Here is a 115,343-nt window from a genome sequence, read left to right on the forward strand (position 1 = left end):
AGCCCCAGTAAACGGCGGCCGTAACTATAACGGTCCTAAGGTAGCGAAATTCCTTGTCGGGTAAGTTCCGACCTGCACGAATGGTGTAACGATCTGGGCACTGTCTCAGCCATGAGCTCGGTGAAATTGTAGTTCCGGTGAAGATGCCGGATACCCGCCACGGGACGGAAAGACCCCGTGCACCTTTACTACAGCTTATCATGGACGCTGGCACAGGGATGTGTAGGATAGGTGGGAGGCAGTGAAGCGGTGTCGCCAGGCATCGTGGAGCCAACGTTGAAATACCACCCTTCTCTTTGTTGGCGTCTAACCTCTCTATGAGAGGGACCGTGGTTGGCGGGTAGTTTGACTGGGGTGGTCGCCTCCGAAAGGGTAACGGAGGCTTCCAAAGGTTCGCTCAGGCCGGTTGGTAACCGGCTGTGGAGTGCAATAGCAGAAGCGGGCTTGACAGTGAGACAGACAAGTCGATCTGGTGCGAAAGCAGGGTATAGTGATCCGGTGGTTCCGCATGGGTGGGCCATCGCTCAAAGGATAAAAGGTACGCCGGGGATAACAGGCTGATCTCCCCCAAGAGCTCACATCGACGGGGAGGTTTGGCACCTCGATGTCGGCTCGTCACATCCTGGGGCTGGAGAAGGTCCCAAGGGTTCGGCTGTTCGCCGATTAAAGTGGCACGCGAGCTGGGTTCAGAACGTCGTGAGACAGTTCGGTCCCTATCTGTGGTGGGCGTAAGAAGATTGACGGGGGCTGCCCTTAGTACGAGAGGACCGGGGTGGACTCACCGCTGGTGAACCGGTTGTTGTGCCCACGGCACGGCCGGGTAGCTACGTGGGGTTTGGATAAGCGCTGAAAGCATCTAAGTGCGAAGCCGGCCCGGAGATGAGTCTTCTATGAAGGACGTTAGAGACGATGACGTTGATAGGCGGCAGGTGCAGGGCGTGAGAGCGCTAGAGCCGAGCCGTACTAATGACCTGAAGGTCGCAGGATACGACGACTTGAGAGTGCTTGCAGCAGGTTTGTGATTTCCTTTTTTCTTAAAGATACACACCAAGACACCAGCGTTGACAGATCAACCCGAATCCAAGCCGGGAAGCTAAGTCAACCCAAGAGCTGGGATGGTGGCAAGGGTGCGGGGGAACACCTCTTCCCATACCGAACAGAGCCGTTAAGCCCCGTTACGCCGATGGTACTGGAGTCACTTCCGGGAGAGTAGGTTGCCGCCACCACAGATTACCACGCTCCCCGCTACGGCGGGGAGCTTTTTTTGTGACCTATTTTTTGACTTGATCTGCCATCACGGATCAAGTGCAAAAGTTGTGGAGGGCGTAGGATTTTTTGGATCAAGTGCAAAAGTTGTGGAGGGCGTAGGATTTTTTTAGGTTTGTGTTTTTAATCAAACCTGACCGTCTTGGAGAGTTTCTTACCTTTAGTCGAATACCTGTTACCTGATTTTATCGTAGCCTATTATGAACTGACCCGTGTCGAGAAGTCTTCGGATCTGCTTCATGTTTATCTGGAAGAGAAAAACTACCCGGAGTCCGATCCCGCTAAAGCATTTCTTTTATCGAAGGGTTTCTTACCTGAAATTACCATCCAGGACTTCCCCATCCGTGATAAACGGGTTTTTCTTCATATTAAACGTCGTCGCTGGCCACCGTGGCGCGGCTCAATACCCAGACCGGTCACATCCAGCAAAGAGATTGGTCACAGGTAGCAGAGGGAACGCGAATGACGAAAGAATTCGCGCTTTTTTTAAACCAGCTTGACGGATTTATTCCCCCACAGTACCAATAGCCTGGGTCGTTTATATGGCGTTGACGGAAAACGTTTGTCCCGCCAGTATCGGACCCATTTGAGCCATTTTCAGAACTGGTCCCAGCTAAAACATGCTAAACAGTGGCTGTTATATCCCCAAAATATAGGAACGCATTTGTCAATTGATGAGACTAGCCTTTCGCATGGCGAGTTATATACGATTCTGACCAATAAAGCAGCCAAAGGCCAAAAGGGCAGCATTGTAGCCATTATCGCTGGTACAAAAGCGGAAACCGTGATCGCTATTCTCCGGAAAATCCCCGAAAAGCTCCGCAAAAAGGTGACCGAAATCACCCTGGATATGGCGGGCAATATGAGCCTGATCGCCAAGAAATGCTTTCCACGCGCCACTCAGGTCACCGACCGGTTTCATGTTCAGCAATTAGCCCTGGAAGCCGTCCAGGAGATGCGTGTCCAGTACCGGTGGGAAGCTCTGGATGCCGAAAATGCAGCCCTTGAACAAGCCAAATCAGCTCAAAACACGTATGAGCCGGAGCTGCTTTCCAATGGCGATACGCTCAAACAATTGCTGGCCCGCAGTCGGTATGTGCTCTATAAAAAACCGGGTGATTGGACTGAAAGCCAACGGGAACGGGCTGAACTGCTCTTTGATCGTTATCCTGCTCTAAAACAAGCCTATGAACTGAGTCAAAGCCTAAGCCACATTTTTGAGAACACCACCGACAAACTCTATGGCTTGGCCCGCCTAGCCAAATGGCATGAAAAGGTCCGGCAATGCGGTTTTAAGGCTTTCAACACCGTGGCCCGTTCGATTCAAAACCACTATGACACGATCCTGAACTACTTTGACAACCGCAGCACGAATGCCTCGGCCGAATCTTTCAATGCCAAAATCAAAGCGTTCCGAGCTCAGTTCAGAGGGGTAAGAAACGTTGAATTCTTTCTTTATCGATTAACGCAGTTATATGCTTAATCCAACTTGATCCACAACTTTTGTAATTGATCCTACAAAAGTTGTGGAGGGCGTAGGATTTTTTTAGGTTTGTGTTTTTAATCAAACCTGAGCGTCTTGGAGAGTTTCTTACCTTTAGTCGAATACCTGTTACCTGATTTTATCGTAGCCTATTATGAACTGACCCGTGTCGAGAAGTCTTCGGATCTGCTTCATGTTTATCTGGAAGAGAAAAACTACCCGGAGTCCGATCCCGCTAAAGCATTTCTTTTATCGAAGGGTTTCTTACCTGAAATTACCATCCAGGACTTCCCCATCCGTGATAAACGGGTTTTTCTTCATATTAAACGTCGTCGCTGGCCACCGTGGCGCGGCTCAATACCCAGACCGGTCACATCCAGCAAAGAGATTGGTCACAGGTAGCAGAGGGAACGCGAATGACGAAAGAATTCGCGCTTTTTTTAAACCAGCTTGACGGATTTATTCCCCCACAGTACCAATAGCCTGGGTCGTTTATATGGCGTTGACGGAAAACGTTTGTCCCGCCAGTATCGGACCCATTTGAGCCATTTTCAGAACTGGTCCCAGCTAAAACATGCTAAACAGTGGCTGTTATATCCCCAAAATATAGGAACGCATTTATCGATCGATGAGACTAGCCTTTCGCATGGCGAGTTATATACGATTCTGACCAATAAAGCAGCCAAAGGCCAAAAGGGCAGTATTGTAGCCATTATCGCCGGTACAAAAGCGGAAACCGTGATCGCTATTCTCCGGAAAATTCCCGAAAAGCTCCGCAAAAAGGTCACCGAAATCACTTTGGACATGGCGGGTAACATGGCTTTGATTGCCAAAAAAAGCTTTCCACGAGCTACTCAGGTCACCGACCGGTTTCATGTTCAGCAATTAGCCCTGGAAGCCGTTCAGGAAATGCGCGTCGAGTACCGGTGGGAAGCCCTGGATGCCGAAAACGAAGCCCTTGAACAAGCCAAAGCCACTCAGAGTGAGTACGAGTCCCCGGTGCTTTCCAATGGCGATACCCTTAAACAATTGCTGGCCCGCAGCCGGTATGTGCTTTATAAAAAACCGGGTGATTGGACTGACAGTCAACGGGAACGGGCTACGCTGCTTTTTGATCGGTACCCTGATCTGAAAAAAGCCTATGATCTCAGTCAAGCCCTAAGCCAGATCTTTGAGAATACGACCGATAAACTTTATGGCTTGGCTCGTCTGGCTAAATGGCATGAAAAGGTCCGGCAGTGCGGTTTTAAGGCCTTCAACACCGTGGCCCGTTCGATTCAAAACCACTATGAGACAATCCTGAATTATTTTGACAACCGCAGCACCAATGCGTCGGCCGAATCTTTCAATGCTAAAATCAAAGCGTTCCGAGCCCAGTTCAGAGGGGTAAAAAATGTGGAATTCTTTCTTTACCGATTGACGCAGTTATATGCTTAATCCAAGATGCTCCACAACTTTTGCTCTTGATCCTGGATCGCTGGACAAACACATAATAATTAGGATCGCTGGTTAAAGTTGTTGTACCCAATATTGGTAACGTCTGCCATTGCGTAGTCGGGTGGAGATTCTCATTGGGGCCCGCGTTGTTTAAGCATACTTTTAAAGGCATATCAAAACCCGCGACGCAATTCGTCCAGCGGTATTGAATCTTGTTTTTGATCAATTTATACTCCAGGGTAGGAACGCGTGTATCGCGCAGATACTGATCGAATACCTTTTGAAAATTGATGCCGGATTGTTGGCTGACGTACTCTTCAATTTGTTTTCCATCAACGGTCTGGTGGTAAAAAGTCTGATTAAGACCCCGAAGAATTCCCCGCCATTTCGTATCATCACCAATAATTTGCCGGATGGTGTGCAGCATATTACCGCCCTTGTAATACATATCGCCTGAACCTGCGTGGTTTACATTGTAGGTGCCCACAATGGGCCGGTCATTTCGAATGAGCGCCCGGGTGCCCATTACATAGGCCGATCCTGCATCTTTTCCGTGGTAATATTCCGTATAGAGATTCTCGGAGTAATTGGTAAAGCTCTCGTGAACCCACATATCGGCTACGTCCCGATAGGTAATGTTGTTGGCAAACCACTCGTGACCGGATTCGTGGATGATGATGAAATCCCAAAGAAGTCCAAAACCGGTTCCCGACAGATCGCGTCCCAAATACCCATTCCGAAAGCGATTGCCGTACGTCACCGAACTTTGATGCTCCATTCCCAAATAGGGTGTCTCGACAAGTTTGTAACCATCTTCGTAAAATGGATACGGTCCAAACCAATGCTCAAATGCTTTCAGCATAGGTTTCGCCTGTTGAAATTGCCGACGGGCCGAATCGGCGTGCTCGGGCAGGGCGTAAAAATCCAGGGTTAACCGCCCCTTTTCGCCCTGAAGCGTGTCCGCCCAGTGAATATAATTGCCAATATTGAGGTTGACGCCGTAGTTACTAATCGGGTTACTCACAAACCAATCGAACGTATGGGTCCCATCATCGTGTTCGGTCACCCGGCGCAAACGGCCATTGGAAATGTCCTGTAATCCTTTGGGTACGGTGATGCTGATGAGCATGCTGTCGGGCTCGTCGTACATGTGATCTTTGCAGGGCCACCAGGCACTGGCACCCAATCCCTGGCAAGCCGTAGCAATAAACCACAGTCCGGTTTTATCTCTTTTCCAGACAAAGCCGCCGTCCCAGGGTGCGCGTTTGGCAACCCGCGGTTTTCCGGCATAGTGAACCACCAGAGACTCGGTTTGCCCAATTTCCTGCTTTTTCTGAAGCGTTATAAAGTAGGCATTTCCATCCTGCCTGAAAGCCAGTTCCTTCCCTGCCTGAACAATTTTCTGCACTTTAAGAGGGCGTTGTAAATCCACTTGCAGCGTCTGGCTGGGTGTTAAAACCCGGTAGTGAATGGTTGTGCTGCCACTGATCGCGCTGTCGGCCGGATTGATTTTTACCTGAAGATGATAATATGCCAGGTCCCACCAGCTCCGTTCCGGGGTTATGGAACCGCGTAAGGTGTCATCGTGGGTAAAGGCAAATTTTTGGGCGGAAACCGCGAAGGAAAGTAGCAGGGCCGCCAGGAGTAGCCCAATGAATTTAGAAAGTTGATGAATCATGTCGTATACCATTCAAAGTTGAATCATTGTATCCGCACTCAGCGTGGCCCCGGAGGGCAGTGTTCCAGTAAATACCGGGTATACAGGCTGCGGAGGTGTCGGCTGGTGCCTTCACCTTCCGAAATACTGTGCGTCCGGTTCGGATAGGGCATCACCTGAAAGTATTTGTTGTGTTTAATGAGTTCATTGATAAGGACTTCGGCGTTGGAATAATGCACGTTGTCGTCTCCCGTTCCGTGAATATAGAGAAGATTTCCGCGTAAATTTTTGGCGTAGGTAATGGGCGAACCGGCCACAAAATCCTCCCGGTTTTCCTGGGGTAAGCCCATATACCGCTCCTGGTAGATGTTGTCGTAGAACAATTGATTGCCCACAGCCGCCACGGAAATGCCGGTTTTATAGATTTCGGGATACTGAAAAAGCAGGTGAAGTGTGGTTGAACCACCGCCACTCCAGCCCCAGACGGCAACCCGGCTGGTATCCAGATAGGCATGTTGCTCGAACAGTTTTTTAGCCCCCATGGCCTGATCCCGAACGTTGATCCGCCCGATCTGCCGGTAGATGGCTTTGCGCCAGGCGGCTCCCTTCAGCGCCGGTGTTCCCCGGTTATCCAGGGCAATGTAACAATAGCCTGCTTTGGCCATATCGCCTTCAAACTGCGCATTGCTGCCCGCCGAAAAAACGTCGCTGGTCGTGGTGGTTGCCGGTTCGCCATAGACATAAAAAACAACCGGATATTTTTTGGTACTGTCGAAATTTTCGGGTTTTCGCATCCAGCCGTCCAGCGTAATGCCATCGGCAGTTTGAACCTTGAAAAACTCCACATTCCGGGGTGTTTGCGGGTTAGAAGCGGGGCGGGGAGACGCACGAACGACCTGATTATCGGACAGCCGAATCCAGTTTGTGACCATCGGTGTCTGATGGCTGTTGAACGTATGCTGGGCATATCGACCGCCGGGGGCGATGTCGTAGGCATGCGTTCCCGGCTCATTGGCGGGAGAGATTCGCTCCGGGTTTCCCTTGCCATCCATCTTCGTACGATACAAATACCGCTGGGTGGGATTGGTAGGGGAAGCCGTGAAATAGATGTATCGGTTTCGTTCGTCAATGTAATTGATACCAGAAATGTCGTAGGAACCGGGTGTAAGCAACACTTCTTTTTTGCCATCGCGACTGAGTTGATACAGATGTCGCCAGCCGTCTTTTTCGGAAACCCAGATAAACGATTTTCCACCGTCCAGCCACTCCCAACCGGCGGGATTGCCCCGGTTCCAGCTCTCTTTTGTATCGATCCACGTATCACTGGTTTCGCGGTGGATCGGCGTCACAGAGCCCTTGTCGGACTGTGCTACAAAAAGAATACTCTGGTTTTGTTTGCGGTTTAATTGTTCGATAATCAGCTCGTTCGAGTTGGGGAACCACTCCATTCGCACGAGGTAATGTTGCTGCGGATCGCCCGGAATGGGCAGCCAGCGCGTTGGTCCGCCGGTTGCCGCAACAACGCCGATGCGAACCGGAGAGGGTGACTCTCCGACTTTCGGGTATTCGACCGGAATGACACGGGAATAAACCGAATCCGTCGTATTGAGTATCAAGTAGTCGCGAATCGTGCTGGCATCGACTTGCCAGTAGGCAATTTGCTTGCTGTCCGGGCTCCATCGAAAACCGTCGCGGCAGCCGAACTCCTCCTCGTACGCCCAGTCAAACGTGCCGTTGATGCGTTTGCGGGTGCCGTCGGTGGTCAGTGGGGTGGTTTGTCCGGTCGACACATCTTCCACGAACAGATTGTTTTTGCTTACATACGCTACCTTGGTTCCGTCGGGCGACAGCTTGGTGTAGAGCATTGACTGACCCGGCTGGTCTTTTCCCACCTGCCGCAATCGACTACTTTTCCGATCAAGCAAATAGTAATCGCCCCGGGTGTTGTAGCGCCAGACGCGGGCGGTATTGGTGAAAATCAGCACCTGTGAAGAATCGCGGCTGAACGCCAACTGGGCTACCGTCAGCGGTTTCGATGCGCCGGTTGGGGTAAGTTGTTCCCCGGAAATCAGGGTGCTGGCCTTTCCGGAAACCAGGTCGGTTTGCAGAATTGCATCCGGAGTGACGGTCAGATAAGCGTTCCCGTCGGACGTCCAGCGAACGCCCTGAAACTGTGCCCAGGCAGTCTGAAAACCGTTGAAGAAAAAGAGAATATACAGAAATAGGGTACGAATTCGTCTCATACGTTTAGAAAATGGCTTTGATATATTGACCCGGCGTCAGGCTGGTAATGAGCTTAAATTGACGATTGAAGTTCGACAAATTCGTGTAGCCGCACGAAAAAGCAATCTGGCTGATGGGGAGTTTCGATTCCTGCAACAAACGGCAGGCGTGTTCGATTCGGACTTCATTGAGCAGTTGCGAAAACGTTTTTCGGGTATGAAGACGAAAAAACCGGCAGAATGCGCTTTCGGTCAGGTGGGCCTGAGCGGCCACTTCCTCCAGGGTGATGGGTGAAGCGTAGTGGTTCAGAATGTAGGTAAATACATTGTCGAGCCGCTGGTGATCGTCGGGTCGGCGGGGTTGTTCATAGGCTGTCATCGACAGCATTTCCCGTCTTGAATCGGTCGCCATGCAATCGAGAACCGTTAGTAGCGCCATCAGTTGCTCGAAAGGACGGAGTGTGTGCAGTTCCTCCATGCAATGCGTGGTTGAAACCGGTTCGTTAAACCGAATCCGAACACCGTGTCGGGCTTCCTGAAAAAGCTGGCTGAGGTGGTTTAGCTCGGGCATTCCGAAAAACGGTTCTTTCAGGTGTTCAGGACGCAGGTAAACGGAATACGACAAAGCCCGCTGATCGGTTTTTGCGGAAAAATAAGCCGGATCGTTGCGGAATACGTGCGGTAGATTGGCCCCTAAAAGCAATAAATCGTAGGGGCGGAAACGGTCGATGCGGTCGCCGATGACCTGCGTACCCACACTTTCCTTGATTAACGTCAATTGTAGTTCGGGATGAAAATGAAGCCGGTCGTAAAAATGAGATCCGTCATCGACCTGAACCCGAAACGAGCGATCGGCCACGGTGGGGATTCGGAACAGCAGCGGTTTCATTGGAAAGCCGGAAAAAAAAGATGGCAGGCGTGAAAACGGGGACGCGGTGACGGCTGCTTATGCGGGGAGAGGAGTGTCGAAAGCATAGCGATTCAAAATGGATTAAATGATGAATAGAGACGGTGATGCAAAACAAAGTAGCGATAATTTTCGGAATTGATACAGAATTGGTTGTTTATTTTCTGTTTGTACTATAAAGTGGCAAAAAAAGTATTAGAAGTAATCAATCTCTATGAAGTGACCCGTTCGGAATTTCGCCAAATTTGTTCTATCTGAAGCGTGCAGGTAGCACGCATCCAATCAACTCTGATCAATCACCTGAATAGTATGGCAATCTCCGTATCCTGGAAAGGGGTCTATCCCGCCCTGCTCACGCCTTTTACGGCCGACGACGAACTCGATTTACCGCTGTTCGCCAAAAATATCCTGGCTCAACTCGATGCCGGTGTTCACGGTTTGATCATTGCCGGTTCTCTGGGTGAGGTCAGTACGCTGACTGGGCCCGAGAAGCTTTCTTTGCTGGAAAAGGCACTGGAAACCACCAATAACCGGGTTCCGGTGATTATGAACGTAGCAGAAGCGTCGACGCGTGAAGCCGTTCGGGGTGCGCGGGAAGCCGAAGCCAACGGAGCCGATGGCCTGATGCTGTTGCCGCCGATGCGGTATTTTGCGGATTCCCGCGAAACCGTTGCGTTTTTCAAAACCATCGCGCAGGAAACGTCGCTGCCGATCATGATTTACAACAATCCGGTCGATTACAAAATCATGACCACCGTGGCGATGTTCGAAGAACTGGCGGTTTTGCCAAACATTCGGGCCGTAAAAGAATCGACGCGCGACCTGACCAACATTGCCCGGATGCGGAATGCCTTTGGCGACCGCTACAGTTTGCTGGGTGGGGTAGACACGCTGGCACTGGAAGCGCTGGTGTCGGGTGCCGACGGCTGGGTGGCCGGTTTGGTCGATGCCTTCCCGCAGGAAACGGTGGCCATTTATGAGCTGGTGAAAGCCGGTCGAATCGACGAAGCGATCCGGATTTACCGGTGGTTTATGCCCCTGCTGGAACTGGATATTCAGCCGAAACTGGTGCAATACATCAAACTGGCCGCCGTGGCCACCGGTATTGGCTCGGAATACGTTCGTGCTCCGCGTTTGACGCTGGAGGGAGAAGAACGGGAACGGGTGCTGGGCATTATTGAAGCTGCCCTGGCGATCCGTCCCACTTTGGAAGCGGTTTAAACCCGGTTTTTGGTCGCACGGTTTTATGAACTATAATTTTTATTGCATCGACGCCCACACCTGCGGGAATCCCGTTCGGGTGGTGACCGGTGGCAGTATTCCGCACCTCGTGGGTGCGACGATGAGCGAAAAACGGCAGCATTTCCTGCGCGATTACGACTGGATTCGGAAGAGTCTGATGTTCGAACCGCGTGGCCACGATATGATGTCGGGCAGCATTCTGTATCCGCCCAGCGACCCGGCCAACGATGTGGGCGTGCTGTTTATCGAAACGTCCGGCTGTTTGCCGATGTGTGGTCACGGCACCATTGGTACCGTGACGGTGGCCATCGAGCAGGGGCTGGTTGTGCCGAAAACGCCGGGCGTCCTGAATCTGGAAGTGCCCGCTGGCCTGGTTCGGGTCGAATACCGGCAGGAGGGGCGGAAGGTGAAATCGGTTAAAATCACCAACGTCAAGTCCTATCTGGCGGCCGAGGGTTTGACCGTCGATTGCCCGGATTTGGGAACCCTGACGGTCGATGTCGCCTACGGCGGAAATTTTTACGCCATCGTAGACCCACAACCCAATTTTGCCGGTTTACAGCATTTCAAGGCGGAACAACTCATTGCCTGGGCGCGGGTGATGCGGGAACGGATGAACGAACAATATGCGTTTGTGCATCCCGAAAACCCGACCATCAATGGGCTGAGCCACGTTTTGTGGACGGGCAAACCGCTGGCGGCCACGTCGACGGCCCGCAATGCGGTTTTCTACGGCGACAAGGCCATCGACCGATCACCCTGCGGCACCGGTACCTCGGCCCGGCTGGCGCAGTGGCACGCCAAAGGCTGGTTGAAACCCGGTCAGGATTTTGTACACGAAAGCATTATCGGCTCCATTTTTACGGGCCGAATCGAGCAGGAAACCGAGTTGGCCGGAAAAACCGCCATCGTGCCGAGCATCGAAGGCTGGGCCATTATTCACGGCTTCAATCATATTATTCTGGATGAAGACGATCCCTACGTACATGGTTTTCAGGTAATATGAGACACATCGGTATTATTGGTGGTGGTGTAATCGGTTTATGTTCAGCTTATTATCTGGACAAGGCGGGTTATAAAGTAACGGTTTTCGATCAGAACACACTGACGGACGGCTGTTCGTTCGGCAATGCCGGAATGATTGTGCCAAGTCACATCATTCCGCTGGCGCAGCCGGGCATGATGGCCAAAGGCATGCGAATGCTGCTTCGGTCGACCAGCCCGTTTTACATCAAACCCCGCCTGAGTGCTGATCTGCTGCGCTGGGGCTGGCTCTTCTACAAGCATTCGACGCCTGAGCACGTCGAGCGGGCCATTCCGGCGCTGCGTGACATTAGCTTGCTGAGCAAAAAACTGTATCAGGAACTCGCCCAGACCGATGGCCTGTCGTTTGGCTGGAAGGAAGACGGGCTGCTGATGCTCTATAAAACCGCTGCTGCCGAACACGAAATGGCCGAGGAAGCGGAAGTGGCCAATCGCGCCGGTATTGAAGCGCGGCAATTGTCGGGGGGCCAGGTTCAGGACCTGGAGCCGGATGCCCGGGTAAACGTCCGGGGAGCAGTGTATTACCCCGGCGACGCGCATCTGAACCCCGGCCAGTTCATTCGATCGCTGGTTGCGTATTTGAAAAACCGGGGCGTTACCCTGCTGGAAAGCCAATCCGTGACCGGTTTTGGCCGGTCGGGTTCCCGGCTCACTTCCGTCAGAACGGTTTCGGCGGAGCATTCGTTTGATGAAATTGTTGTTGCTGCCGGTTCCTGGTCACCGTCATTAATGCATTCACTGGGGATTTCGCTGCCGTTGCAGGGCGGCAAAGGCTATAGTTTCATGCTGCGAAACCAGCGTCCGAACATCCGGGTTCCGGCCATCATGCTGGAAGCCCGCGCCACGGCCACGCCGATGGGCGCTGACCTGCGGTTTGCCGGTACGCTCGAAGTGGCCGGAACCGATTTGTCCGTTAACATGAACCGGGTGCGGGGCATTGTCAATTCCATCCAAAACTATTACCCCGACCTGTCGGCCCAACTGCCGGAGGTGTCGAAGGTCTGGAGCGGACTGCGGCCCTGTTCGCCCGACGGATTGCCGTATATTGGAAGGGTGTCGGGCTTTGAAAATTTGACACTGGCAACCGGACACGGAATGATGGGCGTGAGTTTGGGACCGGCTTCGGGTAAACTGGTGGCCGACAGTCTCGACAACCGCACACCGGCATTGGAATTAAGCCCTTTCAATCCGGACCGGTTTCGTTAAAATAGTGGCGACAGAAGCAAAAAGAGCATTCGTTTCTGCCCGAATCGGTTCGACACAGAATAAAAAAGGCCAAAACGGTAGATAAATAGGCGGGATTATACCGTTAGTGAATAAATGGTGACAAAGACAGTAAAAAAAAGTAACTTTCACGATCCAATTCACTTGCCGTATTTGAAATAATCCCTCTACTTTTGTGTGTTCGTGATTTTACCGATCCCATGCCATGAAAATCAGCCCGCCACAAGTTGGCCGATACTATTACGTCGGAAATGAACCGACGCTGTTTACTGAAAAATTGTTGCAGGAAATCCTGCCGCACCACCGTCCCCAGCCCATTCGGTTGACCAAGCAATGGTTGACCTCATTCGGCTTTCGTCCCGATGCCGCCCGTCACTTCTGGTATTTTCAGGATCTGAAATTAGTCCCCGGTCTCAATTGCTGGCTGTGCGTCAGCAGCCGTCGGTATCTGCACTATGTTCACGAATTGCAGGAATGTTTTGCCGACATTTACCAGACCGAACTACCCCTGGAAACGCAGTCGTAGTGAGTACAATTCCTTACAGTTTAGCTACCTGCTGCTGGCTGACCCGCATACACGAAATAAATTAAATAAGTCCTTAAATTTTGTATCGAAATTAGCACGATATTTGTGTTGTGATTGTCTGACAATTACAGATTGTTCTGATTGATTTCCCCTCTTTTTTTTCGTTCGGATTCTGCTTTAAACCGCTGGTGCTGTTTTAGGAATAACCATGCCTTCCCAGACAGAATTTACTGCATCGGACTCGTAGAACGTGGCTAAGAAAGCCCGGCCGGTTTGGGAAAGTAGGATTAATCAGAAAAAATTTCACCGTTATTGATCCGGAAGTTACCATTTAGTATACTATTTGTAGGGAAAACTACTTACGCATTCGATTCTTGAAAGGAATCGTATCGGCTGACCCATCTAACTTTTTTACTGTCACACAAGAATGAAACTGAATCAATCTGTTTTTGAAAACCAGGCGTGGTCATCTTTGTCGGAAACGCCGGGTTTTGTGGCTGATAATGCCCAATTAGTTTTGGCATTTGGTGAACGGTTTTTATTGGAAAAATTAAATGTCTACGACCAGCTCCGGGAACGCTATCCGGCGGCCGATATCGTGATCAATTCCACGGCTGGCGAAATTTACCTCGACAAAGTTCATGATGGATCGGTCATCGCAACCGCCATCGAATTTGAAAAAACGCGGGTTCGAACGGTGCAGATCGATATTCATAAACACACGGAAAGTTACCAGGCAGGGGAGAAAATTGCCCGGGAACTGGACGAACCCGATCTGGCGGCTATTTTTCTGATATCGGATGGGAGTTGGGTGAATGGCAGCGATCTGACCGAAGCACTCAATCAATTGCTGAAACGACACATTCCCATTTCGGGGGGGCTGGCGGGTGATGCCGCCCGGTTTGAACGGACGCTGGTGGGCCTGAACCAAAACCCGGCTGCGGGTAAAATTGTCGGCATCGGTTTTTACGGAACCGAACTGAAAATCGGGCATGGATCGATGGGCGGCTGGGATGTGTTCGGGCCGGAACGCGAAGTGACCAAAGCGACCTACAATGTGTTGTACCAGATCGATGGCAAACACGCGCTGGATTTATACAAGGAGTATTTGGGAAAATATGCCGAAAGCCTGCCCTCGGCGGCCCTGCTTTTCCCGTTGTCTATTCGGGCTTCGGCTGGTTCGGAGCCGCTGGTGCGTACCATTCTGGCCATCGACGAAGAAGCCAAAAGCATGACGTTTGCGGGAGAGATGCCCGAAAAAGCCCTCGTACGGTTTATGACGGCGAATTTTGACCGGCTCATCGACGCGTCGGCGGAGGCTGCACACACCTCCCTGACTCAGCTCAACTTTGCGCCCGAACTGGCGATTCTGATTAGCTGTGTGGGACGGAAGCTGGTGTTGGGGCAGCGAACCGACGAGGAAGTGGAAGCCGCCCGCGAAGTGTTTGGAAATGATGCGGTGATGACGGGTTTTTATTCCTACGGTGAAATCTCTCCCTTGCAGTCCACTACCCGCTGCGAACTACACAACCAAACGATGACCGTGACGGTCTTTTCCGAAAACTGACGCTATGGACACGACGAATTTCCATAAACTGCTGGCCCGACAAATTAATAAACACCTGACGGAAGAGTGTCTGCAGCATGAGCGGTTTCAGCAGTTTGTAAAAGCAGTCAATGAATCGTATCTAAACTTTGACCGTGATAAGGAGTTGTTCGAGCATTCGTTGTTTCTCAACGAGCGGGAGTATGCCACGATCAATCAGAAACTTAAGGAAGAAATCAGCCAGCGCCGGCAGTCGGAAGAAAAACTGATCGAAGCCATCAAGTCGATGGAAATTCCGGAAGGGGATGAAATGCCGGAATTTGGCCCCGAAAATCTGGTTTCACTGGTCGATTTTCTGCAGAAACAGATTGAACACCGCAAGCAAATCGAGCTTGAACTGCGGTCGGCGAAAGAAGTTGCAGAGAATGCCACCCTGGCAAAATCGGAGTTTCTGTCGATGATGAGTCACGAAATCCGGACACCGCTCAATGGCATTGTCGGGATGACGTACCTGATGAGCCAGGAGGAAGTGCCGCCCGCCCTGGCCGAAAACCTCAAAACGCTGCAATTTTCGATTGAACACCTGCACGCGCTCATCAACGACATCCTGGACTTCAGTAAGATCGAAGCCGGAAAAGTGGAACTCGAAGAAACCAATTTTGACTTTAAACACTTGGTTTCCAATATCAAACGCGCCCACCAGTTCAAAGCCGAGGAAAACGGAACCCGCATCAAACTGATGGTGGACGACGACATTCCGGATTCGCTGATGGGGGATTCGCTGCGGATTGGGCAGGTATTGTCTAATCTGGTTTCCAACGCCATCAAGTTCACCAAAAAAGGCACGATAACCATCGAACTGTCGCTGCTTCAGAAAGACGACGAAGTGGCTTCCATCTATGTTTCGGTGCAGGATACCGGGATCGGGATTGCGCCCGAAAAACAGCAGGCCATTTTTGAGATGTTTACGCAGGCCAATTCGGCCACAACCCGGCAATTTGGCGGAACCGGACTGGGTCTGGTCATTACCCGCCGATTGCTCGAACTGCACGATAGCAAGATCGAAGTGGAAAGCGAGGAAGGAAAAGGGGCGAAGTTTCATTTTACCCTCGATTTGCGCATCAGCTCCGCGGTGAAACAGACCTACGTTCTGCCCGATGCCATCAACGACCAGACCCTGAAAGGCGTCCGGGTGTTGCTGGTGGAAGACTATCCGGTCAACGTGAAAGTTGCGCTCAAATTCCTGAGCCGCTGGGGTGTTTTGGTGGATGTGGCCGAGAATGGACAGATCGGCGTCGAAAAATTTCTGGCGGGTTCCTACGATCTCATTCTGATGGACCTCCAGATGCCCGTCATGGACGGTTACACCTCGACGCAGCACATCCGGGAGACCGACGCCAAAATTCCGGTTATCGCCCTGACCGCTTCGGCCACATATAGCAACCGCGACCGCGCCATTCATGCGGGCATCAACGATTACGTGACCAAACCGTTCAATCCCAACGATTTGTTTCAGAAAATTGCCAAGTATTGCCAGCGGCTCAACTAAAAAATACCAGGAAAACCGGCTCCATCGTAACGCATCCTATTTTGGTAGATATGACCCATTCCGCCGACAAAGGCATTGATCAACTCGACCGCGCCCGTCTGTTGCAACTATATGAAGACGACACCGAAACCCTGATTTCAACGATTGAAATGTTTCTGGATGAAGTTGTTCCGGCTTTTCAGGTGTTGGAAAGCCGGATCGAATCGCAGGATTGGACGGGCGTTTGTGGAATGACCCACCAGTTGAGGCCCTGGCTGGGCATGGTAGGACTCACCCGTCTGGAACAGCAATTAGAGACGATAGAACATCTGGCAAAAGAAAAACCGGATTATGAAATGATCCAGAATACCTATCGTAACTTCACTGCAAATCTGGAGCATATGCAGCCGGTATTGAAAACAGAATTGCAGCAATTAACACAATAAGGAGGATAATAGAATGACTTGTTCATATGCTATTAGCGATCAAGTCAAGATGCAGGTACTCAGACTTAGAAATATTAAAATTCCATTAAAATAATGTTCCTATCTCCATAAGAACTAATTCTTCTTCCTTTAGCCTCTTATTTGTCAGACAAAATTTAACGCAATTTTGATTTGTAGTATGGTTTTTGTTACTACTTCGTATTGTTAGTATACGGTGATGAGTCGTGATGCTTTTAATGGTTAATTTTGTTAAATTTGAATAACTACCTGTTGCAGACTTATTCATAGTTTGCAGTTACGATTTGTAGACAATTTATGGAAAACCAATACCATGTTCTGGTTGTAGAAGACGATACGTACATCCGTAAAGTTCTTCGTCATACATTGAAAGCTGAGTTTGAGGTCACGACGCTGAATAATGGGATTGAAGCGATGGACTGGCTGGAAGCGGGGAATCCGGTCGACATCATCATCACCGACCTGCAGATGCCGTATTTGAGCGGGCAGGACCTGATTCGGACTATTCGGGCGAGCTCATTGCTGACGCAGGTGCCCATCATCGTGTTGTCGACCTTCACCGATAGCGCGACCAAAATCGCCTGTCTGGAGCAGGGGGCCGATGACTACATGATCAAACCCTTCAATCCGCTGGAAGTTAAGGCGAAAATAAACGCGATTCTGCGCCGAAGGGGCAGTCCGCAACCGTCATCCGCATCTGGAAATAAACCGACTTTCTGATTCTTTTCTAGCCCTCCATTGGTATGCTGACGGTTTTAGCGAACGGAACAACATTTCGGGTTTTATACGTCGAGGACGACCCTCAGATGGCCGCGGATTTTAGCCAGGCATTTGGTGAAACCGCATCCATCACGGTGGTAACCAGCCTGGAGCAGGCTCTTTTTTTTCTGGAGGCCGAACCGGCCGTCGATCTGGTGGTATACAACGACCGGCTGAACAGCACCTCGTTCCTGAACGCCATTCGGGCCAACCCGCGTTCCGGAAAACTCTCTACCATTCTGCTGACGGGCGATTCTCCCATTGACCTGACGGTTGAACCGTTCCGGGGGCGCGTCATCGATGTCTATCACTACGGGTATTCCGAAGCCGCTTTTCAGACCCGGTTGTCGTACCTGGTTCGGAAAAAACAATACGCCGAAACCGGCGGAAATGCCCACAAGCCGGTTCCGGTTCGGATGCCAATTGGCAAACGGATTTTTGACATTGTGCTGTCGTTTTTCCTCCTGTTGATGATTTCGCCCCTGCTGCTGGTGGTCGCCATTCTGGTAAAACTCGATTCCAAAGGCCCCATTTTCTACGGTTCCAAGCGGGTTGGGATGGGGTATAAGGTGTTCAACATGTATAAGTTCCGAACCATGCGCACGGATGCCGACCAGATGCTGGCGAGCATGGCTTCCAAGAATATGTACAATGTCGCGAAAGTGGAGGAGGCAACGGATCAGCTTTGTGACACCTGCCAACTGGCCGGAACCGGGTGCCAGCAGCCGCTTTTTCTGGACGATAAACAGGTTTGCGAAAAAGTCCATTTCCGGGCTGAAAAGGCCAAGGCCATGTTTTCGAAGTTCAAGGAAGACCCCCGCGTGACGCGGCTCGGCAAGGTGCTGCGCAACACGAGCATCGACGAACTGCCCCAGTTTTACAACATTCTCCGGGGGGATATGTCGTTTGTCGGCAACCGGCCACTACCGCCCTATGAAGCCGAAAAGCTGACGGCTGCGGGCTATGCCCGGCGGTTTGCGGCTCCGGCCGGATTAACGGGACTCTGGCAGGTGACCAAGCGCGGAGGAGCGGCTGTTTCGGACCAGGAACGCATCCAGCTCGACGTGCTTTACGCCAAAAAATACTCGTTCAAAACGGATCTGATGATTGTAATTCGAACCCTGAAGGCAGTATGGCAAAAGGAGAACGTGTAGAAAGCGTGCCGCTGATTTCGCTGATTACGATCAATTACAACCAGGCCGCGGTGACCTGCGAACTGTTGGAATCGACCCGGCGGCTGAAATACCCCCGGTTTGAAATTATCGTGGTGGACAACGCATCCGTTGAAGATCCCACCGAACGCATCCGGCAGGGGAATTATCCGAACGTGAAAGTCGTTGTCAGCCCCGAAAACCTCGGTTTTTCGGGCGGAAATAATCTCGGGATGCAACACGCCAAAGGCGATTATTTTTTTTTCCTGAACAACGACACGGAGGTAACGCCTGACTTGCTGGACCAGTTGCTGGCACCCTTCGAATCCGACCCGAGGATTGGCATTACCTGCCCCAAAATCCGGTTTTACGACCATCCGACGATCATTCAATATGCTGGCTACTACCCGCTAAACTGCTACACCGGCCGAACCTGGTCCATTGGGCTGGGCGAAACCGACCGTGGGCAACACGACCAGTCCGGGCGGACGGCTTTTGCCCACGGTGCCGCCATGATGGTGAGCCGCCGGGCGGTGGAGGAAGGGGGCGCGATGGACGAATCGTTCTTTCTGTATTATGAAGAACTGGACTGGTCGATGCAGATTCAGCGGGCCGGTTTTCAAATTTACTACCAGGCTTCGGCCCTGATTTACCACAAGGAGTCGATTAGCGTCGGCAAAACCAATCCGCTGAAGGTATATTACCACACGCGAAACCGGCTGTTGTTCATGCGGAGAAACGTGAGCGGTTTTCCCCTGTTTTTTTTCTGTGTCTACTATTTCAGCTTTGCCCTCACCAAGGCGGCTTTTCTCTACGCCATCAGGCGGCAGAAAAGCTATCTCATTGCGCTGAAAAACGCGGTTCTCTGGCATTTCAGCAATAAAATTCACCAACCAGCCAAAGACGTTCTGCCGCGTGTGGTGGCGACTACTTAACGAATCACTATGGAAATTTTTCTGGTTGTCTGCGCAGGACTCGTGGTCTATACCTACGTCGGATACGGTGTGCTGGTGTGGCTGTTGGTGAAAATCCGGGGGCGTCGGCCCGCGTTGAAAACCGATACGGTTTTTGCGCCCGATGTCACGCTGATTGTGCCGGCCTACAACGAATTGTCGTGTTTGCCCGACAAGGTGGCGAACTCCTTTGCGCAGCATTACCCCGCCGATAAGCTTCATTTTCTGTTCGTTACGGAAGGATCGACCGACGGTTCGGCAGACTTTCTGCGTTCGAAATACGGCAACCGGGTGGCGATTATGGAAGGCACCGAACGCCGGGGTAAGGTGGCCGCCATGAACCGCGCCATGTTGCAGGTGAAAACCCCGCTGGCCATTTTTACGGACGCCAACACCATTCTGAACCCGGAGGCCGTACAAAACCTGGTCCGCCATTTTCGGGACCCGAAGGTGGGCGCGGTGGCGGGTGAAAAGCGGATTTTGACCAACGACAGCGAGTCGGCGGCTGGTTCGGGCGAAGGGCTTTACTGGAAATACGAATCGTTCTTGAAGCGCCTGGACTCCGATTTGCACACCATCGTCGGTGCCGCCGGGGAGTTGTTTGCGGTGCGGACGGACTTGTATGAACCGGTTGAAACCGACACGATTCTGGATGATTTTATCATTTCGCTCCGAATTGCCGGACAGGGCTACCGTGTTGCCTATGAGCCGGATGCCTATGCGATGGAACGCCCGTCGTTTTCGATTGTGGATGAGCAGAAACGAAAAATCCGGATTGCAGCCGGCGGTTTTCAGTCCATCGTCCGGCTGACCTATCTGCTGAATATTTTTCGCTACGGCTGGCTGACGTTCGAGTATGTGTCGCACCGGGCGATGCGCTGGGCCGTGGCACCTCTGTGTTTGCCCCTGATTTTCCTGTCTAATGCCTGGCTGGCAGTTCGGGAGCTGGTGACTGCGCCGTCGGGCCAGTATGGCTGGACGGTTTTGTTCGTGCTTCAATGTATTTTCTATGCCGCTGCCTGGGTCGGTTACCGGCTCGAAAAGAAGAATTTACGCTGGAAACTGCTCTTTGTTCCCTTCTATTTCACTTTCATGAATGTCTGTGCGCTGGCCGGTTTAGTCCGGTATGTAAAAGGTAACCAATCAGGTACCTGGGAGAAAGTACGCCGGGCGGGCGAAGTCGAACTTAAAAATTCGTAGCAGACCGTCAGTATACTGAACCATTTTCACTTCGAAGTAAAGATCAAACAAACAAGCATTTATTAGTAAAGTTGTTTGTTAAAGCATCTATTGTTTTCCTTCTCATTTAAACTTCTTTTTATTCCCTTAAACAGGTCATACGGCCAACCTATAAAAGCGCCTGTTTAAGTCACCGGAAAGTTGACAAAAAATTTTGCAAGTAATTAACCTACACTGCAACTATTTTTAATGCCATAGCTTCTTGAGGGATTTTTGAGCAATACGTAAAATAAGTTGTGAAAAAAAAAGAAATAAGTATTGCAAAAATATTTTCTCATTTTATCGGCCTGGTAAGACTAGTTTTTTAATAAAAAGGACCCTTTAATAGAATGTACTCCTGTTTTTTGCAAAAAAATTTTCATAATTTTTATTATAAAAAATAATATTACTGAAAGAAAAATATACAATAACTGGTATATAAATTGATAAATTACTGATTGAATGCAGGTAAAATTTCGGTCACTAATTAATTGCAAACTTGATGCTTCACAACTATGATGAAAACTTTACTGTCTGGTATTAAGCAAAAAAACGTAATTCTTCTCTTTGTTATTTTTTTGTTTTCCGGTTCGCAACTCGAAGCGAAGGAACGGCCTGAAGCGGCTCCTCTGCACGTTAAACCCCTTCTTATACAATCGCTCCCCGGCCGAATTGAAGCCGAGAGTTATGACGCCCAAAGTGGTGTACAAACCGAAAACACCAGTGATGCAGGCGGTGGCCTCAATGTCGGCTGGATTGACAGTGACGACTGGATGGATTACAACCTAAACGTGTCGACATCTGGCCTTTATACCCTCCGGTTTCGGGTAGCAACGGGGCAGAGCGGTGGTAAACTGGAACTGAAACGGGCCAACGGGACGGTTATTGCCACGGTAGACGTTCCGGCAACGGGTGGCTGGCAAGGCTGGCAAACCGTTACGACAACGGCTTCGCTGACGGCGGGTGATCAGGTGATGCGGGTTTTTGCCAAACAAGGTCCCTGGAACTTCAACTGGTTTGACGTGACGGCTGCCCGACCGCTGCCCGCCAAAATTGAAGCCGAAAGCTACGACGTGATGAGTGGCATCCAAACCGAGAATACGGGCGATGTGGGCGGTGGCCTCAATGTGGGATGGATCGACGACAACGACTGGCTGGATTATAACGTGAACGTGCCGACAACCGGTTCGTATACCTTCAAATTCCGGATTGCGAAGGCGTATGGCGAAGGAAAAATTGAACTGAAAACGGCGGCTGGCGCTTTGTTGAAAACCGTTGAATTGCCAATTACGGGCGGCTGGCAGACCTACCAGACGGTCAATGCCGTGGTTTCTTTAACGGCGGGCGATCAGGTGCTGCGGCTCAACATTCCGCAGGGAGCCTGGAATTTCAACTGGTTTGAGGTGGTCAGTGGCGGAACCGAAACGAACCCGCAGTCAGTGATCACGTTTGCGCCCCTGTCGACCAAAACCGTGGGCGATCCGGCTTTTGATCTGGTGGCAAGCAGCACCAATGCCGCCACGCCCATAACGTTTACGTCATCAAATCCATCGATTGTTTCGGTTTCGAACGCGACCGGCAGTTGGAAAGCCACCGTCGTGGCTGCCGGAGCGGTCAATATCACGGCTTCACAGGCGGCCAACGGCAATTTCAGTGCGGCCACGGATGTCGTTCAGACACTGGTGGTTCAGTCGGCTTCCAACCCGAACCCGCCTACTCCGCCGTCGCCCACCATTTCGGGTACGAAGATTACCCTCGACCCCAAACGCTGGTATCAGCTCAACAAAGTGGAGCGTGGTCTGGACGGCCTGTTCGATGGCATCACGAATGTCAACGTCAATACGGGGTATGGCAAAATTCTGGATAACTACGATTCCTACTACCCGCTGCTGCCGGGCGAACAGATGACCCTCCAGAGCATCCGGTTTTTTGATGGCGAAGGAAATTTCTCCGATCACCCCCTAACCATTTCGGTAATTACGGAGCAGTGGGAGCGCATTCCGGTTGCTACCTTTACCGGCGATCAATACAACGGCTGGGTGGGGCCAGACCCGACCAAACCAAACACCTTTACGCTCAATACCGCCGTGAGCAACGCCCGGTATCTGGTGATCAACGCCTGGTTTGGGTATCCAACGGAAATCGAACTGTATGGCTCTCATACCCCCGCTACCCCGACGGCAACCCCAATTCCGCAGAAGTCGATCAAGTTAAAAGACATGATGGGGGTCAATGCATTCGAGTGGGATTTTCTGAATGCCAACAAACCGGACGAAATCGATACCAACCGGTTGAAAGCCATCAAGAGTTTCAGCGGAATCCGGCATTACATGGATTGGGAGAAACTGGAGCCAAACGAAGGCGGTTACACGTTCAATCCGGTACACAGCGGAGGCTGGTATTACGATGTGCTGTACCAACGGTTGAAAACGGAAGGAATGGGCCTTCTGGCCTGTTTGAAAACCCTGCCGGGCTGGATGCAGAATACGTACCCGACCGATCAGCGCGATTCGGAAAACGTGCCGGTGAAGTTCGGACGGGATTTTTCCGATCCCACTTCCTACATCGAACAGGCTAAAGTGGCTTTCCAGTATGCAGCCCGGTATGGCAGCAACCCGAACGTCAACCCGGCGTTGCTGAGCGTCGCTTCGCACATCCGCTGGAACGGTGATGAAGCCAACGTGGTGAAAATCGGCCTGAATCTGGTGCAATACATCGAGTGCGACAATGAGCGCGACAAGTGGTGGAAAGGTCGCAAAGGGTACCAGACTGCCCGGGAATACGCGGCCAATTTGTCCGCTTTCTATGACGGTCATAAAAACACGATGGGCCCCGGAGTTGGCGTTAAAAATGCCGATCCGAACATGAAAGTAGTGATCGGGGGGCTGGCAGCCGCTTCCATCGGCGTCGACTACATCAAAGGGATGATCGACTGGTGTAAGCAATACCGCGGGTATAAGCCGGACGGAACCGTAAACCTGTGCTGGGATGTGCTCAACTACCACCTCTATTCCGACAATTCGAGCTCGTCGCAAAGTTGGACATCGGGCCGGGGGGCGGCACCGGAAGTATCGGCGGCTGGTGAGATTGCCAGGGAGTATCTGAAGTTAGCACACGAACAGTCGTATGACATGCCGGTCTGGATTACGGAAACGGGTTATGATTTCAATCAGGGAAGTCCGCTGAAAGCCATTCCGATTGGCAACAAATCGGTGTTGCAAACCCAGGCCGACTGGATTCTGCGCACTTCGTTGTTCTATGCCCGGAATAAAATTGAGAAGGTTTTCTTTTACCAGACCTACGATTATTACCCGGATCTGCCGATTCAGTTTGGTTCGTCGGGCCTGCTCAACCAGAATTTTACGCGCAAACCCGCAGCCGATTTCCTGTTTCAGACCAAAAAACTGCTGGGCGAGTACACCTATAAACAAACGTTGAACAATGATCCGGTGGTCGATCGGTATGAATTGAATGGCAAATCGGCGTTTGTGTTGCTGGTACCTGATGAAGTGGGCCGGACGGCGCAATATACGCTGGATCTGGGAACGGCCGGAAGTGCCAAAGTGTATACGCCCAAAGCCGGAAACGATGCGGCCGATGTGCAGACGATGAATACGGTGGGAGGGAAATTGACGTTAACGGTTACCGAAACGCCGATTTTTGTCATTGCTTCTGATCAGGTGGTGACGTCATCTACCTCGACGACAGCAGCCACGGCCCGACTCGGAACGGCGGAACTGACAACTCAATCCCTGCACGATGCCGTAAAAGTCTATCCCAATCCTTCTGTCGATTACATCACCATCGATCTTGAAAATGACAGCGACGGCCAGTTGGAGGTCAACTTGTTTCATGCGAGTCTGGGAACCCTGCACAAGCAGGTCGTTCTGGAGAAAACGTCAACGGTTTATTCCGGAAAAATCAATGTAGCGGCCTTGCCGGATGGCATGTATATTCTTGAAATAAAGCAGGGCAACGAACGGGCTTTCCGGAAAGTTTTGAAAGCCGGAAAATAGAAAAATAAACGTACCGGCGGACTTCAGTCCGTAAGCTTTCTACGTAATTAGAAGCTTACGGACTGAAGTCCGCCGGTACGTTTAAGAGAAATGAAGGTCGTAATTGTATTTGATTTGACGGTAGAGTGCCCGTCCCCAGACGACGAAGAAATTCGTATTCTCATGGCGCCAGTTACTGCGGGTAACGGTACTGGGTTCGTCTTCCGAATTTTTCTGTTCGAACATCGCATTAAAATCCGTCAGAAATAAACCTTTTCCTTTCTTTTTAATAAACGAAAGGCACATTTTATACTCAGTTTTGTCCGACTTGATCCCTTCGGCATACCGGCCGAATTTATCCAGAAACGAGCTTCTTCGCAGGTGCGGATGATCACTGTAATAATAGATCTTGGTGTAGTCGGTATACCACGGTTTATACGCCATTTTTGAGAAACCGTTTTTATAAGGCGTCAAATACGGATAGGGGAAATAAGCGTAGAAGCGAACGATATCCAGGTCTTTTTCCTGATTCATCAGGGCCAGAGCATCCTTGAAATAGGAAGCAAAAGCCGGTTTTGGAATAAAATCTTCCTGAACGTAAAGGGTGTAGGGTGTTTTGACGGCTTCCTGGCCTTTGTTGATGTTGTTAGCCAGGCCTTTATTCTGTGGTGTGGTAATAAGTCGGAACGTATACGATTTCTTCAGTTCACGAATGGCGTTCAAATGCTCTTTTTTGCTGCCATCATCGGAAACAACAATGTCATCGAAAGAACACTTCAGTTCTTTAAAAGTACGTAATAACCGCTCTAATGAACCGCTGCGGTTATAGTGCGTTATCAATAACGTAACATTAGAAAAGTGCGTTGAGAGTGGATCCATTTTCTGTAAGGCAATTTTTATCCAGATACACGATTGAAAGAGCTATTCTTTCAGTAAAGCTAACTCGAATGTATTTTTAAGGAGCCGGTATTTTAAATACCACCACCGGGCGAAAAGCAGGGCGGGGTTCGTGCTTTCCCGCCAGCTTGCCCGACCTAAAGTGCTGGGCTCATCAGGTGAGTTTTTCTGATCGAAGACCGCCGTAAATTCGTTGAAAAACAGCCCTTTCCCTTTCTTTTGAATCACTGAAAGACACATCAGGTATTCGGTTCGGTCGGATTTAATTCCTTCGGCATACCGGCCAAATTTTTCCAGAAACGAGCTTCGGCGGAGGTGCGGATGATCGCTGTAGAAGTAAAACTTCAGGTGGTTGGTGTACCAGACGGCCGATTTATAAATCATTTCCGAAAAGCCCTTTTTGAAAGGTTTCAGATACGGATACATGAAATAGGCATAAAACCGGACCAGGTCGAGGTCGGGGTCTTCTTTCATAAAGTTCAAAGCATCGCGGAAGTGTTGGGCAAAAGCGGCTTTCGGCACAAAATCTTCCTGAACGTAAAGCGTGTAAGGGGTTTTGACGGCATCCTGTCCCTTGTTGATGTTATGGCCCAATCCTTTGTTTTTGGGTGTGGTAACCAGGTGAAAAGCATATGTTTTTTCCAGCTTTTTGATCGCTTCCAGATGTTCCGGTTTGCTGCCATCATCCGATACGACAATTTGTTCAAACGTGCAGTGCAGTTCGCTAAACGTTCGCAACAAACGTTCCAAAGAACTGCTGCGGTTATAATGGGTTACCAGAAGCGTAACACCGGGAAAATAATCGTTCATGTCGTTGTCAGAATGACGTTGAGAATATAGCTTTTTATGCGCTAAGCGGTTTAAAGAAAGCAGCCCCGTTCCTTAACGCACGAGTAAAACCTGACCCATAGCCGTAGCCTGATCCTCGGAATTAACTACCTGATACTGGAGTATCCAGGCGTATAAACCAGATTCACAGGGCTGCCCCAAATACGTACCATCCCATTTTTTATCCAGCGATTCCGTACTGAAAATGGGCTCGCCCCAGCGGTTGAATATTTTTAGTTGCCCACTCCGAATGTCGTAATGATACACCTCAAGGGAATCGTTCAGGCCATCGTTGTTCGGACTGAAGGCAGCGGGTATGGCAAACCAGGGTGCCCGGCAGGGTTTGGTCTGAAGCGACACGATATTGGATACCGTACTACAACGCAGATCCTGAATTGAAGCCATATTGCTGCCTTCTGTACTGAAGAGCCGAAACTGCTTTTTTCCGACAAAATCCACTTTCAGCCGGTACGTTTCGCCGGTGGCTTGCCTTAAGTCAGTCCAGACGATGCCATCGGAGCTTTCCTGCCATTGAAATACCGGGTTGGTGTAACCGGAATAAACCGTCGATGCAAGTGATATGAATGATTTTTCGCAAACGGTTATGTCCATTTCGGTATACTCCGGAAAGGAAATCTGAAGCAGCGGACGACAGGGCCGAAACTGAATATCATCCAGCGCCAGATCATTTCCGCAGCCTCCGGGACCATTGTTAATTAACTTCACCACCACGTTGTTCAGGTTAGCCGGTACAACAAACAGCAGGGCATACGGCATCCAGGTCGGCGCATTGGTTCGCGCAATGGACCCGGTATTGATGGCCTGAATCAGTTTGCCGTCTTCGGTTTCTACGCGCATCGTGATGTTGGGATCCAATTGCTCCGGCGTAAAGTAGGGGCAATCATTTTTCTTCGCCAGACTCATGATATTCAGTACCCAAACCGAAAGTTCATACGTCATTCCCTGGCATAAATCAGTCACCGACTGGCTGTAAAATTCCCCCCGGTTAAATGACGCATTGACCAGCAGCATATTTCCGTTTACATCGCCGGGCGTATGATCCTCCGGGAGTTCATGCCAGGAGTTGGTATAACAGGTGCTCCCGTGTACAATGGCATACTGAGAGTCATCCGGGCAATGTTCTACATACTGGTACGTGGTCTGACCCGGTAATAAGGCGCTCGACTTCCCGGTGCCAAATGTTTGGTTAATAATTGCATCGCCCAATACGCCATTGCAGGACTGAGCCGGGCAGATCGTCGGCAGCAAGGCGGCAAACAGACCCAGAAAAAGACGGGCTACCAGGACTTGTCTTCGATACACCGGGGCCCTTCGGGCAATGTTGAAAAGGCTAACCATGCTTCCTGTCAAATCACACCGGCGGCCAGCGTCGGTCTTACGCACCAAAGGCCTGTTTAACCCGATTCGTGAACGCTTTGCCGAGGCTGCCATCGGCCATCAGTCGGCGGTCGCTGGTCCAGACCCGCGCCTTAAGACTTCCCACCCGCAGAATCTTTCCTTTTCCCTGCTGGAGCAGGGCAAGTGCCATCAGTCCGTCTTCACAACGGCCGGAGGGCGGGGGTGTTATGCCGGCTGCCACCAGTTCCGCCACTGAACCCTCCCGGCCGGAATCCAGCTCAAAACCGCCTACTGCCAGGGCGTCTTCCCGACGGAAAGCAAAATTGAAGCCGTACACATTCAGGTAAGCTTTGTGACGATTGCGTACGTGATTGACAAACTGAGCGGTTTTTTCATAGCCATAAAGTGCCAGACGGGAAGACTGCGGACTGGGCAGAAACGCATAGAGACCATAGGTACAGCCAATCTCCGGCTTTTGCAGCGGAGCCGATATCGTGCTCGACCAGCCAGCGGGGTACACACAGTCGGAATCTGCATTGGCGATGATGCGACCCCGGGCCGCCAGCAACCCGGCCTGGCGGGCGTAAGCAACGCCCGGTTGTTTTTCCAGGATCGAGCGGACGCCACACTGGTCCAGAATGGCCTGCGTACGGTCGGACGAATTGTTGTTGACGACCAGCAACTCCGTCGGCTGGGCGAGTTGCTGGTCGGCCAGCGACGACAGCATGTTCAGCAAATTGGCTTCCTCGTTGTAGGCGGGAATGACAATGGAAACCTCCGGTTTGGAAACCTGAAATTGGGTCAGTCGTGCGCGCAGATCGTCCAGTCGCTCCGCCGGGATCTGGGCCGGATCGTACTCAAATACGTGCTTGGAAATCCACTCCGGTAACAATGAACTGCTCATAGCTGCATCCCGTTAAGTTTCTTGTTTATTGAGCCAGTAATTTCGAACGGCATTCGCCGTTTTTCACGGTCACTACACCAGACCAGGAACGGGTCTTCGACTTCGCATAGAAATTGTAAGTCCCGTCGGTTTGAAAAAACGTAACCGAACCATCTACTCCGCAGGCTGGTGTCTTGCTTTGAGCCGACGTAACGAGTCCCTGCATGGTATTATCGACATAAACTTCAATGTCGCTGCCATCACTGCCATTGGTCCAGAAAATCACGCTGCCGATGGTCGGAAATTCCGTTATGACCACTCCTTTGGAAACGTTATCGGCAAAGTCGGCGGTTTTGGCGGTCAGTTGGATGGTGTAAATACCGTTCTTCTTATAATCGACAATCGGGTTGGTTTCAATTGACGCCTGCCCGTCGCCAAATATCCACTGATAGCCTTCGGCATTCTGGGATTTGTTGGTCAGCTGCACCCGACCGGGTACTCCGCTGACGAGGGTGTAGGTAAAATCGACTACCAGTTTTTTATACAAACCGGTGACGATAACGCTGTTGGAAACGACATCCGATCCCACATCATTTTTAGCGGTTAATTCCGCGAAATACACCCCGTCCTGCGAAAACGTAATCGTTGGTTCTGCCTCGGTTGAGGTCTGTCCGTCCCCGAATTTCCACTGATATCGTTTCGCTTCCACCGATTTATTCGAGAACTTCACTTGTCCGGGTTTACCCGTGACAAATTCAAAGGAAAAGTCCGCTGTTGGCCGGGGTGTGATGGTCGGCTTGCAACTGATACTGGAGAACAGGAGAAGCAGTAGAAAAAAATAATTCACTAAAACCGCTAAACGAAATTTCATAGACTGATACACTTTTAAAGAAAGATTGAATACTGATTTTTCGTATATACTCTTGTTTTATTGTGTCGGTGAATCGGATAGTGACTGGACAGGTTTCTTTACTTTCGGGTCAGAATTGAACAGCCGGAAGTCTTTAAACCGCATTTCTATATTAGCGTATGTCCATTCAGAGACTTTATAGACGATATAGAAATTCAGGAATATAAGATACGTATATGCCGATGGCGGCAATTTTAATACTCTAATAAATGCAATGTTGAACAGGCTGATTAGTAGGGCATGGGTCATGTAGATGGAGTAACTATAGGTGCCAACTTTATGCAGAAAAGATGATTTTTTTAGCAAATCTGAAACCGCTCCCCGCTCGAATGAAAAAACAAGAATTGCCACGAAAAAAAGCACTTCAAAAAGTAAGCCAATACGTTTCAGCTCGTGGCCGTTTGTTATGCAAACGGCAATAGAAAGCAAAACGATACTTTCTGCGAGGGTGTAGAAGCTGGGTTTAATGGATTTACTGTAGGCATGCAATTGGTCGAAAGTAGCATAACAAAGCCCTCCGACAAAGAAGCCGATGATTCCTCTTAAAAAACCATAATCGAAACTGTAGTTCAGTTTTAAACTATCTGTAATGGTAACTAGGAGGGTAGCCGATAAGCCAGCGACAAGCAAAAAAATAAGATTTCGGTTGCGTCGCAGATTGAGTTTATAAAGCAGGATCATAACGAAACCAAAAACGAGATAAGAAATCATCTCGGCACTGATCGACCAGCTGGGAATGTTCCAGCTAACGTCTTTAACACCAAGGATTTTTACAGAATTGAGGAGGAATAAGGAGGTGATGAACGTAGAAATCGAATTGTTTTCGTTCACCGGGTTGTTGATGTGGATGTAGGGTGCCAGATACATTTTGGAGCTTTCAACGATCACAAAAACAAGCAACATGATCACATGGAGTGGATAAATTCGGGCCACCCTTTTGGTTAGAAATTTCCGAAATTCCGGCCCGGTGGAAAGGGATTGATAATTGTACGTAATGACAAATCCACTGAGTACAAAGAAGAAATCCACAAACATATCGGAATTGTAGATAAAGCCATTGTTCAGGAGTGGCGTATCCGCAAAGTCGGCGACATGGAAAAACATGACCAGGGAAGCAAAAATCCCTCTGAAGATATCAAGAACCTGAAATCGGTGTTTCATGACGCTGGTTTATAGAGATCTTCGTAAATTTTGTATTTCCAGAAAGGAGAGCTTATACCTGAACGTCAAGGCCAGATAAACCAACCCACCCAACGCAATCTGAGCGACGGTATTAACGATGCCGTCGTAGCCTAAAAAGGATTTGTACAGCATGATCGCGCTGACCATAAACAGGCAGAAAAGCACCGGTTTATAAATATTTGATAAAAACTCTTTGATGAAAGCGCCGATCAAGTGATTAGCGATAAAAAAACCAAGCACTAAATTCACAAAAGTGGATGTGAAAAAGGCCAGAGCAATACCGGTTACCTCCCATTGTTTTCCAAAGAAATACAGCAGGGGAAGTTTAACCAGCAGCGTTACTAAATTCAGGTAAAAGAGCAGGTTCGGTTTGCCTTTTGTGTAGGCTATTGTAAAGAGCGGATGTGCCAGACAACTGCACATACTCTGCAAGACAAAAATGTGAATCAGCGGAATGGTATTTTCCCAGCCGGGGCCATAAAATAAAGGGATAAGACTGTCGGCGGTGATAAACAAACCCGCTAGTAGAGGGAAATTTAAGAAACTGATCAAGTCCAGAATTTTTATATAGGATTTTTTAAGTTCGTCGGAATTCTCCTTCATTTTTGCCAGAATTGGATACGCAACCTGGAGGATGATGGGATTGAGTTTGTTGATTGGGAAAACCGCTAACTGGTAGGCGATGGTGTAGTATCCGAGCGATTTTAAACCCAGTAAACTGCCCACCAGGATATTATCGCAATTGCCCTGAATGTAGCCCAGCAGGCTATCGCCTACATTAAATACCGCAAAGCGAAGGTGCTCTCTAATGGTGGTTACATTAAAATAGAACATCGGTATGAATAACCGGAATCCTAAACCGATGGATAAGAGGGTACGGACGGATTGCATAGCCAGTTGGCCATAAATCAGGGACGTTTCTTCGTAGCCGCTATAAGCCAGTGTAATAGCTACGATCGTTCCGCTAACGGCCCCCATAATTTCGATCAGGGCAACGGAGCGGAAGCGGAGTTCTTTCTGTAAAATGAATAAATAGATCTGCCCGCAGTAGATAATCGGAAAGTAAAAGGCCGCCAGTTTTACCACTTTGGCCAGCTTGGGTTCTTTGTAAAACTCGACGATTAAAGGCGAGGAGAAGTAAATAATAAAGTACATGCTGATCCCCAGCATCAGGCCCAGAAAATACAGCGTCGACAGTACTTTTCGGTCACTTTCCTGCTTGTAAATAATGGAATTGGAAAAGCCGAGATTGCTGAAAATGAAGAAGAAATTGATAATGAGCATGCAAACGCTCACAATTCCGAAAGCCGCAGGTTCGAGCAGTCGCGCCAGAATCGAGACTTGCAAAAACTGAAAAGCCGTTGAGATAATCGTAGAGATGGTAATCCATTTGCCACCGTCGATTGCTTTTTTCTTAGTGTCCATTACCGGTGGGATTTTTCTGTACGGGGCATTTCTGGCTGATCATCCCGGGAGCGCGGAGCCTCCGTAGCTCGCTCCGGTTCGGTGGGCCGCTGCCTGACATCGTTCAGGCTGGGAGCATCGATGTAACTGCCGGCCACGCGGTTGAGAACCGTCAGTACGGGGTGCATGGCAGCTCGCAGGTACAAACCCAGCAACTGCGTTTCAGTTCGGCCCCAGATGCCGTTGACATCGGTTACCAGAAGCGATACCGAACTTTGATTCAGGAACTGGACCGGAATCGGGCAGCTAATCAGCGGAGGCAATTCCATGATAATCTTGTCAAAACCGCTGAGTTCAGCCTGCTGATCTGTATCGAACAGCTCGCGCAGATCCGCTGTATGCATGAAATTGGTGCGCAGCACGTACGGATAGAGCATAACGCCTTCCTGCCCGGTTTTTGGTTGATCGGCGGACGTTTGCGGGTAACAAAAGGCAATCCGCTGACCACTTTCGCCGTAGATCTGCCCGATGCCGGTGGCCAGCCACGTTTTGCCTTGCCTGGACCGGATACTGAAAATCGTGATGACGGGCGGTTGGGATGCCGCCGATCGGGCGGTTTCGATGTTGATCGCGTCGCAAAGTTGCTGCAACATGCTCAACCCGGTTCGTCCGGTTTTCGACTCGAAGGATAACTTTTTGATGGTGGGGAAGAGGGCAATAACCGGTTTGCCGATCAGGGATTCTGCTTTGTTCGGCGTAATGATGCGCCGGTCGAGCCAGATCCGGAAAGCCATGAGCAGAACGGCAATAAAAAGGCCGACACCCAGACCAATCGCCACGAACAACCAGCGTTTTGATTGAGCATCCAGCGGATAATTCGGCGCATCCAGAACGGTCAGCGATTTATCCACCGTGACGTCCTGCCGGTGAATGATGGCCTGATTCAGGCTTTGTTCGGTGGCCAGATAGTCTTTTTCGGCCGACGTCAGCTCGCGGTTGAGCTGACGAAGCTGCGATTCCAGGGGGCTGTATTCGGTGGCCCGGGCTTTCTGCTTGCTCAGGAGGCTCTCGTAAACCTTCAGCCGGGCGGCCGACTCTTCGTATTCGAGCACGCGGGCCAGCCATTCACCAACCAGCGTTCGTTGCGGAACACTTTCGGGCGAGTCGCCGGACGGAGCGTACTTTTCGGCACTGTTTTTCAGCGCTCCCGACGTTTGTTCAACGCGCGTCTGTAACTTTTCAATGACGGTTTTCGCCTGCCCATACGCCTGGGCATTCGCCAGTTGAGTCTGAGCCTGAGCCAGATCGGCCTGTCTGCTTTTGAGTTCACCGCTGATGGCGATCGTGTTGCCCTGCTGAACCATCCGGCGGCTTAGCGCATCCATCGACGCTTTGGCCGCGCTGTTTTTCATCAGCTCATCGTTGTAATTGAAGCTGGTGAGTTCGGCGGAAGCGGCAACGTTTTTCGACTCCTCTTCGAAATTCACCAGATTGTGTTGCACATTGAAGGCCTGAACCTGTTTGTCGGCATTGTCCAGACGCACCTTGGCGGCCCGAACCTTATCCTGATAATAGGCAACGACCGAGTTGGTTTCGGAGGTTTTCAGCCGCGTATACCGGATATTCAAAACGTCAATGGCTTCCCGGAGGGTCTGCTGCGAAACAGCACCGTCTTCCGATTCGTATTCCATGTCCAGCATATCGCTGGGATTTCGGCGGTTAGCTTTCAGGTTGCCGCTGATTTTTTTGACGGAATAGTACGTATCTGATTTATGGAGCAGTAAAACAATGGGATTGATCGTTGTAGACCTGGCCAGGCTATCCAGTTTAAGCCGAATGCTGGCCTGAGCCGTGTCTTTCAGCAAATAAGCGCGCAGGGAAGGCGGTATAGCCTGCTGGAGTTTCTGAAAACCGGGAGCCGATAAAATCTGTCCATCAGGCTTCGACAGTTTAAGGTGCCGCGACAGCAAGTGCAATGAAATCTGCTGAATGGTTTCGGGTGATTTTAACGTAGTCAGCAGGTTTTCGAAGGTGACTGCCGACTGGTCGATGAAGTTTTTCTGATCGGACAGGACCGTATAGCCGGAAGCCATCCCGGTATAAATCGTCGCTTGCGACTTGTAAATTTTCGGTTCGTTCCGGGTCAGGTAAAATACCGTACCGGCTGTTACACCCGGAAGCAGAACAAACCAGATTGCATACTCCTTAATAAGACGTATCAAGACGCTGAGTCCCATAGATTAGTTGCGTTTTAGCTGCTGGATCGGCAAGCCAACCAGGATTTCCAGATAAGAAATGTTCTTCAAAAATTCTCCCTTCGCCTGCTCTGTCTGGATTTTTGCCTGAGCATACCGTCGGCTGGCAGCCGCCATGTCATCCGGTTCTACTTTTCCTTTTCGTGATTCCGTTTCCGTAATTTGAAAGGCTGTCCGCAGCACCTGTTCATCTTCAAACTGAATTTTAAGAATGCGCTGCGACGTCATGAGGTCCTGGTACGTAGCCACCAGATCGCGGTGCAGCCGCATGGAGGTTATTTCTTTCTGCGCCTGCGCCTGGCGATAAACGGCGCGGGCCTTCCGGATTTTCTGGGTCCGGCCAAAAATATCAAATAGGTTGATCTGCAAGCCGACGCCGGTGCGGTAGCCGTTGGCAATCTGACCCAATGCGTCCGGCCCCATTGAGGTGGTGGAGAAAATGGCCTGATTTCCGAACGAATAGTTGGTGAAACCGCTGGCACTTTGCAGGATTTCTATTTTCGATAGTTTGTACTCCGCATTGGTCGCATCGATCGATTCATTCTCAAGGCGGGTCAGGGGTGATTTTGTCAGTGCAATGGTGAGCAATTCCTCCAGTGAAAGCAGTTGAGTCGACAAATCCTGGTTGATATCCAGCGCAATCGTATCAGAAACCGGCAAAGCCTGCTGTGTGCTGTTGGCCGGTTTTTGAGCCGACTTCTGGCCGTATGAGACATACGACAAAAGCAGCCCCAGAAAAACAAAAAGGACAACTCGGCGACCAAGGAGAAATAGCAACACAACGCGATTCGAAATCATTATAAAGCAACTGAGTATTTGGAGGGACTAGATGTTGGTTAATAGTCAGCAAAAATGATACCATATGTCGGTTTTACACCAGCCAATTCAATACCATATTTTAAGCTGAAAATAAGTTAATTATTTGATATTCAGATTTTTAATAAAAAATTAATTTAAATTATTTCATTTTAATACCTTTTTAATGACTCCGGGATGTCCTTATTTATCAGACAAATAAATATTAAAAATATAGTCTAGATTTTCAGTTGAGCATACTTTTTGATTGTTTTTACGGAGCGAGTACGCCAGAAGCAAATCCGCGATCGTTTCATCTAAAGCCAAAGCGAAATGAATTTCGTTATTACGTCCCGACAACCGTGGGAGGAGAAAAACTTAGGCAGTAATATCCGGGATATGGCCCGCAGTTTGTCGAAGGCGCATCAGGTGCTGTTTGTCAACGAACCGCTCGATTGGTCGGCTCAACTCAACAAAGGTTCCGGACGGGCGCAACGGCGTAGCGAATTTATTCAACAAAACCAGGGACAGAGTCTCGTTGAGAGCGAACCGAATCTATGGGTTTTGTGTCCGCAGTTTTTGCTGGGTTCGATCAACTGGCTCCCGGATTCGGCCTTGTATGATCTGGCCAACCGGTATAACGGCCGGCAACTGGCGTCTGAAATCCGCTCAGCGATTGAAAAGCTGGGCTGGTCATCGTTCGTGCTGATCAACGACAATGATATGATTCAGGGATTTTACCTGAAAGAATTCCTCAAGCCGCGTGTGTACGTCTATTATTTGCGCGATAATTTTCTGGCCGTCGATTTCTGGAAGCGCCACGGCGCACGGCTGGAACCGCTGCTGATGAGCAAGGTCGACCTGGTCGCCAGCAACTCTCTCTACCTGGCCAATCAGGCGGCCCGCTACAACCCGCGTTCGGTTGATGTGGGCCAGGGCTGTGATCTGACCCTGTTCGACCCGGCCAAAATAGGGGAGATTCCGGCGGACATGGCCGCCCTGCCCACGCCCCGCATTGGTTACGCAGGCGCGTTGACCGGTTTGCGGCTGGATGTCGGGCTGATCGAAGCCGTTGCCAAAAGTCGACCCGACTGGCAGGTGGTGCTGATTGGCTCTGTCGATGATTCGTTCCGGACGGAGGGCCTGAAGGCATTGCCCAATGTCACGTTTCTGGGCGCTAAACCTTCGCACCAGATTCCGGCTTACCTGGCCGGGATGGATGTGCTGATCAATCCCCAGAAACTCAACGAAGTGACGATTGGTAATTATCCCCGTAAAATTGATGAGTACCTGGCGATGGGAAAACCGGTAGTGGCCGTAAAAACCGAGACGATGTCGCTGTTTAAAGATCATGTTTTTCTGGCCGAAACACCCGAAGAGTTCGTCGCCTGTATTGACCGGAGCCTGACGGGACAACCGCTTTCGTTGCCCGAAGAACGCATTGCTTTCGCGCTGGAACACACCTGGGAAAATTCACTGGGAGCTTTACTGGAAGCCATTGATCAACTTCCGGTTTCCCAACCCCAAACCGCCTGATTCGTTTCTGAAAACCGCATGAAAAATTTCATTGACCGCAACCCCCGGCTGAAACAACTGATTCACTGGCTATTGATTCCCCGGCATGAGGCCCGGCCCCGGCTATGGGTAAGCTGGTTGGTGAACCCGTTCATTCACAAGCGGCACCGCACGTCGATGGTCCGCTCATCCGTGCGGCTCGATGTGCTGCCGTTCAACCCGTTTGCGCTGGGGGCACACAGTGTCATCGAAGCATTCAGTGTGATTAACAACGGGGTTGGCCCGGTTTTGATCGGCGATCGCTGCACGGTCGGCATTGGGTCGGTGGTGATTGGGCCGGTGACGATCGGGACGGATGTGATCATTGCCCAGCACGTCGTTCTGTCGGGCCTGAACCATTCTTACGAAGACGTAAGCCGGTCGATTCGGGAGCAGCCCGTTGTCACCCGGCCGATTGTGATTGAAGATGAATGCTGGATTGGGGCCAACGTGGTCATCACGGCGGGGGTCACCATCGGGCGACATTCGGTGGTGGCGGGGGGGAGTGTCGTTACGCGGAACGTTCCGCCGTATTCGGTGGTGGGTGGCAATCCGGCCCGTTTGCTGAAACAGTATGACCCGGTCGAGAAAACGTGGATAAAACCGGTGGTTCAGGTCTGAAAACGTCAGCGTTTCAGGAACGAAGCGTCCAGAATGTCCATGATTTCGGGTTCCGTTGTGCTGTTGAATTTCCGCGCGAACAGCTTCCCGGAGTTCCGTAAGGCGGTTTCATCCGCAACTGTCAGCGTTTTTGGGCTGGCTTTTCCTTCCGACCAGTCGATGTAACGCAGGTTTTCGTTTTGCATGGCCGGTTTGAACGCTGAATTGTACAGAATGGTTTGAAAAATAAGCTCGTCGGCCCCCCAGGTCATTTTGAAAAAACGAACGACCTGCGGATGCTCCCGGAGGTACAGCAGAATGTAGCGAACCGCGCCTAAAGTGATCGTAAACCATTGAGAACGACCCACAAAGGTCAGATTTTCCGGGGCTTTCCGGTTGGGTAGTACCGTATTCAGCAGCTTTTCTACCGCGTATTTTCCGGAAAACGAATAATTGATGAGGTGGTATTTTTTCACCCGTGGCAGGGCTTCGTGCCATTCGTAATCCACCGACAAAAACTCCATGAACTGCGTTCCGGCGTTTTCTTTCAGGAAATCATGAATAAAACCGGGTGGTCTGAGCGGATAATCCTGGCCACTCAGCAGATTGATGTACGCATACGGAATGCCGGAAGCGACGATTTCTTCAAATCCGTTCAGGGTAGCCTGAACAATGCTGTAGGCGCCCCAAAACACCTTTTCCCGTTTTCGAATGAAGAAAACGTTCAGGTTTTTCCGCATTTTCAGGAACGGCGTCAGATCGGTTTTTCCGTCGATGTGGATATAAAAATCCGCATTCGGGTGCTGCAATGACTGAATCAGGCGGCTGAGTTGCTCGGGTTGTCCGTGGGCCAGAATCAAGTGGGCCAGTTTCAGGCGGTCGTTCGCTATCATCTACAGATTTAATTTCTTCAGTTCAGAAACCGCATGGGCGCAGGCGCGGGCCGTCAGTGCCATGTAGGTCAGCGACGGATTCTGGCAGGCCGACGAGGTCATGCAACTGCCGTCGGTAATATACACATTTTTGACATCGTGCATCTGGTTGAACCCGTTGAGAACGGACGTCGCCGGATCTTTTCCCATCCGAACCGTGCCCATTTCGTGAACCGCCGAACCGGGAGGTAAATCATAATAAAACTGGGCAACATTCTGAAAACCAGCCCGGTCGAGCATGTCCGCAGCACTTTCCTTGATGTCCTTCCGCATGTTGATCTCGTTCTCGTGGTATTCAAAGAAGACCCGCACCAGTGGCAGCCCCCACTGGTCTTTCTGCCCGGCATCCAGCGAAATCCGGTTTTCAAAGTAAGGCAGTGTTTCGCCCCAGGCACCCAGAAAGAGCGTCCAGGGACCCGGTTTGGTCAGCGAATTTTTGAAGTCGGCCCCAAAACCGTCCACACGCCTGTACTGGTCCGACCATTCGGCGCGTTCGCCGTCGCCCTGGTACCCAAAGCCGCGCAGGTAATCCTTCCGCTGCGTTTGCGCGTTCAGATTCCGAAAACGGGGTACATAAATGCCGATGGGCCGCCGGCCTTCATAATACTGATCCGCAAAACCCGGGTGTTCACCGTTGGCGCCCCCCATCATGAAATGGTCCATCAGGTTATGGCCAATCTGCCCGCTGGTGTTGCCTAAACCGTTCGGAAACCGGCTGGAAGTCGAGTTCAGCAGCAGGGCCGCCGTGGCGATGGTAGACGCATTCAGGAAAATGATTCGGGCGAAATACTCGGTCACTTCTTTGGTGTGCGAATTGATGACCCGCACGCCCGTGGCCCGGTTCTGTTTTTCGTCGAACAGTACTTCCGTCACAATCGAATCGGGCAGAAGCGTCAGGTTTCCCGTGGCAGCGGCAACGGGCAGCGTCGCCGAGTTACTGCTGAAATAGCCGCTGAAGGGGCAACCCCGGCTGCATAAATTCCGGTATTGACACGGCCCGCGCCCGTTCCAGCCCCGGCTGAGGTTGGCCGTCCGCGCAATGGTAACGATGCGGTCTTTGTAGTTTTTTTTGACCTGATTCGCGAAGTGGTTTTCGATGCAGTTGAACGCCATGGGCGGCAGAAATTTGCCATCGGGAAGCTGGGGAAGTCCTTCGGCCCGGCCGCTGATGCCCACAAATTGCTCGACGTAATCGTACCAGGGAGCCAGGTCTTTATACCGGATGGGCCAGTCAACCGCAATGCCATCCCGGGCGTTGGCTTCAAAATCCAGATCGCTGAGCCGGTAGCACTGGCGGCCCCACGTCAGCGACCGCCCGCCCACCTGATAGCCCCGAATCCAGTCGAACGGTTTTTCCTGTATGTACGGATGTTCCCGGTCGCTGACGTAAAAATGCTTGTCGCCTTCGTTGTACGACTTGCTTTGAACCGGGTTTTCAAGCTGGTCTTTCAAAACCGTGTTGAGCCGGTTTGGAAATTCCCAGGGGTGTTTCATGGCGGTGGGGTAGTCCGTGATGTGTTCTACCTGTCGGCCCCGCTCCAGCACCAGGGTTTTGAGACCTTTTTCGCAGAGTTCTTTGGCCGCCCAGCCACCACTAATGCCGGAGCCGACCACGATGGCATCGAAGGTATGCGCCGGATGACCTTTTGTATTACTATGGATCGGATTCATGAAACGAAGTTCAGATGCGTCATTTGGTAGCCCAGGATTTTTGCCCGTTGGCGAGCGGCATGCAGCCCGTAAAGCGACCGGGAACATACGCATACGCCAGCCCGCGGGTAGCACCCACAAGTGACGTGCAATAGCCCATGCAGGTATATTCTTTTAAAACCGTGAAAAAAGAACTACCCACCAGTTTCTTTTGCACTTTCCCGGCAAAGCCGCTCAGCGGGCGGCCCTGTTCTTCAACCTGCTGCATAATGGCCTGTTGCTGCTTCGGATTGCACTGCGTATACGGTTTTTTGCAGGCATCGATCGCGTAGGAATCGACCACTTTCAGGCCTTCGATAAACCGGTTCTGAGCCACCGGCGTCATGTTTTCTGCTACCATCCGCAGGATGAAATCGGCTACCCCGGCTTCGATTGCGCCCGGGGTATCGGTGGTCGGAATGATGGTCTCAGTTAATGCTTCCAGGAGCTTTTTTTGACTGCTCAGGTAGGCCAGATCAGGCTCTTTGTGCCATTGCAGCCATTTAAAACCGGTAATCCCGGCCAGGGCACTTCCGCTGAGAAATGCAAGACCAAAGAGTGCCTTTCGACGGTTCATCATACGTTGAGTAGTAGAAAGATTCGTTAGAATTACGCCAAAACCGCTTCCGTTGCGACTTCCGGTTTTTCGACCTTCGTATCCCAGCGGGTGCAGGTAGTCAAAATAATGGAATTGATAAAAATGATACTGCTGGTCGGAAATTGCCCCACCACCGGATTCGAATACGCCATGACAACGATACCCACAAATTCGGCCAGCAGGGCTGTCATCATGACAAGGAGATCGGGGTCTTTGAGTTTCCAGATTTGCAGGGTAGCCAGTAGAACGATGAACACCACCATGGCAATGTAGATCACCATCCCCACCCGTCCGGTTTCGATCCAGAGAATGACATACCAGCTATCGGGGGCAATCTGCGAAGCCCAATGCTCCGGCGAGAACCGCTGACCGACACTCTCAGACGTGCCCAAGCCTGCCCCAAACGGCAGGTCTTCCAGCCGCCGGGCCAGTTTTTCCTTGTTATGAAGCCGCAGCAGGAATGACGGGTCTTCCATCGGGCGCAGTGCGGAGCGAATCCGTTGCACCTGGTAGTTGCTGCTTCCAACGTCGGTATACATCAGCAGAAGGTAAATCGGGATAGCCAGACAGAGGCCCGCCAGGATTTTTATGAAATCCCGCTTCAGGATCAGGTAGAAGCCAAAACCGGCTACCAGAACAAACAGGGCACTGCGCGTACCTGAAACGGCATACCCCCAGAAATAAACACCGGCCAGCAAGAGATAAACGGCGCGGTTGACGATTTTTTTTGAGTCAAAAACCCAGATCAGGCACATCAATGCCACCCCCGCCATTTCGGCTCCAAACTGGGAAGCATCCGTATAAAACGAGAAGCTCCGCAAATGCCCGAACAGGATGTGGGTCCGGTCGGCTCCGGCGTTGAGCCAGGCCATTTCGTTGGCGGTCAGGCCAATGTATTGCTGTTTGAACGACCACAGTGCGGCCAGGAATGACCAGACCAGCCAGGTTTTGATGAGTACCTGAATATCCGACTTTTTAATGGGCACGACCAGGAGCGCCGTAGCCGCCAGAATCCAGTACATCGAGAACGTCCGGAAATGAAAGAACCAGGCCGGGCGATAGGGAGCTTCCGGGTTGAAATATTGAAGGATGGTAAAGAACGTCCAGAAGAGGAGGACGAAAAAAACCGGATGCCGAAGCCGTCGCCAGTTCATGCGCTGGCCATTGATGAAACAACTGATCAGCGTCAGGACCAGGACCACATCGATCAGCGTTCCGAATGGTGCGCTGATGGGTAAAAATCGGGCAAAAACATTCAGTAGAAAACTCAATTGCAGATAGCACAGCAGACCAATGCGGGGTTCTGATAATACCCCCGCCAGCACCAGACCCGCTACGGGCAGAATGATCACTACGGCGGCCCCAATGACACCCAGCAGACTGATGAGCGCTCCGGCTACCAGCGAGCCCGCGACGCCCAGAAGGCTCAATAGCCAGAACTGGTTCTGAAAGCGGGTGGAGGACGATGATGCGGAGGAAAACATCGGATAAAAGCAATAGTGAGAGACTGCTGAACCTTGCAACAAAAATCCCGCCAATGTCAACCCTATCGAGAGATTAGTAACAACTTGGCTTCAGGGGCCGATTGATGGCCTTGCTTTTCGCCAGAGTTGCGTCCAGTATTTTCATGTAGTAAAAAAATAATGAGTATAAATACTATATAAAAAATAACAGGCATAAATAAATTCATAGTTTTTTACAGAATTTCAAGACAAATCAAAAAGTAGAAAAAAGTGCGTCACCTTGCAGTGCTTGATAAAATTCGTCTTAAAAAATTATTATAAATATCTGATAATTAGTAATTTAAAGTTTTTTGTATTGAGTATTGATTAGTATGGGCTTTCTAAAAGTTGACTGATAAAGAATAATTTCAAGTTTTTATCTTGCTACTTGAAATAAGTATTTATACTTTTGGTAAAATTATTATGCAAATTCTTCTGCACGAAGAATTCCTTTACTCAAATAGAATACCCGTTGATACAACCATGGAAAACCACAAATTCAATTTGCTCATTGCCGAGCACAGTCCGTTTTTGAGAAATGTTTTTCAGGAAACGTTAGCCTCCGAATTTAATCTTACGCTGGTGAGCAATTACAACGAAATTGTCAGTCAACTTGAAGCGGGAAGTGCTATTAATTTTATTATTACCGATTTGGACGGGCCACAAGCCGATGGCGTGGAATCCATTTCCCGGTTTCGGAACCATTCCCGGTATCAGCATGTGCCGATGTTGGTTCTATCGGGGAAAAATGATAGTGAAGTACGCATTCAGTGTCTGGAAAATGGCGCTGACGATTGCATGGCAAAACCGTTCAATCCGCTCGAATTGCGGGCGAAAATTGGGGCCATGCTCCGGCGGTCACCCCATACGGTTTCCTGGCCGGTGGCTGGAACTTACGCACAGAAGGGAACTGCTTTCGCTTGATGAATGATTTATTGCCAGACATTAATTTCTCTGTCCTACTTTTAAAAGTAGACCTCATAAAAAGTAATCAGCCCAGGGCCGAATCGAAATCTTTGGGTTGAAAATGCCTTAAATTGATTAAATGGTATATTATTTGCTGTCAGATTAGCATGAATCTGATGGTTAGAAAGAAAAAAAACACCGTAGGAAAAACAGCCGTATTCCGGGTGAAGTGAAGATTATCAGACAAATTGACAAGCGAAATTGATTTGTACAGTGATAATTTTACCGGAACATGGATTTTATTGGGTATCTGATTTTTTTGCCGATCGGTCTGTACCTCGGGTTTAATATTCTGTATCTTCTTATTTGTGCCCTGGCAGGCTGGTTTGGCGGAGACGACAGCGAACCTGCAAGCAAGGCCACCACCCGCACCCGCCGAATCGCCGTTCTGGTACCCGCCTACAAAGAGGATAAAGTCATTCTGGACTCGGTCCAGGCCAATCTTCAACAAACTTATCCTGCTGATTCCTACGATATTTACGTGATTGCTGATTCGTTTCGCGCCGAGACCTTGCAGCAGCTTGCCCAATTCCCGGTCAAGGTTCTGGTGGTGAGTTTTGAAGAATCGACGGTTCAGAAATCGTTAACGAAAGCGCTCGAACTTCTTCCGGAAGAGGTATACGACATTGTGCTCGTTTCTGATGCCGACAACCACATGGCACCCGATTTTCTGCACCGCATCAACCAGGCGTTCGATTGCGGCTGGCGGGCGGTTCAGGGCCATCGGGTGGCTAAAAACACCAATACCAGTGTGGCGGTTTTGGACGCCATGAATGAAGAGGTCAACAACCACCTTTTTCGGGGTGGGCAACGGGCGCTGGGCTTCTCGGCATCGCTGATTGGGTCGGGCATGGCCTTTGAACCCGAGATGATGAAGCGCGCGATGGGCCAGATTCGGTCGGTGGGGGGCTACGACAAAGAGCTTGAAATGCTGCTGTTGACCGAAGACATTGAGATCGCGTACCTGAAACAGGCCCTGATTTACGACGAAAAGGTGCAGAATCTGGAGGTGTTTGAACGTCAGCGAACCCGCTGGATTGCCGCTCAGATTCACTTTGTTAAGCTGTATTTCGGTACCGGCATCCGGCAGTTGATGAGGGGTAACTGGCACGCATTCAATGGATTGCTGAAGGCGCTGCTCATTCCGCGTGTGCTGTTTCTTGCACTCCTGTTTGTGGGGACACTGGTTGGCCTGGTGATTGGAAACCCGATGGTCTGGCGCTACTTTGGCATTATGCTGGTAACGCTACTGTTCAGCCTTCTGATCTCGATTCCGGGTTATCTCTGGCAAAAAATCTCACTTCGGGATGTGCTGACCTTCCCGCTACTGGTTTTTCGCATGATGCGTTCCCTGCTGAAAATCAAAGCCGCCGGGAAGAAGTTTCTGCACACGCCCCACGGGGAAACGGCGGTGAAAGAAAATTAAGCGTGTTACACAGAGTTAATCAGAGAACATCAGAGTTAACCAGAGATATCCCCGATAAACTCTGATGTTCTCTGATTAACTCTGTGTAACTATTTCATCCTCAAAGATTCATCTTTTTCATCTCTTTCACCGCGTAGTCCACCGCCCGGGCCGTCAGCGCCATGTAGGTCAGCGATGGGTTCTGGGTTGAGGTAGACGTCATCGAGGCACCGTCGGTCACAAACACATTTTTGACGTGGTGCATCTGGTTCCATTTGTTGAGAATCGACGTCTTGGGATCTTTACCCATGCGAGCCCCGCCCATTTCGTGAATGTCCAGCCCCGGATTGCGTTTGTCGTCGCGAACACGGAGGTTTTTAAAACCGGCTGCGGTGAACATTTCCATCATTTGCTCCTGGTAATCCTTCACCATCTTGTCGTCGTTGTCGTCATATACAATCGACACTTTCAACTGCGGAATGCCAAACGGATCTTTCAGGGTTTTGTCCAACGCCACGTAATTGCTCTCTTTCGGAATGGTTTCGCCCATCATGTGGGAGCCCACGCTCCAGCCGCCCAGCGTCGGATTGGCCAGGTTCGCTTTCAGGTCGGCACCGAAACCGTCCTGGTTCGACCGGGAAATGCGGTTGGCTGAAAAACCGGCCGCATAACCGCGCAGGAAGTCGGTTTCCTGTTTGTGAACGTTCCGGAATCGCGGAATGTAGGGGCTGTTGGGGCGTCGGCCTTCGGTGGTCGATTCCAGATGCCCGTCGTATTCACCCGAAATGCCCGCCCGGTAATTGTGGAAGGCGGCATATTTGCCCAACACGCCACTGTCGTTGCCCAGCCCATTCGGAAACCGGTTGGAGGTGGAGTTCAGCAGCACCAGATTGGTGTTCAGAGCGGCCGCATTCACAAAAATGATGCGGGCATAAAACTCGATCATTTCCTTGGTAGTCGCATCGATCACCCGAACGCCGGTAGCTTTGCCTTTTTTCTCGTCATAAATGATCGAATGCACCACCGAATGGGGGCGCAATGTCAGCTTGCCGGTTTTGGCGGCCCAGGGCAGGGTCGACGCGTTGCTGCTGAAATACCCGCCAAACGGACAGCCGCGCTCGCAAATGGTCCGGTGCTGGCACTGCGCCCGGCCCTGTTGCAGGTGAATCGGCTGCGGTTTGGTGATGTGGGCGGCCCGGCCCATGATGACCGGCCGGTCTTTGTATTTGGCCGCCATCTGCTGGCTAAAGTATTTTTCAACGCAGTTCCACTCGTGGGGCGGCAGAAACTCGCCGTCGGGCAGGGTGGCTAAACCGTCCTTGTTCCCCGTAATACCGGCAAATTTTTCAACGTGGCTATACCAGGGCGCGATGTCGGCGTAGCGAATCGGCCAGTCGACCGCAAAACCGTCGCGGGCCGGGCCCTGAAAGTCGAAGTCGCTCCAGCGCTGGGTCTGGCGCGCCCACAGCAGGGATTTGCCACCCACCTGATAGCCCCGAATCCAGTCGAACGGGTTTTCCTGCACATACGGATGTTCGGCATCCTTCACGAAAAAATGCGCTGACCCTTCGTGAAAGGCATAACACTTGCCCACGATCGGATTCTCCTTCCGGATACCGAGCGGCAACTGCCCGCGGTGTTCCATTTCCCAGGTGTTGAGCATGGTGGTAGGGTAGTCGACCACGTGTTTGACGTCGCGGCCCCGTTCCAGCACCAGCGTGCGTAATCCTTTCTCTGTCAACTCTTTCGCAGCCCAACCGCCACTGATCCCTGATCCGATCACGATGGCGTCATACGTGGTTGCTTTTACTGCATCGATTGCAAAATTTGCCATAGGGTTCGGGCTGCTATTTGTTTTGTTGCGTTTTATGCGTTGTGTTTTTGGCCACCACCGGCACACAACCGTGGTAGCGACCGGGGACCATTTCGTAGTGCGTGATGTTGTTCATAACGTATTCGGAGGTCATGTAGCCCCGGATGGTCATGCCTTTTACCAGCGAAAAGAAGCCTTTTTCGTCCGCATCCGACGACTGGCTCATGGTTTTCAGCACCTCGGCTTTCTGACCGGCATCGAGCGAGGCAAACGATTTGGTGTAGGTTTTTTTGGCGAGGGCTTCCACGGCGGTCAGACCTTTGGTCAAACTGTCCTGCGCCGATGGTTCCATACAGTCCGTCACGATTTTCTGGATGAAGGTGTGAACGCCCAGGGCTTTCGCGCCCGGGGTGTCGGTGGCGGGCAGGATGGTTTCTACGACTTCGGCTAAAACCGCATCGGCGCGGGGGGCCAGAAACGACGCTCCCGACGGGAGGTTCGCCGAATTCCAGCCGTTTGCCCAACCCGGCAGACTCACCAGTCCGCCCACGGCCACCGCCAAACTTTTAAGTGCTTTTCGTCTTTCCACGAGGTTATTTTTGGTTTACGGTATTCGGTTTATAGTTTACGGTAACTTTCGTTATTCTTAGTACTTTCGCTTTTGCCCCTAAATCCCCTAAAGGGGACTTGGACGCAGCTTAATCCGGATGCTAAAAGTCCGGCAGCGGCCGACCGCCCTTTAGGGGATTTAGGGGCAAAAGCGAAAGTACTACATTCATTATTCGCTATTTTCAGGCATTTCCATTCACCAAAAACCGTAAACGGAAAACCGACGACCGTACTCACACAAAAACCCGGATTCCTGAATAATTCTGCCGGAACTCGCGGGGGGTACAACCGTTTTTTCGACGGAAGATACGGTTGAAATACGACATATTGTTAAAACCACATTTATAGGAAATTTCAGTGATGGTGTGGGTCGTATCGATCAACAGCCGCGATGCGTGTCCGAGCCGTATTTCGTTCAGGCTGTCGATGAAGGTCTTCCCGGTTCGTTTTTTGATAAACCGGCTGAACGACACTTCCGGCATGTTGACGACTTTGGACAAATCGGCGAGCGAAATATCCTTGTCATAATTTGCCTGCATGAACTCGAACGCTTTCTCGATCCGGCGGCTGTTGAAATTCAGCGGATCGTTGGTAAACGACGCGTTCGAGAGCGTTCGCATGTTCCGGGAGATGGACAGATCGTGCAGAATCGACATCAGTTCCAGCACCGAGTCAAAACCGCTTTTCTGAGCGAGGGCTTCAAGGCGGGGGCGCAGCGACTCGATGGTTTCCCGCGAAAACGCAATGCCTTTGGCCGACCGTTCCAGCAATACCCGGATGAAACTGAGCTGGTTACGCCGAAGCAGTTTCTCATCGAACAAATCACGGTGAAACTGAATCGTTACCTCATACACTTCCTGGCCCGGGCCCTGGTGGTTGAACCACCCGTGCGGAAGGTTACTGCCCACCAACACCAGTTCCAGATCCTCGATCACGTCCGTATGATCACCGATGATTCGTTTGGTCCCGGCGCCATTGGCAATGAAGTTCAGTTCAAACTCCTCGTGCGAATGCAGGGGAAAATCGAAATCCTTCTTGACCCGTGAAAAAAGCGTGTAACAGTCATTCTGGGTCAGGGGTGTAATTTCCCGGTAAATCGCACTCATTGGAATAGCTGGAGACAGGAAAGACAGCAACAAAGATAGGCAAAAAGTACCATACATGAGGTACGTATCGTATCAAATCCGTTTACGAATAACTTAGCTATTTATTTGTAATAATTGTATTATACAGATATAATTGATACAAAACAGGATATTTGGCAGAATTATCATTTACTTTATAATAGCATTTGTTCAAAAGAATGCTAAAAAAGTATTACTCTCTAGTCGGAAAAAGCGTATACTTTTGGCGCATTGAACCAATCTCTATTTCATGAAACTTTCAGCACTTGATCTCAGCATCATAGTCGGCTACCTGGTGGCCGTTATTTTGCTGGGATTGGGGTTGAAAAAGCGAGCGGCCCGGAATAAGGAGGCTTACATGCTGGGCGGTAAAACCCTGCCCTGGTATATGCTCGGTTTATCGAACGCATCCGACATGTTCGACATCTCGGGCACGATGTGGATGGTGACGCTGGCGTTCGTCTACGGCATGAAGAGCCTCTGGATTCCGTGGCTCTGGCCGGTTTTCAACCAGGTTTTTCTGATGATGTACCTGTCCGTCTGGCTCCGCCGGTCAAACGTGTCGACGGGAGCGGAATGGATCGGAACCCGCTTCGGCTCCGGGCGGGGCGTAACGGCTTCCCACACGGTTGTCGTCGTTTTTGCCCTGCTGAGTTGCCTCGGCTTCATGGCCTACGGCTTTGTCGGGCTGGGCAAGTTTGTCGAGATCTTCATTCCCATTTCCACCGTAGCGCCCTATTTGCCTTTTACGGTTTCACCGGCTTCCGTAGCGCCTTTCTACGGCATCATTTTTACTTCGTTTGCGGTTTTTTACGCCATTCTGGGCGGCATGACCAGCATCGTCATCGGCGACATTCTGAAGTACATCATCATGACGATTGCTGCGTTCATCATTGCGTCGATCGCGATGGACAACCTGGCGGTCAGTTCATTAAGCGTACCCAAAGGCTGGTATACGCCCTTCTTTAGCTGGCGTCTCGACGATCTGGACTGGACGGGGAGGATCGATGCGGTAAACGCCAAGATCAAATCCGACGGTTTTTCGTTGTTTGGCATCTTCTTCATGATGATGACTTTCAAAGGCATTCTGGCGAGTCTGGCCGGTCCGGCCCCCAACTACGACATGCAAAAGGTGTTGTCGACTAAATCCCCTCAGGATGCGGCTAAAATGAGCGGTATTGTGTCCATCGTACTGCTGCCGGTTCGCTACGCCATGATCATGGGCTTTACGGTTCTGGCCCTGCTGCATTTTGATCAGCTCAACCTGCGGACCCCCAACGGCGCCATCGACTTTGAAAAAATTCTGCCCGCAGCCATCCTGCAATTCGTTCCGGCAGGGCTGATGGGGCTGTTGCTGGCGGGTTTACTGGCGGCTTTCATGGGTACGTTTGCCGGAACGCTCAATGCCGCACAGGCCTACATCGTCAATGATATTTACCTGAAATACGTCAATCCGCGCGCATCGAACCGGCGGATTGCCCGGATGAATTACGCATCGGGGCTGGCGGTGGCCGGTTTTGGCATTCTGCTGGGCTTGTTTGTCCGGGATGTCAACAGCATCCTGCAGTGGATCGTGTCGGCCTTGTACGGCGGTTATGTCGCTGCGAACGTGCTGAAATGGCACTGGTGGCGGTTTAACGCCAGCGGTTTTTTCTGGGGCATGCTGGCGGGGATCGTTCCGGCGCTGATTTTTCCCGCCCTGTTTAAAGAAACCCTGGAGTTGTATTATTTCTCGCTACTGTTTGGTTTGTCACTGGCCGGTTGCGTGGCCGGTTCCCTGCTGACCCCCCCGACGAAATCCGAAACGCTGAAGTCCTTTTACAGAACCGTCCGCCCCTGGGGGTTCTGGCAACCGATTCACGAGCTGGTCGTGGCCGACGATCCGTCGTTCGAAGCCAACAAAAACTTTAAACGTGATGCGTTCAACGTCGTGGTGGGCGTTGTGGCCCAATGCTGTCTGACAATGCTGCCGATGTATCTGATCGTCAGCATGTACACCGAATTGTCAGTCACCCTGACGATCCTGGCGGTTTGTGCAATAATTCTCAAAAAAACGTGGTGGGACAAGCTACCCGTGGAGGATACGAAGCCGGTTTCAGTAGCAGTATCATCGGTGTTAATACATTGATTTATAGATTAGAAAGTCACAGGCATATTTGAAATTAGCGTGTTGTAGAACCCGGCCACTATCCTACAGGGATGCAACAACGCAGCGTCGGTTTGGCGGTCGCGTACCTTACGGCACGCGGGAAACACCTCGGTTCTGTCACCTACCGACGCTGCGCTGTTAAGCCCCTGGCGGGGCAAATTATCCCGGAGGGATGTAACAGCGCAGCATCGGCAGAAAACGAGTGGTTGTGTCCCATTCGGGGCAAATCATCCCGAAGGGATACAACAGCGCAGCGTCGGTAGAAAACGGGTAGTTGTGTCCATTCGGGGCAAATCATCCCGAAGGGATACAACAGCGCAGCGTCGGCAGAAAACGGGTGGTTGTGTTCATTCGGGGCAAATTATCCCGAAGGGATACAACAGCGCAGCGTCGGTAGAAAACGGGTGATTACATCGCGCTCTGGCGTGCCGTCAGGTACGCGACCCTTCGGGGTAAATTATCCCGTAAGCAGGCAACAACGCAACCGCGCCAGTGCGGTAGATGACGAATTTATACGATAAAACCAATGAAAATTGCCTTTCAGGAACGATTGGAGACCTTGGAAAAGGGCCATTTTGAATTGATTTCGCGTCAAAACGAAAAACTCAAACCCGGCAACGGCCTCTTCGACCGCTACCAGCATCCGGTTCTGACGGCTCGGCACACTCCCTTGTTCTGGCGGTATGATCTGAACCCGGCTACAAATCCGTATTTGATGGAGCGCTTTGGCATCAACGCAACCTTTAATGCCGGGGCCATTCGACTGGACGGAAAGTACCTGCTGGTGGTGCGGGTCGAAAGCAGCGACCGGAAATCGTTTTTCGCCGTGGCCGAAAGCCCCAACGGGATCGACAACTTCCGGTTTTGGGAGTACCCGATTACGATGCCCGAAACCGACGAACCGGACATCAACGTCTACGACATGCGGCTGGTGCAGCACGAAGATGGCTGGATTTACGGCCTGTTCTGCACCGAGCGCAAAGATCCGGCGGCCCGGAAAGGCGACGAATCCTCGGCATTGGCGCAGTGTGGCATCGCCCGGACGCGCGATCTGAAAACCTGGGAACGGCTGCCCGATCTGGTTTCGCCTTCACCGCAGCAACGGAATGTGGTGTTGCATCCGGAATTTGTGAACGGAAAATATGCGCTCTACACCCGTCCGCAAGACAGTTTTATCGAAGCCGGAACCGGCGGTGGCATTGGGCTTGGCCTGACCGATTCGATGGAAAATCCGGTGATTGACCGGGAATACATCGTGGATGAGAAACGCTACCACACGGTGTATGAGGTGAAAAACGGGCAGGGACCGGCACCGATTAAAACCGCGAAAGGCTGGCTGCACCTGGCCCACGGCGTTCGGAACACAGCGGCCGGGTTGCGCTACGTCCTGTATCTGTTTATGACGGACTTAAAGGATCTGACGAAGGTGATTTACAAACCGGCGGGGTATTTTATCGCCCCCGAAGGCGAGGAGCGCATTGGCGATGTGTCCAATGTCGTCTTCGCCAACGGCTGGATTCTGGACGACGACGGGACGGTTTTCATCTACTACGCATCGTCGGATACCCGGATGCACGTGGCGACGTCTACCCTTGGTCGTTTGCTCGACTATGTGGTCAACACCCCGGCGGACGGGCTGCGGTCGGCCACCTCGGTCGAGCGGCTGAACGACCTGATTACGAAAAACCGGATGTACCAGACCGGGCGGGAAGAGGCCCTGCCGACTTCCAACGGACAAGCGGCATGAAGAAACAGCAGATGCGAATGACACCTTGACAATGAGTTTATTAGGATCAATTATAGGTTGGTAGTCCGGACAAAGCCAGTGCGTTGAACTGGCTTTGTTTTCCGATTTGTCAACCAGCCAGACTACCCGAAGGCTTTAAAAACCATATTTAATTCCACCTCAATTTTTCTACCTACTATGAAAAGAAGTCTAATTTTTCTGAGGATCCTGATCCTCTCCCTTTTGTCAACCCTCAGCTTTGCGCAAACCGTCGAGGTCAAAGGCAAGGTGACGGAGGAGGGCAAAAGCGAAATAAACGGGGGCAACGTGCTCATCAAAGGCACGACCCGCGGAACGATTACCAACGACCGGGGCGAATACAGCATCCAGGTACCAAAAGGAGCGACCCTCAAATTCAGTTCCATCGGTTTTATACCGAAAGAAGTCGAAGTCGGCAATTCAACCACCATCGATGTGTCGCTGTCGCCCGAAGAATCGACGCTGAGTGAGGTGGTCGTGACAGCCCTGGGGATCAAGAAAGAGAAAAAAGCCCTGGGGTATTCCGTTACCGAAGTAAAAGGTGAGGAGCTGACCCAGGCCCGAACCGTCAACATGGCGAACTCTCTGCAGGGAAAAGTGGCCGGTTTGAACGTGGCCAACACCGCAACAGGCCCCGGCGGTTCGAGCCGGATTGTCATTCGCGGGAATGGTTCGATTTCAGGCAATAACCAGCCGCTGATCGTGGTCGACGGAACGCCCATCAACAACGACAACCTGGGTTCGGCCGGGATGTGGGGCGGGGGCGACAGCGGAGACGGTATTTCCAGCCTGAACCCCGACGAAGTGGAAACGATCAGCGTATTGAAGGGGGCTACGGCCTCGGCTCTGTACGGTTCCCGCGCTTCCAATGGCGTTATTCTGGTGACGACCAAAGGCGGGAAAGCCAACAAAGGCATCGGCGTTGAACTAAGCAGCAACTACGTGGCGGAGAACCTGTTACTGCCCACCTACAAAGATTACCAGTATGAATACGGCATGGGCAATAACGGTATTAAGCCGACCACCGTGGCCGAAGCCCTGACCTCGAATAGCTGGGGAACGAAACTGGACGGTTCGAATACCATCAATTTCGACGGAAAATCACGGCCTTATTCCGCTTACAAAAACAACCAGACTGATTTCTATCGCGTCGGAAGCACGTTTACCAATTCGGTGGCGCTGACGGGAGCGACGGAAAGCATCACGTACCGGTTGTCGATGAACGACCTCAACAACAAGTCCATCATTCCCAACAGCGGACTGCACCGGAACAATTTTGCGCTAAACGTCAACGCCAATCTGGGGCCGAAACTGTCGATTGTGACCAACGTCAAATACATTCTGGAGAAAACCACCAACCGGCCCCGTCTGTCGGATTCGCCCGGAAGTGCGACGTACGCCATCAATGCCATGCCAACCTCGCTGCCGCTTTCGGCCCTGAAAGAAAGCCAGCTCAATGACGACGGTTCCGAGAAAGTCTGGTCCGACAACATTTACATCCAGAACCCGTATGTGGCAGCCAACAACTGGCGGCAGGAAGATAAAAAAGGCCGGATCATCGGCGTCGTCGAACCCCGCTTCAACTTCACCGACTGGCTCTTTCTGCGCGGTCGGCTGGGTTTCGACAATTTCAACTACCGCAACCTGACCATCACACCCTACGGCACACCATTTCAGCCGCGTGGGGGCATGAACGTCGGCAACCGGAATTTTACGGAAACCAACTCCGAGTTGCTGCTGGGTATCAACAAGAAGTTTGGCGACCGGTTTGGGGTCAATGCGCTCTTTGGGGGCAACCTGATGAAGCAGACCTACCAGAACTCAGCGTATGGCGGCAGCAACTTCAATATTCCGTATTTCTACGACATTTCGAACATCGACCCGGCGGCCCGGAGTTCCAGCGAAAACTACATCGAGAAACGGATCAATTCCGTTTACGGTTCGGCGGAATTCTCCTACAATGGCTATTTGTTCGTGACAGCAACGGCCCGGAACGACTGGTTCTCGACCCTTGCCAAAGGCAACAACAGCATTTTGTACCCGTCGGTGGGGGGAAGTTTTGTGGTTTCGGAGGCATTCAAATTGCCAACCGCCATCAATTATTTGAAAGTGAGAGCGTCGTGGGCGCAGGCCGGGGGCGACACCGATCCGTATAACCTGTCGCTGTACTACGGGTTGTCGGGCGCGCACCTGGGCGCTCCGCTGGCCCAAATCAACGGCGACCGCGTACCGAATTCGAATCTGCAACCGCTCACATCGACCACCTCGGAAGCCGGTTTGGAAACCCGTCTGTTCAACAACAAACTGGGCGTCGATTTTGCCTTGTATACCCGGAAAACCACCAACGATATTGTGGCGGCTACAATTTCCAACACCTCCGGCTACGGCAGTGCGCTGTTCAACGTGGGCGAAATTGCCAACAAAGGGCTCGAATTGTTGCTGACCTACCGACTGGCTTCAGCGAAGGATTTCTCGTGGGATGCGTCGTTCAACATGGGCTACAATAAAAGCGAAGTCGTGAGTCTGTACGGCAACCTGACTACGTTGCAGGTGGACGAAAACCGGACCCGGATTGCCTACATTCACCAGGTTGTGGGCCTGCCCTACAGCCAGGTGAAAGGATTTACCTATAAAAAAGACGCGTCGGGCAATGTCGTTTACGACTCGCAGGGCTATCCGTTGCAGGGTAATCTGGTCAACTTTGGCACCGGCGTGGCACCGACAACCCTGGGTTTCACCAACTCGTTCCGCTATAAAGGCATCGGCCTGAGCTTCCTGATCGACGGGAAATTTGGCGGGGTGATTTACTCCGGAACCAACGCTTACGCCAACCGCCGGGGCTTGCTGAAGTCGACGCTGGAAGGCCGCGAAACGGGTATCGTGGGTAAGGGTGTTAACGAAAAAGGCGAACCGAACACCGTGAAAGTACCGGCGCAGCAATACTACGAGCGGTTGTTCAACATTGCTGATCCGTTTGTCTACAGTGCCGACTTCCTGAAACTCCGGCAGGTGATCATCGACTACACGATTCCGACGCGGGTGTTTGGCAAATCGCCGTTCAAAGGGGCATCCATCTCGCTCGTGGGCCGGAACTTAGCCATTTTGATGAAGAAAACGCCGAACATCGATCCCGAATCGACCTACAACAATTCGAACGCCCAGGGACTTGAACTGGCCGGTGTTCCGCCAACCCGCACGGTAGGGGTTAACCTGAATCTGAAATTCTAAGTCACGCGCTCAATTTCTAAAAGATACCACCATATGTTACGCAAAATACTGATAGTGACCACACTTCTGTTTACGTTTGGGGCGTGTACGGAAGATTTTGAAAAGATCAACGTCAACCCCAACACGCCCTCGTCGGTGCCTTTGGACTACCTGTTGTCGGGGGCTACGCTGCACATTCCGGGGTCGGCGGGCGATCCGGGGTATAAGTCCTGGCGGGCCAACTTCATCTACGCGTCGACCGTTATTCAGCAGATGTCGTCGGTAGAAGTCAATTTTTACCGGGGAACGGTGTATACCTACCAGGGTGATTTGAGCGAAGCCTATTTCGTGAACTCGTACCCGAATTCGATCAAAAACCTGGTCAATCTGATTGCCCTGGCCAAAGCGGACGCGAAAAACGTGAACATTCTGTCGATGGCCCGGATTCTGCGGGTGGTCGAAATGGCCAACATCACGGATCTGTACGGCGATGTTCCGTACAAAGAAGCCGGTTTAGGCTATCTGGACGGTGTTTTCTCGCCGAAATACGATGCCCAGAAGGACATCTACGCCGACTTGCTGAAGGAACTGGAAGAAGCCGGGAAAGCGTTCAGTGCCACTGCCTATATTCCGAAAACCGCCGATTTTGTGTATGCCGGTGATCTGGAAAAATGGAAGCGTGGGGCCAATTCGCTGATGCTGCGGCTGGCCATGCGGATGCAGAAAGTGGATGCCGCCGGGGCGCAGGCCTGGGCTAAAAAAGCCATCGACGGCGGCATTATGGCCAGCAACGACGATAGCTTTGCGATCAAGTTCTCGAATACGGGGGCTGGCACCAACTCCAACGCCAATTCGTGGAACCTCGGCGCAGGACGCGGCATTGCCAACGGAAATAACATCCAGTGGGCCAGCACATTCATCGATGCCCTGAAAGCCCGGAAAGACCCGCGCCTGGCGGTGATTTCGGCCCTGAAAAACGGCGACAAGACTGTGGCGAAACAACGCGGAATTCCGCCCGGAACCGATGCGACGACCCTGAAAACACTGCCCGAAACCAGTCTGGATAATTATTCGCGGGTGGCTCCGAACATGTATGCACTGGACAATCCGTATTTTATCATGACGCACGCCGAAGCGCGTTTGCTGAAAGCCGAAGCCATTGAGCGGGGGTGGGCTACCGGAACCGCCAAAACCGAGTTTGAAGCCGGTCAAAGCGCGGGTGTCCGGCAACTAGCCTCGTATGGTGGGGTAATTGCGGATGCCGATGTGGCGGCTTACGCGGCTGCCAACCCGTATTCGGCGGGGTCGCTGGACGATAAAATGAACGCCATCCATACCGAAATGTGGGTAATCACCGGCTCGGTGCTGAACCACCTCGAAGGCTGGGCGAACTGGCGGAGAACGGGACTGCCCAAACTGACTCCGGTCAATTATCCGGGAAACGAAACCAACGGCCAGATTCCGCGCCGGTTGCGATATCCACAGGGAGAGCCGGGAATTAACCCGAATATCCAGGAAGCCATTACCCGCCAGGGGCCGGATCTGTTTACGACCCGAATCTGGTGGGACAAGCAATAAGTTTACCAACTAGCCTATTTTGAATAGTCAGGAGGCCTCTGCAAACAGAGGCCTCTTTTTCTTTTTTAAACCTGAGCGGATAGAAGGGAAATTATAGATGATTCCGGAAAAGAAAGGGTGGACACCGGGCGGTTTTAGCCCGCGAAAGTCACGCCGATCTGTGATATTTGTCACTGACAGCAAGCCGGAATTGCCCTTACTTCGTTACAAAAAACGGTCATGAAAAAGAACATTGGTTTTTCGGATAAGGTGGTTCGTCTGCTGATTGCCGCTGTATTGTTAGGGCTTTATATTGCGGACGTGGTGACTGGCGTAGGTGCCGTGGTAGCCCTGGCAGGAGCGGGAGTCATGATTGCCACCAGTTTGATGAATTTTTGCCCGCTCTACGCATTCTTTGGGATAGGCACCAAACGCCGAAAAAAAATGTCTTAAGGAAGACGACCGGCCCGGCGTTCGGGTGCGGTGAAAGACAGCGAGAGGAATGATCAACGACAGTCAGGTAGTCAATGCCGCGTTTCGGGGAAGTTTTGAACCGGCGCTAATCGAAGAAATAAACCGGATCGGAATTTATCAGGAAGTTGAAGAAGGTGAATATTTGATCCGGCCGGGGAGTTACATCCGCTCGGTACCAATTATTTTGAGTGGCTCCATCAAAATTATGCGCCCCGATGCTGTCGGTAATGAGGCTTTGCTCTACTACCTGAGCGGACTGGATTCCTGCGCCATCTCAATGACGGGCAGTCCCGACAACAAACCCAGCGAAATTACGGCGATTGCCGAAGAAAAAACCCGGCTGATTTTCATCCCGGTCGAGAAAGTTGATGAATGGATTTGCCGGTTTCCAACCTGGAAACAGTTCGTTTTTCGCACCTACCAGCGCCGGTTCGACGACATGATTGCCACCATCGACAGCATTGCATTCAAGAAACTCGACGAACGGTTACTGACCTATTTGAAGAAGAAAACCCAGAGTTGCCAGTGTACGGTTTTGCAGATCACCCACGAAGAAATTGCCCGTGAAATGGCGACATCGCGGGAGGTAATTTCCCGTCTGCTGAAGCAGTTGGAGCGCGTGGGCTACCTCCGGTTGTCGCGTAATAAAATTGAAATTTTGTAGAAAATGGTCGCCGTGTGACATATATCACAGAACCGCCCGTTTTTCATGGCGTGCTTTGTTGAAAAAAACAGCATGAGTTCGCATGAAATTCTGGGCTTTGCGGCATCGATCCTGATCGGGATTACGCTGGGTCTCATCGGCGGGGGCGGGAGCATTCTGACTTTGCCGGTGCTGGTGTATCTGCTCGGCATCAACCCAACGGTCTCCACCACCTATTCATTGTTTGTTGTCGGCACCACCTCGCTGGTGGGTGCCATTCGCTATATGCAGCAGCGGCTGGTCAACTATCGGGCCGCGCTGGCCTTTTCACTGCCTTCGTTTGCCGCCATTTACCTGACCCGCACCTACCTCGTTCCGGCCATTCCGGACCCGGTTTTTTCAACCCCGGCCTTCTACCTGAGTAAAAACGTCGCCATCATGGTTGTGTTTGCGCTGGTCATGCTGGCGGCTTCCGGCTCGATGATCCGCGACCACCGGATTGAAACGGACGCTGACCAGAACCGGATTAGCCCCAATCTGCTGGCAACGGAAGGCGTTCTGGTCGGTATTCTGACGGGCGTTGTGGGCGCGGGGGGCGGTTTTCTGATCATTCCTTCGCTGGTCTTGCTAGCCCGTTTGCCTATCAAAATGGCCGTCGGGACTTCGCTGCTGATCATTGCCGCCAACTCGTTGATCGGCTTTCTGAGCGGGCTGTCACTGACCACGATCGACTGGCGGTTTTTGCTGGCCTTTACGGCCCTGTCAATCCTTGGCATTTTGCTCGGAACCTACCTGACCCGGTTTGTTTCCGGCCCAAAACTGAAGAAAGCTTTCGGCTGGTTCGTGCTGGCGATGGGTGTCTACATTATCGTGAAAGAAACTTTTCTCTAATCAGTCCGGCGTGTAACAAAAGTCACGGAACGCCCGTTGCCGCCTTTTTACCTTTGTTTCAGGTTGACCCACAAACGCATCGACCCGAATTTTGTTAAACCAGAATCGAATTGAAAACCATGAAAATTGAACAGATTTATACGGGCTGTCTGGCCCAGGGTGCCTATTACATTGAAAGTGAAGGCCAGGTCGCCATTATCGACCCGTTGCGGGAAGTAAAACCGTATGTGGAACAAGCGGCCAAAGCGGGTGCGACCATCAAATACGTGCTGGAAACCCACTTTCATGCCGACTTCGTGTCCGGTCACCTCGACCTGGCCCGCCAAACCGGAGCTGCCATCGTCTACGGTCCGTTGGCCAAACCAAATTTCGAAGCGCATATCGCGACCGATGGCGAAGAATTGCAACTCGGTTCTGTCAAAATCCGGGTGCTGCACACACCCGGCCACACGATGGAATCGACCTGTTACCTGTTGCTGGATGAAACCGGGAAAGAAACCGCCCTGTTCAGTGGCGACACCTTGTTCATCGGCGACGTTGGCCGGCCGGATCTGGCCCAGAAAGCGGATCTGACAATGGACGATCTGGCGGGTTACCTCTACGAATCGCTGCGCACCAAAATCATGACCCTGCCGGACGATGTTATCGTGTATCCGGGTCACGGGGCGGGTTCGGCCTGTGGCAAAAACATGAGCAAAGAAACCACCGATACGCTGGGTAATCAGAAGTTGTTCAACTACGCGCTGCGGGCTTCGATGTCGAAAGAGGAGTTTATCAAGGAAGTAACCGACGGTTTGCTGGCTCCTCCGCAGTATTTTCCGCAGAACGTTGCGCTCAACAAGCAGGGCTACGAAAGCATCGACACGGTGTTGGAGCGGGGAGGACAGGCCCTGAGTCCGGATGCGTTTGAAGCAGCCGCCAATGAAACCGGTGCCTTGATTATCGACACCCGACCGGCGCAGGTGTTCCGCCAGGGTTTCATTCCGAACTCGATCAACATCGGACTGGGCGGGCAGTTTGCTCCCTGGGTCGGCACGTTGGTTCCGGATGTAAAACACAATCTACTGCTGGTTTGTGAGCCGGGTCAGGAGCAGGAAGCATTAACGCGGCTGGCGCGGGTGGGCTACGACCAGGTGCTGGGCTTTCTGGCGGGCGGATTCAATGCGTGGGAGGCCAGCGGGAAGGAGAGCGACACCCTGTTGTCGGTATCGGCGGAGTCGCTGGCTAACCGGATGGCCGAAGGGGATCTGGAGATTGTCGATGTGCGGAAACCCGGTGAATTTGCCGCCGAACACATCGCCGGGGTTCGCAACATTCCGCTGGAATACCTCAACGAACACATGGCCGAGTTACCCAAAAACAAAACCCTGTTCATCCATTGTGCGGGGGGCTACCGTTCGATGATCGCGGCCTCGATCCTGAGAGCGCGGGGGTACGAAAATCTGGTGGATGTGACGGGCGGTTTTGACGCCATCAAGAAAACCGGACTTTTTGAAATCACGGATTATGTGTGTCCCACGACCTTGAAAAAGGCGTAACAAATTTGTAACTTAGCCAGTTGAATAAAAAAATAGAAAATCTATGGAGTTATTAGAGTTAATCCGTCAGCCCTGGCCCTGGTACGTGGCCGGGCCGCTGATCGGGCTGACGGTACCAGCCTTGTTGTTGATTGGAAATAAATCGTTCGGAATTTCGTCGTCGCTGCGGCACATCTGTGCGGCCTGTATACCGGCCAACATTCCATTTTTTAAGTACGACTGGAAACATGAAATCTGGAACCTGGTTTTTGTGGCCGGTATTCTCATCGGCGGTTTTCTGGCGGGGCATTTTCTGGCCAACCCCGAGGCTGTTCAGATTTCACCCCAGACCGTCGCGGATTTGAAAGCCCTGGGTATTCAGGATTTCTCAGGTCTGATGCCCGGTGACATCTTCAACGTGGCTAACCTGTTCACCCTGAAAGGACTGGTGTTTTTCGTGCTGGGCGGTTTTCTGGTTGGGTTTGGAACGCGCATGGCGGGCGGCTGCACGTCGGGGCATTCCATCATGGGGATTTCTAATCTGCAATGGCCGTCGCTGGTTGCCACCTGCTGCTTTATGGCGGGCGGTTTTGCGATGACACACCTGATTTTACCCCACTTAATGAAGTTGTTTTAAAACCGGAGTCACAGATGGAAAAAATAGAAGTAGAAGAGATGTTGGCGTGCGATGCACCCAACGACATGAAACAGGAGGAAGGGTTTGTCGGGAACCTGAAATACGGGGTGGTCGGCATTCTGTTCGGCATCGTCTTTGTCAAAGCCGAAATTGTTTCCTGGTTTCGAATTCAGGAGATGTTCCGGTTGCAAAGTTTTCACATGTACGGCGTCATCGGCTCCGCGATTGTGGTCGGAATGCTGTCCATTTGGCTGATCAAACGGTTTAAAATCAAGACGATAGCGGGCGATGAGGTGGTGTTTCATTCCAAGAAATTCAATTCCGGGCAAATCTACGGAGGCTTGTTGTTCGGCCTGGGCTGGGCCGTCACGGGAGCCTGTCCCGGTCCGTTGTTTGCCCAGATCGGCAGCGGTTTCTTGGTTGTGCTGGTCACGCTGCTGAGTGCCATTGCCGGAACCTGGGTCTACGGGTATTTCCGGCCCCGGTTGCCGTAGCCGTTCTGCGTTTAACGGAATCTGTGTAATTTTAAAGATAACATAACCGTAATAACGGTAACGTTCTGGAAACTAAATGCTTTGACAAGCAACTTATTTTTCAGAACGTTACCGTTTTTTTTTATACGCTGTTCTTGATTCTTCGTTCTTCCGAATAACCCGAAAATTCAGCTTTAAATAGTAAAAACCGTGCTGATTAGCAGGAAATAGGTAAAACTTTTCTTCGCATTGCGTATAGAACCAGCCGTATGCGGCCTTTCCGCGTGAGCAAATTTCTGGGGTAAGGGGATGCGCAATCTGGTGCCGCTGGATATATTAAATTATTTTTAAATATTTGGCGAAAGAATTGGAATTGCACAGATTCCGGGATCTTTGTCACCATTTAACTTTCTACCTATATGATGATTTTCTACTCTTTTTCTCCTCCATTTACAATGCACTGGAGAAGACTTTGCTGTGTCCTGCTCGCCCTAACGCTCTTGGCGGTCGAGGGCAAAAGCCAGGCCCTGGCAACGATTAAAACGTCTGGTTCTCAGGCTGAACGACCGGGTGCCGATGTCACCGTCAGCGGGCGGGTGACGGATGCCCTGACGAACGAAGCCCTGGCGGGTTGCAGCGTCGTTCTGAAAGGAACGCAGCGCGGAACTACCACGGATGCCAACGGCGATTACCGAATTGCCGTGCCGGAAGGCAATGCTGTTCTGGTGTTCGGTTTTATCGGTTTCGTTTCGCAGGAAATTGCGGTCGGCAACCAGAGTACGATCAATGTGTCCCTCAAGGCATCCGCGTCGGAACTGTCGCAGGTGGTGGTAATCGGCTACGGGAGTGCGGCCAAAAAAGACATGACCGGTTCGGTGAAGTCGATTAAAAGTTCCGATTTTAACAAGGGAATTATTAACTCGCCGGAGCAGCTTTTGCAAGGCAAAGTGGCTGGCGTCAATGTCACCTCAGCCAGTGGCGAACCGGGTGGCGCGCAGAACATTACGATCCGGGGACCGGGTGGGGTTCGGACGGGCAGTACGCCCCTTTTTGTGCTGGACGGTATTGCGCTCGACAACTCCAGTACGGGTGGAACCTCCAACCCGCTGAACTTTCTGAACCCGCAGGACATCGAGTCCATCGACGTGTTGAAAGATGCCTCGGCCACCGCCATTTATGGTTCAAGGGGAGCCAACGGCGTGGTGTTGATCACGACCAAAAAAGGTAAATCCGGTTTTTCAACTTTCAATGTATCGTCCAGTCTGGGCATCTCGAACCTGACGCGGGCGTTGCCGGTTTATTCGGCGGATGAATACCGGCGGCAGGTTCCGGCCGTAGGCGGGGTGCTGGAAGATTTCAAAGCCTCGACCGACTGGCAGAAGGAAATTACGCAGACGGCCTATACCCAGAACCACAACGTTTCGTTTGGCGGTGGTGCCGAAAAGCTGACGTACTACGGTTCGTTCGGTATTCAGGATCAGGACGGTATTCTGAAAAACAGCGAATTTAAACGCTATACAGGCCGGATCAATGTGTCGCAGAAATTTATGGAAGACCGCCTGAATGTGGATGTCAACCTGAATGCGACCAGCACCTACAGCCGCCGTCCGCCGGTCGAAAGCCTGTTGGGTGGGGCGATTTCCGCCAATCCGACGCTGCCGGCTTACGATGCCAACGGCGAACCCTTCAAATACCAGAGTGGGGTGAATCCGCTGATTCCGCTGAAACTGGAAAAGGATGTAACCACCATCAACCGGGTGATCGGGAACATTTCGCCGTCGTTCAAAATCACGAAAGATCTGGTGTACAAACTCAATCTGGGCGTCGATAACTCCAGTTCGGTGCGGGATTTGCAGTCGTTGCCCAACGCGGTTCCCTTGCAGGACGGTCGGCTGGAAACCATTTACAAGACCAATCGCAACGTGTTGATTGAGAATTACTTCACCTATACGTTGTCGACGACGAAGCACAATCTGACGGCCTTGCTGGGGCATTCCTACCAGAAGATTTTCGTGCAGGAACGCAGCTCAAGCATCAATAAATTCCCGATTTCACCCATCGAGCCGATCTACAACCCCGGTTTGGGGCAGGATTTGACGCTGGCCAATAACCGCCCCGGTGGATACGCCCTGGAAAACGAGCTTCAATCGTTCTTCTCCCGCGTCAATTACCAGTACAATGACAAATACCTGATGACGGCCACGGTGCGGGCCGATGGATCGTCCAAGTTCGGTTCCAACAACAAATACGGTATTTTCCCGTCGTTCTCGGTGGGCTGGCGGTTGTCGGAAGAGGCCTTCCTGAAATCGGGGCCGTTTTCAGATCTGAAACTGCGGGCGGGCTGGGGACAAACCGGTAACCAGGAAATTCCGTCGAAAATCACGCAGGCGCTGTTTACCTCGCAGGTATCGGCCACGACGAGTTATCCGCTGGCTCCCACGGGGCCGTATCCCGCCGGAACGTCGTATTCGCGGTTGGCCAACCCGGACATTCAGTGGGAGGTGTCTTCCCAAACCGACATCGGTCTGGACTTCGCGTTGTTTAAAGGCGCGCTGTCGGGCTCGGTCGATTATTTCCGGAAAGTATCCAACAACATTCTGCTGGAAGTGATCCCGGCGGACCCCGTTCAACCGGCGGGAACGTTCTGGACCAACGTGCCGGACATGACGATCACCAACCAGGGTGTCGAACTGGATCTGAATTACCGCTACGCCAACCTGAACGGTTTCCGGTTCGACATCGGCGGAAACGTTACGTTCATCGACAACGAGGTGAAAAACTCGCCGTATACCGTTATTCCATCCGGCTCGGCTTCCGGTTCCGGTCTGACGTCGGCCACCATCAACGGCTACGTGAACGGACAGCCTATCGGCACCTTTTTCCTCAAGGAATTTACCGGTTTTGACGACAAAGGCATCAGCACCTTCCGCGATGTCGACGGCGATGGCATCGTGACGGACAAAGACCGGGTGGCGGTGGGAAGCGCCCTGCCCACGAAACAGTTCAACTTTAACAGCACGGTTGCCTACAAAGGCTTCGATCTGGCGGTGAATTTCAACGGCGTTTCGGGGAACAAACTATACGACAATACTGCCAACTCCAATTTCTACAAACTGCGGTTGTCGAAAGGCTTGAACACCACGCCCGAAGCCATTCAGTACGCCAACGAGTCGATCAACAACTCGGCACCGGTTTCGTCGCGCTACCTGAAAAACGGATCTTATCTGCGGCTCAACAACCTGTCGCTGGGCTACAACCTCAGTCCCAAGCTGCTCGGCATCAACCGCTGGGTTTCCGGCATCCGCTTGTCGGCCACGGGCCAGAATCTGTTTGTGATTACCAAGTACGACGGGTATGACCCCGAGGTGAATACGGACCGGACGGTCAACGGGATTTCCTCGTACGGCATCGACTACCTCAGCTACCCGAAAGCCAAAACCTTCGTTCTGGGCCTGAATCTTACTTTTTAATCTTAAAATTAACACCCCAACCCCCTAAAGGGGGCTTTAACCAGATGCGTTAGCCCCCTTTAGGGGGTTGGGGGCGCAAATATCATGAAAAAGAACCTCATAATTACCTTCATGCTGGCGGGGATGTACGTCCTCAATGGCTGTACGAATCTGTCCGAGAATGTGTTGGACGAAGCCTCGGCTTCGGGCCTTTCCGACCGGCAGGCTGCCGATGGAATCATTGCGCCGGTGTATGCGCGGCTGCCGGATATTTTTCTGCATACCAACTACTTTGCGCTTCAGGAAATTTCGACGGACGAGGCCATTCTGCCCTACCGGGGTGGTACGGACTGGGGCGATAACGGCATTTATCTGGCGTTGCACCAGCACACGCACACCAGCACCGACCCCAACCTGCGCAACACCTGGAACCTGATTTTGCAGGGCGTTTCCCGGTCCATTACCGCCATCAATACCCTGCCGACGCTGAACGACCCGGTTGCCAAAACCTACCTGGCCGAAGCGCGGGGCATGCGGGCGTATTATTCGCTGCTGACGCTGGATATGTTCGGGCTGGTGTTTGTCAAGGACGATCTGGGCGAAAATTCAACCATTCTGCGGGGTGAGCAGGCGGTGGAGTACATCAAAAGCGAACTGCTGGCCGTCGAGCCGAATCTGGAGACAACGGTAGGCCCCGGTCGGCTGACGAAAGGGGCGGTTTGGGGATTGCTGGCCCGCTTGTATCTGAACGCGGCTGTGTATCGGGATCGGTATGCGGCTCAATTTACGTTCAAACCGGAAGACATGGATAAGGTTGTCGAATACACCGACAAGATCATCAATTCGGGGCAGTACCAACTGTCGCGGGATTACTTTTCGATTTTCAATTCGGACAACAACACCAACAAGGAGTTGATTTTTGCCGTCGATCAGCGGGCCGACCTGAACGGTCATAACCGGATGGCCTACTTTTCCCTGTCGGGCGATCAGTTTCCGCTGCCAGCCTATCCCAACGCCAACGGAACCGACGGGCCGGGCATTACACCTGATTACTACCGGACCTGGGTGAACGCCTATGCGCCGAATGACCCGTCGGTCGATCCGCGGTTTTACAAACAGAACCTGTCGATTTATACCAATCCGGCGGATTCCTGCGTAGCCGAAGCGAATTTCAATATCAACCGGGGGATTCTGCGTGGACAACAGTACGGTTTGATTCGGCGGAACGGTGTCTTTTTGAAATGTGCGGACGGCAAATACAAGGTCGCCAAATTGTTCCACGACACCCGGAACCGCCCCACCCAGGCCGTCGACTTCACGGAGCAAATTGACTTCACTGTGGCGGGTAGCAACTACAACACCGGCTACCGGGTCGAAAAATACGAGTTCAGCAAAAAGTCGGTCAGTGGCCGGAATTTTGGCGAAGCCGATATCATTATACTGCGGCTGGCCGATGTGTATATGATGCGGGCGGAGGCCAAACTTCGCAAGAGTGGCGATGCCGCCAGTGCGCTGGCCGATGTCAACCTCGTTCGGGCGGCCCGGACGGCCACCACACCGCCCCCGGCCCTGACCTCCATGACGCTGGATCTGTTGTATCGCGAGCGTGGGTTTGAATTCTATTGGGAAATGCTGCGCCGGACGGATATGGTCCGGTTTGGAAAATACGAGGATAAGTGGACCGAAAAGACCAACAGCGACAGGATGAAACGGATTTTTCCGATCCCGCAAACGGCCATTGATGGTGCGTCGAACCTGCCCGGTTATCTGAAGCAGAACGACAGTTACTAAGATCGGTTCTTGCACTTGCAAACTGCCCCGTTCCCCTAAAGGACGGTCGGCCGCTGCCGGACTTTCGGCATCCGGATTAAACGGTGTCCAAGTCCGGCAGCGGCCGACCGTCCTTTAGGGGATTTAGGGGCAGAAAGCGAAAGTCCTGCACTCAATCAAAAAACCGCCCTTTCTGATCACCAGAGGGCGGTTTTTTGATTGATCCGAGTAATGCGAACGACCGGTTTTGATTCTATCGAAATTTTGAAATTGACCGGTCGGCAGCCTGGAAGGATAGAAGTGGATATAGAAGGTTGTTTATCGGGTCGCTACTTCATTTCCTTTGGGCGTAAATTTCACTACCGCATTCTTTACCGGGCGGACGGTTTTCAAATACGCATACATCGCGCCCAGATCCTGTTCACTCATTCCGGAATACATGATCCAGGGCATGATGGTGTTGAATTCGGCATGTTCGAGGGTCAACGGGTGCTTGAAATTGGGTTGTGCGGCTGCCTGAAACCGGGCCATAAAAGCTGGTTTTGTCCAGGCACCAAGACCGGTTTCCGCATCCGGGGTCAGATTCGCAGCCCGAACCGTTCCGGCAGGCATTGGAAACGACCGCCCACCGGCGAAATCCATTCCCGGTATTTTTTGCCCTTTCTCATCGACCGGCGTGTGGCAATCCCCACAACTGGCCAGCGTAACCAGGTACTTTCCATACGCGACCGAATCGGCAGGGTCGGGCCGTTTGCCGCCTTCCGTTTTCGTCGGAATGGTATTGATGATCAGGTTCATCGGGAAGTCCGATTCCGGTTCCGGGATCGAATTGTTTTCAATGGGTTTGAGCGATCGCACGTAGGCGATGATGGCTTTGATGTCTTCCGGATCGGCCTGCCCGAAATTGCCGTACGGCATGACCGGAAACAAGGCGCGTCCGTCTTTGGAAACCCCGGCCGTGATGGCACGGTAAATCTCCCCGTCGGTCCAATCCTTCAGATGCGTTGGTGTGATGTTCCGGGCGAAATAGAGCCCCGGAAAGCCCATTTCGCGGGTAAACGCTTCTCCGCCTCTGCCTTCTGTGCCAGCCACCACCGGGCCGCTTGAGATTTTCCAGTCCCGTTCCGAATGGCAGTCGATGCAAACGGCCACGTTGGTAGCCAGGTATTTTCCCCGGGCAATCTGGGCGGAGTCGACCTGAACGGTTAATTCAGGGGCCGGGCCCACGTTGGGCAGGGCGAGTTTGATGTAGCTAATGGCACCAACGACCAGGATCAAGATGACTCCAACGACGATGGCCAGGATGCGCAATACTTTTTTCATACGGTGTTTGGGAGTAGTGTAGGGTCGAGTAGGGATTATTAAAGCTCATTTGAGAGGCTAATGGATAAACGACTGATCGACCGATACTTCGTAAACTCAATGTCGGGGGCGATATAGCCCGCTTTGACCGGTTCCTGCCGAACGAGGTCGGTGCTCAGGTATTTCTTGTTGCTATCACACAGAACTGTCACCACCCGGGCTTCCGGACCCATTTCGCGCTGTAACTTGATCGCTCCGATGATGTTAGCTCCCGACGAAATACCCACCGCTACCCCGAGTTGCAGCGCCAGTTTCTGGGCGACGATTATCGCGTCGCCATCATTGGCCTGCACGACATGATCCAATTCGTCTAATTTTAGAATTTCGGGGACAAACTCATCGAAAAAACCCTGAATCCGGTGCGATCCTGTCTTGTAACCTGTCGATAGCGTTGGCGATTCGGCGGCTTCAAGCGGATGAATGCGAATATCCCGTTTGCGGGTTTTGAGATAACTTCCTACGCCCATCACCGTGCCCCCCGTACCGACTCCTGCCACAAACGCATCCGGTGTCGTATCGACACTCTGGAGTTGCAGCCAGATTTCTTTGCCCGTTGTCAGGCGGTGGGCGTCTGCGTTGTATTTATTCGCAAACTGGTGGGGTAAAAAAATGCACGGATCGCTGGCGGCCATCTCTTCACCGCGTTGCAGAGCGGCTATAAAACCGCCTTCATCTTTGGAAACCAGCACGACGTCGGCACCCAGGCTCTGAATGATCGCAATGCGTTCCTGGCTAACCCCGGCGGGCATGATAATCGTAACGGGGTGCCCCAGCGCTCTGCCTATGGCCGAAAAGGCAATCCCCGTACAGCCGCTGGTGGCTTCAACAATGCGGTCGCCCGGACGGATATTGCCTTCCCGATAGGCCTCGTGCAGGATATGCAACGCCATTCGGTCTTTCATGCTGCCGGTCAGGTTGTAATGCTCACATTTTACATAGATTGAGCGGGTCTGTCCATGATCCGTATAGAATACTTGCAGCATGGGTGTGTTGCCAACCAGATTCCAGAGTTGTTCAAGCTTATCCTCAATATCTACTGTCAGGGTCGTTTCTGGTGATAAAATCATGGGAGTTGAGATTTATTCGGACAAGAGATGATGAAAACTGGACAAGGAAACGGGCTACTCAGGCCCTGCTTTTTATAGCGAGCAGATGCTGATAGTCCCGGGATAAATTCTGTAGGCAGCCGGCGATTGGTAACCCATCAAAAGCCCTTACCGGCAAGTCAATGCGAATGCCATCATCGTCCAGCAGGTAGGCGGATAAGAGCTGGTTACCGATGGCTACAAAGCTATTTAGGACGTCCAGTAGTGTTTCAAATTCTGCGCTGCAAACACAGGGGCTATCGGAAGCTTCCAGGTAGAAATAAAGGGTCATGGCCGTTGAAAGTTAGGGTAGACAGTCGATTACAAACCTACCGCAAGAACCAGAAACGGTCGATAACGCCTGTTCCAAATACCATAACGCACGTTCCAAATACGAAGAAAAAGCGGTAAATTTGCGGTAAATTGCTACTATAATCCGGACTGGGCGGCAAATTCGCGGGGCGTGAGCTGGTAAAGCTCCCGGAAGCATTTGCTGAAGTAGGCGGGACTCTCGAAACCCACCTGATAGGCCGTTTGATTCACACTCTGGCCTGCCTGCAGCAATTGGGCGGCCCGTTTGAGCCGGTAATTACGCAGCAGATCATTCGCCGACAGATCGGTCAGGGCCTTGACTTTCCGAAACAAGGTGGTTCGGCTCATGCCCAGTTCCATCATCATCTGCTCAATGCCAAAACCGGAATTGCTCAGGTTCGCGTCCATCAGGGAGTAGAGTTGTGTCAGAAAAGGATCGGTGGGTTCGATAGCGGGTTGGGAGGGGAGCGGATTCGGATCACTCAAACTTTTCCGCACCCAATCGCGCTGCCGCTGTTTGCTAACCAGTTGGTTGCGAACCCGGAGCTGAAGTTCCGACACCTGAAAGGGTTTGGTCAGGTAATCATCGGCTCCCAGCGCCAGACCGGCCAGCCGGTTTTCGACGGAGGCTTTGGCCGTCAGCAGAATAACCGGAATGTGACTGGTGCGGAGGTCGGCTTTTAACTGACCACACAGGGCAAAACCGTCCATTTCGGGCCCGTCCTGGACAGGCATCATGACATCCGAAATGATGAGGTCAGGCATGGATTCCAGCGCCTGCTCCAGGCCATTGCGGCCGTTGACGGCCCGCCGGATGCGGTAGTGTTCCGGCAAACTGTCGGCAATAAACCGGGCTAACTCCTCATTGTCTTCCACGATCAGCACACGGGGTTCGACGGATTGGTCGTGCCAGACCTCGGCCTCGACTGGCTCGGACGTGGTGCTGTCCGGTGAAGCAATTTGCGGTTCTGCCGGTCGATACGGCAACAGCACCGTAAACGTAGAGCCTTGATTGGGCTGGCTTTCGACGGAAACCTGACCCCCCTGTAACTGAACCAGTTCCTGAACCAGGGCCAGACCGATTCCCGTACCGGGCGTAGCCGCCGAATCATTGATCTGGTAGAAGCGGTCAAAAATATGGGGCAGATGCTCGGTCGGGATGCCAATGCCCGTGTCGGCCACCGTGAGCCTGATTTGAACGGAAGCGGTTTCCAGCAAAACGCTAATCGAACCGGTTTTTGTGAATTTCAGCGCATTGGCCGTCAGGTTATTGACAATCCGTTCCAGCTTTTCGGCATCGAACCAATAGTCACCCTCGACCTCCGAACGGAACGTCAGGGTCAGTCCCAGGCCCGTTGCCTGGTCGCTAAAGGAGTGCAACCACTGCCGGATGGATTCGGTGAGATTCCCCCTGGATTCGTGGATGGGCATGACGCTGGCTTCGAGCTTCGATAAATCCAGCAGTTGATTGATCAGACGAAGGAGTTGATGGGCATTTTGCCCGATGGTTTGCAGCCGTCGGCGGTTTTTCGGATCCGGATTCTCACCTGCCATCTGTTCGGTCGGCCCCAGAATCAGCGTTAACGGTGTCCGAAACTCATGGGTGATGTTGGTGAAGAAGTTGGTTTTAATCGCATTGACGGCCCGAAGCTGGTCGGCTTCTTTCTGCTTGAATTCAATCGCCTGATTTAATCGCAGCCGATTCAGGTAGAGTTGAAGCAAGCCCCAGACTACGCCCAAACCGATCAGAAAATACAGACCAAAAGCCCACCAGGTTGCCCAGAACGGTGGCCTGATCCGAAGTGCCAGAACACGAACATGACGACTCCATTGACCCGAGGTGTTGGACGCATTCACCATCAGAACGTAATTCCCCGTCGGCAGATTGGTATAAATGGCTTCGGGCCGGTCTGTTAACTTCCAGTTGGGTTCAAGTCCCTTTAGCCGGTAGCGATACCGGTTTTTGTTCGGCTGATTGAATTGCAGGGCCGCAAACTGAACCGTCAGGTAGTTCTGGTCATAATCCAGGGTAAGTTGATTCGTGGCCTGAATGGGCAACATCCCCAGGATGGATCGGTTGGTGGAAGAAGGGGTATCCGATCCGAATGCTCCCGGATTATCCGGCTGGATGACTTGGTTGTTGACTTCCAGTTCGGTCAGTTCAACGACGGGTTCAAACGCATCCTGACCAATCTGCCGGGGATCAAAACCGGTGAAGCCTTCCAGTCCGCCCATCAGGATTTTCCCATCCGGAAACTGGACATAATGGGCCCGGTTAAACTCGTCGGCCATGATGCCATCATCGCGCGTAAAGGTCTGCGTCGTGAACGTCCGGCGATTCATCCGGCAAAGCCCTTTATTGGTTCCCATCCACAAATACCCGTACCGATCCGGTTTCGCCGAGTAAATCACATTATTAGGCAAGCCATTGGACCTGGTAAACCGGCGAAATCGCCCCGTTCGTTTATCAAATGAACATAACCCACTGCCAAAGGTGCCCAGCCACAACACAGCAGGGGCGTTTGGATCGGACGACAGGCAGTACAGCGAATTGCTGCTTAACGAGGTTGCATCGCCAGGGCGGTTGACAAACTGCCGGATTTGACCCGTCTGGCGGTCAACCTGATATAACCCATTGGTTTGACTGGCCAGCCAAAGAGACTGTTCATCGACCACTACTTCGGTAATTCGATTGCCAGGCTGAACCGCAATCGGGTACTGAAACCGGGTCCATTGCCTGGTTTTCTCCTCAAACCAGAAAGCGGATGAACCATTGACCGCCCAAACGCGACCCTGTGAATCGGTCGTCATCGGACAGGGAATGGAAACCGGTGTTTCCCAGCGAAAGGAAATCGGCAGTGGGAAATGCTCCGTCTGGCCCGTTTTCCGATCCAGCCGGTAGAGGTCAGAAGTCCCTACATTAAACCAGAACCGTCCCGACCGATCGAAGGTCGATCGAAAATTATAGCTGCTTAAACCGTTCAAAGTGGCTAGAGCCGCCGGGGAAACCGGGGGCAGTCCCAGAGAATCGCTGGTAAGCAGATCCTGATAAAAACTCTGGCGGTAGGGTCGTTTCTGAAAGGGGTTGGGCTGTAGATCGTAGGTACGGATACCCGCTCCAACGGTGCCCACCCATAAGACGTTGGTTCGATCGATGATCAGCGCGCGGCACGCATCGTTGGGCTGCTCCCAGTGAGTCAAGGCCTGGACGCCCTGCCGGTCCGTAAATCGAAATAAAATGTTATTCTGTTGGAAATAAACCGTTCCTTCCGGGTTGATGGCGACGTGCACAACAACCAGTTCGGTTTCCTGAACCGGCAACCGGTAGGAACGCATCCGGCCCGTACGGGGCTGTAGCAAAGTGAGGTGGTGCCGGGAAAAGAGCACAAGTTCTCCGGTTGTTGGCCGGCAACGTACGGCGGTAAACCCATTCTCAGGCATTGACTCAGGATTACCCGGCTGGTGCCGCAGGTGTGTAAAACCAAGTGTGCCTTCCTCGAAGCGATCCAGGCCGTTCGCCGTGGCCAGCCAGATGGCCCCATCTGCTCCTTCCGACACGTCATACACGGCATCGCTGCTGATCGATGCGGCCTGCAGGGGGTGATGACGAAACCAGTGGCCCTGTTTTTTGGCAATGTCCCAGCAAATGACGCCTTTCCCATTCCTGAGCCAGAGTCGATCCTTTCGGTCAATGAATAACGTAAATCCCATACCGGGTTTGACCAGTCGGCGAAAAGCGGCTTGCCGGGAAAAATTGGTAAAGGTTTCGGTGCGTGGGTCGAAGATATCGATGTCCTTGCGCTCGGAAACAACCCAGATGCGCCCGTGCCGGTCCAGTTCGATTTGATCCAGCCCAACAAAGGAGAGTGAGGGGCGTCCGTCGGGATCAGGTTGAAAGACCTTAAATCGCTGGCCGTCGTAGCGGCAGAGTCCGTCGCGGGTAGCGGCCCAGATAAAGCCCTGCCTGTCCTGAACAATCGATGGCACAAAGGCCTGCGGTAATCCCTGACGGTCCGTAATGAGGCCGGGTTGAGGAAGGCGAAAAGGCTGCCCCCATAGCCTACCGGATGTGGTCAGCAGGCTTAGCAAAAAGAAGGTAAGTCGGACAGGGAACGATCTACAGAGATGCAAAACAGATGTCAGGGACAGGCTTGTTTTTTCAACAAATAAACATTCGTTTGTTTACTGATTTAAATGAACAGTAACTTTTATGTAACTATTTTGAAATAGTTATGGCTTTAATTCCTTAAGAAAAAAAAATAAATGCAGATTCCCGAAACCGCAACGTGAAGACACCACCCCTTAAAACACCAGAGGGGCCGACGGCCCCTCTGGTGTTAAGAATGAATTAGTTGATAGGCTGGAAGTGAGTGCCCGTACTGCTGACTTAAACCACCATAATATCTTTTTCCTTCGCGGCAAAAATGTCGTCGATTTTGGCGATGTGGCTGTCGGTGAGTTTCTGAACTTTTTCTTCCCCTTTCTTCACCTCGTCTTCCGAAACGCCTTCTTTAGTGAGTTTTCGGATGCCTTCGTTGGTGTCTTTCCGGATGTTGCGGATGTTGACTTTGGCTACCTCGATTTCGGCCTTGACCTTCTTCACCAGATCCCGACGACGTTCTTCGGTCAGGGCGGGAATGTTCAGCCGGATGTTTTCACCGTCGTTGGTTGGTGACAGGCCGAGGTTACTGTTTCGGATGGCTTTTTCGATTTCGCCGATCATCTTTTTTTCAAAAGGCTTGATGGCGATGGTTCGGGCGTCGGGGGTGGTAACGGAAGCGACGTTGTGGATGGGAGAATTCATGCCGTAATACTCCACCTGAAGGCCGTCCAGCATCGAGGGCGACGCTTTGCCCGCCCGAATTTTGGATAATTCGATAGTCAAATGTTTCAACGCCTTTTCCATCGTATCCCGGGCGTCCTCGAGATATAGCTCAATCTCTTCCATTTCTTAAATCGTAAATATCAAATGATAAATAATAAACATCAAATGATAAAGTGTGTGCATTTACATTTATCATTTGATGTTTATCATTTATCATTCCTGGTAATAAAGTTTTGCGATGTTTCAGCCGGTAATCAGTGTCCCAATGTCATCTCCTTCGACCAGCCGGATCAGGTTGCCGGACTTGTTCATGTCGAAAACGATGATGGGAAGGTTATTTTCTTTGCATAACGTAAAAGCCGTCAGGTCCATTACGTTCAGTTTCTTTTCGTAAACATCCTGAAACGAAATGGTAGTGAACCGGGTGGCGGTTTTGTCTTTGAACGGATCGGCGGTGTAGACGCCATCCACTTTGGTGCCTTTCAAGACCACATCCGCTTCCACTTCGATGGCCCGCAGGCTGGCGGTGGTGTCGGTGGTGAAGTAGGGATTGCCCGTTCCGGCACCGAAGATGACGATGCGGCCTTTTTCGAGGTGACGGACGGCCCGGCGACGCACATACGGTTCGCAAACCTGTTCCATCTTGATGGCCGACATCACGCGCGTATACAAACCGTGTTGTTCGAGCGAACTCTGGATGGCCATGGCGTTGATAACGGTGGCCAGCATACCCATGTAGTCGCCCTGAACCCGGTCCATTCCGCTGCGTTCGCCCTGGATTCCCCGGAAAATATTGCCTCCGCCGATAACGATGGCAACCTGAACGCCCATTTCAACCACTTGCTTGATTTCCAGACTGTAGGCATCCAAAACCGTTGGGTCGATGCCATACCCTTTGTCTCCGCTTAAAGCTTCTCCGCTAAGCTTGAGCAGAATGCGTTTATATTTTAGTTGAGTCATGAAGGAAAGTTTGGCGGCAAATATAGCAAAAGTTAAGAGTGAAGAGTGATGAGTGATGAGTTAAAAAGGTTCCTGTGACAGAATGCGTCAGCCAATTCTTAACTCTTAACGCATCACTCCTAACTAAATTCGATCAGAACCTGATTTTTCTCGACGGTTTGGCCCCGACTGATCCGGACGGTTTTGATGGTGCCGTCGGTGGGGGATTTGATGACGTTTTCCATTTTCATGGCCTCCAGAATCAGGACCGTGTCGCCTTTTTGGACTGTGTCGCCGGGTTGAACGCTGAGGCTCAGAATCAAGCCGGGCATGGGCGCTTTGATGTCGTTGATTTTGGTCAGGCTGGCCGTACTCATACCCATTTGTTCCAGCAGCAGGTCGAAGCGGTCTTTCAGGGCGATCTGGTGAATGGCCTGGTTGATTTTTATCGTAGCGGTTTTTTCCGTCGGGTTCAGATCGAGTATTTCAGCCGTATACGAGCGATTCTGGTACAGCATGTGAAACATCCGGTCGTTCAGCCGGGCCAGATCCCACGTCAGGGGTTGGCCATTCAAAACCGGGAGATCACCCGTAAAATCGATCTCAAACGGGGCTTGATCGTTGACGGAAGCACGAAACATAGCTGGAAGGAATTAAGAATTGGGCTAACGCTCACTTTTTATTGATCAAATATACACCCAACAGGCAAATTCCCATACCGGCAACCTGCGGCCAGTGAAGCGGTTCGCCGTCGAAAAGCCCCCAAAGCACGGCTACTACCGGAATGAGGTAGGTTACGGTGGAAGCAAAAACGCCGGAAGTTAACTGAATAATCCGATTAAATAGGATGGTAGCAAAACCGGAACCGACCATGCCGAGCGTCAGCAGCATCAACAAAGCGGGCGTTGACCCCGGAGCCGCCACCCGCGTCGGGAAGTCGGTGGTGGCCAGCCCGAGCAGGGCAATGGGACCCACCATGGCAAAGGTCGAAGCGGTCGACAGCAGGGCGGGCAAGTCACTCAGATACCGGGAAACAATGTTGATGTTGAAACCGTAACAAAGCGTGGCCAGGACAATCAGAAATGCGTAGCCATTGAAGGAAAAGGAACCCGTTGCGCTGAAAAACACCAGAAATACCGATCCGGCAAACCCCAGCAGAATACCGCCGACCTGCAGGAGTTTGGCCCGTCCGCGAAACAGAATGACCCCGATCAAAAACGTAAACAGCGGGCTGAGGGCGTTTAGTGTGCCGGCCAGTGAACTGTTCAGGTGCGCACCGGCGGTGGCAAACAGAACGGCGGGAATCAGGTAGCCGAGCATACCCGAACCCAGCAACGGTAGCCAGCGGCTCCGCGGAAATTTTTTTCCCAGCATGACCAGATACGGCAGAAAAAACAGGAAAGCCAGGAAAATCCGCCCCGTTCCGACCTGCATCGGCGAGAAAACACCCAGACTATGTTTAATCAGAATAAAGGAAGTTCCCCAGATCAGGGCAACCAGGATGAGTAACAGCCAGGCCAAAAGCCGACGATTGGAGGGAGTCGTGGGAATGGGGGTACTGGCGGAAGGTGAACCCTCGGTAAATGGTTTCGTCATAGTCTAAAAACCACCATTCAAGGCCATTTGGTTCTGCCTGATGGTAAAAAGTTGAGTAGGTAATTGATTGAAAAAGAAACCATTATGGATTAATTCAGTTTATTTCAAAATACCGCTTACCAGTATGCCGCAACGCTGTTCAACTATTTCGCGTAGTAGAATGCAACGCTACTTGACTGATTCCTGTCCTGAACGGTAGTGCCCCGTCTCTAAAAAAATCGTGAACCCGGTAACATGAAGCTACCAACCTCTCTAGCTTGGATTGGGTATGAAACTGTCGGTTATTATTCTGAATTATAACTCTAGTGGCTACACGCTGGACTGTGTCAATTCCATTCGGAAATATACACAGCTTGCTGATTATGAGATTGTTGTTGTTGATAATGGTTCGCAGGAAGTCGATTTTGACCGATTGTATTCCCTGACTCAGCAACCCTTTCTGAAAGTGATCCGGAGCCGGGTCAATCTCGGTTTTTCGGGCGGGCTACTGCTGGGCTTGCAGGTGGTCGATCCATCGTCAACTTATTATTTCTTTCTGAACAACGATTGCCAATTGCTCGACGATGTTTGCAGCCGCCTGTATGCGTTCATGGAAGACCACAAAGCGGTGGGCGTTTGCACCGGGCAGGCTGTCAACCGCGCCGATGAACATGAACCATCGTTCAATTATTACCCCTCGCTGAGTGGAAACCTGCTGGGCCACGGCTTGATGCGATGGTTTCAACCGGCGGATTACCTGCCTCGTCGTCAGAAATACCAGCAACCGGTTCCGGTTCCGGTGGTGACAGGCAGTGCGCTTTTTGTTCGGGCCACGGCGTTCTGGCAGGTGGGCGGTTTTGATCCGGCGTATTTCCTGTATTGCGAAGAAGAAGATTTGTGTCGGCGGTTGCGGCAACGGGAGTGGAAGGCGATGCTGATTCCGGATGTCCGGTTTCGGCACCTGGGGGGCGGGAGTACCCGGCGGAATCTGCTGATTGAAAAAGAATACTACATTTCTCTTTTCTATTATTTCCGTAAAAACGAGAGTGCCCTGAAACAGCTCCTGCTTCAGCTTTCTTATACGCTGAAAGTAGGCCGGAAGGCTTTTCGGAGTACGCATTTTGCGCAACTGGCCTGGTTCATTCTGCGGGGAGCGCCTGGGCGGGAGAGCCTTCGGTATCGCCAGGGACTACCGGTTATCGCCAGCCAAATCACGGATCATCAGCCAACCTCTTCACTGCTATTCCAATGAAAATTCCGATCAAAGCCCCCCTTTCCGTAGTCATCATTACCCTGAACGCCGAAAGAACGTTGAAACAGGCGCTGGAGTCGGTTGTGGAGTGGGTAGATGAGGTTATTGTGGTCGATTCGGGCAGCACTGATGCTACCCTGACCATCGCCAGCGATTTTAATTGCCGGGTTACCTACCACAAGTTCAACGGTTTTGGACCACAGAAGCAATATGCGATCGATCAGGCCAAAAACGACTGGGTGCTGTTGCTCGACGCCGATGAAATCGTGACGGAGCAGCTTGCCAACGAGATAGCCGCCTTGTTTGTCGGTCGGCCGATCCATGCGGGGTATACGCTGCCGCGTAACCTGATTTTCCTGGGCCGGGTATTGCGGCACAGCGGCCAGAACCGCCAGCCGGTGTTGCGGCTGTTCAACCGGCACTACGGTCGCATGACGCCCGTTCCTGTTCATGAGTCTGTTCAGGTGGAAGGTTCCATGGGTCAGCTCTCGGGAGTCCTGATTCACTACAGCTACGGATCATTGCACGATTATGTGCTGAAAATGAACCACTATACGACGCTCAGTGCCGAAGAAATGGCTCTAAGGCATAAAAAGGCCAATATCCCCCTTCAGGGCTTGCGTTTCCTGTTTACGTTTCTGAAAATCTATTTTTTCAAAGGCGGACTACTCGACGGTTACCCCGGTTTTGTGTGGGCGTTGTTGTCGGCGGTTTATCCGGTAATCAAATATTCAAAATTGCAGGAACTGCACGATAAAGACGAAAAGCCCAAGACAAAACCGGTTCTGGCTTTTGACCAGGCGCCCGGATTTCGTTAAAACCGACAAAACGTCAGACCGTTTCGACCTCATATACGTCCGTAATTTCGTCCAGAATACCGGCAATTTCTCCATAGGTATCCGCCTGCACGAGCCGGAGCCGGAACGGTTTGAAATTTTCGAGCCCCTTGAAATAATTGGTATAGTGCCGGCGCATTTCGAAAATGCCGGTTTTTTCCCCTTTCCAGCGAATCGAGAAGTCGAGGTGCTGCTTGCAAATGGCCACCCGGTCGGCAAGGGTTGGAGCCGCCAGGTGTTCGCCGGTTCGGAGGAAGTGCTTGATTTCGTTAAAGATCCAGGGGTAGCCAATGCTGGCCCGGCCAATCATGATGCCGTCGACGCCGTACTGATTTTTATACGCCAGGGCTTTTTCGGGGCTATCGATGTCGCCGTTGCCGAAAATCGGAATCGTAATGCGGGGGTTTTCTTTCACCCGCCCAATCAGCGTCCAGTCGGCCTCACCCTTGTACATTTGCACCCGGGTCCGGCCGTGAACCGTAAGCGCCTGGATGCCAATATCCTGCAGCCGTTCGGCCACTTCCATGATGTTCCGGGTGTTGTCGTCCCAGCCCAGGCGGGTTTTCACCGTGACGGGCAAGTGGGTGGCTTTCACGACGGCTTCGGTCATTTTTACCATCTTCGGAATATCCTGCAATAAAGCCGCCCCGGCACCCCGACACGCTACGTTTTTGACCGGACAACCGTAATTGATGTCGATCAGATCCGGGTTGGCGCGGCTGGCAATTTCGGCGCAGGCCCGCATCGTTTCGATATCTGACCCGAACAACTGAATTCCAATTGGACGTTCATATTCAAAAATATCCAGTTTCCGGACGCTTTTGGCCGCGTCGCGAATGAGTCCTTCCGACGAAATGAACTCCGTATACATCAAATCCGCCCCATTGGCCTTGCAAACCGCCCGGAACGGCGGATCGCTGACATCCTCCATGGGAGCCAGCAGCAGGGGAAAGTCGCCCAGTTCGATTGTGCCAATTTTAACCATATACCGCTAACAATGCGTTTTCGAAAGATGTTCGCCAACCCGTCATGATTTCAGATGCACACCAGTCAGGTTTTCAAAACCTGACTGGTGTGCATCTGAAATCATGACGGTGTGAGCCAATTCCATAAAAAACCGTGTCGGTTTTGAATTCCTGACCAGTTTGGGCGTAAATTTACAGCAATTATGGAAGACTTCCGCCTGACGCCTTCGTCCAATCCCCCCCTGCATCCGTTTCGTAGCCTGTTGGTTCTGCTGGGGTTTGTTTTGCTGGGCATGTCTCTGGGCGGTTTACTGGCCGGGGTATTCCTTACGGCCTGGGCATCGGCCAGCGGCAACACGTCCGTTACGGATATTACCGGTATTTTGACGAATCCCGCCGATTATCCGGGGAGCTGGCATTTGCTGATGCTGATTCAGGCGGTGAGCCACCTGTGTTCGTTTCTGCTTCCCTGCGTGTTGTACCTCCGCTGGATCGAGCGCAAATCGTGGGCGGAGTTCAATGCCCGGCCGCTGACGGCTGTGCAATCCATGGGTTTGGTGGCCCTGCTAACCATCACCTTCATGCCGTTCAACGGGCTGATCATCGAGTGGAACCAAAACCTTGATTTTCCGGACAGTCTGGCCGGGTTGGAACAGTGGATGAAACAGAAGGAAGACCAGATTTCGGGCCTGACGACCTTCCTGACCGATTTTAGCTCCCCCCTCGATCTGGTGATTGCGTTGGTAGTGATTGGCATCATCCCCGGTATTGGTGAAGAAGTGTTGTTCCGGGGCATGGTACAGCGAAAACTGGCCCAGTGGACGGGAAACGTACACATTGCGATCTGGGTCTCAGCCCTGATTTTCAGCGCGATTCACGTCCAGTTTTACGGTTTTGTGCCGCGTGCCTTGCTGGGTGCGTTGTTTGGATATGTGTACGTCTGGTCGGGCAACATATGGGTTCCCATCCTGGCACATGCGGTAAACAACGGGTTTACGGTCTTAATGGTATGGTTGCATCACCGGCAGATGATTTCGGTCGATATTGAAAATACGAATTCGGTTCCTTTGACCGGCGCGTTAATTTCACTACTTTTAACCATAGGTTTTTTAGCCTTTTTTCGAAAAACGAATCAATCGTCGTCTCAACCTTATGTCTGATCAGTGGGAGAAAGTACTGGTGACACCTACCACCTACCGCGCCGAACTGGCAAAAGTGTTGTTAGCCGAACACGAAATCAATGCCGTCGTTGTCAACAAAAAGGATAGTAATTATCTCCTGGGAAATTGCGAAGTGTATGTGCAAACCGAGGATGCGGCCATGGCAAAGATTTACCTGATTTCGGCCGATTTGGAATATTGAAAAGCGAATGACCAATTACCCGGACCGGCGCAAACCTGTTCGTGATTGGTCATTTATTTTTTGTCGTCATTTTTTTTCGCGTACGAAATGACGGTATAGATGCCCTCTTTGGGTTTGCCGGACATTTCGAGAGTCACCACGGTGCGGGCGGTTTCCCAGATGCTCGAACGACTCAGATGACTCAGTAGAACGGCATCGCCGTAGCGCTCGGGACGGTTTTTATACAGAGGATAGTTCCACGACCAGTAGTCTCCGGAAGGAGGTCCATAGCGATCCGACAAGGTTTTGACTAGGGTTTGATACTCGTCCCAATGCTGTTGGGCGCGGACATGACGATCGGTGAAAATGTACAGGGCTCCGGCGAGTTGATCGTTGACGAAGGCGAACTTCACCGAAGCCGGGAAGTTATAAAACCAACGCTGCCGGTAGTGAAGCGTCGTGTCCGTCATCCGATACGGAACCGTCTGTTCAACCGCCTGAACCTCTTTGCGGCTCATGCCCCAATGCAATGAGCGCAGGTCGTTTTCGGGTTGCAGAGTGTTTCCTGTCAATTGAAAAAACAGGCATAGCAGGACGAGGAGCATACAGGGCGGGGTCGGTGAGTAGAACGCTGGCGAATCCTACTCTAATGATTGAGAACTGTAAATAAAGTTAAAAATAGACGGAAAGAGAAACCAGAGTAGGAGCGAGGTGTTCGTATTTTGTTATTTTCGCCGGATAAACCACCCTGATTTGTAGTTAACTTTCTACATGAAAGAACGTTTAAATCGGATGACGAATCTGCAACAGCGCGTAATTGCTGCGGCTGTCGGTGTCATCATTATCTTATTTGGAATCTGGTATAGTGACTGGACGTTTGCGTTGTTGTTCTGTGCCATCAGTGCGTTGACGCAACTGGAGTTTTACAAATTACTGGGTCTCGATGGCAACCAACCATTGACGTATTATGGTACGGCGGTAGGGTGTTTGATTTGTATATTGACGTATCTGATTGAAAAACAGGTTGTTGATTACGATACCTACTTTCTGATCTGTCCGGCAGCATCCATGATTTTTTTAATCAAATTGTATAAAAAGCGGGATTTGAAACCGTTTACCAATATTGGGTTTACCTTTCTGGGACTGATTTACGTTGCCGTTCCGTTCGCACTGCTGAATGTGCTGGCATTGCGGGGCGGCACCTACCATCCGGGTTTGATGCTAGGCTGTCTGGTGTTGTTGTGGGCGAGCGATATTGGGGCGTATTTTGCCGGGACAAAATTTGGCCGGCGGAAATTATTTGAACGCGTTTCGCCCAAAAAATCGTGGGAAGGAGCGGTTGGCGGAGCCCTGGCGGCTGCGGTTATCGCCTTTTTTCTGACTATTTTTGTCGATGATCTGCGGCCGTGGGAGTGGTACTGTGTGGGTGCCATCATTGTGGTAACGGGAACCTACGGAGATCTGGTCGAGTCGCTGTTCAAGCGTAGTATTGCCATCAAGGATTCCGGCTCCACGATTCCGGGTCATGGCGGTTTTTTAGACCGGTTCGACGGGTTGCTGCTGGCAGCGCCGTTTATTATTACTTTTTTGAAACTGTTTGCGTGACACTGACGCGGGTTGGCACAGCCAATGCCCTGTCAGGGAAACCCTAAACCTGGACCATGCGCCGTTGAGACCGGCGTTTTACGATTGAGACATGAAGACTTCATTCATACAACTTGTTGCTATTCTGACCCTGGCGTCGGGATTGATGCTGACCACCACCCACACCGCGCGGGCGCAGGGGCAGGAAAAACTGATCATGTTTACCGGGATTATTACGGCCGGGAAAACGTCGGAGCCGTTGCCGGAAGCCTACATCTCCATCCCGCGTGCGGGTCGGGGCGTGTTGTCCAACAGCATCGGGTATTTTGCTATCCCGGTTTTGCCGGGCGACAGCATCGTGTTTAGTTACCTGGGTTTCAAGAAACAGTACCACATTATTCCACGTCGGCTAACGGAGCAGTCGTATTCGGCGGTGGTGGCGATGCAGGAAGATGTGCAGATGCTGACCGAAGTGAAAGTCTATCCGTATCCAACGGAAGAACTCTTCAAACAGGCTTTTGTCAACCTGAAATTGCCGGATGAAAAAGAACGGGAAAACATGGCACGCAACCTCAGTGCCGAATCGATGCAGCGACTGGCGGCTCTAACGCCCATGAGTGCCGCCGGCAATTACCGGTATTACCTAAACCAGCAGTGGTTTGGCCGGGAATCGGTAACGGGTCGTTCTCAAATGACCACGATTCCTTTCCTGAATCCGTTTGCCTGGGCGAGTTTCATCAAGTCGGTTAAAAACGGTGATTTGAAGAAAAAAGACTTCCGGCAGGAACTCAACGCCACCCCGCCGGAAGGCTTGTCCCGGCAGGATATTCTGAAGAATAATTAAGGTTTACGATTTTCGGTTTACAGTTTTCGGTGAGCCGTCGTCACAGTGGCTAACGCCTTCAACATTCGATATTCGTTGTTCGATATTCAATATTGCGTAAATAGGCTAAACCGTATACCGTTAACTACTTCTCCTCAAACTTCAATAGTTTTGTCGTTTGTCCGTCAAATCGGGCGTAGGTGTTGAGGTTGATCCATTCTCCCAGATTGATGTAGCGGCTGTTTTCGGTCACTTTCAGATCCAGCGACAGATGGCGATGGCCGAAAATGTAGTAATCGTGGTGTTGCCGGGTCTCCATTTCCTTGCAATATTGCCAGAGCCATTCCTGTTCATTGCCCCTGAAAACATCGGTTTTATGCTGCTCGGCGGCTTTGCGCTTCCGTGACCAGCCATTGCCGAAAAGCACCCCGATATCGGGATGAAGCCAGCGGAAAAACCACCGGGCCAGCCCATTCTCAAATATTTTTTTGAGCTGCTTATACTTGAAATCGCCGGGACCCAGGCCATCGCCGTGACCGACCAGGAAGTGTTGATCGCCAATCTGGTACGATTTCGGTAACCGGTAAACCGGAATCCCCATCTCTTCGGTAAAATAGTCTGCCATCCACATATCATGATTTCCGGAGAAGAGTTTGAGCTTGATACCGGCGTCCGACAATTCGGCCAGTTTCCCTTGAAGACGGGTGAAACCTTTGGGAATCACGTGTCTGTATTCAAACCAGAAATCAAAGACGTCACCGACCAGAAAAATGGCTTCGGCATCGTTGCTGACCAGGTCGAGCCAGCGGATAACGCGTCGTTCCCGCTCGCGGCTAACAGTGGGCGTAGGCATTCCTAAATGAAAGTCGGAAGCAAAGTAAACGGCTCGGTCCGGAGGGAGCGGTAGGAGTTCAATCGATGGCATGAATATTTTTTCAGGAATACAAAGGTAACACATTGCGTGTTTACCTCCGAAACTCGGATATTGCATTCTCAACGACGAAACCGTCGATTAACCCACAGTTTGCAGAGATGATATGAAAAAACGGTTTATTGCCTTGGTCGGTTTGGTCGGATTTATGGGCGTAGGAAAGGAGGGAGGTCAACCGGTAGAGGCTCAGTCGCCCCTGGCGATGGTAGCAGTAACAAAAAATCCACCCGCGGTGGTCGAGAAGTTGGTTTTTGATCGGGTGTTGGTGTATGAACAAACGGATTACAACGGTTCAGTGGTGCGGTATCAGGTGTTATTAAACTCCAAAACCGGCCAGTTCGGTTTCGACCGGAAACTGGCGAATCTGAGTTTTCCGGGGGTGGTAGGTGGCTATACGTTCGTGACGGGTCAGCCTGATGGCAGCTACCGGGTTTACGTGGCCGATAAGTATGAAGGCAAAATTATCATGCGTTACAACGTTGGCAGCGCCTATTATGCCCCCAATCGGGCCGCTGCTTGCCGGAATCGTTTTCAGAAGCGGTATCACCCGACCGGTCGGGAAGGGAGTCAATATGGCCTGACAGCGGCCGAATACAAGGCGAGTCTGGGCCGTTCGGACACCGAGTGGCTGTGGGTTGCCGAGGTGCCATTTAATTCCTATCCGCTGTATTTGTTCAACGAACTGGCGCTGGAAGCCAAACTTCCGGATGCCCACAGCATCAATTTCTCGTCGTCGCTGGCACCCAACGAATTGCTGGTTCAGTCCAAGAAAGAATACTACTCGGAAAAGGTGAATGGAAAACCGGCCACCAGTACCTTGAAACTTATTTTTTTCGGCCCGGCCAACCACTCCTTCGATGTAACGGGGTATAAATTCAAATAATGATCTGAAGGAGCCGATGCTTTTGGACTGTCAGATATGCAAAAAGCCGACACATGTGTCGGCTTTTTGCATAGGCTAAGCATTACTCGTGGCTCTTACGACAAGGCTGGCAGATCCGGCGTTGGCAACGGTTTTGTTTCTTCCGGTTTACTATCCGTACCAATTACTTCTTCAACCACTTCGCTGTTATTCTTGTAAGCCTGGTAGGTTGTTTCTTTCTGGAAAGGACGTTTGCCCAGAATCCGGACGAGGTCTTTCTGGAACAGAATTTCTTTCTCCAGCAACTCTTTCGCTACGGCTTCCAGACCGGCCCGGTTTTCAGCCAGCAGAGCTTTCGTCCGGGAATAAGCCTGATCGATGATCTTGCGAACTTCGTCGTCGATGGCTTCGGCGGTTGCTTCAGAATACGGTTTGTTGAACTGGTATTCGCTCTGTTTCGAATCGTAAAACGAAACATTACCAATTTTGTCATTCATCCCGTACATGGTCACCATGCTGTAGGCCAGCTTCGTGATCCGTTCGAGGTCACTGAGGGCGCCGGTAGAAATCTTACCGAAGACGTTATCCTCCGCTGCCCGACCACCGAGCGTCATACACATCTCGTCGATGAGCTGTTCCGTGCGGTACAGATACTGTTCGCGGGGCAGATACTGCGCATAACCCAGTGCGGCCACGCCACGCGGAACAATCGTGACCTTCACCAGCGGATCGGCGTGTTCGAGGAACCAGCCAGTCACGGCGTGACCGGCTTCGTGGTAGGCAACAATCTCCTTTTCCTCCGGTGCAATCAGTTTGTTTTTCTTTTCCAAACCGCCAATGACGCGATCCATCGCATACTGGAAGTCCTGCATATCGACCGATTCTTTGTTCCGGCGGGCGGCAATCAGCGCGGCTTCGTTACAAACGTTGGCAATATCGGCCCCCGCAAAACCCGGGGTTTGAGCCGCCAGCTCCCGCGGATCGACGTCGGTATCCAGTTTAATGGGCTTCAGGTGGACTTTGAAAATCGCTTCCCGGCCAACAATGTCCGGTTTATCGATGCTGATCTGGCGGTCGAACCGGCCGGGACGCAGCAGTGCCGAATCCAGTACATCGGGGCGGTTGGTAGCGGCCAGAATAATGATTCCGGAGTCGGTCGCAAAACCGTCCATCTCAACCAGCAGCGAGTTCAGCGTGTTTTCGCGTTCGTCGTTCGCACCGGGCATCGAACCCCGGCCACGTGACCGGCCAACGGCGTCAATTTCGTCGATGAAGATGATACAGGGCGCTTTTTCTTTGGCTTGTTTAAACAAGTCACGAACCCTGGCGGCACCGACACCGACAAACATTTCGACAAAGTCGGAACCCGACAGCGAGAAGAAAGGCACACCGGCTTCACCCGCTACGGCTTTCGCCAGCAGGGTTTTACCCGTACCCGGAGGGCCAACCAGCAGAGCTCCTTTCGGAATTTTAGCCCCGAGTTTGGTGAACTTTGTAGGGTTTTTCAGGTAATCGACAATCTCCTTGATTTCTTCCTTGGCTTCGTCCAGACCTGCCACGTCGTTAAACGTGATCTTTACCCGGTTTTCAGCATCAAACAAAGCGGCTTTTGATTTTCCGATATTGAAGATCTGACCGCCCGGCCCGGCCCCGCCCGACATCCGGCCCAGCAGAAAATACATGGCCAGAATCATGACGATGAAGAAGCCCCAGGTTTGCAGAAAACCACTCCAGTCGCTCCGCTGTTCGATTTTGTAGTCGATCTTTTCGTTATCGGGAATACCTTCCTGAATACGGTCCAGGTCTTTTTTGAACGACTCGGCCGACGATACCCGGAAACTAAAATGCGGTCCGGATTCGGAGTTAAAATACGATTTGTCCTGAAATTGCGTCCGGTATTTTTGTTGCAGGGCCTGTTGGGTCAGGGTAATTTCTACAACCTCATTGTTCACAATGACTACCTTTTCAACTTCCTTATTCTTAACCATCTTTTCAAATCCGCGGATGGTCGTCTCCCGGACGGCACTGCTGCGGTTGAAAAAGGTTATCCCGAGGATCGCTGCAATCAGGATCGCTACAATCCAGCCCTGGAAGTTTGGCCGACGGGGAGTTCTGGGTGAAAGTGGATTTCTATTATTATCAGGCATTTTTGCAACAGAATTACGGCTAAATACACAAAAAAGGAAACACCATTTGACAATGGATTGTTTCTACTGGGTTTGGGATTCGATAAACGGGGAGTAACCGGGGTAGATGGTTGTATGAGCGGATAAACACTCGTTCAGTTACCTGCTTCCGGGTAAGGCCGTTTCGATCAGGCAAAGGTTTCTTCCACCAGGTGGATTTCAGCGTCACCCCAAAGTTGCTCGAGGTCATAGAAAACCCGGCGTTCTTTTTTGAAAACATGAACGACAACATCCACATAATCGAGCAGAATCCATTCCCGATTCATTTTGCCTTCCTCATGCCAGGGATTGATTTTGCTGGCTTTGAATACTTCTTCTTCAACGGAGTCGGCGATGGCGTCAATCTGCGTGTCGGATGTTCCGGAACAGATGACGAAGTAGTCAGAAATGGCATTTTTAACGTCGCGAAGATCCATGACAACAATGTCAACGGCCTTCTTTTCCTGCATCCCCTTCACGACGAGTTTGCACAATTCTTCGGATGATAAGTCCTTCGGTTTATTTATTCTCATGCTACTGGTTTAAATTGCAAAGACCGAAACCAGCGGGTACGTTTACTAAATACTAGATTTTGTACCATAATTTCGGTATTCATCCAACTAAATGTATTAAAAATTTGTACAAGTTTCGACCCAAAACCCTTTTTATTGGACAAAAAATTAATTATCTGCCAACTTGTCAGTCTACGAACGATGTTGCAGCCGAATTAATCACGTCCGAAACCGCTTTGGATGGAACCGTCGTCATAACCGGCAACCAAACCGCCGGAAGAGGGCAGCGCGGAAATCAGTGGGAAGCCCAGCCCAACCAGAACCTGACCTTTTCGGTTCTTCTACAACCCACATTTCTGCAGGCTTCAGAACAGTTCTGGCTGAACATTGCCGTTTCACTGGGAATCAGCGACTGGCTGAGCACCTACGTGGGCGACCGGCTGAAAATCAAGTGGCCTAACGATCTCTACGTTCTACAGCGTAAAATTGGTGGAATATTAATTGAAAACACGCTGTATGGCTATACAATTGCGTGGTCGGTAGTTGGAATTGGATTAAACATCAACCAAACCCGCTTTCAAACGCCCACCGCGACCTCCCTCAGCAATGAAACACCAAACGACCTGGATTTCGTTCTGCCGGAACTGTTTCCGGCTTTACTGGAGTCGCTTGAGCGCCGGTATCTGGCCTTACGGGCCGGTCAACGCGATGTATTGAAAACGAATTACCTCCAGCGATTATTCCGCTATCAAGAAGAAAGCATCTTTAAAGCCGATGGAGAGCATTTTCGGGGAATCATCGTCGGCGTCGAAGAAACGGGTCGGCTGGCCATTCAGATAGGTGAAAAGCTTCGGAGTTTTGCTTTTAAGGAGGTGGAGTTTGTGATTGATGGAAACTGAATGTTGAATATCGAACAACGAATGTTGAATATCGAATAAAGAACGTCGAGTATCGAAGCACAGGGAGCAGGTTAGGTGGTTTTGCGGGAACCTTTGATGAGGGCCGCGATGCCCAGGATGATAACGGCACCCACAAAAGCAGTCAAAACCCGGTCGAGAACACCACCAGCTCCCGTTGCGAAGGTGTTTCCGAAAATCCAGCCACCGACAAAGGCACCGGCAATGCCTAACAAAATTTCGGTGAATAAAGAGAACGAGAAGCGTTTAAAAAGAAGATCGGCCAGCCAGCCGGCAATGGCTCCAACCAGAATAGTCATCAATAGTCCCATGGCGTTCAAAACGTTTAGTTTGTAGGCAATAGAACTCAGGCTGAGTCGGTTTGTTTTACAAACTTCGCCGGAAACAGCGGTTATTCTGCCGGACGGAAACCAATCACTGCCACCATACGCCCCGTATTGCCCTTTTCAATCCGGTAGGAAAAGAAATCCTGATTGTGGGTGACCGTCGAATAGGGCGAAACGCCAATCTGGCTGGCCGGAATACCGGCGTTGATCAGTTGAGCCACATTGGCCGCTTTTAAGTCGATCAAAAACTTCCGACGTTCAGTATCAAACGCTTTGTGGGCTTCGTCAAAGTGTTCGGCGACCTCATCTCCAACCTCAAATGAGTCCTGGTCGATGCACGTGCCGACGTAGGCGAAACACTGAGCGGGTTGAGAGCCAAACTGGTCGTGCAGGGCCTGAACGGTTTTCTCAACGATTCGGGCCACTGTGCCGCGCCAACCGGCGTGGATAGCCGCCACGGCTTGCTGTCCGGTATCGTAAATCAAAATGGGTGTACAGTCGGCCACCGTAACCGTCAGAAAATGATGGGGCAGATTGGTGATCAACGCATCGTATCCCTCAAACCGCCCTGCGTGCTGAACCGTCAGAATCCGGTCGCCATGAACCTGGTGCGAAGAGGCCACCTGTTCCGGGTTAATGCCGATACTGGAAAAAAAGCGACGGCGGTTTTCCTCAACGTGTTCGGGCAAGTCGGTGGTATTCAAACCGACATTGAGGGAGGAGAAGGGAAAAGGGCTGATGCCGCCGTGGCGGGTGCTTTCGGCGGCAATAACCGATTGAAAAGGCTGAAATACCGCTGGAATTTGATGAAGTGATTCAAACGCAATCATTCGACGTATTCGGTTATAACAAATTCTGTACTATCGATTTTTGGGTCATTAAAATTTTGAAATAATCCGCTGAATTGCCCTCATTTATTCGTGGAAACTGGCATAATTCAAAATTAAATTAATTGTAACTTATTGATAGTCTGAATGTTATCTGTATCTTTTGTCGGTTGCCGTTCGATCGTTCATCCAGAAAACAAACCGTTTGTCGGGGTGCATCAACCGCTGGCGTACTATCTGTCGGTTGGTACGACCGGGAGCCGCTATATTTGAATCGTCAAACAGACAGAAACAACAACTAAGAACAACTTTAAACACACCATGAAAACGTTCATTTCTTCCGTACTCGTCGCGCTGGCCGTAAGCGCATCAACCGTAACTTTTGCAAACGCTGACAACGAAAAAGTGGCTGGCACCTACCAGGTGGGCTTGTACCCCTCCGCTCAGAATGCCAAGGTCAACGTAATGGTTGCCAAAGAAAAAGGATCTTCACTGAACGTACAACTGCTGGATGGCAGTGGTGCGGTTCTGGCTACCCAGCAACTGGACAAGAACGAAACGACCACCCGCACCCGGTTTGACCTGAGTCAACTGGAAGACGGAAAATATAAAGTGGTCGTAACGGACGGGACTTCTAAAATTGTGAAAGAAGTTAACCTCCAAACCAAAACACCGGTTCAACCTGAGCGCTCTGTTTCTCTGCGCTGATAATCCGGCATTTCCACACTAAAAAAGAGCCCCAATCGCAAGATGGGGGCTCTTTTTGGTTTATTTCGATTTGCTGTAGGCACTTCGAAAGTATTTTACACTTTCGGCAATTTCGGGGCCGTTGTTTTCCCAGTGGTATTCATACTCGACGGAGATCGGGCCTTTGAACTTTTGGCGTTTGAGCTCTGCAATCACGGCATCTACCTTGCAATCGCCGGTTCCCCAAATCACATCGTGGTATTTGCCGTCGGGTGTATCTTTCTTGACATCTTTGAAGTGCATCCCCAGAATGTGGCCCTGCAACTTTTTCAGACAGTCGACGGGGTCCAGACCCGAACGCACCCAGTGGCCGATGTCGGCGCAGGAACCCACGTATTTGCTCGTGCCAATCACGGCTAAAACCGAGTCGGGATGCCAGTAATGCGACGGTTTGGGGTGATTGTGAAGGGCTACATTGATTTTGTACTCGTCGGCCAACCGACCAATGTACGGCATCTGCTCCACTTTGGGTTCGGTATTGATGTTCAGAACACCCATGTCTTTGGCAAATTCGAACAGTGATTTCCAATCGGCTTCCGTCGGCGCATTGACCACACCAAAGGCAACAATGGTCAATCCTTTGTCTTTCACCAGCTTTTTAACGGCCTGGCGCGTTGCCGCATCCATTTTGTAATCCATTTTGCCTTCGATGCCGCCCCCAATGGTCTGGCCCGGAAAAGCCTCCACATATTTCAAACCGCAGCTATCAATCTTGCGGATGGCTTCGGCAAAGGTAAACAGGCGGAAGGAATACGACTGGGAGCCAAGCTTCCAGCCAGCTTTGTCTTCAGGATTGCGTTGAGCAAACGAGGTGAGAGTACTGAGAGCCAGAAGGCCGACTGCCAGCATACAATGTTTCATGCGGTTCATTCGATACGGATTTAGTAGATCGGAGCAAAAGTAAAGAAAAACGGTGGTTGGATGGTTAAATGGTTAAGGATGGTTTTGATGGTTAGAATTGTTGACAAACCGTTCAACCATCTTTAACCATTCAGCCATCCAACCATCGAAAACCATTCAACCCATCAAAACGCCCTGAAAAACTTCGTCCAGTTTGCTGACGGGTTTGATTTTGATTTTGTAACTGTCAAAATCCAGCCCTTTTATGTTGTATTTTGAAATAAAGATCTGCTTGAAACCCAGTTTTTCGGCTTCCGAAATGCGGGATTCGACGCGGTGAACGGCGCGCACTTCACCCCCCAGACCCACTTCGGCCGCAAACGCTACCGACGACGGGATGGCAATATCCTCGTAACTCGAAACGATGGCGGCACAAACCGACAGATCGATCGCCGGATCTTCCACTTTGAGTCCACCCGCCACATTCAGGAAGACGTCTTGCTGGCCCAGGCGAAAACCGCCCCGCTTTTCGAGAACCGCCAGCAACATCTGCAACCGTTTGTTGTCGAAACCGGTGCTGCTCCGTTGGGGCGTTCCGTAGTTGGCGATGCTTACCAGGGCCTGAATTTCAATCAGTAACGGGCGGTTGCCTTCCACCATCGAGCCGATGGCAATGCCGCTGAGGGCTTCGTCGCGCTGCGAAATCAGAATTTCGGAGGGGTTGGTAACCTGCCGCAGACCCGTTCCCTGCATTTCGTAGATGCCCAGTTCGGAGGTGCTGCCAAAGCGGTTTTTGGTTGTCCGCAGAAGCCGGTAGGTCGTGTGCCGGTCGCCTTCGAAGGTCAAAACCGTATCCACCATGTGTTCCAGTACTTTGGGGCCTGCCAGCGAACCGTCTTTGGTGATGTGACCCACCAAAAACACCGGTGTGCCGCTTTCTTTGGCATATTTCATGAATTCGGCAGTGCACTCGCGAACCTGCGAAACACTGCCCGCTCCCGACTCGACCAGCGACGAGTGCATGGTCTGGATGGAGTCGATGATGAGCACTTCCGGCTCAAAGTGTTCGACGGTTCGGAAAATATTCTGCGTCGAGGTTTCGGTCATGATGTAGCAGTCGCTGACCGGAACCGGCAGTCGCTCGGCGCGCATTTTGATCTGCTGCTCACTTTCTTCGCCCGATACGTATAAGACCCGCGTGTCGTTCAAACCGAGCGCGATCTGTAGAAGCAGGGTCGATTTGCCGATGCCCGGTTCGCCACCAATCAGCACCAGCGATCCCGGAACGATACCGCCCCCGAGCACCCGGTTTAGCTCGTCATCGGGCGTCAGCGTCCGCTCCTGCTCTTCGTAATTGATCGCGTGGATGGCTTTCGGCTTGGCGGCTGTTTTGGTTGTTGCGGAGGGGCGCCAGTTGCCGGCCACGGGTTCTTCCTTCGTAATCACCTCTTCCACAAAGGTATTCCACTCGCCACAAGCCGGGCAGCGACCCAGCCATTTGGGTGCCTGGGTACCACAATTCTGACAGAAAAAAGTTGTTTTTGTTTTTGCCATTAAACCTTTGGTTACAATTGCACTTCTAAGCAGGGTGCTGTGACAGAATAGGGGGAAAAGGCCTGTTACGTGTCCTGTTTGAAATTCGCTTCTGCAAAGAACGCGACGCGCTCGTTCAGTAACAATATACTAAAAAAAACTGGTTTGGCATAGCACATTTGCCGTCGTTCTCGTTATTCACTCAAACATCTCTTCAAATGAAAAAAATCCTGTTTTTGGGACTGGTTATGATCCTGCCCTCCCTGACGTTTGCCCAATTTAGTATTGGTATCAAGGGCGGGGTAAACCTGTCCCAGTTCACCATGGGCGACTTTGTGACTACGCGCCTGAATGCCAACGGCACCCCCCAGGTGAATGTCAGCGGTCAGGTCATTCGCGATAATTTGAAAGAAAGTTTCGACAGCAAAACCGGCTGGGTTTACGGAATCTACACCCGGTTTGGGAAAAACATTTACATCCAGCCCGAACTACTGGTGTCGTCAAAAGGCGGCTCATTCAACATTGTGCGCGACATCAACGGGCAACCGACGACGGAGACGGTTTCGATCAAAACCACCAACTTTGACGTGCCGATTTTATTGGGCTTAAAAGGCGGTCCGATCCGGGTTGTGGCGGGGCCGATCGTATCGTTCCGCATCAGTGATGATCAGAAATTGCGTGACGCGCTGGAAGATTACACGTCGGGTAGTCTGAACAACGCGCTGGCCAAAGCGACGTACGGTTATCAGGTTGGGCTTGGCCTGGATCTGGGCCGGTTTGGGATCGACGTCCGGCGGGAAGGTAGTCTGTCGGATGTTGCCTCCGTGAATCTGGGGGGAGATGCCAATTCGGCTCAATTCAGCCAGCGACTGAAATCGTGGCAGGTAACCCTGGCGATGCGGCTTTTCTAATTCAGGTGTATCAGATTATTTCACGGCGTAGTGGTCTTTTAAAGAACCGCTACGCTTTTTTATTGACGATTGCGCCGGTTCTGTTCACTGAGCCGAGGATCAATTGGGGACAAAAACCGGTAGGGGATAAAAAAACATGCCGTTGTCCCGTCCCGAAGGAGCCGACAACGGCTGTTCTGCTCAACTAACCCAAAATAAACCGTAATAAGTATTGTCTGTATGGAAAGCAATCAGTTGAATAACGATTGCATGAAACCGTTCAACCGCTGGCTGATTTCCTTCATCCGGCGCCGGGAGATGGCTACTTCCTGGCCATCGGTCAACCGAACGATGCGCTCGGTGGCGAAAACGCTGAACTGAACGTAAGCCAGGTTGATGATCGTCGATTTATGAATCCGCAGAAACATCGACTGATCGAGCATATGTTCGAACGCTTTCAGGGTTTTGGAAACCAGATACCGCTTTTTGTCGCGCGTCGTGATGAACGTATAATTACCTTCTCCGTGCAGACTAACAATGTCATCCACCGAGATCATGATATTGCGATTCAGGTAAGGCAGCGCAATGCGGGTAGCGTTACGCTGATACATCCGGGGAAACAACGGTTGCAGTGTCGTGGAGGAGGGATATGCGAGCGATTCCATAGCGATTGACGATTAGAGTTTTGTTTATGTTTTTTGTTGTTACTGACATGACAAAACTAGCTCAAATTGCCGTTCACTAAAAAGGAAGGCTTGACATTTAGCGACTTGCCTGTGTAGGTAAGTGGTTAAATGTCAAGCCTTTATCTTGTAGAATGGGCGGTTACATTCCGTATATCCCCTTGACCGATTACGTATTTCTACGTAGTGACGGTTTGCGTATACTACACATAACCTGCGGGAATTTAACGGTCTGAATTACCGTACAATACCCGGTGAAAAATTGCGGATTCGATCCATGAAGTTCTGAGCCCGGCGCCGGGAAATTTTTACCTGTTGTCCGTCATTCAATTCCAGTTCACCTTCTTTTTTGACGTAGAAACGGCGAACATAACAAAGGTTTACGATACAGGATTTATGAACCCGTACAAACGCTTCGCCATCCAGGAGGTCTTCGTATTCTTTTAAGGTCCGCGATACCAACATGCGGGTACCATCTTTCAGGAAGAAATTCGTGTAATTGCCGGAACCCTCCAGACGGACAATTTCTTCGAGTGAGATGGTCCGTTTACGATCGTAAAAAGGAATGAGAAGTTTTTGGGCGACTGAGGGGGTGGACTTTTTTTCCACACTTTTGGGGAATTTTGTGGACACTTGGTCGAAAAGATTTTCCTTCAGGATGGATTCCATAATTGATCGAGTAAGATTGTGTAACTAAGAATTGTGCTGATTTTGAACAGGTTATCTCTGATTGTGCGGTATTTTAAATGATGTACCCCATTCGCCTGTTGTCAATACTCTGCCCAACAACCGTACCGCGACAGGTGATGAACGGTCAAGATCTATTTTTAACGGTGCACGGAAAATGGTTATCTTTGCCACAACCCGGATAGAATACAAAGCGCATGCTGGATAAAGTCAAAGAAATTTATCAGGAGATTGAACTCGTTCAAATTCAATCCAAGGATCAGTTGGAACAATTTCGTCTTCGGTATATCGGGCGGAAAGGCGTTGTGACGGATCTGTTTGAAAAGTTAAAGCAGGTACCGCAGGAAGACCGGCGGGCCGTCGGTCAGGAATTAAATTCGCTGAAAGATTTTGCCCAGCAGCGGTTTAAAGAGTTCAGCACATCGCTGGAGAACAGCCAGACCGACGACGTAACCGCCCCCGCCGACCTGAGCCTCCCGGTGGTTCCGAATCAGTATGGTACCCAGCACCCGCTCATGATTGTACGTCAGCAAATCATCCGCATTTTTGGCCGGATCGGTTTCAGTGTGGCGGACGGCCCCGAAATCGAAACCGACTGGTATAACTTCGGCGCGCTGAACTTTCCGGATAATCACCCGGCCCGTGACATGCAGGATACGTTTTTCGTGGAACAGAAGAGCAGTGGTGCTCCCGCCGACCTGTTGTTGCGGACGCACACGTCGAACGTGCAGATCCGGTTGATGGAACACCAGAAATACAATACGACCTTTCAGCCCATCCGCGCCATCATGCCGGGGCGCGTGTATCGCAACGAAGCCATTTCGGCGCGGGCGCACTGTATGTTTCACCAGGTCGAAGGTTTATACGTCGATAAGAACGTCGGATTCAAGGATCTGAAGGATACACTCTACCATTTTGTGAAGGAGATGTTTGCCAAAGACGTAAAGATACGTTTCCGGCCTTCCTATTTTCCGTTCACCGAACCCAGCGCGGAAATCGACATTTCGTGCCAGATCTGCCACGGAAAAGGTTGCAACATTTGCAAACACAGCGGCTGGGTCGAAATCGCCGGTTCGGGCATGGTCGATCCGAACGTGCTGCTGAATTGTGGCATCGATCCGGAAGAATATACCGGGTATGCGTTCGGGATGGGTGTCGAGCGCATTACGCAACTTCGCTACGGAGTGAACGACCTGCGGCTGTATACCGAAAACGATGTCCGGTTTCTCCGGCAGTTTCAGGGGGCCTGAACGGGTGGGAGGATGCTGTAAAAGAAAAGAGGGATAAAGGGTTTGGCGGCTTCTACCTTCAAATTTCTTTTCTCCTATTTATTACCTCTTTTCTCTTACTTCGATCCTCTCACTTCTTTTTTTTGTCTAAAATGCAGCCCGGATTTTCACTTCCCGCTTCTGGCTTCTTTTTTTTGTCTAACTTTATCCTTCATATTGTATTCGTCAGCCTTGTGTATGCGGATGTGGTCTTTGTGTTGATGTGTTAGTTCCCATACAGTATCTCTTTATGAATTTATTAGCCGAACTGAAAGAAAACCTGACTGATCCGGTTGTTTCCCGGGCGGCCTATTACGTTGATGAAAATCCGGAAAAAACCCGGGTCGCTCTGGAAGGGCTGATTCATACCGTAGTAGCGGGCCTGATGAAACGGACAACGACCGAAATCGGGGTTAATCAATTATATAATGCCATTCAAAAAGGAAAGTTCGACGCCAATCTCGTCGCTACCTTTCCCGAACTCCTCCGCGACCCTGAGCAGATTAACCGGCTGGCCGATCAGGGCAGCAACAGCATCAGCCACCTGTTGCCCGCGATGAAAAGTGCCATTGGACTGGCCATCTCGGGCTATGCCAACATCAAGAATTCGGCGGCTATTACCCTGCTGGGGTTGGTAACGCCCCTGGTGCTGGGAACGCTGAATAAACTGGTGGTGGAAAAAAAGCTGGACGCCGATAGCCTGGCCGCCCTGCTCGCCGATCAGCGCGATCACCTGATTGAACTGACACCCGAACGGCTGCTCGACCGGATTGCCGAAGGCTTGAATATCCAGCAACTGCTGGCGGTGGGTGTTACGCCCGCCAAACGAACCGGTATGGCCGAACGTTCTCCCGTTCAGGAGCGTCAGCGGTTTGCGCCCGAACCCGAAGAAGAAGGCAACGGCTCGCTCGTAAAATGGGGTGTTGGGGCGTTGGCATTGCTGGCGCTGGCGGGTGCCGCGTATTACATCTGGAACAACACGCAGTCGTATTCATCGGCCAACGAAGAAGAAGCAACCTCCACCGAATTCGTGGATTCGGCCGCCATCGCACCGGTCGATTCCGCCAAAATTCGTCCGGCTCTTGCCGCCCGAACCGATTCGACAACCCTGCCCGGTTCCGGAACGGTAACCAGCCCCATCATGACCGCCATGGCGAATTACCTGACCAATCCGCAGGCACCGGCGGGACGGAGTTTTAGAGTGCCGGCCCTGGATTTCGAACCGGGGACCGATCAGCTAAAACCGGCCGGAGTCGCCACCGTCGGCGAACTGTCGACCTTGTTGAAAAATAATCCGGTTGTGCAAATTCGGCTGGTAGGGTACGCTAACGACGCCGTTCCGCCGATGGGCAACAAAGCCCTGTCTGTGACGCGGGTGTTGAACATCAAGAACCAACTGATCAAATCGGGCATCAATTACATCCGGATCGATGCCATTGGCCTCGGAACCGGCGTCAAACCGGGCGATTCCACCGCCATCGGCAAACCGCGCCTGAAGCAGATTGATGTGAAGGTGGTTATTAAATAAGCGGAAAATTTTCCAACATCTCCCGCTTCTGATTGTTAGCAAACCAGAGGCCGGTTTCTGATTGAATAGCGTCAGCGATCGGCAGCAGTCCTATGGTTTAACGATCAGACGGTATGAAAAACAATTCATGGTTATGGCGCCTGGGAACCGCCGTTCTGGTGGTTGGTAGTATTCTCTACACAGCAACCGCCAACCGACCGGCAACGTCGGCAACCAAAAGAAAAGATGACGAGGAGCCCGATGCGGTTTTGCCCGAATACCGGCAGGTTTTCGATGCCAACCCAATCATTCCCGATGGATGGACGTTCGGCGTCGTCTGGTCGACCATCTACGCCGGCACAGCGGCCTATGTTGTTCATCAGGCTTTTCCTTCCCAGCTATACAACCGCCGGTATCGGAATGCGGCTCCCTGGCTGGCCATCAGTTATGTGCTGAATGCGGTTTTCGGGCGGTTATTCTCCGACCCGCGTGTGGAGAGCATGATTGGCTCCGATCTGGTTACGAAAGCCAGCTTGCCGGTGGCACTGACCCTCCACCACCAACTCGAAATTGGCAAGACCAAAGTCAAAAGCCCGGAGAAGTACCTGCGAATTCCGTTTAGCCTGTATGCGGGCTGGCTTACCACAGCCTCGGTCGTTGGCACCCCGAATCTGTTGTTGAACCTGAAAATCTGGAAGCCAGACCCCCGTCGCGATACGCCCGTGTTCATCGGCGTGCTGGGGGCCACCACCGCTGTGGCGTATAGCGTTGCCCGGAAGCTCAATGATCCCTGGTATCTGTTGCCTTTCGTGGCGGGTTTGGCCGGTATTTCCACGAAACAGTACGGAAAAAATAACGCCGTTGCGCTCTCGGCCGCAGCGTTCTCGATGGTTCTCACGGGTGTTCTGGTCAAGTGGTTACCACGCGGAAAGTTTGAACCCCTGCAACGCAGGATGGAAGACATCGACGTCGTTCGGGAGTCAGAAGTACTTTGGTTAGACGATGAGGATTCAAACGAAGAAGCCGAATCGTTTTCGTATACGTCGATTTAGTTTACGGTTTACAGTTTACGGTTTACGGTTTACGGTGGCTGACGCGTGCTTCATGCGTCAGCCACCGTAAACCGTAAACCGAATACCGTAAACTATTCTTTCGGCCACTTCTCCAGTGCCTGAACTTTCGAACCGGCAGTTTTGACGGCTTTTTCGGGGATGAGCAAAACCGTCAGGGCGGTTTTTGAACTGGCGGGAACCTGCACTTCGAAACCGACCCGAATGGTGCCGGGGTTGGCCGCGTCGTAGTCGTGGACTGGCTCGGTCGACCAGGTTTTTAACACCATTTTTGCCGGTTCGCGCACCTCCAGAATTAGCTTTTTCCCGTCTTTGGTCAGTTCGGCTTTGTTCTTTCCGAGCAGTTTGACGTCGGCCGGGGTCAGCATCGTCCAGCGAACAGTCGTTTCGGCGGCCGGGGTTTCGAGTTCATCCCGAACTACGACGTAGGCTTTGTTGACCAGCGCAACCCCCCGTGTGGCTTTGGACAAACCGCCTTTGTAAAGGTCTTTCAGATCCATCACTGCGTTCATGAAGAGGGGTGTTTTGGAGAGCGATGTGATGGGGGCTTTCTCAAAAACGCGCTGCATTTCGTTGTTGACCGTCAGCGTATTGTGTACGAAGTTGTTGTAGCGGAACACCTGCCAGCGTTGCGAGTCCTGCGCCCGGTTCCACAAATCCACGCCTTTCGACTCCAGCGATTCGTAATCCTGCATCCCGAAATCCATCGCCCATCGCACCCCGTCGGCTTCCATGATGAACGAGCCGACATCCATGTGGGCGTGGCTGTTGGAAGGACTGCCGCCTTTGACACCGACATAGATTGCTGCGGGGTCGCTCCACGACGTGCGCATCATGGCCACCGGGTTTTTCCCGTTTCCGCTCCACATCAATTCTTTGGGCTCGGCCATGGAAGAAATCTTGATACCGCCACTCCAGAGCATGGTGGCAGGCAGCAAACGATCCCTGACCAGCTTTTTCGGGTCTTCGTTCATCAGGTTATTCCGTTCGACCCACAGCAGCGAGGGATCTTTCAGGCGGTTGGCAAACCAGAACATCGCCGGTTCCAGTCCCCCACCCAATCCCGAATCGGAATAATTATAGGCATCGCCGGATGGCCCCGTCATGTTTTGCAGATAAGCCGCCGTTTTCAGAAAACCGGGCTGGGCCACCAATCCGAAATCTTTGCCGAAGGCTTTCTCCAGGGCGCTGATCAACATAACGTTAAAGCTCGTTCCGTAACCCCAGTAGCTGTAGCCTTCGGGATAGGCCCCATCCGGAATGTAGTCGGCCATGGGCAACACCACCGCATCGACCGCCCGGTTGACGATGCTCTTGGCCAGTTCCGGCTGTTCTTCAAAAATAGCGAGTGCGCCATACACCATGCCGGCGTTGCAAACTTGGTTCCAGTTGTTGCTCGACTTGAGCCAGCTATTGTATTTGGGATTTAAGGACGGTTCAATGCCCTTTTTTAAGATCGCGTCTTTGATGCGGGCGCGGGATTGTTCGGACAAACCGTAGTACAGCCAATCGTAACCAATCGCCACCGCCATCGTCATTTCGCCGACATCCAGAAAGTGCGACGGATTCCAGTCGCTGAAAGCCGAAATGGCGAGCAGTTCTTTCTCCGCCCGTCGCAGGTAATTTTCCTGCTGGGTCATCCGCCAGGCGTAGGACAGGTAAAAAATCCGGCGCAGTCCTTCCCGCGATTTACCGAGCAACCGCCGACCGATCTGAATCCGTTCTATGGGGGCTTCGTTCAGCAACGCATCGCACTCAGCCAGGATGACATTGTGCATTTTCTCCCAGGTTTTGTCGGAACCGATGGTTTGTTTGATCGGCTCTTCTTCGCCCTTCAGCAGCAGAATCCGCGGGTGATTGGGCAGGGAAGCCTGCGTTCCAATGTGGTCGGTTTGAGCCATTGCTGAAATGGAGATTAGCAGGGAGATAGCAAGGAAAGCGGTTTTCATGGGCTGAATTTGAATTAGATTTCGTTTGCAATCCAATAAGCGTCAGGTAAGGTCGAGTTTACCCATCCGGATACCACCCAATCAAAAATTACTTTTTCTAATATAATTTAGTAGCTTTCCAAAGTTTTAAACTTTGTGTAAAAAGTACATATTCACCGAATCTAACAACCCCGGCGATAACCGTCCGAAACCTTCAAGTAAATGGATCTTTTTAACATCAATCGACGTCGTTTTCTACAGGGCGCCACGGCGTCGCTCGCTCTTTCTACGCTGGGTGCTTATGGGATGGATGTACTCCATCAGGGAAAAACCTGGCGTGTTGCCCTGATCGGAACCGGCTGGTACGGTAAAAGTGATTTGTTCCGGTTGATTCAGGTCGCTCCCGTAGAGGTTATTGCGCTTTGCGATGTCGACAAAAACCAATTGGCAGCCGCGGGAAAACTGGTCAGCCAGCGGCAAAAATCCGGCAAAACGCCCAAACTATACGGTGATTACCGGAAATTACTGGCCGAAAACGAACTGGATATTGTTCTGGTCGGAACGCCGGATCATTGGCATTCGCTACAAATGATCGATGCCGTGAAAGCCGGGGCGCACGTCTACGTGCAAAAACCGATCAGCGTGGATGTTATGGAAGGCGAAGCGATGGTGGCTGCCGCCCGGAAATACAAAAAAGTGGTGCAGGTCGGAACGCAGCGCAAAAGCACTCCGCACCTGATCGAAGCCAAAAAAAATATTGTCGATGCCGGTTTGCTCGGTAAAATATCGCACGTTGAAATGACCTGCCATCTCCACATGCGGGCCAACGGCAATCCTCCGGTGACGGCGGTTCCTGATTTTCTGGATTACGAAATGTGGACGGGACCAGCTCCAATGCGCCCCTACGACGGACTGCCCCACATCCGGTGGTGGCGGACCTTCAAAGAATACGGCAACGGCATCATGGGCGATATGTGCATTCACATGTTCGATACCGTTCGCTGGATGCTGAAACTCGGCTGGCCGACCCGCATCAGTTCGCAAGGCGGAATTTATGTGCAGAAAGATGGTAAGTCCAATATTCCCGACACGCAGGCAGCGGTTTTTGAATATCCTGAATTGAACTGCGTCTGGTCGCAGCGGAGCTGGGGAACAGCCACCAACCCCGATTATCCGTGGTCATTTACACTGTACGGCGAAAAAGGCACCTTGTGGGCCAGCACCATGCAGTACGATTTTATCCCGCAGGAGAAAGGCGGACAAAAAATCCACAAAGACGTTATCTACGAAAAAGAGAAATACCCGGAAGATCTGACCGAAGAACGCATCGAGTTGAATGCTGCCCCGGCCACCCGTCTGCACATGATCGACTTTCTGGCCGCCATCGAAAAAAGCGGCCGACCGGTTGCCGACATCGAAGAGGGACACATTTCGACCGCGAGTTGTATTCTGGCCAATATTTCCATGCAAACCGGCCGCCCGATCGTCTATGATCCGGTGAAACGGGAGGTGGTCGGCGACCGCGAAGCGACGGGTCTGCTGACGCGTCCGTACCGGAAACCGTGGATTCACCCTGATCCTAAAAAAGTATAGATGGATCGACGAACATTCGTAGGCATAGCAACCGCAACGGTTTGCAGCCTGCCTACCCTGACTACGGCCACGTTTGCCCGTTCCTATGCCGCTGCGCCCGACACCAAACCGTCGTGGCTGCTGGAGGTCATTAAAGCGAATGACCAGCAAATCGCACAAATCCGGGCAAATCGCATCAAGGAACCTGCCCATCCGGCTTTCGGGGGCTTAAAAGATGGGGATGACATTTTTAACCCGCAGTCTACCGCCGATTTTGTCCGGCGGAATGCCTGCGCCATTTCCTGCCCGGAATCGACGTTTTACCGGTCGAAAGAACTCCTGACCGAAACCGGTCAGGCGGTAAAATATCTGCTGAAAATCCAGCATTCGGACGGAACCATAGACTTGTTCTCGACCAACTTTCATTCGACGCCCGATACCGGTTTTATTGTCAAACGGCTTACCACGGCGTATACCTTGTTGAACCGGTCCGGAACGCCGGGGCTGGAAACGGTTTTGCCTGATTTGAAAACTTTTCTGCAACGGGCGGGTGAAGCGTTGACGGTGGGCGGTATTCACACACCGAATCACCGCTGGGTGGTTTCGGCGGCTTTGACCAAGCTGAACACGCTCTGGCCCGATGCCCGGTACGTAAAACGCATCGAGCAATGGCTGGGTGAACACATCGACATGGATGCGGACGGGCAGTATAACGAGCGCAGCACGCTGGTTTATTCGCCCCTGACCGATCGTTTGCTGATCACGATTGCCAAAGGAATGAACAAACCGGAGATTCTGGACTACGTGCGGAGAAACCTGGCGATGACGCTTTACTACATTCACCCGAACGGGGAAGTAGTTACTGAAGCATCAAATCGGCAGGACAAAGCGCTGGTTGGCACGATGGAAGGGTATTATTATCCCGCCCGGTATTTGGCCTTGCACGACAAAAACGGCGAACTGGCGGCTTTGTGCCGTCAAATTGAGAAAACCGTACTGCTCAAAGGCGTTCATTTTCTGGATTATTACCTGGAAGATCCCACGTTCTGGAGTGAATTGCCCGCCAGCAAACCGCTGCCCACCAACTACGTAAAAGCTTTTCCGCATTCGGGTCTGGTTCGGGTTCGGCGCGGGAACTGGGACGCTACCATTTTAAAGGCCAGCCCGGTTTTTCTCACCTTTTCGAAAGGGGAGGCTGTGTTGCAGGGGCTTCGGTTCTCGGCTTCGTTTTTTGGGAAAGGACAGTTTCAATCGGAAAATATCGAGAAGCAGGGCGATAGCTGGGTGTTGAGCCAATCGCTGGACGGTCCGTATTATCAGCCGATTGCCAGAGAAAAAATTGATCCGGCCGGTGATTGGGTGAAAATGCCGCATGCCAGCCGTAATAAAAGCGAGGTTCAGCAGTATCAAGCGAAAGTAACCATTCGGGAAACCAGCAATGGGATGGAAGCGGATATTCAGATTACCGGAACCGAAAACGTCCCGGTTTCGGTGGAACTGATCTTCCGGGCGGGTGGCACCTTATCCGGTGTTACGAAGCATCCCAGCCGACCAAATGCATACCTCCTGTCGGCCGATTCCGGTTCGTATACGATCCAGAATGATACGATTACGTTTGGGCCGGGCAAGGCGTTACACAAGGGCGTGGTGCTGCGGGGCGCGCTGCCGCCGATGGATGCTCCTACGGTTTATCTGACCGGTTTTACGCCGTTTCAGCATACCATCAAATTTTCGTAAAACAGACGGCCCCCAAATCGAACGATTTGGGGGCCTATCTCAGCGTAATTCTTCCAGAAGCAGGTCCTTGAAATGCACTTCTGCCTTGCCACCGCCGTGGATTTGTAAACCAATCAGCCCTTCCTGCGGGATGCTTGGGTCCGGTTCCGTGTAGTCGACCGTTTGTTTTCCGTTCAGGTACAGCCGGATCCGGCGGTTTTCGGCCCGGATTTCGTAGTCGTTCCAGTCGTTGGGTTTCAAAATCTTTTTAACCAGCATCGAATCCGGGGCAATCAGCGTTTTGTTCCGGCGCGATTCGTCGTATAAACTGGCCCAGTACCCTTTCCCCAGATCGGCCTGATAGCCCGTCATTTCATAGGCGGGATTGGTGAGCCGTTTGCTGCGGAATTGCACGCCCGTGTTGATAAAACCGTCTGTTCCGAGCAGTTTGAATTTTACCCGCAAAATGAAGTTGGCGTAGGGGCGCGTGGTGCATAAAAAATCGTTATGCGGTACGGTTTCGGTGAGGGAGCCACCCACCAGGGCACCGTCCCGGATGCGCCAGGTCTTGAGCGTGTCGCCCTCCCAGCCCCGGAACGTTTTGCCATCGAAAAGCCGGACGGCTTTCTGGGGAGACCATGCTATGAATCCCACCAGAAGGGCACAACCGATGAGTATGGAGATGAGGGAAACTTTCATGAAATTAGCTGCGTATATAGGTTTAGGAACACAAATGACGGGTGTAAAAGAATACCAGACACGATCAAAGGTAGCTAAAATAGGATTTCCCCGCACGAATTGTGTTCTTTGATAAATTGACTTAGTTTGCTGAGTAAGCTGTTTGTTATGGAATACGATCCGGTCAATTCGTCTCTTTCAGATGCCTCCGGTGAAGGTGAAATGGGAGCCTTCATCCGCTCTTACGATTGGTCATCCACTTCCTTGGGTGCAAAGGATACCTGGCCTGCCTCTTTGCGGTCGACGCTGCATCTGCTGCTTCATTCCCGGTTTCCGATGGCGATCTACTGGGCTCCGGATTGGATCTGTCTCTACAATGACGCATTTCGGAGACTTCTCCCTGAAGAAGACAAGACACCAGTGGCGCTGGGCCAGCGGGCCGAAACCGTTTGGGCCGAAGCCTGGCCGCTGATCCAGCCGCTGATCAATCAGGCTTTTGATGGCAGAGCCACCTGGCGCCCGGATCAGCTTTTGCCAGGGCTTCACCCGGAACAACGTCAGGAGATTTATTGGACCGCCAGCTACAGCCCGGTTTTTGATGAGGGGGGGCAGTCGGTGGGGGTATTGGTCACCGGACTGGAAACAACGGAATCCGTGGCGCTTCAAAAAAGGATGGAAGCGCTAACCCGCAGCGAGGAACGGTATCACAAAATGGTCGATGAAGTGCAGGATTATGCCATTCTGTTGCTGGATCGGGAGGGCATCATTCTCAATTGGAACAAAGGAGCCCAGCGGATCAAAGGGTATTCTGAGGCCGAGATTATTGGGAAAAGTTTCTTGGTTTTTTATCTGCCGGAAGACCGCGCCCGAAAACTTCCTGAAAAGTTGATTGCAGAAGCCTTCGAACAGGGGCGGGCCCGGCACGAAGGCTGGCGAATCCGCAAAGATGGCAGTGTGTTCTGGGGCAGCATCGTCATCACGGCTTTGCACGATGAACAGGGGGGCATCATTGGCTTTTCCAAAGTTACCCGGGATTTGACTGAGAAAAAACTGGCGGAAGATCAACTGCTGCAATACTCGCGGGAACTGGAAATTCAGAACAAGGAACTGGAACAATTTGCCTACATCGCTTCACACGACCTGCAGGAGCCACTGCGGAAAATTCAGACATTTTCGGGTTTGTTGAAGGAGAACCTCGATCAGGCAGAAATGGCCGACCGCTACCTGACCAAAATTGAGGCTTCGGCACAACGCATGTCGAAACTCATCAAGGAGGTGCTGAATTACTCCCGGCTTGCGATTCTGGAAGAAGAGTTTGTGGAGGTAGACCTCAACGAAATTCTGCAACATGTGCTGATTGATTTTGAATTGCTCATCGAGCAGAAAGGTGCTGTGGTTCGGGCGGACGACCTGCCGGTGATCGATGGAATTCCGCTTCAGTTGAACCAGCTTTTTTATAACCTCCTGAGCAATGCACTGAAGTTTTCACCGCAAACCCCTCAGATTCAGATTACGTCAAAAATTCTCACGGCGGATGACGTGACCGAAGACATCGCATTAAAATCCTCGATAACGTATCTGCAACTCGTCTTTAAAGACAACGGGATCGGTTTTGATGAGCAGTTTTCCCAGCAGATATTCACTATTTTCCAGCGATTGAACAACAGCAAACACTACAGCGGAACCGGTATTGGTCTGGCCCTGTGTAAGAAAATTGTCGATAATCATCAGGGAGTTATCTACGCCCGGAGTACAGCCAATCAGGGGGCGGCCTTCTTTATCTACCTGCCCACTTCGCAGAAGCCGGTCGAGTAACCTTCCCAATGACAACCACGGGTTGAAATCAAGTAAATTGGTATCAATGCGGGCATTGATTCAGCCCCATTTCTTCTTTGGAAGGCGTGGCGGAGGAAACGCCCCCGGCGGGTACATCCACTTTAGCGACCCAGGCAATGGCGTTTAGCACCAGTTTACGAAAATTATCATCGGCCCAGACGCGGTGGTAATGGCCCCCGGTGATTCCAAATCCCCGGCCGCCGTTGGGGCGTTCGCGGCACCAGGCGGTATGTTGGGGCTGGCCGGCTTCGGCCCGGACCGCCGGATTGTTCTCGTGCGGGCCGTCTTTCCGGTTCAGCGTCGAAGCGGGCGGCACCGTCGTGAGCAGGGGCGTTACGCCGTCCAGATTCGGGCGAAACCGCATGTGGTAATACCATTCATCGTTGATCGTAAACGGTTGTACGCCCGTCGTAATGACGTGTTTTGGCAGGGTTTTATAGTCGGCGGTCCAGACCGGGTTTACCGACCAGAACGTTTCGAAATAGCCCCCGATCCAATCCAGAAAATAGTTGCCGACAGGGCCTTTCGGAACTTCAACGGCGTAGTGAATGCAGGCCAGCCCAACGCCTTTTTTCATCAAAGCATTCACCGATTCCAGGTGTTTGTTGATCAGGTGGCCTTCTCCACCATCGCCGTAAATGACAATCGCAGCCGCGTTGGTAAATGCCGACGGATCGGAGGGCCAGCCGTCGGAATAAACGACGGCGTCGACCGTGGGCATCGTTGCGTTCAGTCGTTGGGCCAGCAGCAGGCACCCGGCTTTGTGTTCGTGTTCGCCAGCTCCGTGGCTACAGGCACCCGCAATGAACACGATCCGCTTTTTGGCGGGGATGGTTGTCAGACTGCTGGACGGACAAAGGGAAGCGGGAAAGAAAGAGGCATCCGAAAACAAAACCGACAACAGATTTCCCAGACTGGATGCACTGAAAAAAAAAACGACTAAAAAAGCGCGCATAGCATTTTCCGGATGGGTTTGTGGACTAAAGGAATATACCTCATTTCCCTACTGAAACCCGGTTTGATTGGCACAGATTTGGAGGACCGGTCGGTTTTTAGGCCCAATACCGCAAACAAACTTTCTTGAACATTGGTCTGGTATTTGCCTGATAAAAGGAACGCAGGTAATCGTTGCCCAAATACGGTTTATAGAGCGTGTTCGTATTCCCACTTTTGTCGAATGAAGAAGTCGGTATTGGTAGTTGAAGACCAATCTTCTCAACGAAAACTCATGGTAGATGCCCTGCAACGGGCGGGATATGCTACTTTTCAGGCCGGCGACATTCAGCAGGCTACTCAAATTATGCACCAGCACAAGCTGGATGTGGTGGTTGCCGACATGCATTTGCCGTCCGGCGATGGGAGTGACGTGATCCGGGAAGTCCGGAAACTCCCGGCTTCGACCACGGCGGTTGTGGCGGTTTCGATTGATCTGGCGATCCTAAACCAGAACATTACCTCCCTGTTTCCGGCCGATGCCTACCTGTCTAAACCGTTTCATCCCCGGGAACTTCTGAAGATCGTGGAGGAACTGGTGGGCGTTTCACTTTGATTCGCTGGAATCCCAGGTTGATCAATTGTTGCCCCACATCGTCCGAAACCACCCAGTACTGACGCTCGTCGTTGGTAATAACCCAGAGGTTATCTTTCTCAAGACCATTGAGTTGTATCCAGATTTGGGCTTGTTCCGGATTATCAAATATAACAAGGGGTGTATCGATGGCTGTGGGTAAGGCTTGCAACACGGTAAATAAGGTATCTTCATTCATAAGGGTGGGCACGGGAAAAATCAGAATGGTGATGAAGGGGGTATGCTATCGAAAAAATTCATAGGACATCCAACCCAGCAAAATCGCTCCAAATCCAAATGCCAGCGCGGCCAGCAAACGCCGGCGAACTTTATCAGGGGATTTGGAGGAGTTGTGAATTGCCGAGTAGGCGTAATAGCCAGCGATTAAACTGTACAGGAATACTGAAACGCCAATCGGGTAGATGGATTTCATGGGAAAAGAAAACCGTTATGTGAACGTTGAATAACCAATGGACTAAGCTGACGGGTAAATTCTATCAAAAGATATGCCACTCCGGTTCGCATCTGCTTTCGTACCTTTACGGGATTAACCCCTGACCCGATGACTTTTTCCCGTATTTGCGTTCTGCTGCTGCTTGGCACCCGAACGGTTTTTGCCCAGTGGCAACCCGCGCCCTGGCCCGTCTTAAGACACTACGACCAAAATCACCTCTACAACATTGCACTGCCCCTGGGTGGCATCGGCACCGGTACGGTTTCGCTGGGTGGTCGGGGTGAGTTGCGCGATTGGGAAATCATGAACAAACCCGCCAAAGGTTTCAGTACCGTTACGGTGGGAAACAATGCGCCGTTTTTCGCCATCAACGTGTTGCCCGCCGATGGAAAGCCGATGACCAAAGCCCTGATCGGCCCCCTCGACCCCGCCGAATACCTGCACTACGAAGGCCGACCGGTCAATCAGCACGGTTTTCCCCGGTTTTCGGAAGCGTCATTCGATGCGGCTTATCCCTTTGGGCAGGTTCATTTGTCGGACGCCAGAATGCCGGTGAAGGTAACGGTTAAAGGCTTCAATCCGTTTGTTCCCGGCAATGCCGATGCGAGCGGTATTCCCATTGCCGTGCTGGCCTACGAAGTGACCAACACCAGCAAAGAACCGCTAACGGTGTCGGTTTGTGGTTCGATGCGCAATTTTGTCGGAAAAGACGGCAGTCGATCCCATAAAGACTGGAAGGGCGATGTGGTGCCAACTGGCGCAAAGAAGAATACCAATGTCTACAAAACCGGGGCGGGTTTTCAGGGGATCTACCTGTTTTCAGACAGCGTCAGTCGGCAGGACCCGGCCTGGGGAACCATCGCGCTGACGACCAACAGCCCGACAGGGGTGAGCTACCGCACCTCGTCGCGCTCGAACGACTGGGAAAATGCCATGCTCGATTTCTGGGATGATTTCAGCGCGGACGGGCAACTGACGGAGAAGACGAAACTGGTGGACGACGATCCGCTGGCGTCGCTGGCGGTGCAGAAAACCATCGCGCCGGGCCAAACGCAGACCTACACATTCTTTATCACCTGGAACTTTCCGAACCGACAGGCCTGGTCGTCGTTTTCGTCAAAGGCGGGGCAGGATGCCATTGGCAACTATTACTCGACGCAGTATGCCGACGCCTGGGAGGTGATGACGAAGACGTTGCCCCGTCTGCCGGTTTTGGAACAGAAAACGCTTCAGTTTGTCCAGGCTTTTTTATCCAGTTCGTACCCCGATGTGATCAAGGAAGCGGCCCTGTTCAACCTGGCTACGCTGCGCTCCCAAACCGTGTTCCGGATTCCGAGCGGGCATATGATGGGCTGGGAGGGTGTTTTTGACGAATTTGGCTCCTGTTTCGGCTCGTGTACGCACGTCTGGAATTATGAGCAGGCAACGGCTTTTCTCTTCGCCGATCTGTCGCAGTCGATGCGGGATATTGAATTTAACTACGCGACGAATCCGGAAGGCAAAATGAGTTTTCGGGTGATGTTGCCGTTGTCGAAAGCCCAGGATTGGAAAAACGTGGCCGCCGACGGTCAAATGGGCACCATTCTGAAGTTTTACCGCGACTGGCAATTGTCGGGCAATCCCGAATTTCTGCGGAAAAACTGGGAACAGGTCAAAAAAGTGATGAGCTACGCCTGGATCCAGGGTGGTTGGGATGGCAACCAGGACGGGGTGATGGAAGGCCGGCAGCACAACACGATGGATGTGGATTATTATGGTCCCAATCCGCAGATGGGTTTCTGGTATCTGGGCGCTTTGAAAGCCACTTCCGAAATGGCAACGGCCATGAAAGACCCGGCACTGGCTCAAAAGTGTGCGGATTTGTACCGGAAAGGCAGTGCCTGGATGGACCAGAATCTGTACAATGGCGAGTATTACGAACACAAGATCACCGATCCGAAAACGTTTGCCTTTCTGAATTGGGAAGGCAACCCGGACGTCCCGGTTCCGGATTACCAGTTGGGAAAAGGCTGTCTGGTCGACCAGTTGGTGGGGCAGATGATGGCGCACATGCTGGGGCTGGGCTACCTGGCCAAACCGGAACACATTCAGCAATCGCTGCAAAGCATCATGAAATACAATTACCTGGACAGTTTTTCCGACCATTTCAACAACATGCGGTCGTATGTTCTGGGCGACGAGTCGGGGCTGCTGATGGCCAGTTGGCCCAAAGGCCGACTGAAAGTGCCCTTTCCGTATTTTGCTGAGTCCATGACCGGTTTTGAGTACACGGCCGCCGTGGGAATGCTGTATGAAGGGCAAACGGAGAATGCTTTGACGTGTCTTAAAAGCATCCGCGACCGGTTCGATGGCCGCAAACGCAACCCGTTCAACGAGCCGGAATGCGGTCACCACTACGCCCGGTCGATGACCAGTTGGAATGCGGTGCTGGCCTGGAGCGGTTTTCTGTATTCCGGCGTAACTGAAACGATGACCTTTACCACCAAACCCGGGACCTATTTCTGGTCGAACGGGTCGGCCTGGGGAACCTGCACGATCCGTTCGGAAGGGGCAGAAAACCGGGTGAGTCTGGCGGTGCTGGACGGAAAAATCCGGCTTCGGCAGTTTGCCCTGCAGGGGGGCGGGAAACAGGTTTTTAAGCAGCGTCAGGAAGTAGCGGAGGGGAAAGCGCTGTCGTTTACGATCAAGTAATGCGGTGAAGCCCCGTCAGCGGTCGAAGACCCTGACAGCGGCTTCAATACGCGGCCTTGTCAATGTTTTCAACCGTTTAACGTAGCCGCTGTCAGGGCATTCGACCGTTCAATACGCAACCCTGTCAGGTTCAATACGTAGCCCTGTCAGGTTCAATACGTAGCCGTTGTCAGGTTCAATACGTAGCCGCTGTCAGGGTCTTCGACCGCTGACAGGGCTGCGTATATGCAGAATCCCGAGGCCGATCTCTCAGTTTTCATTGTTCATTAGTCATTTATCGCCTAACTTGCCGCCAAACGGTACCAATTAAGAAAACGCTTGATTATTGAAACTCGCGCCTATGCCCGCGCCGGGCTGTTAGGCAATCCATCCGACGGTTTTTTTGGCAAAACGATCTCGATTTCCGTGCGAAACTTCGGCGCGTCAGTGTCGCTGTATGAGTCACCGGAACTGAACATCGAGCCCCAGGAACAGGACACCAACTCGTTTCGGAGTATTTATCACCTGCGTGACGCCGTAGCTTCGCTGGGCTACCATGGCGGGGTGCCGCTCATCAAAGCGGCTCTCAAGCGGTTTTGTGAATACTGCGATCAGCATGGTCTACGGCTTCCCAACAAAAATTTCACCATTCGCTACAGCACCTCGATTCCGCGGCAGGTGGGGCTTTCGGGCTCCAGTGCCATCATTGTGGCGACGTTTCGGGCGCTGATGAAATTCTATCAGGTCGAGATTCCGCTGCCCCATTTGCCAACCCTGGTGTTGAAAACCGAGTCGGAAGAGTTGGGCATCACCGCCGGACTCCAGGATCGCGTCATTCAGTGTTACGAAGGATGCGTTTACATGAACTTTGACCGGGAATTGCTGGAAAAAACCGGCCACGGTGATTATGAACCCATCGAGCCGCGGTTGTTGCCCAAACTGTACATTGCCTACAAAACGTCGCTCGGCAAGCAGTCGGGGCGGATTCACAACGATGTTCGGTCGCGCTGGGACAAGGGAGAGGAACTGGTGGTCAAGACGTTACAGGATATTGCCGACGTCGCCCGTCAGGGGCGGGAGGCTATTCTGAATAACGAAATCAGTCAACTGCATGACCTGGTCAATCAAAATTTCGACCTCCGCCGACGCATCTACAACATTAGTGAAAGCAACCTGGAAATGATTTCGGCCGCCCGCCGGATCGGAGCCTCGGCTTCGTTTGCCGGTTCGGGCGGGGCCATTGTCGGTATTTACAAAGACGACGACATGCTGAATCGTCTGTTTGTCGAGATGAAACACCTGAACGCCCGCGTCATCAAACCCTACGTAGTTTAATTTATTGAGTGATTGAGTGATTGAGCGAATGAGTGAAAGAGCCAGGCTACTGATCCATTGCTTCACTCATCGTTTCGCTCAATCACTCAATTTCTCAATCACTCAATATGATAAAGAAAGCCGTAATTCCTGCTGCCGGATTGGGAACCCGATTTTTGCCGGCCACCAAAGCACAACCGAAAGAAATGTTGCCGATTATCGACACGCCCACGATTCAGTATGTTGTGCAGGAAGCCGTCGATTCGGGCATTGAAGATATTCTGATCATTACCGGAAAAGGCAAACGCTCCATCGAAGACCATTTCGACCGGAATTACGAGCTGGAAACCCGGCTGGAAGAGAAAGAAGATGAAGCGTTGCTGCTGGAAATGCGTCGGTTGTCGGACATGGCGGATATTCATTTTGTCCGGCAAAAAGAACTGAACGGCTTGGGCGATGCCATTTATTACGCCCGGCATCATGTTGGCAATGAGCCGTTTGCGGTATTGCTGGGTGATACGATCATGGATTCGGTGATTCCGGTGACCCAGCAATTGATCGATACGTATGACCAGTACCGCGGAACCGTCATCGCCGTGGAAGAAGTACCGGCCGACAAGGTCAACCGTTACGGAATTGTGGGCGGTACGGCCCTGAGCGACAGCATCATGGAGCTGAATACGCTGATCGAAAAACCGTCGATCAAAGCGGCTCCGTCGAATCTGGCCATCGCGGGCCGGTACATCCTGACGCCCGATATTTTTGCCGCCATCGAGCAGACCGCCAAAGGAAAAAACAACGAAATCCAGTTGACGGATGCCATGTTGTTATTGCTCAAACGCGAAAACATCTATTCGCACCGCATCGAAGGCAAACGCCATGACATTGGCAACAAACTGGATTTCCTGAAAACCACCGTTGAATTTGCGCTGAAACGCAAGGAATTCTCCGCCCCGTTTCTGGCCTTTTTGAAGGAAATCGTAGCCGCTCATTCCTGAGCAGGTTGAAACCCATCGCTACAATATGAGCCATCCCTCCGGGACTGAATAGCTACATCGCTCATTTATACCCCCGGTTGTACCGGGGGCTACAATATGATCATCCCTCCGGGATTACCAAATCCACTAAATCCCGGAGGGATGAATCATATTGTAGCGGTGGGTTTCAACCCGCCGAAAGAAGGCACCGCACCCCACAAAATCCCGGAGGGATGATCCATATTGTAGTCCCAGAACCGGCAAACCTACCGGTTCATGGGGTATTCGTTGATCCAGTGAAAACCCCGGTTTACCAACAGAAACTGCCGGATGTCCTGTTTTTTCAGCCGGACATAGATGGAATTGATTTGGTTGGATCCTTCCAGAATGAGGGAGTTTGTGTCCGGTTGCTGGTAGGTTAGCCGGTATTTGTGAGCCGTGTCGGAACGGGCATAGAAGACGGCTTGTAATTTGGCCGTATCCTGCTCAAAGGCATAGTTTCGCAGTGAATCATTCTTATACCGAACCGTCAGAGTCGGATAGCTTTTATACCCGCCAACCATTACCTGCCGCCAGCGCGTCGTGTCCGTCAGCATGGGTGCCAGGGTGTCGCCATTTAGTGCGAAGGTTTCGACCTGATACAGACCGTAAAGCGGGTGTTTGGGTGCGTGGTCACCGTATTGTTTTGCGGTGATAAAACCGCCATACGTCTGCCCATACAGCACAAAGCTGATCGCCAGCGTCTTAAATATGATTCGACCTGTCCGCCACCGGCGGGATGTTCGAAAAGGCGTCAGATCGAGAGCGGCTGCCGGGCGGTTTAACAAAAGAACATTCATCAGTCGCCAGCCGTCAGTGGTCAGGATAAACACCGCCATCAAGAGCAGATTCGACGAATACAGCTTCACCGGGACATCAAAGCAGAAGTTGATAGCGACGATATTACCGATAACCGCCACCAGGATAATGGCGCCCAAAGCCGTCGTTTTTCGGAACAAAAGCAGCGCGCCCCCGATGATTTCGCCCAGACCGGTAAACCAGTTGTAGGCCGTAGAATACCCCATGAACGTCCAGGCCAGTCCCATGGGCGACGATTGGCCGTAGGGTTCCATCAGCCGCGTGATGCCCGGAAACGGGAATTGGGTCTTGAAGACTTTGGCAAAACCGTACGTAAACATCGTAATGGCCAGGTAATACCGCAGCAACACCAACAGCCCGTACAGCAACGCGTTGTAGTTGGCCCGGTTTCGGTCGAGCACCGACCACACCAGGGTGGCCGCAAACGCCAGCACAACAAAACACAAAAGCTGAACGTAGTTGAACGTCGTGTCCCCGCTTCCGTTCGGGAAAACCGTGATTTCGTAGGGGAGATGTAGAAGCGTCCGGCCAACCCACGGCACCAGCGCATGCCAGAGGTCGTTGTAGGAACTGGTCAGGAAGTAGGAACCGGGCACATTGGAGAGCGGGAACGGAAAGACATAGAGCAGAAAATAGGCAAAGAAAAACCG

95 protein-coding genes and 2 rRNA genes (2 of these 97 only partly in view) are annotated in these 115,343 nt (G+C 51.7%); 54 read left to right on the forward strand and 43 right to left on the reverse strand.

All coding sequences use genetic code 11. The annotated features are described in order from the left end of the window. From ACO064_RS24935 to ACO064_RS24960, 6 genes are all read left to right on the forward strand, one after another. Positions 1-986 (forward strand): 23S ribosomal RNA (locus ACO064_RS24935); it begins 1,924 nt to the left of the window's first position. A 128-nt stretch (positions 987-1,114) separates the two neighbouring features. Then, positions 1,115-1,226: ribosomal RNA gene (gene rrf, locus ACO064_RS24940) — 5S ribosomal RNA — on the forward strand. Between the two features lie 182 nt (positions 1,227-1,408). Continuing rightward, complete coding sequence (locus ACO064_RS24945) at positions 1,409-1,714, forward strand: ISAon1 family transposase N-terminal region protein (protein WP_421825547.1); 306 nt, start codon at positions 1,409-1,411, stop codon at positions 1,712-1,714. Between the two features lie 48 nt (positions 1,715-1,762). Beyond that, positions 1,763-2,749: an ISAon1 family transposase gene (locus tag ACO064_RS24950; protein WP_421829919.1), complete on the forward strand. Its 987-nt coding sequence runs from the start codon at positions 1,763-1,765 to the stop codon at positions 2,747-2,749. A gap of 96 nt (positions 2,750-2,845) precedes the next feature. Beyond that, the gene (locus tag ACO064_RS24955; protein ID WP_421825547.1) at positions 2,846-3,151 is read left to right on the forward strand and encodes an ISAon1 family transposase N-terminal region protein; all 306 of its coding nucleotides are present in this window, start codon (positions 2,846-2,848) and stop codon (positions 3,149-3,151) included. A gap of 48 nt (positions 3,152-3,199) precedes the next feature. Then, positions 3,200-4,186, forward strand: a complete 987-nt coding sequence (locus tag ACO064_RS24960; protein WP_421827245.1) for an ISAon1 family transposase — start codon at positions 3,200-3,202, stop codon at positions 4,184-4,186. On the opposite strand, the gene ACO064_RS24965 is transcribed toward ACO064_RS24960, so the two are convergent. From ACO064_RS24965 to ACO064_RS24975, 3 genes are read right to left on the reverse strand one after another with little or no spacing between them, the layout of a single operon-like run. Next, positions 4,128-5,864, reverse strand: a complete 1,737-nt coding sequence (locus tag ACO064_RS24965; RefSeq protein ID WP_421829920.1) for a M1 family metallopeptidase — start codon at positions 5,862-5,864, stop codon at positions 4,128-4,130. The two genes, ACO064_RS24960 and ACO064_RS24965, sit on opposite strands and share 59 nt — an antisense overlap. A 38-nt stretch (positions 5,865-5,902) precedes the next feature. Then, complete coding sequence (locus ACO064_RS24970; RefSeq protein WP_421829921.1) at positions 5,903-8,086, reverse strand: DPP IV N-terminal domain-containing protein; 2,184 nt, start codon at positions 8,084-8,086, stop codon at positions 5,903-5,905. A gap of 4 nt (positions 8,087-8,090) precedes the next feature. Further along, positions 8,091-8,954, reverse strand: coding sequence for an AraC family transcriptional regulator (locus tag ACO064_RS24975; RefSeq protein ID WP_421829922.1), 864 nt, complete (start codon positions 8,952-8,954; stop codon positions 8,091-8,093). Between the two features lie 327 nt (positions 8,955-9,281). Between ACO064_RS24975 and ACO064_RS24980 the strand changes: the two genes are divergently transcribed. The 12 genes from ACO064_RS24980 to ACO064_RS25035 all read left to right on the forward strand — a co-directional run bounded on the left by ACO064_RS24980 (position 9,282) and on the right by ACO064_RS25035 (position 24,643). Next, positions 9,282-10,193, forward strand: a complete 912-nt coding sequence (locus ACO064_RS24980; protein WP_421829923.1) for a dihydrodipicolinate synthase family protein — start codon at positions 9,282-9,284, stop codon at positions 10,191-10,193. 25 nt (positions 10,194-10,218) lie between these two features. Beyond that, on the forward strand, positions 10,219-11,220 hold the full coding sequence (locus ACO064_RS24985; protein ID WP_421829924.1) for a 4-hydroxyproline epimerase: 1,002 nt from the start codon (positions 10,219-10,221) through the stop codon (positions 11,218-11,220). Continuing rightward, complete coding sequence (locus ACO064_RS24990; protein ID WP_421829925.1) at positions 11,217-12,464, forward strand: NAD(P)/FAD-dependent oxidoreductase; 1,248 nt, start codon at positions 11,217-11,219, stop codon at positions 12,462-12,464. The genes ACO064_RS24985 and ACO064_RS24990 overlap by 4 nt, the downstream gene beginning before the upstream one ends. A gap of 223 nt (positions 12,465-12,687) precedes the next feature. Continuing rightward, positions 12,688-13,008, forward strand: a complete 321-nt coding sequence (locus ACO064_RS24995) for a hypothetical protein (RefSeq protein ID WP_421829926.1) — start codon at positions 12,688-12,690, stop codon at positions 13,006-13,008. A gap of 427 nt (positions 13,009-13,435) precedes the next feature. Continuing rightward, positions 13,436-14,575: an FIST signal transduction protein gene (locus ACO064_RS25000; RefSeq protein ID WP_421829927.1), complete on the forward strand. Its 1,140-nt coding sequence runs from the start codon at positions 13,436-13,438 to the stop codon at positions 14,573-14,575. A 4-nt stretch (positions 14,576-14,579) separates the two neighbouring features. Next, positions 14,580-16,103, forward strand: coding sequence for an ATP-binding protein (locus ACO064_RS25005; protein WP_421829928.1), 1,524 nt, complete (start codon positions 14,580-14,582; stop codon positions 16,101-16,103). Positions 16,104-16,153: 50 nt separating this feature from the next. Next, positions 16,154-16,528, forward strand: coding sequence for an Hpt domain-containing protein (locus ACO064_RS25010; protein WP_421829929.1), 375 nt, complete (start codon positions 16,154-16,156; stop codon positions 16,526-16,528). A gap of 315 nt (positions 16,529-16,843) precedes the next feature. Then, complete coding sequence (locus ACO064_RS25015) at positions 16,844-17,266, forward strand: response regulator transcription factor (RefSeq protein WP_421829930.1); 423 nt, start codon at positions 16,844-16,846, stop codon at positions 17,264-17,266. A 23-nt stretch (positions 17,267-17,289) separates the two neighbouring features. Continuing rightward, positions 17,290-18,459 (forward strand): sugar transferase, encoded by a 1,170-nt coding sequence (locus ACO064_RS25020; protein WP_421829931.1) that lies wholly within the window; start codon positions 17,290-17,292, stop codon positions 18,457-18,459. After that, entirely contained in the window at positions 18,438-19,391 is a 954-nt protein-coding gene (locus ACO064_RS25025) for a glycosyltransferase family 2 protein (RefSeq protein WP_421829932.1), read from the forward strand. The genes ACO064_RS25020 and ACO064_RS25025 overlap by 22 nt, the downstream gene beginning before the upstream one ends. A gap of 9 nt (positions 19,392-19,400) precedes the next feature. Continuing rightward, a complete protein-coding gene (locus ACO064_RS25030; protein ID WP_421829933.1) occupies positions 19,401-20,609 on the forward strand; it encodes a glycosyltransferase family 2 protein in 1,209 nt (402 codons plus the stop codon). Positions 20,610-21,142: 533 nt separating this feature from the next. Then, positions 21,143-24,643: a carbohydrate-binding protein gene (locus ACO064_RS25035; RefSeq protein ID WP_421829934.1), complete on the forward strand. Its 3,501-nt coding sequence runs from the start codon at positions 21,143-21,145 to the stop codon at positions 24,641-24,643. Between the two features lie 81 nt (positions 24,644-24,724). Here the strand turns inward: ACO064_RS25035 and ACO064_RS25040 are convergent, their stop codons facing one another. From ACO064_RS25040 to ACO064_RS25080, 9 genes are all read right to left on the reverse strand, one after another. Further along, entirely contained in the window at positions 24,725-25,501 is a 777-nt protein-coding gene (locus ACO064_RS25040; RefSeq protein WP_421829935.1) for a glycosyltransferase family 2 protein, read from the reverse strand. Positions 25,502-25,543: 42 nt separating this feature from the next. Beyond that, positions 25,544-26,329, reverse strand: coding sequence for a glycosyltransferase (locus ACO064_RS25045; protein ID WP_421829936.1), 786 nt, complete (start codon positions 26,327-26,329; stop codon positions 25,544-25,546). Positions 26,330-26,401: 72 nt separating this feature from the next. Further along, on the reverse strand, positions 26,402-27,751 hold the full coding sequence (locus ACO064_RS25050; RefSeq protein ID WP_421829937.1) for a gliding motility-associated C-terminal domain-containing protein: 1,350 nt from the start codon (positions 27,749-27,751) through the stop codon (positions 26,402-26,404). Further along, the gene (locus tag ACO064_RS25055) at positions 27,744-28,610 is read right to left on the reverse strand and encodes a glycosyltransferase family 2 protein (RefSeq protein WP_421829938.1); all 867 of its coding nucleotides are present in this window, start codon (positions 28,608-28,610) and stop codon (positions 27,744-27,746) included. The genes ACO064_RS25050 and ACO064_RS25055 overlap by 8 nt, the downstream gene beginning before the upstream one ends. A gap of 25 nt (positions 28,611-28,635) precedes the next feature. Then, entirely contained in the window at positions 28,636-29,460 is an 825-nt protein-coding gene (locus ACO064_RS25060; protein ID WP_421829939.1) for a PKD domain-containing protein, read from the reverse strand. Between the two features lie 57 nt (positions 29,461-29,517). Continuing rightward, positions 29,518-30,660 carry an acyltransferase family protein gene (locus ACO064_RS25065; RefSeq protein WP_421829940.1) on the reverse strand — a complete coding sequence of 381 codons (1,143 nt, stop codon included), beginning with the start codon at positions 30,658-30,660 and terminating at the stop codon, positions 29,518-29,520. A 9-nt stretch (positions 30,661-30,669) separates the two neighbouring features. Next, on the reverse strand, positions 30,670-32,106 hold the full coding sequence (locus tag ACO064_RS25070) for an MOP flippase family protein (RefSeq protein WP_421829941.1): 1,437 nt from the start codon (positions 32,104-32,106) through the stop codon (positions 30,670-30,672). Next, positions 32,106-34,322: a GumC family protein gene (locus tag ACO064_RS25075; RefSeq protein WP_421829942.1), complete on the reverse strand. Its 2,217-nt coding sequence runs from the start codon at positions 34,320-34,322 to the stop codon at positions 32,106-32,108. The genes ACO064_RS25070 and ACO064_RS25075 overlap by 1 nt, the downstream gene beginning before the upstream one ends. A gap of 3 nt (positions 34,323-34,325) precedes the next feature. Beyond that, on the reverse strand, positions 34,326-35,138 hold the full coding sequence (locus tag ACO064_RS25080) for a TolC family protein (protein WP_421829943.1): 813 nt from the start codon (positions 35,136-35,138) through the stop codon (positions 34,326-34,328). Positions 35,139-35,468: 330 nt separating this feature from the next. Here ACO064_RS25080 and ACO064_RS25085 point away from each other — a divergent pair, with 330 nt between their 5' ends. Together ACO064_RS25085 and ACO064_RS25090 are read left to right on the forward strand one after the other, a co-directional pair. Continuing rightward, on the forward strand, positions 35,469-36,671 hold the full coding sequence (locus tag ACO064_RS25085; RefSeq protein WP_421829944.1) for a glycosyltransferase: 1,203 nt from the start codon (positions 35,469-35,471) through the stop codon (positions 36,669-36,671). 18 nt (positions 36,672-36,689) lie between these two features. Continuing rightward, positions 36,690-37,310, forward strand: coding sequence for an acyltransferase (locus ACO064_RS25090; RefSeq protein WP_421829945.1), 621 nt, complete (start codon positions 36,690-36,692; stop codon positions 37,308-37,310). 5 nt (positions 37,311-37,315) lie between these two features. Here the strand turns inward: ACO064_RS25090 and ACO064_RS25095 are convergent, their stop codons facing one another. From ACO064_RS25095 to ACO064_RS25110, 4 genes are read right to left on the reverse strand one after another with little or no spacing between them, the layout of a single operon-like run. Then, positions 37,316-38,182 (reverse strand): beta-1,6-N-acetylglucosaminyltransferase, encoded by an 867-nt coding sequence (locus tag ACO064_RS25095; protein WP_421829946.1) that lies wholly within the window; start codon positions 38,180-38,182, stop codon positions 37,316-37,318. After that, a complete protein-coding gene (locus tag ACO064_RS25100; protein WP_421829947.1) occupies positions 38,183-39,892 on the reverse strand; it encodes a GMC oxidoreductase in 1,710 nt (569 codons plus the stop codon). A gap of 19 nt (positions 39,893-39,911) precedes the next feature. Then, on the reverse strand, positions 39,912-40,490 hold the full coding sequence (locus ACO064_RS25105) for a gluconate 2-dehydrogenase subunit 3 family protein (protein ID WP_421829948.1): 579 nt from the start codon (positions 40,488-40,490) through the stop codon (positions 39,912-39,914). Positions 40,491-40,519: 29 nt separating this feature from the next. Continuing rightward, positions 40,520-41,992 (reverse strand): O-antigen ligase domain-containing protein, encoded by a 1,473-nt coding sequence (locus tag ACO064_RS25110; protein ID WP_421829949.1) that lies wholly within the window; start codon positions 41,990-41,992, stop codon positions 40,520-40,522. A 501-nt stretch (positions 41,993-42,493) separates the two neighbouring features. On the opposite strand from ACO064_RS25110, the gene ACO064_RS25115 reads away from it, so the two are divergent. Then, positions 42,494-42,934, forward strand: a complete 441-nt coding sequence (locus tag ACO064_RS25115; protein ID WP_421829950.1) for a response regulator transcription factor — start codon at positions 42,494-42,496, stop codon at positions 42,932-42,934. A gap of 274 nt (positions 42,935-43,208) precedes the next feature. Next, positions 43,209-44,402, forward strand: a complete 1,194-nt coding sequence (locus tag ACO064_RS25120; RefSeq protein ID WP_421829951.1) for a glycosyltransferase — start codon at positions 43,209-43,211, stop codon at positions 44,400-44,402. 100 nt (positions 44,403-44,502) lie between these two features. On the opposite strand, the gene ACO064_RS25125 is transcribed toward ACO064_RS25120, so the two are convergent. The 3 genes from ACO064_RS25125 to ACO064_RS25135 all read right to left on the reverse strand — a co-directional run bounded on the left by ACO064_RS25125 (position 44,503) and on the right by ACO064_RS25135 (position 47,909). Continuing rightward, complete coding sequence (locus ACO064_RS25125) at positions 44,503-46,215, reverse strand: GMC oxidoreductase (RefSeq protein WP_421829952.1); 1,713 nt, start codon at positions 46,213-46,215, stop codon at positions 44,503-44,505. A 13-nt stretch (positions 46,216-46,228) separates the two neighbouring features. Next, the gene (locus ACO064_RS25130) at positions 46,229-46,783 is read right to left on the reverse strand and encodes a gluconate 2-dehydrogenase subunit 3 family protein (RefSeq protein ID WP_421829953.1); all 555 of its coding nucleotides are present in this window, start codon (positions 46,781-46,783) and stop codon (positions 46,229-46,231) included. 253 nt (positions 46,784-47,036) lie between these two features. Further along, positions 47,037-47,909: a helix-turn-helix domain-containing protein gene (locus ACO064_RS25135; protein WP_421829954.1), complete on the reverse strand. Its 873-nt coding sequence runs from the start codon at positions 47,907-47,909 to the stop codon at positions 47,037-47,039. A gap of 268 nt (positions 47,910-48,177) precedes the next feature. Here ACO064_RS25135 and ACO064_RS25140 point away from each other — a divergent pair, with 268 nt between their 5' ends. The 12 genes from ACO064_RS25140 to ACO064_RS25195 all read left to right on the forward strand — a co-directional run bounded on the left by ACO064_RS25140 (position 48,178) and on the right by ACO064_RS25195 (position 66,480). After that, entirely contained in the window at positions 48,178-50,055 is a 1,878-nt protein-coding gene (locus ACO064_RS25140; RefSeq protein ID WP_421829955.1) for a sodium:solute symporter family protein, read from the forward strand. A gap of 547 nt (positions 50,056-50,602) precedes the next feature. Further along, positions 50,603-51,823: a glycosidase gene (locus tag ACO064_RS25145; protein WP_421829956.1), complete on the forward strand. Its 1,221-nt coding sequence runs from the start codon at positions 50,603-50,605 to the stop codon at positions 51,821-51,823. Between the two features lie 222 nt (positions 51,824-52,045). Further along, positions 52,046-55,069 carry a SusC/RagA family TonB-linked outer membrane protein gene (locus ACO064_RS25150; protein WP_421829957.1) on the forward strand — a complete coding sequence of 1,008 codons (3,024 nt, stop codon included), beginning with the start codon at positions 52,046-52,048 and terminating at the stop codon, positions 55,067-55,069. 33 nt (positions 55,070-55,102) lie between these two features. Further along, complete coding sequence (locus ACO064_RS25155) at positions 55,103-56,626, forward strand: SusD/RagB family nutrient-binding outer membrane lipoprotein (protein WP_421829958.1); 1,524 nt, start codon at positions 55,103-55,105, stop codon at positions 56,624-56,626. Positions 56,627-56,845: 219 nt separating this feature from the next. Then, entirely contained in the window at positions 56,846-57,058 is a 213-nt protein-coding gene (locus tag ACO064_RS25160) for a YgaP family membrane protein (RefSeq protein WP_421829959.1), read from the forward strand. A 49-nt stretch (positions 57,059-57,107) separates the two neighbouring features. Continuing rightward, on the forward strand, positions 57,108-57,743 hold the full coding sequence (locus ACO064_RS25165) for a Crp/Fnr family transcriptional regulator (RefSeq protein WP_114405981.1): 636 nt from the start codon (positions 57,108-57,110) through the stop codon (positions 57,741-57,743). A 72-nt stretch (positions 57,744-57,815) separates the two neighbouring features. Further along, complete coding sequence (locus ACO064_RS25170; protein ID WP_421829960.1) at positions 57,816-58,613, forward strand: sulfite exporter TauE/SafE family protein; 798 nt, start codon at positions 57,816-57,818, stop codon at positions 58,611-58,613. A gap of 119 nt (positions 58,614-58,732) precedes the next feature. Next, complete coding sequence (locus ACO064_RS25175) at positions 58,733-60,151, forward strand: MBL fold metallo-hydrolase (protein ID WP_421829961.1); 1,419 nt, start codon at positions 58,733-58,735, stop codon at positions 60,149-60,151. A gap of 43 nt (positions 60,152-60,194) precedes the next feature. Further along, positions 60,195-60,767, forward strand: coding sequence for a YeeE/YedE family protein (locus ACO064_RS25180; protein WP_421829962.1), 573 nt, complete (start codon positions 60,195-60,197; stop codon positions 60,765-60,767). Between the two features lie 14 nt (positions 60,768-60,781). Then, positions 60,782-61,261, forward strand: a complete 480-nt coding sequence (locus ACO064_RS25185; protein ID WP_421829963.1) for a YeeE/YedE family protein — start codon at positions 60,782-60,784, stop codon at positions 61,259-61,261. A 398-nt stretch (positions 61,262-61,659) separates the two neighbouring features. Beyond that, positions 61,660-64,710, forward strand: coding sequence for a SusC/RagA family TonB-linked outer membrane protein (locus ACO064_RS25190; RefSeq protein ID WP_421829964.1), 3,051 nt, complete (start codon positions 61,660-61,662; stop codon positions 64,708-64,710). An 84-nt stretch (positions 64,711-64,794) separates the two neighbouring features. Continuing rightward, on the forward strand, positions 64,795-66,480 hold the full coding sequence (locus ACO064_RS25195) for a RagB/SusD family nutrient uptake outer membrane protein (protein ID WP_421829965.1): 1,686 nt from the start codon (positions 64,795-64,797) through the stop codon (positions 66,478-66,480). Between the two features lie 297 nt (positions 66,481-66,777). Here ACO064_RS25195 and ACO064_RS25200 read toward each other — a convergent pair whose 3' ends face one another. From ACO064_RS25200 to ACO064_RS25235, 8 genes are all read right to left on the reverse strand, one after another. After that, positions 66,778-67,782, reverse strand: coding sequence for a c-type cytochrome (locus tag ACO064_RS25200; protein ID WP_421829966.1), 1,005 nt, complete (start codon positions 67,780-67,782; stop codon positions 66,778-66,780). A 38-nt stretch (positions 67,783-67,820) separates the two neighbouring features. After that, positions 67,821-68,888 (reverse strand): PLP-dependent cysteine synthase family protein, encoded by a 1,068-nt coding sequence (locus tag ACO064_RS25205; protein ID WP_421829967.1) that lies wholly within the window; start codon positions 68,886-68,888, stop codon positions 67,821-67,823. A gap of 58 nt (positions 68,889-68,946) precedes the next feature. Further along, positions 68,947-69,198 carry a hypothetical protein gene (locus tag ACO064_RS25210; RefSeq protein ID WP_421829968.1) on the reverse strand — a complete coding sequence of 84 codons (252 nt, stop codon included), beginning with the start codon at positions 69,196-69,198 and terminating at the stop codon, positions 68,947-68,949. 137 nt (positions 69,199-69,335) lie between these two features. After that, entirely contained in the window at positions 69,336-73,349 is a 4,014-nt protein-coding gene (locus ACO064_RS25215; protein ID WP_421829969.1) for an ATP-binding protein, read from the reverse strand. A 256-nt stretch (positions 73,350-73,605) separates the two neighbouring features. Beyond that, positions 73,606-74,166: a ribosome recycling factor gene (gene frr / locus ACO064_RS25220; RefSeq protein ID WP_421829970.1), complete on the reverse strand. Its 561-nt coding sequence runs from the start codon at positions 74,164-74,166 to the stop codon at positions 73,606-73,608. A 120-nt stretch (positions 74,167-74,286) separates the two neighbouring features. Beyond that, complete coding sequence (gene pyrH / locus ACO064_RS25225; RefSeq protein ID WP_114405971.1) at positions 74,287-75,003, reverse strand: UMP kinase; 717 nt, start codon at positions 75,001-75,003, stop codon at positions 74,287-74,289. A gap of 119 nt (positions 75,004-75,122) precedes the next feature. Next, positions 75,123-75,623 (reverse strand): acetyl-CoA carboxylase biotin carboxyl carrier protein subunit, encoded by a 501-nt coding sequence (locus ACO064_RS25230; RefSeq protein WP_421829971.1) that lies wholly within the window; start codon positions 75,621-75,623, stop codon positions 75,123-75,125. Positions 75,624-75,654: 31 nt separating this feature from the next. Continuing rightward, complete coding sequence (locus ACO064_RS25235) at positions 75,655-76,578, reverse strand: DMT family transporter (RefSeq protein WP_421829972.1); 924 nt, start codon at positions 76,576-76,578, stop codon at positions 75,655-75,657. 268 nt (positions 76,579-76,846) lie between these two features. Between ACO064_RS25235 and ACO064_RS25240 the strand changes: the two genes are divergently transcribed. Both ACO064_RS25240 and ACO064_RS25245 read left to right on the forward strand, forming a co-directional pair. Next, a complete protein-coding gene (locus ACO064_RS25240; protein WP_421829973.1) occupies positions 76,847-77,809 on the forward strand; it encodes a glycosyltransferase in 963 nt (320 codons plus the stop codon). Beyond that, the gene (locus ACO064_RS25245) at positions 77,806-78,627 is read left to right on the forward strand and encodes a glycosyltransferase family 2 protein (RefSeq protein ID WP_421829974.1); all 822 of its coding nucleotides are present in this window, start codon (positions 77,806-77,808) and stop codon (positions 78,625-78,627) included. Before ACO064_RS25240 ends, ACO064_RS25245 begins: the two co-directional genes overlap by 4 nt. Positions 78,628-78,640: 13 nt before the next feature. On the opposite strand, the gene dusB is transcribed toward ACO064_RS25245, so the two are convergent. Further along, positions 78,641-79,630, reverse strand: a complete 990-nt coding sequence (dusB, locus tag ACO064_RS25250) for a tRNA dihydrouridine synthase DusB (RefSeq protein WP_114405966.1) — start codon at positions 79,628-79,630, stop codon at positions 78,641-78,643. Between the two features lie 183 nt (positions 79,631-79,813). Here dusB and ACO064_RS25255 point away from each other — a divergent pair, with 183 nt between their 5' ends. Together ACO064_RS25255 and ACO064_RS25260 are read left to right on the forward strand one after the other, a co-directional pair. After that, complete coding sequence (locus ACO064_RS25255) at positions 79,814-80,770, forward strand: CPBP family intramembrane glutamic endopeptidase (RefSeq protein WP_421829975.1); 957 nt, start codon at positions 79,814-79,816, stop codon at positions 80,768-80,770. Then, complete coding sequence (locus ACO064_RS25260) at positions 80,763-80,972, forward strand: DUF2007 domain-containing protein (RefSeq protein WP_114405964.1); 210 nt, start codon at positions 80,763-80,765, stop codon at positions 80,970-80,972. The genes ACO064_RS25255 and ACO064_RS25260 overlap by 8 nt, the downstream gene beginning before the upstream one ends. A gap of 53 nt (positions 80,973-81,025) precedes the next feature. On the opposite strand, the gene ACO064_RS25265 is transcribed toward ACO064_RS25260, so the two are convergent. Next, on the reverse strand, positions 81,026-81,556 hold the full coding sequence (locus ACO064_RS25265) for a hypothetical protein (protein ID WP_421829976.1): 531 nt from the start codon (positions 81,554-81,556) through the stop codon (positions 81,026-81,028). Between the two features lie 166 nt (positions 81,557-81,722). Here ACO064_RS25265 and ACO064_RS25270 point away from each other — a divergent pair, with 166 nt between their 5' ends. Further along, entirely contained in the window at positions 81,723-82,556 is an 834-nt protein-coding gene (locus ACO064_RS25270) for a phosphatidate cytidylyltransferase (protein WP_421829977.1), read from the forward strand. A 91-nt stretch (positions 82,557-82,647) separates the two neighbouring features. Beyond that, entirely contained in the window at positions 82,648-83,379 is a 732-nt protein-coding gene (locus ACO064_RS25275; protein ID WP_421829978.1) for a carboxypeptidase-like regulatory domain-containing protein, read from the forward strand. Between the two features lie 124 nt (positions 83,380-83,503). Here ACO064_RS25275 and ACO064_RS25280 read toward each other — a convergent pair whose 3' ends face one another. Further along, positions 83,504-84,283: a UDP-2,3-diacylglucosamine diphosphatase gene (locus tag ACO064_RS25280; RefSeq protein ID WP_421829979.1), complete on the reverse strand. Its 780-nt coding sequence runs from the start codon at positions 84,281-84,283 to the stop codon at positions 83,504-83,506. 112 nt (positions 84,284-84,395) lie between these two features. Here ACO064_RS25280 and ACO064_RS25285 point away from each other — a divergent pair, with 112 nt between their 5' ends. Continuing rightward, positions 84,396-85,172 carry a hypothetical protein gene (locus tag ACO064_RS25285; RefSeq protein ID WP_421829980.1) on the forward strand — a complete coding sequence of 259 codons (777 nt, stop codon included), beginning with the start codon at positions 84,396-84,398 and terminating at the stop codon, positions 85,170-85,172. Positions 85,173-85,267: 95 nt separating this feature from the next. Here ACO064_RS25285 and ftsH read toward each other — a convergent pair whose 3' ends face one another. Both ftsH and rsfS read right to left on the reverse strand, forming a co-directional pair. Continuing rightward, entirely contained in the window at positions 85,268-87,298 is a 2,031-nt protein-coding gene (gene ftsH, locus ACO064_RS25290; protein WP_421829981.1) for an ATP-dependent zinc metalloprotease FtsH, read from the reverse strand. Between the two features lie 167 nt (positions 87,299-87,465). Next, positions 87,466-87,849, reverse strand: a complete 384-nt coding sequence (gene rsfS / locus ACO064_RS25295; RefSeq protein ID WP_114405957.1) for a ribosome silencing factor — start codon at positions 87,847-87,849, stop codon at positions 87,466-87,468. Between the two features lie 104 nt (positions 87,850-87,953). On the opposite strand from rsfS, the gene ACO064_RS25300 reads away from it, so the two are divergent. Next, complete coding sequence (locus ACO064_RS25300; RefSeq protein WP_421829982.1) at positions 87,954-88,727, forward strand: biotin--[acetyl-CoA-carboxylase] ligase; 774 nt, start codon at positions 87,954-87,956, stop codon at positions 88,725-88,727. A 71-nt stretch (positions 88,728-88,798) separates the two neighbouring features. On the opposite strand, the gene ACO064_RS25305 is transcribed toward ACO064_RS25300, so the two are convergent. Both ACO064_RS25305 and pgeF read right to left on the reverse strand, forming a co-directional pair. Next, a complete protein-coding gene (locus tag ACO064_RS25305) occupies positions 88,799-89,056 on the reverse strand; it encodes a GlsB/YeaQ/YmgE family stress response membrane protein (RefSeq protein ID WP_114406033.1) in 258 nt (85 codons plus the stop codon). Between the two features lie 80 nt (positions 89,057-89,136). Then, positions 89,137-89,901: a peptidoglycan editing factor PgeF gene (pgeF, locus tag ACO064_RS25310; RefSeq protein WP_421829983.1), complete on the reverse strand. Its 765-nt coding sequence runs from the start codon at positions 89,899-89,901 to the stop codon at positions 89,137-89,139. 318 nt (positions 89,902-90,219) lie between these two features. Here pgeF and ACO064_RS25315 point away from each other — a divergent pair, with 318 nt between their 5' ends. After that, entirely contained in the window at positions 90,220-90,606 is a 387-nt protein-coding gene (locus ACO064_RS25315; protein WP_421829984.1) for a T9SS type A sorting domain-containing protein, read from the forward strand. Between the two features lie 60 nt (positions 90,607-90,666). Here the strand turns inward: ACO064_RS25315 and ACO064_RS25320 are convergent, their stop codons facing one another. Then, on the reverse strand, positions 90,667-91,515 hold the full coding sequence (locus ACO064_RS25320) for a sugar phosphate isomerase/epimerase family protein (protein ID WP_421829985.1): 849 nt from the start codon (positions 91,513-91,515) through the stop codon (positions 90,667-90,669). Between the two features lie 147 nt (positions 91,516-91,662). Next, positions 91,663-93,039, reverse strand: a complete 1,377-nt coding sequence (radA, locus tag ACO064_RS25325) for a DNA repair protein RadA (RefSeq protein ID WP_421829986.1) — start codon at positions 93,037-93,039, stop codon at positions 91,663-91,665. A 197-nt stretch (positions 93,040-93,236) separates the two neighbouring features. Between radA and ACO064_RS25330 the strand changes: the two genes are divergently transcribed. Continuing rightward, positions 93,237-93,929: a porin family protein gene (locus ACO064_RS25330; protein ID WP_421829987.1), complete on the forward strand. Its 693-nt coding sequence runs from the start codon at positions 93,237-93,239 to the stop codon at positions 93,927-93,929. A 230-nt stretch (positions 93,930-94,159) separates the two neighbouring features. On the opposite strand, the gene ACO064_RS25335 is transcribed toward ACO064_RS25330, so the two are convergent. Both ACO064_RS25335 and ACO064_RS25340 read right to left on the reverse strand, forming a co-directional pair. Next, complete coding sequence (locus ACO064_RS25335; RefSeq protein WP_170315687.1) at positions 94,160-94,573, reverse strand: LytR/AlgR family response regulator transcription factor; 414 nt, start codon at positions 94,571-94,573, stop codon at positions 94,160-94,162. Positions 94,574-94,828: 255 nt separating this feature from the next. Further along, a complete protein-coding gene (locus ACO064_RS25340) occupies positions 94,829-95,260 on the reverse strand; it encodes a LytR/AlgR family response regulator transcription factor (protein WP_114405948.1) in 432 nt (143 codons plus the stop codon). Positions 95,261-95,475: 215 nt separating this feature from the next. Here ACO064_RS25340 and pheS point away from each other — a divergent pair, with 215 nt between their 5' ends. The 3 genes from pheS to ACO064_RS25355 all read left to right on the forward strand — a co-directional run bounded on the left by pheS (position 95,476) and on the right by ACO064_RS25355 (position 99,105). After that, the gene (gene pheS / locus ACO064_RS25345; protein WP_421829988.1) at positions 95,476-96,528 is read left to right on the forward strand and encodes a phenylalanine--tRNA ligase subunit alpha; all 1,053 of its coding nucleotides are present in this window, start codon (positions 95,476-95,478) and stop codon (positions 96,526-96,528) included. A 268-nt stretch (positions 96,529-96,796) separates the two neighbouring features. Next, the gene (locus ACO064_RS25350) at positions 96,797-98,074 is read left to right on the forward strand and encodes a DUF937 domain-containing protein (protein ID WP_421829989.1); all 1,278 of its coding nucleotides are present in this window, start codon (positions 96,797-96,799) and stop codon (positions 98,072-98,074) included. A 113-nt stretch (positions 98,075-98,187) separates the two neighbouring features. Further along, positions 98,188-99,105 carry a tryptophan-rich sensory protein gene (locus ACO064_RS25355; RefSeq protein ID WP_421829990.1) on the forward strand — a complete coding sequence of 306 codons (918 nt, stop codon included), beginning with the start codon at positions 98,188-98,190 and terminating at the stop codon, positions 99,103-99,105. A 92-nt stretch (positions 99,106-99,197) separates the two neighbouring features. On the opposite strand, the gene ACO064_RS25360 is transcribed toward ACO064_RS25355, so the two are convergent. Next, positions 99,198-101,072: a heparinase II/III domain-containing protein gene (locus ACO064_RS25360; protein ID WP_421829991.1), complete on the reverse strand. Its 1,875-nt coding sequence runs from the start codon at positions 101,070-101,072 to the stop codon at positions 99,198-99,200. Positions 101,073-101,273: 201 nt separating this feature from the next. On the opposite strand from ACO064_RS25360, the gene ACO064_RS25365 reads away from it, so the two are divergent. Next, positions 101,274-102,644, forward strand: a complete 1,371-nt coding sequence (locus ACO064_RS25365; protein WP_421829992.1) for a Gfo/Idh/MocA family protein — start codon at positions 101,274-101,276, stop codon at positions 102,642-102,644. After that, the gene (locus tag ACO064_RS25370) at positions 102,645-104,360 is read left to right on the forward strand and encodes a hypothetical protein (RefSeq protein ID WP_421829993.1); all 1,716 of its coding nucleotides are present in this window, start codon (positions 102,645-102,647) and stop codon (positions 104,358-104,360) included. Positions 104,361-104,399: 39 nt separating this feature from the next. Here ACO064_RS25370 and ACO064_RS25375 read toward each other — a convergent pair whose 3' ends face one another. Beyond that, on the reverse strand, positions 104,400-105,038 hold the full coding sequence (locus tag ACO064_RS25375) for a 3-keto-disaccharide hydrolase (RefSeq protein ID WP_421829994.1): 639 nt from the start codon (positions 105,036-105,038) through the stop codon (positions 104,400-104,402). A gap of 147 nt (positions 105,039-105,185) precedes the next feature. On the opposite strand from ACO064_RS25375, the gene ACO064_RS25380 reads away from it, so the two are divergent. Continuing rightward, positions 105,186-106,832 carry a sensor histidine kinase gene (locus ACO064_RS25380; RefSeq protein ID WP_421829995.1) on the forward strand — a complete coding sequence of 549 codons (1,647 nt, stop codon included), beginning with the start codon at positions 105,186-105,188 and terminating at the stop codon, positions 106,830-106,832. 43 nt (positions 106,833-106,875) lie between these two features. Here the strand turns inward: ACO064_RS25380 and ACO064_RS25385 are convergent, their stop codons facing one another. Continuing rightward, positions 106,876-107,808 (reverse strand): ThuA domain-containing protein, encoded by a 933-nt coding sequence (locus ACO064_RS25385; RefSeq protein ID WP_421829996.1) that lies wholly within the window; start codon positions 107,806-107,808, stop codon positions 106,876-106,878. Between the two features lie 222 nt (positions 107,809-108,030). Here ACO064_RS25385 and ACO064_RS25390 point away from each other — a divergent pair, with 222 nt between their 5' ends. Then, positions 108,031-108,402 (forward strand): response regulator transcription factor, encoded by a 372-nt coding sequence (locus ACO064_RS25390; RefSeq protein ID WP_114405938.1) that lies wholly within the window; start codon positions 108,031-108,033, stop codon positions 108,400-108,402. Between the two features lie 262 nt (positions 108,403-108,664). Here the strand turns inward: ACO064_RS25390 and ACO064_RS25395 are convergent, their stop codons facing one another. Continuing rightward, on the reverse strand, positions 108,665-108,853 hold the full coding sequence (locus ACO064_RS25395) for a hypothetical protein (protein ID WP_133299806.1): 189 nt from the start codon (positions 108,851-108,853) through the stop codon (positions 108,665-108,667). A 129-nt stretch (positions 108,854-108,982) separates the two neighbouring features. Here ACO064_RS25395 and ACO064_RS25400 point away from each other — a divergent pair, with 129 nt between their 5' ends. The 3 genes from ACO064_RS25400 (at position 108,983) to galU (ending at position 113,856) form a co-directional block, all read left to right on the forward strand. Continuing rightward, positions 108,983-111,565 (forward strand): GH116 family glycosyl-hydrolase, encoded by a 2,583-nt coding sequence (locus ACO064_RS25400; RefSeq protein ID WP_421829997.1) that lies wholly within the window; start codon positions 108,983-108,985, stop codon positions 111,563-111,565. Between the two features lie 318 nt (positions 111,566-111,883). Then, positions 111,884-112,879, forward strand: a complete 996-nt coding sequence (locus ACO064_RS25405) for a mevalonate kinase family protein (protein WP_421829998.1) — start codon at positions 111,884-111,886, stop codon at positions 112,877-112,879. Between the two features lie 107 nt (positions 112,880-112,986). Continuing rightward, positions 112,987-113,856 carry a UTP--glucose-1-phosphate uridylyltransferase GalU gene (gene galU / locus ACO064_RS25410; RefSeq protein WP_114405935.1) on the forward strand — a complete coding sequence of 290 codons (870 nt, stop codon included), beginning with the start codon at positions 112,987-112,989 and terminating at the stop codon, positions 113,854-113,856. A gap of 245 nt (positions 113,857-114,101) precedes the next feature. On the opposite strand, the gene ACO064_RS25415 is transcribed toward galU, so the two are convergent. After that, positions 114,102-115,343: the 3' portion of a DoxX family membrane protein gene (locus ACO064_RS25415; RefSeq protein ID WP_421829999.1), read on the reverse strand. Its footprint extends 57 nt past the window's final position; 1,242 of the gene's 1,299 nt are visible here — the last part of the coding sequence; its start codon lies beyond the right edge, outside the window; its stop codon occupies positions 114,102-114,104.

The sequence above is a fragment of the Larkinella sp. genome (genome assembly GCF_965227735.1).
Taxonomy (GTDB): Bacteria; Bacteroidota; Bacteroidia; order Cytophagales; family Spirosomataceae; genus Larkinella.

Excerpts from the sequence above, each read along its gene's own strand:
- ACO064_RS25095 (WP_421829946.1), bottom strand. The coding sequence starts at position 38,182 with ATGATAGCGAACGACCGCCTGAAACTGGCCCACTTGATTCTGGCCCAC.
- ACO064_RS25375 (WP_421829994.1), bottom strand. The coding sequence starts at position 105,038 with ATGAAAGTTTCCCTCATCTCCATACTCATCGGTTGTGCCCTTCTGGTG.
- ACO064_RS25305 (WP_114406033.1), bottom strand. The coding sequence starts at position 89,056 with ATGGGACTATTGATGACTATTCTGGTTGGAGCCATTGCCGGCTGGCTG.
- ACO064_RS25010 (WP_421829929.1), top strand. The coding sequence starts at position 16,154 with ATGACCCATTCCGCCGACAAAGGCATTGATCAACTCGACCGCGCCCGT.
- ACO064_RS25145 (WP_421829956.1), top strand. The coding sequence starts at position 50,603 with ATGAAAATTGCCTTTCAGGAACGATTGGAGACCTTGGAAAAGGGCCAT.
- ACO064_RS25320 (WP_421829985.1), bottom strand. The coding sequence starts at position 91,515 with ATGAACCGCATGAAACATTGTATGCTGGCAGTCGGCCTTCTGGCTCTC.
- ACO064_RS25330 (WP_421829987.1), top strand. The coding sequence starts at position 93,237 with ATGAAAAAAATCCTGTTTTTGGGACTGGTTATGATCCTGCCCTCCCTG.
- ACO064_RS25245 (WP_421829974.1), top strand. The coding sequence starts at position 77,806 with ATGAAAATTCCGATCAAAGCCCCCCTTTCCGTAGTCATCATTACCCTG.
- ACO064_RS24970 (WP_421829921.1), bottom strand. The coding sequence starts at position 8,086 with ATGAGACGAATTCGTACCCTATTTCTGTATATTCTCTTTTTCTTCAAC.
- ACO064_RS25365 (WP_421829992.1), top strand. The coding sequence starts at position 101,274 with ATGGATCTTTTTAACATCAATCGACGTCGTTTTCTACAGGGCGCCACG.
- ACO064_RS25370 (WP_421829993.1), top strand. The coding sequence starts at position 102,645 with ATGGATCGACGAACATTCGTAGGCATAGCAACCGCAACGGTTTGCAGC.
- ACO064_RS25090 (WP_421829945.1), top strand. The coding sequence starts at position 36,690 with ATGAAAAATTTCATTGACCGCAACCCCCGGCTGAAACAACTGATTCAC.
- ACO064_RS25005 (WP_421829928.1), top strand. The coding sequence starts at position 14,580 with ATGGACACGACGAATTTCCATAAACTGCTGGCCCGACAAATTAATAAA.
- ACO064_RS25085 (WP_421829944.1), top strand. The coding sequence starts at position 35,469 with ATGAATTTCGTTATTACGTCCCGACAACCGTGGGAGGAGAAAAACTTA.
- ACO064_RS25035 (WP_421829934.1), top strand. The coding sequence starts at position 21,143 with ATGATGAAAACTTTACTGTCTGGTATTAAGCAAAAAAACGTAATTCTT.
- ACO064_RS25255 (WP_421829975.1), top strand. The coding sequence starts at position 79,814 with ATGGAAGACTTCCGCCTGACGCCTTCGTCCAATCCCCCCCTGCATCCG.
- ACO064_RS25360 (WP_421829991.1), bottom strand. The coding sequence starts at position 101,072 with ATGAAAACCGCTTTCCTTGCTATCTCCCTGCTAATCTCCATTTCAGCA.
- ACO064_RS25125 (WP_421829952.1), bottom strand. The coding sequence starts at position 46,215 with ATGGCAAATTTTGCAATCGATGCAGTAAAAGCAACCACGTATGACGCC.
- ACO064_RS25100 (WP_421829947.1), bottom strand. The coding sequence starts at position 39,892 with ATGAATCCGATCCATAGTAATACAAAAGGTCATCCGGCGCATACCTTC.
- ACO064_RS25395 (WP_133299806.1), bottom strand. The coding sequence starts at position 108,853 with ATGAAATCCATCTACCCGATTGGCGTTTCAGTATTCCTGTACAGTTTA.
- ACO064_RS25385 (WP_421829996.1), bottom strand. The coding sequence starts at position 107,808 with ATGCGCGCTTTTTTAGTCGTTTTTTTTTTCAGTGCATCCAGTCTGGGA.
- ACO064_RS25380 (WP_421829995.1), top strand. The coding sequence starts at position 105,186 with ATGGAATACGATCCGGTCAATTCGTCTCTTTCAGATGCCTCCGGTGAA.
- ACO064_RS25030 (WP_421829933.1), top strand. The coding sequence starts at position 19,401 with ATGGAAATTTTTCTGGTTGTCTGCGCAGGACTCGTGGTCTATACCTAC.
- ACO064_RS25040 (WP_421829935.1), bottom strand. The coding sequence starts at position 25,501 with ATGGATCCACTCTCAACGCACTTTTCTAATGTTACGTTATTGATAACG.
- ACO064_RS25185 (WP_421829963.1), top strand. The coding sequence starts at position 60,782 with ATGGAAAAAATAGAAGTAGAAGAGATGTTGGCGTGCGATGCACCCAAC.
- ACO064_RS25235 (WP_421829972.1), bottom strand. The coding sequence starts at position 76,578 with ATGACGAAACCATTTACCGAGGGTTCACCTTCCGCCAGTACCCCCATT.
- ACO064_RS24990 (WP_421829925.1), top strand. The coding sequence starts at position 11,217 with ATGAGACACATCGGTATTATTGGTGGTGGTGTAATCGGTTTATGTTCA.
- ACO064_RS25195 (WP_421829965.1), top strand. The coding sequence starts at position 64,795 with ATGAAAAAGAACCTCATAATTACCTTCATGCTGGCGGGGATGTACGTC.
- ACO064_RS25140 (WP_421829955.1), top strand. The coding sequence starts at position 48,178 with ATGAAACTTTCAGCACTTGATCTCAGCATCATAGTCGGCTACCTGGTG.
- dusB (WP_114405966.1), bottom strand. The coding sequence starts at position 79,630 with ATGGTTAAAATTGGCACAATCGAACTGGGCGACTTTCCCCTGCTGCTG.
- frr (WP_421829970.1), bottom strand. The coding sequence starts at position 74,166 with ATGGAAGAGATTGAGCTATATCTCGAGGACGCCCGGGATACGATGGAA.
- ACO064_RS25315 (WP_421829984.1), top strand. The coding sequence starts at position 90,220 with ATGAAAACGTTCATTTCTTCCGTACTCGTCGCGCTGGCCGTAAGCGCA.
- ACO064_RS25025 (WP_421829932.1), top strand. The coding sequence starts at position 18,438 with ATGGCAAAAGGAGAACGTGTAGAAAGCGTGCCGCTGATTTCGCTGATT.
- ACO064_RS25265 (WP_421829976.1), bottom strand. The coding sequence starts at position 81,556 with ATGCTCCTCGTCCTGCTATGCCTGTTTTTTCAATTGACAGGAAACACT.
- ACO064_RS25000 (WP_421829927.1), top strand. The coding sequence starts at position 13,436 with ATGAAACTGAATCAATCTGTTTTTGAAAACCAGGCGTGGTCATCTTTG.
- ACO064_RS25205 (WP_421829967.1), bottom strand. The coding sequence starts at position 68,888 with ATGATTTTATCACCAGAAACGACCCTGACAGTAGATATTGAGGATAAG.
- pyrH (WP_114405971.1), bottom strand. The coding sequence starts at position 75,003 with ATGACTCAACTAAAATATAAACGCATTCTGCTCAAGCTTAGCGGAGAA.
- pgeF (WP_421829983.1), bottom strand. The coding sequence starts at position 89,901 with ATGATTGCGTTTGAATCACTTCATCAAATTCCAGCGGTATTTCAGCCT.
- ACO064_RS25160 (WP_421829959.1), top strand. The coding sequence starts at position 56,846 with ATGAAAAAGAACATTGGTTTTTCGGATAAGGTGGTTCGTCTGCTGATT.
- ACO064_RS25335 (WP_170315687.1), bottom strand. The coding sequence starts at position 94,573 with ATGGAATCGCTCGCATATCCCTCCTCCACGACACTGCAACCGTTGTTT.
- ACO064_RS25135 (WP_421829954.1), bottom strand. The coding sequence starts at position 47,909 with ATGAGTGCGATTTACCGGGAAATTACACCCCTGACCCAGAATGACTGT.
- ftsH (WP_421829981.1), bottom strand. The coding sequence starts at position 87,298 with ATGCCTGATAATAATAGAAATCCACTTTCACCCAGAACTCCCCGTCGG.
- ACO064_RS24965 (WP_421829920.1), bottom strand. The coding sequence starts at position 5,864 with ATGATTCATCAACTTTCTAAATTCATTGGGCTACTCCTGGCGGCCCTG.
- ACO064_RS25105 (WP_421829948.1), bottom strand. The coding sequence starts at position 40,490 with ATGATGAACCGTCGAAAGGCACTCTTTGGTCTTGCATTTCTCAGCGGA.
- ACO064_RS25075 (WP_421829942.1), bottom strand. The coding sequence starts at position 34,322 with ATGGGACTCAGCGTCTTGATACGTCTTATTAAGGAGTATGCAATCTGG.
- ACO064_RS25230 (WP_421829971.1), bottom strand. The coding sequence starts at position 75,623 with ATGTTTCGTGCTTCCGTCAACGATCAAGCCCCGTTTGAGATCGATTTT.
- ACO064_RS25275 (WP_421829978.1), top strand. The coding sequence starts at position 82,648 with ATGAAGACTTCATTCATACAACTTGTTGCTATTCTGACCCTGGCGTCG.
- ACO064_RS25045 (WP_421829936.1), bottom strand. The coding sequence starts at position 26,329 with ATGAACGATTATTTTCCCGGTGTTACGCTTCTGGTAACCCATTATAAC.
- ACO064_RS25340 (WP_114405948.1), bottom strand. The coding sequence starts at position 95,260 with ATGGAATCCATCCTGAAGGAAAATCTTTTCGACCAAGTGTCCACAAAA.
- ACO064_RS25355 (WP_421829990.1), top strand. The coding sequence starts at position 98,188 with ATGAAAAACAATTCATGGTTATGGCGCCTGGGAACCGCCGTTCTGGTG.
- ACO064_RS25200 (WP_421829966.1), bottom strand. The coding sequence starts at position 67,782 with ATGAAAAAAGTATTGCGCATCCTGGCCATCGTCGTTGGAGTCATCTTG.
- ACO064_RS24975 (WP_421829922.1), bottom strand. The coding sequence starts at position 8,954 with ATGAAACCGCTGCTGTTCCGAATCCCCACCGTGGCCGATCGCTCGTTT.
- ACO064_RS25080 (WP_421829943.1), bottom strand. The coding sequence starts at position 35,138 with ATGATTTCGAATCGCGTTGTGTTGCTATTTCTCCTTGGTCGCCGAGTT.
- ACO064_RS25390 (WP_114405938.1), top strand. The coding sequence starts at position 108,031 with ATGAAGAAGTCGGTATTGGTAGTTGAAGACCAATCTTCTCAACGAAAA.
- ACO064_RS25165 (WP_114405981.1), top strand. The coding sequence starts at position 57,108 with ATGATCAACGACAGTCAGGTAGTCAATGCCGCGTTTCGGGGAAGTTTT.
- ACO064_RS25175 (WP_421829961.1), top strand. The coding sequence starts at position 58,733 with ATGAAAATTGAACAGATTTATACGGGCTGTCTGGCCCAGGGTGCCTAT.
- ACO064_RS25065 (WP_421829940.1), bottom strand. The coding sequence starts at position 30,660 with ATGAAACACCGATTTCAGGTTCTTGATATCTTCAGAGGGATTTTTGCT.
- galU (WP_114405935.1), top strand. The coding sequence starts at position 112,987 with ATGATAAAGAAAGCCGTAATTCCTGCTGCCGGATTGGGAACCCGATTT.
- rsfS (WP_114405957.1), bottom strand. The coding sequence starts at position 87,849 with ATGAGAATAAATAAACCGAAGGACTTATCATCCGAAGAATTGTGCAAA.
- ACO064_RS25060 (WP_421829939.1), bottom strand. The coding sequence starts at position 29,460 with ATGAAATTTCGTTTAGCGGTTTTAGTGAATTATTTTTTTCTACTGCTT.
- ACO064_RS25155 (WP_421829958.1), top strand. The coding sequence starts at position 55,103 with ATGTTACGCAAAATACTGATAGTGACCACACTTCTGTTTACGTTTGGG.
- ACO064_RS25070 (WP_421829941.1), bottom strand. The coding sequence starts at position 32,106 with ATGGACACTAAGAAAAAAGCAATCGACGGTGGCAAATGGATTACCATC.
- ACO064_RS25240 (WP_421829973.1), top strand. The coding sequence starts at position 76,847 with ATGAAACTGTCGGTTATTATTCTGAATTATAACTCTAGTGGCTACACG.
- ACO064_RS25350 (WP_421829989.1), top strand. The coding sequence starts at position 96,797 with ATGAATTTATTAGCCGAACTGAAAGAAAACCTGACTGATCCGGTTGTT.
- ACO064_RS24995 (WP_421829926.1), top strand. The coding sequence starts at position 12,688 with ATGAAAATCAGCCCGCCACAAGTTGGCCGATACTATTACGTCGGAAAT.
- ACO064_RS25210 (WP_421829968.1), bottom strand. The coding sequence starts at position 69,198 with ATGACCCTTTATTTCTACCTGGAAGCTTCCGATAGCCCCTGTGTTTGC.
- ACO064_RS25120 (WP_421829951.1), top strand. The coding sequence starts at position 43,209 with ATGGATTTTATTGGGTATCTGATTTTTTTGCCGATCGGTCTGTACCTC.
- ACO064_RS25270 (WP_421829977.1), top strand. The coding sequence starts at position 81,723 with ATGAAAGAACGTTTAAATCGGATGACGAATCTGCAACAGCGCGTAATT.
- radA (WP_421829986.1), bottom strand. The coding sequence starts at position 93,039 with ATGGCAAAAACAAAAACAACTTTTTTCTGTCAGAATTGTGGTACCCAG.
- ACO064_RS25180 (WP_421829962.1), top strand. The coding sequence starts at position 60,195 with ATGGAGTTATTAGAGTTAATCCGTCAGCCCTGGCCCTGGTACGTGGCC.
- ACO064_RS25015 (WP_421829930.1), top strand. The coding sequence starts at position 16,844 with ATGGAAAACCAATACCATGTTCTGGTTGTAGAAGACGATACGTACATC.
- ACO064_RS25110 (WP_421829949.1), bottom strand. The coding sequence starts at position 41,992 with ATGTTTTCCTCCGCATCATCGTCCTCCACCCGCTTTCAGAACCAGTTC.
- ACO064_RS25285 (WP_421829980.1), top strand. The coding sequence starts at position 84,396 with ATGAAAAAACGGTTTATTGCCTTGGTCGGTTTGGTCGGATTTATGGGC.
- ACO064_RS25190 (WP_421829964.1), top strand. The coding sequence starts at position 61,660 with ATGATGATTTTCTACTCTTTTTCTCCTCCATTTACAATGCACTGGAGA.
- ACO064_RS25280 (WP_421829979.1), bottom strand. The coding sequence starts at position 84,283 with ATGCCATCGATTGAACTCCTACCGCTCCCTCCGGACCGAGCCGTTTAC.
- ACO064_RS25400 (WP_421829997.1), top strand. The coding sequence starts at position 108,983 with ATGACTTTTTCCCGTATTTGCGTTCTGCTGCTGCTTGGCACCCGAACG.
- ACO064_RS25260 (WP_114405964.1), top strand. The coding sequence starts at position 80,763 with ATGTCTGATCAGTGGGAGAAAGTACTGGTGACACCTACCACCTACCGC.
- pheS (WP_421829988.1), top strand. The coding sequence starts at position 95,476 with ATGCTGGATAAAGTCAAAGAAATTTATCAGGAGATTGAACTCGTTCAA.
- ACO064_RS25170 (WP_421829960.1), top strand. The coding sequence starts at position 57,816 with ATGAGTTCGCATGAAATTCTGGGCTTTGCGGCATCGATCCTGATCGGG.
- ACO064_RS24985 (WP_421829924.1), top strand. The coding sequence starts at position 10,219 with ATGAACTATAATTTTTATTGCATCGACGCCCACACCTGCGGGAATCCC.
- ACO064_RS25020 (WP_421829931.1), top strand. The coding sequence starts at position 17,290 with ATGCTGACGGTTTTAGCGAACGGAACAACATTTCGGGTTTTATACGTC.
- ACO064_RS25115 (WP_421829950.1), top strand. The coding sequence starts at position 42,494 with ATGGAAAACCACAAATTCAATTTGCTCATTGCCGAGCACAGTCCGTTT.
- ACO064_RS24980 (WP_421829923.1), top strand. The coding sequence starts at position 9,282 with ATGGCAATCTCCGTATCCTGGAAAGGGGTCTATCCCGCCCTGCTCACG.
- ACO064_RS25055 (WP_421829938.1), bottom strand. The coding sequence starts at position 28,610 with ATGAGCAGTTCATTGTTACCGGAGTGGATTTCCAAGCACGTATTTGAG.